The following is a 115,343-nucleotide window of genomic DNA, read 5'->3' on the forward strand; positions in this document are numbered from 1 at the left end:
GCCGAGCATGTTCGGCCCCACCCCCGCCCGCGGCCTGTGGTCGCGCCATGTCGTCGGGCTCGACGTCAAGGGGCTGCGCCTGGCGCATGCTGGCGCCGATCCGCGCACGCCGGTGCTGCTCGACGACACCAGCGTCGCCCGCGTAGAAGATGCGCCGGACTGGCCCGCCAAGGTTTGACGCGGCGGCGCGCGTGGACTACCATATCCTGAGTTATAGTCCCACATAATGGGCAGGAGAGGGCATGACCACCACCCACGCATTCCGGATGCAGCTCAAGCCCGGCATGGCCGCCGAGTATAGGGCGCGCCACGATGCGATCTGGCCGGAGCTGGCCGGCCTGCTCCGCGACAGCGGCATCAGCGACTATTCGATCTTCCTCGACGAAGAAACGCTTGCGCTGTTCGCGGTGCTCAAGCTTGCCGACGACAATCGCCGCGACGCGCTGCCCGGCCATCCGGTGATGCGTAAATGGTGGGACCATATGGCCGAGCTGATGGAGGTCGAGCCCGACAACAAGCCGCGCGAATGGCCGCTCGTGCCGGTGTTCCACCTCGCATGATCCGCACCGCCCTTCTCGCCACCGCCCTGCTCGCCGCCGCCCCGGCCGCTGCACAGCAGGCAAGGCCCACCGCCAATCTCGACGCTCCCGTAAAGACCTTCGGCCGCGTCTCCTACGACGCGCGCTCGCTGATGATCGACGGCAAGCGCCTGGTCATCTGGTCGAGCGAGATGCACGCCTTCCGCCTGCCCTCGCCCGATCTCTGGCGCGACATCCTCCAGAAGATGAAGGCCAGCGGGTTCAACACCGTCGCCTTCTATTTCGACTGGGGCTTCCACACGCCGAAGCAGGGCGTCTACGACTTCTCCGGCATCCGCGACATCGACCGGCTGCTGACCATGGCCGAGGAGGAAGGCCTCTACGTCATCACCCGCGCCGGGCCCTATGTGAATGCCGAGCTGACCCGTGGCGGCTTCCCCGGCTGGCTGGTCAACCAGCGTGCCCGCGCGCGCACCGACGATCCCGATTATCTCGCCGCCGCCGACGAGTGGCTTACCCGTGTCGATGCGATCATCGCCCGCCACCAGATCAATGGCGACGGCAAGGGCAATCGCGGCACCGTCATCCTCCACCAGATCGAGAACGAGCTCGCGCTGACCACGCCGGCGCAGCGCCGCTACATGGATCATCTCTACGCCAAGGCGCGCGCGGACGGCATCAACGTACCGATCTTCCACAATGACCAGGGCCGCAACGGCTATTGGGTGCCCAAGGGCGCGGGCATCGACAAGACCGTCGAGGGACCGAACGACCTCTATGCGTTCGACGGCTATCCCGGCGGCACCTGCACGGTGGAGGGCAAGCCGACCCGCGGATCGGCCGCGCCCAATTTCGGTTTCTACGGCCCCGGCGGCGCCAGGGGCGGCGCCTCGGCCTCGCCCGGCACCCCCGGCTTCGCCGCCGAATATGGCGGTGGCTGGTTCGATTATTGGGGATCGAACGGCGGATACGAGTGCAACGCGATCCAGCGTGGGCGCCGTTTCCAGCGCGTGTTCTACGGCGCCAACCTCGCCAACGGCATCGCCATCCAGAGCTTCTATATGGGCTTTGGCGGCACCAGCTGGGGCTGGCTGCCGGCACCGGTGGTGTTCGCCAGCTATGATTATGGCGCGGCGATCTCCGAGACGCGCGAACTGCGCTCCAAGGCCGAGGAGCTGAAGCAGCTCGGCGGGCTGATCCAGAGCGTGCCCGACCTGGCCGGCATGGTTCCGGCGGGACCCGTCACGATCTCGTCCGACAGGATCCAGGCCTATCACAACAAGAGCCCGGAGACCGACGCCCGCTTCCTGATGGTCACCCACAAGCCGTCGAACGGCCAGAGCGACGACCGCTTCACGATCACCGCCGACCTGCCCGACGGCCGCTACACGATGCCGATGGACCTGCATGGCTTCGACGCGAAATGGCTGGTCGCGGGCGTGAACCTCGGCGGCCAGCGGCTGGTCTATTCGACCTCCGAGCTCCAGGCCGCGCTCAGGCAGGGCGGTCGCGACCTGATCCTGCTCTATGGCCGCGCCGGCGAGCCGGGCGAGACCGTGCTGCGCTACACCAGCGCGCCCAGGGTCACCGTGCTCGAAGGCCAGGTGAAGTCGGTCTTCAACACCAATGGCGATCTCGTCCTCGACTACACCCACACTGGCCTTGCCCGAATCCGCATCACCGGCGGCGGCCGGCCCGACCTGCTGCTGCTGATCGGCGACGAAGCCGAGGGCGCGAAATTCTGGCATGTCGGCGATGTGCTGGTGCGCGGCCCGGCGCTGGTCCGCAGCGCCAGCATCAAGGGCGCCACTCTCGCGCTGACCGGCGACACCAGCGAAGCCACGCCCCTCGAAACCTGGGCCCCCGCCGCAGTGCGCCGCACCACCTGGAACGGCGCCAGGGTCGCCACCAGCCTGCCTGGCCCCGCCGCCTTCGCGCTTCCCGCGCTGGCCGACTGGCGCACCGCCCAGGGCTCGCCCGAGACCGATCCCAGGTTCGACGATGCCGGCTGGCAGAAGATCGACAACCGCCCCTATGCCAGCATCACCGCGCGCGCCGATGGCCAACCCAACATGCTGATGGACGCCTATGGCTTCCACGAAGGCGATGTCTGGTATCGCGGTCGCTTCCAGGGCGGCGCGCAGGCCGCGCGCCTCAGGCTCCATTACGGCGCGGGCGGTGCCGGCATGGTCCAGGCGTTCCTCGACGGCAAGCCGATCAGCCAGGCCGAGATCCCCGCCGGCCTGCCCCGCCCGATCACCACCGGCGTCGCCGAGTTCGAGCTGGGCGAAGCGGCCCGCGCGCCCGGCGAGCACATCCTCTCGGTGATGGTCCGCAACAACGGCCATAACTGGGATCTCGACGCCGACGACTTCCACAAGGAAGCCCGCGGCCTCGTCTCCGCCTCGATCGAATCCCCCGCCGGGCCCAGCTTCGCGGTGCCGATCGCGTGGCGGATCCAGGGCCGGCAAGGCGGCGAGGACATCGCCGATCCGGTCCGCGGCGTCGCCAACAATGGCGGCCAATATGGCGAGCGCATGGGCTGGCACCTGCCCGGCCTCGACGACCGCGCCTGGAAGCCCGCCCGGGTCCCCGCCACCCAAACCGAAGCCGGCACGCGCTGGTACCGCACCGGCTTCACCCTGGCGGTGCCCAAGGGCCAGGATGCCACGATCGGCATTGCCTTCGGCGACACGACCAAGCCCCGCTCGCCGACTGCCCGCTACCGGGTGCTGGTCTTCGTCAATGGCTGGAACATGGGCCAGTTCATCGCCCATGTCGGTCCCCAGCGCATCTTCCCGGTGCCCGAAGGCATCCTCAACCATCGCGGCAACAACGTGATCGCGCTGGCGGTTACCTCCGACGGCGCCCCCGGCGACGCGCTCGAAGACGTGAAGCTGGTGACGCTGCGCAACGTGAGGGGCGGCCTTCCGGTCCATATGGTCCCCGCCCCCGCCACTCCGGCAGAGCTGAAATGAAGCTCGACCGCCGCACCCTCCTGGCGGGTACGCTCGCCGCTACCGCAACGCCGCTCCCCGCGCGCGCCGCCGGGATCGTCACCGAGCGCTTCCCGCTCTGGCCCGGCACCCCGCCCGGCGGCGAGGGCCTTGCGGTGGAAGACCAATGGGTCAAGCGCTCGCCCAATGGCGCGCCCGACGACATCGCCTGGCCACATGTCGCCACCCCGATGCTGAACGTCGTCCCCGCGCCCGCTCCCAACGGCGCAGCGGTGCTGATCGTGCCCGGCGGCGGCTATGCCCGCGTCGCGCTCGGCCGCGAAGGCTCGGGCATCTCCAGGCTGTTCACCGCCCGCGGGATCACCGCCTTCGAGCTGCTCTACCGCCTGCCCCACGACAATTGGGCCGCCGGCCCAGACGCGCCGCTCCAGGACGCGCAGCGTGCGATCCGCCTGATCCGCGCCGGCGCCGCCCGCTGGAAGCTCGACCCCGCCCGCATCGCCGTCACCGGCTTCTCCGCCGGCGGCCATGTCGCCGCGCGGCTCGCCAGCCGCTTCGCGCTCCGGACCTACCGGCCCCTCGACGCCGCCGACGCGCAATCGGCCCGCCCCACCGTCGCCGGCCTGTTCTTCCCGGTCATCACGATGCGCACCCCGAGCGCGCACGCCCAGTCCCGCCGCGAGCTGCTCGGCAGCGACACCGGCGAGGACCGGATCGCCCGCTTCTCTGCCGAGGACGCCCTTCCCGCCGACATGCCGCCAACCTTCGTCGCGCACGCCGCCGACGATCCCGTCGTTCCGCCCGCCAACAGCCTGCTCATGTTCGCCGCCCTCCAGGCCGCGAAGATCCCGTCCGAGCTGCACATCTTCGAAAAGGGCGGCCACGGCCTTCCCCAGAGCGAAGACGGCGCCCCCCATCCCTGGCCCGCCCTGTTCGAGCGCTTCGCGCACCGACACGGGCTATAAGCCTCCCACGAAAACCCGGAGTACCACCTTGGCCGCCCTCACCCACGACATCCCCCGCAGCGAGATCACGCAGAAGATCGACCTGCTCATGGACAATCTCGTCAACATCCAGGACGAGACCGGCGAGTTCCTCCTCCATCTCGAGGACGGGCGGATCATCGACACCAAGGGCTGGGCCGGCTGGGAATGGACCCACGGCGTCGGCCTGTTCGGCATGTGGCGCTATTACGAGCAGACCGGCGACGACAAGGCGCTGCACATCATCAAGCAATGGTTCGAGGACCGCTTCGCCGAAGGCACGCCGACCAAGAACATCAACACCATGGCGCCGTTCATCACGCTCGCCTATCTCTACGAGCACGAGCCCGATCCGCGCTACCTGCCCTATCTCGATACCTGGGCGGAATGGCTGATCGCGCCCGACGGGCTGCCCAAGACCGAGGAAGGCGGCTTCCAGCACATCGTCTATAACGACGAGAATCCCGGCGAGATGTGGGACGACACGCTGATGATGTCGGTCCTGCCGCTCGCCAAGATCGGCCTGCTGCTGAACCGCCCGCATTATGTCGAGGAGGCCAAGCGCCAGTTCCTCGTCCACATCAAGTACCTTTTCGACCGCAAGACCGGGCTGTGGTTCCATGGCTGGGACTTCAACGGCCGGCACAATTTCGCCGAAGCGCTATGGGCGCGCGGCAATTGCTGGGTGACGATCGCCATCCCCGAGATCATCGAGATCCTCGACCTGCCCGAAGGCGATGCGCTGCGCAGCTTCCTGATCGACACGCTCGCCGCCCAGGTGAAGACGCTCGCCGAGACCCAGGATCCCGAAACCGGCCTCTGGCACACGCTGGTGATGGACCCCACCTCCTATCTCGAGGCCTCGGCCACGGCGGGCTTTGCGTACGGCATCCTCAAGGGCGTCCGGAAGGGCTATCTCCCGCGCCACTATGAGGCGGTCGGCATCAAGGCGGTGCGCGGCGTGCTGGCGAACATCGACGCCACCGGCGAGCTCCAGCAGGTCAGCTTCGGCACCGCGATGGGCGACACGCTGCAATTCTACAAGGACATCCGCCTCACCTCGATGCCCTATGGCCAGAGCCTCGCGATCTGCGCGCTGGGCGAGTTCCTGCGGACGTATATCTGATGCCGGCGCGGCGCGAACTGCTCGGCGCGGGTCTCGCCCTGCCGCTTGCCGCCGCCTGGCCCGCCCAGGCGCGCGGCGGCGTCCGCCGCCGCAGCGTCCGCGTCGCCGCACCCTTCGACATGCCGGCGATCGAATTCCCCGACTTCACCGCCAGCCGCCGCTTCCCCATAACCGAGTTCGGCGCGATCCCCGACGACCAGCGCCGCACCGGCATCGCTCTCGCCCGCGCGATCGAGGCAGCGCATGCGGCGGGCGGCGGCCGCGTCATCGTGCCGCCCGGCATCTGGGCGACCGGCCCGATCCACCTCAAGAGCAACGTCGCGCTCCACCTCGAAAAGGGCGCCACGCTCGCCTTCTCCCCCGATCCCGCCGACTATCTCCCGCCCGTGCCGACCAGCTGGGAAGGCATCGAGTGCCTCAACTATTCCCCGCTGGTCTATGCCCATGGCTGCGAGAATATCGCGATCACCGGCCAGGGCACCTTGCTCGCCCGGCTCGACACCTGGAAGATCTGGTACGCGCGCCCCAGGCCGCACATGGAGGCGCTCGTCGCGCTCTACCAGATGGCGCGCACCGGCGTGCCGGTCGCCCAGCGCGACATGACCAGCGCCGACCAGCATCTCCGCCCGCATTTCGTCCAGTTCAACCGCTGCCGCCATGTCCTGATCGAGGGCGTGCACATCCAGAACAGCCCGTTCTGGACGCTCCACCCCTATATGTGCCGCGACGTCGTGATCCGCGGCGTCAGCATCGAGGCGCATGGCCATAACAATGACGGCGTCGATCCGGAGATGAGCGCCAATGTGCTGATCGAGGATTGCGTGTTCGACCAGGGCGACGACGCGATCTCGGTCAAGTCGGGCCGCGACCACGACGCCTGGCGCCTCGCCACGCCCGCACGCAACATCGTCATGCGCGATTGCCGGGTGAAGAACGGCCACCAGTTGATGGCGATCGGCAGCGAGCTGTCCGGCGGGATCGAGAACGTCTTCGTCGACAATTGCCATTTCGACCATGCGGACTCGAACGTGGCGAGCAGCATCCAGAACATCCTGTTCGTGAAGACCAACGAGCGCCGCGGCGGCTTCGTCCGCGGCATTCATATGTCCAATGTCAGCGCCACCGCGGTCGCCGGCGGCGTCCTCGCGGTCGATACCGACGTGCTCTACCAGTGGCGCACCCTCACCCCGACCTATGACCGCCGCCTGACCCCGATCCAGGGCCTGCACGTCAGCAACGTCCGCGTCGAAACGGCGAAGTATATCTGCGACCTCAAGGGCGAAGCCGAGCTTCCCATCCGCGACGTGACGCTGCGCGGGGTGGAGGTGGCGCGGGTGAGCGGGGTCCCGGTGCGCACGGTCAACGCGGAAGGGGTTCGGATCGCGGGATAGGCCCGCACTCCCTCTCCCGTCGGGAGAGGAAGAACCAGCCCGACACCCCGTCATCGCGGCGAAAGCCGGGACCCAGGGTCACGGGCGATGGCCTGCTTGGCTCTGGGCCCCGGCTTTCGGCGGAGTGCGCCGCTGGATGGCGCTACTTCGGCACCCCAAACTCCGCCTTCGCCCCCAGCACATAGGCCTCCCACGCGCCGCGGTCATGGAAGTCCAGTCCCTTGCTCCACGCCGCGCCGGTATGATAGACAAACGGCTTCCCGGGCGTGACACGAAGCACCACCAGGTAATTGTCGGCATCCTGGCGCACCTCGGCGATCATCGCGGGATCGACGATCAGCCCCACCCCCATCGCGCCCTTGTCGGGGTCTTCCGGCGACCAGAAGCTGAACCGCCCCTTCGCTGCATCCGCCATCCAGCTTCCCGCCGCCTGCGACGTCGCCCGCTTCGAGATCCCGATCGCCACCAGCAGCGGCGCCGCACTGTCCGATCCGATCGTCGACACCATCCGGGTGAAGTTGGTCCCCAGCGGCAAGGTGAAGCGCCGCGTCTCCCACACCTTGCGATCCGTCCCCACCGGCCACGGCGCGTAATCGACTTCGAAATCGGCGACGTCGGGCCCGTCCTTCAGTATCCGGTACTTGGCCCAGTTGCGCGACACCCACAGCTTGTTGTCGCTCCAGATGCCCAGCCCGCCCGCGCCGCGGAAGGTGTTGACGTTGTAGAAGTCGATCCCTTCGCCATGATAGTCATGCTGCTTGCCCGTGCGCAGCTGGCGCTCCATGAACGGCCAGACGACATTCTTGCCCCAGGCGTCGATCCCCGACGTCGAAGGCGGCTCCTCGCGCTCCAGCGCCGGGCCGTAGATGCGATGCGCGGTCCGGTCATTCTCCCACAGGATGTCGTCGAAGCGGTAGGGTGCATATTTGACGCTCGCCCGCGCCGCCTGCTCGGCCTTGGGCGGCGGCGTCAGCGGCAGCGTGATCTTCGGCCGCGCCACCCCGTCCGTCATCGGCTTCGCCGCGCCCGGCCCGTCGCGCTTGGGATCATAGCCCAGGTCGAGCATCGCCTGGCGCTCGGCCATCGCACGCTCCCATTCCTTGCGCTGCTCGGGCGTCGCATCGGCCGAGAGCGGTCGCGGCGCGATCCCGACGCGCGGCTGCGGCGCCGCATCGGGGCGCGGCTCAGCCAGCGGCAGCGGGCTGACCGGCTTGCCCAGCTCCATCATCTCGACGCCCGCGAGCAGCAGCCCGCCCGTGCCGTACAGCGCATGGTCGCTCGCGCGCGCCGGCACCGGCTGGTCGCCCGCGCGCTGGGCATAGCCGAGCAGCCCGTCGGGCTGGATCACAGCGGTCAGCCCCGCCCAGGCCTTCAGCACCCGCGGCTGGTAGCTCGCCCGGTCGAGCAGCCCGTGATTGATCCCCCAGGCCATCGCATAGGTGTAGAAGGCCGAACCGCTGCTCTCCGGCCCCGGCGGATCCTGGGGGTCGAGCAGGTTGGTCGTCCACAGCCCGTCGTCGCGCTGCAGCTTGGCGATGCTCTCCATCATCGTCCGGAAGACCTGGACATAGCGCGGCCGGCTTGGCCAGTTCGCCGGCATCGTATCGAGCGTCCGCGCGATCCCGGCGACCACCCAGCCATTGCCGCGCCCCCAGAACACCGGCTTGCCGTTCTTCGTGGTCCGCGTGCGGAAGCGTTCGTCGCGGAAGAACAGGCCATGCTCCTTCGACCAGAGGCGGTCGTAGGTCCGCCACCACTGCGCATCCATCGCCTGCAGATAGCTGTGGTCGCCCGTCTGCGCCGCCATCCGCGCGAGCACCGGCGGCGCCATGAACAGCGCGTCGCACCACCACCAGGTCAGCCGATCGGGCGCAGGCTCGACCTGGAGATAGGGCAGGTTGAAGTCGAGCCGCTCGCGCAGCGGGCGATCTCGCCGGGTTCGCCACTATGCGCGTACAGCTCCTGATAGACCGCACCGATCGCCAGCGTATCGGCATCGATCCGGCCGCGCGCGCTCCAGCTGCCCAGCAGCCCGAAATTATAATGTTCGGCGACGGTGCGGAGATATGCCCGCGCGCCGGTCTCGTCGGATACCCGCGCCAGCCGGCCCAGCCCGATCAGGAAGGTCGCCGCGATCCAGTTGCTCGAGATCGTTGCGCCAGCGCCGCCGCTGCGCTGGGGCACGAAATGCGGGGCGTCCTGCAATGCTGCGATCTGCGCCGCGGCGGTGCGATTGATTAGCGTTAGCACGGCGCCGGAGTCTGGGACGGTAGGATCGACGCGTGTCGCCGGCGCGGTCTGCGCGGATGCCAGCATGGGGGACATAATGACCAGCGCACCGGCCAGCTTCACCGCATTAAGTCGCGACATCCTATTCTCCCTTATTACTCCCCTCCCTGCTTGCAGGGAGGGGTTGGGGGTGGGTGCGCGCGTCTGCGCGCCCAAAAGACTCTTCACTCCCCGACAGCAGCATCGGAGGAGGCATCGAGCCTCGCCCGACGCTAACCCACCCCCTGCCCCTCCCTTGCAGGAAGGGAAGCGTCAGCGCCGGGAACAGCTACCTCACTTCGCCTTCGCCACCTCGACCGCGTACACATGCGCAGCGCCCTCGAAATTCCCCCGGAACACGATCCATTTCCCGTCCGGTGTGAAGGTCGCGTTCGGCTCCATCCGGTAATCCTGCTTGCGCATGTCGACGAGCTTCTCGGTGTCGAGCGTCCCCGGCACGATCAGCGCGCCGGCATTGTCGGCATGGATGCCGGCGACGTCGGGCATCGCCCTGGGCGTGAACAGATAGAGGTATTTCGCGTCGGGCCCGCGCGCGACCATCTCGGCATCGGCACCGTCGCCCAGGAAGCGCGTCCCGTCGGGCGACTGGTTGTAATGGACCGACCATTGGTCGCGCTCGACATGGTACCAGCGGCGCTTGGCCGTCGCGACGTCGTACCCCGCCAGCCAGAAGACTTCGCCGCGCGGCGTCTGGAGGTCGTACCAGATCGTCTTGCCGTCGGGAGAGAAGAACTCGTGCCCGGCGATCTCCATGTTCATCGTCCGGCCATGGACCGGCTTCCTGCCGGTCCCATCCGCCCGGATCGCCCACATCCGGTCGACCCGGTGCCACGGTCCTTCATGGCAATAGAGGATCTGCTGCGGATCGGTCGGCGAGAACTGGACATGGTTGAGCCAGTCCTTCGACGCCGTCACCACGCGCCGCGCACCGGTCCGCGTATCGATCGTGAAGATCTCCATCGGCACCCCGGCGTCGAGGCGCTTGTTCATGAAGACTTCCTTGGCCTCGGCATAGGTCATCGGCCGTCCGTCGGGCCAGTTGGCACGGTAGTCGTTCACGCCGGGCGTGTTGGTGCCCGTATTGCCGCTGGCCAGCGTGCCGTCGGGGCGCAGCGGCACCACCGGCTCGGCGACCTGGCCGAGCAGCAGCGTCTCGTCGGCGTTGATCGATCCGATCCAGCCGCCCGGCACCGTCGCGATCCTGCGGACCTGGCCCGTGTCCGCATCGACCGCGAACACCCCGAACGGCTTGCCGGTGTCGTCGCGCGATCGCTCGGCGAAATAGATGTTCCGGCTCTTGCGGCCGGTGAATAACAGGACGGCTCCGGGCTTCGACACGAGCAGTGTCTCGTCCCAGCTCTTCAGGTCGATCAGCGCGATGCCCCTGGGCGTCGTGATGACCATCTTATCCCCTTGGGGCAGATAGCTATTCTGGGTGAAATAGAGGTTCACCGAACCCGGCTCGTGGCTCACCCGCACGACCTTGTGCCCGGTCAGCGGGTCGATCCATTGCGCCGCCGGATCGGCCTGCGCAAACATCGGCGTCCAGAGAACCGCGAGCAGTGTCCACTTCGCCCTTTGCATGGCGCGCATCCTCTCTCCCCTGACCTTGCTATCGTTCCACATATCATGATAGCAGTTCAGAATATGGAGTAAAGAACCGGCGCCTGGGGCGAACTTCGCCCCCTTCGGAGACCGGAACGTCCAGGGAGAGAGCATGGCCAGCAGCGCCCCCGCGCGCCCCGTCCGCACGGTCAACTACCTTGCCTATGGCGCCAATGACGTCCTCGGCGCGGGGTCGATGGCGGTCATCTCGGGCTGGGTGCTGATCTTCTATACGACGTTCTGCGGGCTCGAGGCCTGGCAGGCCGGCCTGATCTTCACGGTAGCCCGCGTCCTCGACGCCGTGGCCTCCCCGCTGATCGGCCATATCTCCGACAATATGGGCGACACCCCGCTGGGCCGCCGCTTCGGCCGCCGCCGCTTCTTCATCCTGGCGGCCATCCCCCTCCTCCCCTCCTTCGCGATCATGTGGGTCGCCGGCCAGGGCTTCTGGTACTACCTCGTCACCTATGTCCTGTTCGAGCTGGTCTACGCGATGGAGATCATCCCGTACGAGACGCTCGCCGCCGAAATGGGCAAGGATTACAAGACGAAAGCCAAGTTCGCCGGCTGCCGCATCCTCTTCGCCCAGGCCAGCGCGATCCTGGCGGGCTTCCTCCCCGCGATGCTGATCGAGACGCTGGGCAAGGACAGCGCCAACACCTTCCTCTACATGGGCATCCTGTTCAGCGCGCTGTTCATGCTCACCGCCGGCCTGCTCTACCGCTTCAGCTGGGAGCGTGCCCCCGCCGATGTCGCCGCCTTGCGCCCCGCCACCGAAGCCAGGCCCGGCCTCGGCGCGGCGATCGCGGCGCTCTACCGCAACCTCTTCTCGACCTTCCGGATCCGCGCCTTCCGCCTCCATCTCGGCATGTATCTGGGCGGCTATATCAGCCAGGACGTCTTCAACGCCGCCTTCACCTTCTTCGTGGTGTTCGCTCTGGCGGGCTCGATCAAGATCGCCTCGACGCTGCTCGGCACGATGTACATCGTGCAGTTCGTCGCGGTGATGATCGCGATCAACCTGGCCCTGCGCGCCTCCCCGGCGCGCGCCTATCAGCTCGCCGCGATCAGCTTCGCGATCGGCGCCATCGTGCTGATTGCGATGTGGAATGCCGGCATCCGCTCGGGCGACGCGCTGCTCTGGGTGCCGATCGTCTTCGCCGGCCTGGGCCGCGGCGCGCTCAACTACATCCCCTGGGCGACCTACAACTACATGGCCGATGTCGACGAGATCGTCACCGGCCGGCGGCGGGAGGGCGCCTTCGCCGGCGTGATGACCTTCGTGCGCAAGCTCACCCAGTCGGCCGCCGTCGCCGGCGTCACCGCGATCATGAGCTGGGGCGGCTTCGTCTCCGCCGCCAAGGTGCAGAGTCCCCAGGCGATCCACACGCTCGCCCTGGTGCTCGGCATCGGCACCGTCGGCGTGCTGCTGCTCGGCATCCTCGTCTCGCTGCGCTTCCGCCTCAACAGCGCGACGCACGACGTGCTGATGGCCGAGATCGACCGGTTCAAGGCGGGCGGGACCACCCCTTCCTCGCCCCAGGCCCAGGCGATCGTCGAGGATCTTTCGGGCTGGCGCTACGACCAGCTCTGGGGCCGCAACCCGGTCGCCAATATCCGCCGCTAGCGCAGGAGATAAGGATGGATCGCCGCGCCTTCCTCGCCACCACTGCCGCAGCGGCAGCCCTGCCTCCCGTCCCGGCCGAGGCCGCGCCCGCCGCCGCCTGGGACCTGCCGATGCCGCCGCCCCGCGACGGTCTCGATCCGCGTCCCGCGCCCCAGGAGCCCGGCCGGCTGCTGCTCGACAAGGGCTGGCGCTTCCACCCCGGCGACATCGCGATGCCGGTCATCACCGGCCACCAGGCGAGCTATGAGAACGCCAAGGCCGGCGCCGCGCACGGTGCCGCCGCGATGAGCTTCGACGATAGCGACTGGCGCGAAATCGACTTGCCGCACGACTGGGCGATCGAGGCCCCGGTCGATCCCCAGGCCAATATCGCCCAGGGGTATCGCCGCCGCGGCGTGGGCTGGTATCGCCGCACGATCCGGCTCGATCCGGCGCTCCAGGGCAAATATCTCGAACTCGATTTCGGCGCGATCGCCACCAATGCGACAATCTGGATCAACGGCACGATCGTCGACCGCAACTGGAGCGGCTATAACGGCATTCAGCTCGACCTGACGCCCTTCGCCCGCTTCGGCGACCAGCTCAACACGATCGCGATCCGAGTGGACGCCGATCCGATGGAAGGCTGGTGGTACGAAGGCGCCGGCATCTATCGCCATGTCTGGCTGGCGGTGCGCGAGCCCGTCCACATCGTCACCGACGGCGTGCACTGCGATCCCCGCCCCGCCGCCGATGGCAGCTGGAGCGTGCCGATCGAAGTGACGCTGAACAATATCGGCACCGAAGCGCAGTCGGTGAAGGTCGTCGCCATCGTGTCCGGTCCCGACAAGCGCGGCTGGGCCGCCGAATCCCCCGACGAAGTGCCGGTCCATGTCTATCCGCTCCGCCCGAGCGTGGTGGCGCTGACGATCCCGATCCCGATCCCGGCGCCGCGGCTCTGGTCGCCCGACGATCCCTTCCTCTACCCGCTCGAAGTCCGGGTCTTCGCGTCCGACGGCAAGCTGCTCGATCAGCGCCGCATCCAGATCGGCTTCCGGACCTTCCATTTCGACAGCCGCACCGGCTTCCACCTCAACGGCCAGCCGCTCAAGATCAAGGGCACTTGCAACCACCAGGACCATGCCGGCGTCGGCACTGCGATCCCGGACACGCTATGGGACTGGCGCGTCCGGCGATTGAAGGCGCTCGGCTCCAACGCGATCCGCATGTCGCACAACGCCCCGCCGGTCGAGCTGCTCGACGCCTGCGACCGTCACGGCTTGCTCGTCATGGACGAGAACCGCCAGTTCAACCCCAGCCCCGATTACCTCGCCCAGCTCCAATGGATGGTCCGCCGCGACCGCAATCGGCCCTCGGTGATCCTGTGGTCGGTGTTCAACGAAGAGCCGATGCAGGGCTCGGCGCAGGGCTATGAGATGGTCCGCCGCATGGCCGCCGCGGTCAAGGCGCTCGACGACAGCCGCCCGGTCACGGCGGCGATGAACAACGGCATGTTCGCGCCCCAGAATGTCAGCCAGGCGGTCGACGTGGTCGGTTTCAACTACCAGATCGACCAGTATGACAAATACCACGCAGCCTTCCCCGACAAGCCGCTAACCAGTTCGGAGGACACCAGCGCCTTCTCGGTGCGCGGCGAATGGGCAAGCGACAAGGCGCGCAACATCGCCACCAGCTATGACGACGAGGCCGCCGCCTGGGGCGCCACCCACGGCCATGCCTGGAAGGCGATCGCCGAGCGGCCCTATCTCGCCGGCGGGTTCGTCTGGACCGGCTTCGACTATCATGGCGAGCCGACGCCGTTCGAATGGCCGTCCACCTCCAGCTACTTCGGCATCATGGACATTTGCGGCTTCCCGAAGCTCGCCTTCCACCAGCACCGCGCGCAATGGATCGATGACGCGCCGGTGCTGGCGCTCCAGCCGCACTGGAACTGGCCAGGCCGCGAAGACCGGCCGATCCGCGTGGTCGCGCTGACCAATGCCGATCGCGTCGCGCTGATCCTCAACGGCCGCAAAGTCGGCGAGCAGGCGGTCGACCGCCTCGCCATGCCCGAATTCCAGGTGCCCTATGCGCCCGGCCGGCTCGAGGCGATCGCCTATCGCGCCGGCCGCGAAATCGCGCGCGCGGCGATCGAGACCAGCGGCCCCGCCGTGGCACTCCGCCTGACGCCCGATCGCCGCGTGATGGCCGGCGATGGCGAGGACGCACAGCCCGTCACCGTCGATGCAGTGGATGCCCGCGGCCGCCACGTCCCCACCGCCAATCTGCCCGCGCGCTTCGCGATCGAAGGCGGCGCGATCATCGGCCTCGGCAATGGCGACCCCAACGATCACGACTCCGAAAAGGGCGATGCGCGCCGGTTGTTCAATGGCCTCGCCCAGATCCTCGTCCGCGCCGATGGCGGCCGCGGCAAGCTGGTGCTGCGCGCAAGCGCGCCCGGCCTTCGCGCCGCGGTGCTTACGCTCGACCGCATCGCCGCCGAACCCCGCGGATCGGTGCCGGTCACGCGCCCCGAGATGCTGCTATCGGTGTGGCGCCGCACGCCCTTCCAGGCCGAGCGCCCCGATCCCGCTGTGTGGACGGCCAGCGACGATCGCTACGCCATGGGCGTAGGCCGCCCCGGTCGGCTCGAGGGCCCCGATCCGGTGGGGTCGTGGAACAGCTATCAGCTCGAATTCACTCCCCAGGCACGGGTACGCGCCGACGGCGGCACGATCGCCTTCACCGCGATTGCCGGTGCCGCCGAAGTCTGGCTCGACGGCCGGAGGGTCGCCGAGAAGCCGGGCATCGATCCCGCCCCGCTCGACGTGCCGCTCGCACCCGGCCAGGGCCCGCGCAAGCTCGTCCTCCTGGTCCGCGCCGAGCCCGGCAAGCCCTCCGGCATGGCCAAGCTCGTCGTCGTGCGCGAGCTGGAACGCAGGCCGTAGGCGCCGGCAATTCGCATCCGCACCCGTCATCACCGCAAAGCGGGGATGACGGCTTACTCAGCCCGGACAGTCCTGCTTGGCCCTGGATCCCCGCCTTCGCGGGTATGACGAAACAGGAGAGGATCCCGGATAACGCGCCCTAGTGATTGTCGCGCGGCAATCCCTCGGCCTGCGCGATCCGCTGGTATTTCTCCGCGCCTTCCAGGATCGCGCCGGTCTCCATCTGGCCGACCACCGCGCGCTGGATCTCCTGCCACGGCGTCTGCGACTTGGGAAAAGCATAGCCCCCCGCCTCGGCCAGCGCGCGGCGGCGCTCGGCCAACTCGGCGTCGGGGATCAGCACATCGGCGGTACCGCGGTTGAGGTCGATGCGCACGCGGTCGCCCGTGCGGATCAGCGCGAGCCCGCCCATCGCCGCCGCCTCGGGGCTGGCGTTGAGGATCGACGGGCTGCCGCTCGTACCCGATTGCCGGCCATCGCCGATGCAGGGCAGCGCGTGCACGCCTTCGCGGATCAGATAGGAGGGCGGGCGCATGTTCACCACTTCGGCGGCGCCCGGATAGCCGATCGGCCCCGCGCCGCGCATGAACAGCAAGGTTTCGGGGGTGATCCCGAGCGCCGGATCGTCGATCCGCGCATGATAATCCTCGGGCCCGTCGAACACGACCGCCGGCCCTTCGAATGCCTCGGGGTCATCGGGATTGGAGAGATAGCGCGCGCGGAATTCCTCGCTGATCACGCTGGTCTTCATGATCGCGGAGTCGAACAGATTGCCGCGCAGCACGAGGAACCCGGCCGCGTCCTTGAGCGGGCGCGCGAACGGGCGGATGACGTCCTCGTCCTCGATCTCGACGCCCCGGCAATTGTCGCCTATGCTGCGGCCGTTGACGGTCATCGCGCCTTCGTGGATCAGCCCCTGCCGCATCAGCTGCGACACCACCGCGGGCACGCCGCCGGCCCGGTAATAATCCTCGCCCAGATATTCGCCCGCCGGCTGGAGGTTGACGAGCAGCGGGACCTGATGGCCCCGCTCCTGCCAGGTGTCGATCGGCAGCTCGACTCCGATGTGCCGGGCAAGCGCGGCGATGTGGATCGGCGCGTTGGTCGATCCGCCGATCGCCGAATTGACTACGATCGCGTTCTCGAAGGACTCCCGGGTCAGGATGTCGGAGGGCTTCAAGTCCTCGGCGACCATCTCGACGATTCGCTTGCCGCTCAGATAGGCGACTTCCTGGCGGTCACGGTACGGCGCCGGGATCGCGGCCGAGCCGGGCAGCGACATGCCGAGTGCTTCGGCGAGCGAGTTCATCGTCGTCGCCGTGCCCATCGTGTTGCAATAACCGGTGGACGGCGCCGAACTGGCGACCAGGCGGATGAACTCGCTGGGCTCGATCTCCCCCGCGGCGAGCAGCTCGCGCGCCTTCCACACGATCGTCCCCGATCCGGTGCGCTCGCCCTTGTGCCAGCCGTTGAGCATCGGCCCGACCGAAAGCGCGATTGCGGGGATATTCACCGTCGCCGCCGCCATCAGGCAGGCGGGCGTGGTCTTGTCGCACCCAATGGTGAGCACCACCCCGTCGATCGGATAGCCGTAGAGCAGTTCGACCAGCCCGAGATAGGCAAGGTTGCGGTCCAGCCCCGCGGTCGGCCGCTTGCCGGTCTCCTGGATCGGATGGACCGGAAACTCGATCGCGATCCCGCCCGCCTCGCGGATCCCTTCGCGCACCCGCTCGGCGAGCACGAGATGGTGCCGGTTGCAGGGACTGAGGTCGCTGCCGGTCTGGGCGATGCCGATGATCGGCCGGCCAGATTGCAGCTCTTCCAGGCTGAGCCCGAAGTTCAGGTACCGCTCGAGATAGAGCGCGGTCATGTCGATATTGTCGGGATTGTCGAACCAGGCGCGCGAACGCAGCCCGGGCGGGCTCTTGGAAGTCACGCGATATCCCCCTTGCCGATCGGACGCATAGTCTCTCCGGATGTCGAACGGGCATCGTTGACGCGCCCCGCACGGCTTTATAGTCTGACAAAAAATATAAGGGCAAGCCGGCTTCGGCAATGCCGACCAAGGGGAGAAGATCGATCATGCCAGCGCCCGTGAATGCAGTTCCCGCCAGCGGCCCGCAGGCCGCGCCCGCTATCGGCAGCTACCGGCCCGCCCTTACCTTGCTCGCCAGCCTGTTCTTCATGTGGGGCTTCATTACGGTGATCAACAACACGCTACTGCCGCATCTGCGCAGCGTGTTCGAGCTCAACTACACCCAGACCACGCTGATCGAGAGCGTTTGGTTCATCGCCTATTTCGTGGCGTCGATCCCCTCGGCCAAGCTCATCGAGCGCATCGGGTACCAGAAGTCGCTGGTGATCGGCCTGGCGGTGATGGCGGCCGGCGCGCTCGCGATGATCCCGGCGGCGCGGATTCCTTCCTATGGCGTGACGCTCGCCGCGCTCTTCGTGATCGCGAGCGGCATCACCCTGCTCCAGGTCGCCGCCAACCCCTATGTCGCGGTGGTCGGCAAGCCCGAGACCGCGTCGGCGCGGCTCAACCTGGTCCAGGCGTTCAACTCGCTGGGCACCACCCTGGCCCCGCTGTTCGGCGGCTATCTGATCCTCGGGCGGTCGACCTCGGGCACCGCTTCGGCAAACGCAGTCCTCACGCCCGCAGAGCGGCTCGCCGACGCCCAGGCGGTACAGCTGCCCTATCTGATCGTCGCGGCGGTGCTCGTGCTGCTCGCAGTGGTGATCGCCCGCTTTCCGCTCCCGGCGATGGGCTCGGCCACCCGGCGCGCCGCCGCTGCCGAACGCAAGCAGCATTCGCTCTGGAAGCACCGCAACCTGGTGTTCGGCGTGCCGGCGATATTCATCTACCTGATCGCCGAGATCGGCGTCTCGAACCTCTTCATCAACTTCGTCTCGTCGCCCGAGATCGGCGACATGACGCATGAGCGGGCCTCGGGTTACCTCTTCCTGCTGTGGGGCGGGATGATGGTCGGCCGCTTCCTCGGCAGCTTCGTGATGCAAAAGATCGCCCCCGAACGCGTGCTTGCCTTTGCCAGCGTCATGGCGGGACTGGTGATGCTGATCGCGACCTTCGCCGCCGGTCATGTCGCGATGTGGGCGCTGATCTCGGTCGGCCTGTTCCATTCGATCATGTTCCCGACGATCTTCACCCTCGGCATCCGCGGCTTGGGACCGCTCACCGAAGAGGGATCGGGGCTTTTGATCATGGCGATCGCGGGTGGTGCGCTCGTCGTCGTGCAGGGCTGGATCGCCGATCTATATGGGCTGCAAACCTCGTTCCTGCTGACCGCGGCATGCGAGCTCTACATCCTCTTCTACGCGCTGTGGGGCGCCCGCCCGACCCATATGCTTATCGACCCAGCGATCGACTGAGGCGCTCAGGCCATCGAACTGCGCGTGTCCTCGAGCGCGAGTTCGACGAGCAATTGCATCGCCGCGCTGGCAGCCGCGGGTTCGCTGGCAGCGATCGCGTCATAGACGCGGGCATGGTCGGGAATAGGATTGCGCGGCAGGGCCCGGGCGCGCTGCTTGAACTGCGTCGTCCAGTGCACCGCCGCGCCGATGCTGGCGCTCAACGTCATCAGCGCGTCGTTGCGCGTCGCCGCCAGGATCGCGTTGTGGAAATCGCGGTCGGCTGCGCGCCCGGCATCGGTGGCGAGCGAATGCTGTCGCATTGCTACGAGCGCCGTCTTCATCTTCTTGAGATCCTCGCGGTCGCGGCGCTCGGCGGCGAGACGTGCAGCCGCGGGCTCGACAATCGCACGCAACTCGAAGAGGTTGCGGATGAATTCCATGTCGGGCTCGCCAGTGAACGCCCATGCGAGAACGTCCGGGTCGAGCAGGTTCCAGCGGCTGCGCGGCAGGACGCGCGTCCCCGCCTTGGTCCTGCTCTCGACCAGCCCCTTGGCGGCGAGCACCTGGATCGCCTCGCGATAGGCGCTGCGCGACACGTTCAAGGATTCGGAGAAGACCACCTCGGCCTGGAGTCGATCGCCAGGCGCATACTCGCCCGAGACGATCGCGGATCCGATCTTGTTTGCCACTGCTCCGTGCAGCCGGCGCCCGGTGTCGCGCCGGGGCCTGCCCTCGCCTGGGTGCGCTTCGCCCGCCATGTCCTCGCCAGCCTTGTCGGCGCTCTTCATCTCTGTCCTCGCTCGCGCCCCCTTACCAGTCGAACCCGATAAGCGGAACGGGAGATTGCCTATCCTGGGCGGCTGAAATATGTCGGACTAAATCGAGGAGAGGTCATGGCTTTGCGTCTGTTGCAACATCGGAGCGCGAACGGCGCGCGGTCGGTCATCGCAGCGCGAGGCGATCGGGCCGCGTTCGTTCCCGGCACATCGACCGTGCGCGCGCTCGCGTTCGAGGCGATCGCGCAGGGCCTCACCCTCGCCGGCGCCGTGGCGACGCGGGGCGAAGGCGATGGGGTGGAGATCGCCGCCGAACTTGCCGCGGGACGGCTGCTGGCGCCCATCGACCATGACGACCCCGCCCATCTCGTGATGACCGGCACCGGCCTCACGCATCTCGGCTCGGCCGAGGGGCGCGACAAGATGCACCGCGAAGCCGCGGCGATCGAGAAGCCGACCGACTCGATGCGCATGTTTCTCGAGGGGTTGGAGGGCGGAAAGCCCGCACCAGGCGCGATCGGCCAGCAGCCCGAATGGTTCTACAAGGGTGACGGCTCGCAACTCGTCGGCCCGGGCCAGCCGCTTGCCATGCCCCATTTCGCCCAGGACGGCGGCGAGGAGCCCGAGCTCGCCGGCATCTACCTTATCGGACCCGACGGCACCCCCCATCGGCTCGGCCTCTGCCTGGCCAACGAATTCAGCGACCATGTCACGGAGCGCCACAACTATCTCTGGCTCGCCCATTCCAAGCTGCGCCAGGCCGCACTCGGCCCCGAACTGCTCATCGGCGAAGCGCCACGCGATGTGCGCGGATCAAGCCGTATCCTGCGCGACGGCAAGCCGGTCTGGGAAAAGCCGTTCCTGACAGGCGAGGACAACATGTCCCACAGCTTTGCCAATCTAGAGCATCACCACTTCAAATATGCATTGTTCCGCCGCCCCGGGGATGTGCACGTCCATTTCTTCGGCACGGCGACGCTGTCGTTCAGCGACAATCTCCACACCGAGCCGGGCGATGTCTTCGAGATTGAGGCAGCGCCGTTCCAGCTCCCGCTTCGCAATCCGCTCGTCCGCGCCGAACCGCAGCCGGTTCTAGTAAACCTGCTCTAGCGCGATATAGGGCCGAACGACAAAGTGGCTTGGCGAAGCCCGGCGCGATCGTACCGGGCTCCTCCAAGCCATAGGGGACATCGGGATCAGAACTTGACGCGGACACCCACGCGGTAGGTGCGGCCGAGCGTGTCGTAGAGCGCCGGGTTCACATCGAGGCCGGTATTGGTCTGCGGCGACGGCGTGGGATCGCGATCGAACAGATTGTCGACCTTGAAGTAGGACGTGATGTGATCGCCGAGATCGAGCGATCCGCCGATGTCGAAGTAGAAGGCCCCCTTCATCGTGTTGGTGTTGATCGTCGGGTGATTGGTGGTCGAGACCGGGCAGCCGGACTGGCAGACGACATATTGGTTGCCGAACACGCCGTCGGAGAACCAGCGCTGCTGCGCCAGCAGCGTGAAGCCGTCGCCGTCATAGGTCTGGACGGCCAGCCACTTCCAGTGCGGAGTGTTGCCAGTGTTCGCACCCGCCTGATCGACGACGTCCACGCCCTTGACACCGGCATCGACGAGGAATTCGCGGACGTGCGTGCCGAGCCCGCGCACCGTGAAGGAACCGGGAAGGCCCAGCGGCCGCTGCCACCGGTAGCTTGCCTCGATGTCGAACCCGCTGGTCTTCCACGAGGCGAGGTTGAATGGCTGAACGTTGACGAAATTGCCGCCTTGGGTCGGGCTGTTGAGGACGAAGCCGCCGCAGAATTGCGTGAGGCCGTCATGGCAGAACTGGACGATCTGGGCCGCCGATAGAGTCGAGATCACGCCCTTCAGCTTGATGCTGTAATAGTCGAACGAAAGGCTGAGCCCCGGTAGCCAGGACGGGTTTGAATAGACGACACCCAGCTCCGTGTTGCGGGCAATTTCCGGCTTCAGGTCCGGGTTGCCGACCGTGTTCTGGAAAATTTGTACCGTCGGGCCATAGGGATTGGCGAAACTCGGCACGGTAGTGACGGTGGGCGCCGCGAACAGCTCGGAGAGATTGGGCGCGCGAACGTCGCGCGAAGTCACCGCGCGGAAGCGGAGCCCGTCCAGCGGCGTGTCCCAAGTGCCGCCGATCTTCCACGCCCAGACGGTTCCCGACGTGCTGTAATGGGTGACACGCGCCGCGGGGTTGATGTTCGCCTTGCCGAGCGGACCGTTCCAAAGCGGCAGATTGAGCTCGAGAAAGCCTTCATAGACGCTGTAGGCGCCATTGCCGTTCTTGTAGTTGCCCGCCGCATAGTTGCTGCCCTGCGTCGAATTGAGCAGCGGATCGGCAGGATAGGCTGCCGAGTTCGGGCTGATCGAGGACACGCCGGCCCCATAGGGATCGGCATTCACCCGGTAATATTCATGGCGATACTCGCCGCCGAACGCGACCGAGAGCGGCCCCGTCCAAAGGTCGAATGCCTCGCCCGAGAAGTTCACGCTGGCGACATCCTGAGTCAGCGTGGTGTGCTGGAACGGCCCGTTCTCTGGCTGGACATAGGCGAGCGCCGCAGCAGACGGGGTCGCCCCGCCGAAGACGTTGATAGGCTGGCAACCGAGCGCGCGCGCCTGGGCATTGGCGCAGACGATCGTGCCGTTGAGTGTCACGGCATCGACCGCGGCGGCATAGCGGTTCTGCAGCACGATATGGTCGACGTCGATGTCCGACTTGGTGGTGCCATGCTCGTAATAGGCGTCATAGTTCCACTTGGCCGCGAACTCGCCCTTCACGCCGGCGACGAAGCGATATTGCCGCCGGTCGGTACTGACCTTCGGGCTGGGGAAGGCACCGTTGCTCGATCCGAACGCGAACTGGGTGATGTTTGCCGTACCGCAGCGATCCTTGATCGACTGGGGAAGGAAGGCGTTGGCGCAGGAGATGGTGAGGTTGACGCGATTATAGCCGGGGCTCGGCTGGTTGCTCGTCAGCACCTGCGCGACATTGGCGGTGACGTAGAGTTCCTGGCCCTCGGCGAAATCGAAGCCGATCCGGCCATAGCCGTTGATCCGCTCGAGCGAGGATTTGAGCGAGGCGCCCGAGCCGACACCGCCGGAAAGGTCGCCGCCGACGCAGAAGCTGTTGCCCGGATAGCAGTTCGACACATTGCCATTGCCCTGGGGCACGCCATTCGAGCCATAGTTGAAATTATAGGGCACGCCGTTCTGATCGAACGCGGTCCCCTGGAGCGGCCCGTTGGTGATGAGGCCGTATTTCGCATACTGATAGGATTGGGCGTAATCGCCATAGGTATATTGCGGCGCGCCGCCGCTGGTGACCTTGCTGTCGAGCAGGGTCGAGGCGCGGAACCAGTCGCGGGCGCCGGCAAGGTCGGTGCCGAAATTGCCGGGGCCCACGCCCCCTTCATTGTCATATTCGCCGCTGACGACGATGTGCAGGCGATTGTCGAACAGCGACGTACCGAAGGCCGCCTGGGCGAGCCCGGTCTTGTCGTCATTATAGCGGGTGATGCTGCCGAGGAGATTGGCCTTGAACCCGGTAAAGTGCGTGTCGGTGATGAAGTTGACCACGCCGCCGACCGCGTCCGAGCCATAGGAAGCGGAGGCGCCGCCGTTCACCACGTCGACGCGCTTGACCAGCAACTGCGGAAACATGCTGATGTCCGGCACGCCGGTCACGTTCGCTCCGACGACGCGCTGGCCGTCGAGCAGGGTCAGGGTGCGGATCGGCTGGAGGCCGCGCAGCGAGAAGGAGCTGAGGCCCTGCTGGCCGCTGGAGGTGCTGAACGTGCCGGTCGCCGCGCCGGTCGAGCCCTGGAGCGAAGGCAACTGGGCGATCGTGTTGAAGATGTTCGGCTGGGCATTGCTGGCGATCTGCTCCTCGCCGATCACCGTGGTCGGCGTGGGCGCGGTGAAGCCGCTCGACAGGATGCGGGTGCCGGTGACGATGATATTGCCGTCATTCTGCGCGGGCTCCTCCGCGGGCGCGGGGGCAGCCTGCGCCTCCTGCGATGCCGGCGCGGTCTGCGCGATCTGCGCGAGCGCGGACGTGCAGCCCAGCGCCGCGGCGAGCGCGGCCAAGCTGGTAGCGCTACCACGAAGCAGCGTGCGGCGATTGAACAGCATCTTCCCCATCATCCATCCCCTGATCGTTATCGGCACATGGACTGTGCCATTGTGTCTGGGTCTTATCGGATCAGGGTGCGGGCGGCATCTACGACCATGGTCGCAGACAGCGCTGGCCAAGAGTCAGGGGCGCGTGGAATAGAGGCCGTGATGGCCGAGGATGAGCAAGGTCTGCCCGTCCGCGCCGCCGAACAGCAATTGCAGCGGGCGCTCGGGCACGGCGATCCGGCCGAGCGCGCGGCCATCGGCGGCGTAGACGAACACCTCGCCGTTCGCGACATAGATGCGCCCGTCCGGCCCGACCGCCACGCTCTCGCCGCCGCGGGGGGCGAAGGGCTTGAGATCGGTCACCGCGCCGCCGGCGCCGAGCAGCCCCGAATAGGTCCGGTTCTCCGAGCCATTGGCGAGATAGACCCGTTCGCCGACCTTGCCGGTGACCCAGCCATAGGTGTCGAGCGTGTCGGAGAAGCGCCAGCCGAGATGGTTGGGCGGTCCCTGCTGCCAGACGCGATAGGCCGGAAGGACCAGGCTGCCATCGGGCGAGACATATTCGCGGGGCTTGGGCGCGGCCATGTCGCGGGCGAACATCTCGGCGAGCGTGGTGAAATGGTCGCTGGCCGGATCATACTGGTCGCGGAACTCGCCATTGTTCCAGACGCCGCCGGGCAGCGCGACGCGGGCGTTCGCTGGGTCCTTGGTAGCGGTCGGCTCGATCAGGCGGACCTCGGCGGGCTTGGTGGGATCGATGCTGTAGACGGTGGCCTCGGGACCGGCCGAGGACAGTACCAGCAGATGGCCCGAGCGATCGACCGCGAGGTTCACCGCGTCGAGCGGGGCATCGGCGGTGACCGACACCCCCTCCCCTTGCGACCAGCCATGGATGCGCTGGAACTGGCGGTCGATGAAATAGAGCTTGCCGTGCGCATCCACCGCGCCGCCGCCGAGCGCGCCGAAGCCGTCGGCGAGCCGGGTGACGGGCGCCAGGGAAGCAGCGGCGGCCGGGGCGGGCGCGTCGGTCACGTCGAGCACCGCGAACTCGCGCTCGCGCACCTCGATCCCGCGGGTCATATCGACGATCGCGTTCGCATAGGGATATTTGCTCGCACGCAGATAGGTGCCGCAGCCATTGGCGTCGCAGGTCGAGAAGCCGCTTTCGGCGTTCACATGCATGTTGCGGAAGCGGATGTTGGTCGAGTTGGTGAGCTTGACCGCCGCGGGTGCGGGCTGGAGCGAGCGGGTGACGCGGTAGCCGTGGAAATTGGCGAACAGGATGTCGCGCGAATTGCGCACCTCCAGCGCCACGGTGTTGCGGCTCTCGCCGGCCTCCTCCTCGGTCTGGGGCGCGAGGAACTCCCAGTTGCGGACGCGGTCGAGCACGATCTCGGCGCGGACATGATGCTCGGCGGACATCTCGTAGACGAAGCCGGGGGTGTCGGTATCCGACACGTATAGCCCGGCCTGGGCATAGGTGTTCGGCGTCCACAGCCCGTTGAAGGTGCCGCCGCCGCCATCGGTGACCCAGAGGCTGGCATATTGGCCGTCCCAGCGCTTCTTCGGGTCCGCATCGGCGCTGTGGTTGGCGTTATAGGGGTCGAAGCGGCTGCCATCGGCGAAGTTGGTGCCGTGCCCGCCCTGGAACTTGACGTCGTCGACCAGCGACCGGGGCCCTGCCCGCCACAGCAAGGCCGTCGCGCGCGGGTTCACCCCGCCGGTGAACAGGCCGAGGCCGGAGACGATCGCATCGCCGCCCCGGGCGCTCTCGACCAGTGCCTTGGCCGGGCCGATGCCGCGATAGCCGGGGCTGTCCTCGGCAAGGACGATCTGGGCCAGGCTCGGGTGGAGGCCGATCAGCACGCTGTCGGGCCGCAGCCTGAGCGTGTCGGTGACGCGGTAGAAGCCGGCGGGGAAATAGAGCACGCGGTGGCTGTCGATGGCGCGCTGGAGCGCGGCGGTGTCGTCGGTGCCGTTGTCGCCCTTTGCGCCGAGATCGCGGACGCTCGTCCAGGCACCGACGCCCGGAAACGCGCGGATCGCCGGATCGCGGCGGGCGGGCAGCCTGGCCAGCGCAGCGGCGTCCATGCGCGTCTCGTAGCTGCCCGGCTGGCCGAACCCCGGCAGCGTCAGGCCATAGGTGAATTCCTTGACCCGGTAGCGCGGCGCCGGTCCCGCGACCGTCTTGCCGCTGTCGCGGAAGCGAGCGAATACCGGGGTGCCGCTGGCAAGGGCATTGTCGAAGCCGATCTGGGTATAGGCATTGCCTTCGTTGCTGATGATCACGCCCGCCTTGGCGACATTCTCGAAGCGGACGTCCTTGCCCCACAGCCAGTCGCCGTAACCACGGTCGATCTCGATGCCGACGGGGACGTTGCGGAACACGGTGTTGACCAGGGTCAGGCCCGCCTCATGCTCGCGGATCGCGGCGTCGCGCTGCCCCTCGAAGCTGGAATCGAGCAAGGTGTACTGCCAGGCGGGAGAAGTCTTCTCGGCCAGTATCCCGTAGCGCCCGCCGAAGAAGCGCAGGTCCATGCCGAGATTGCCGACCTGGTAGATGCCGGCCAGCCCCGAGCCGAGATGGAAGTCGATATGGGCGAGATAGCTGTGCTGCGCGGTATGCGCGCGCACCGCCGTCGCCGCCGGATTGCCCGCGCCGATCTCGAAATCGACGTTTGCCAGCGCCGAATAGAAGGTGCCCGAATTGGCGTCGGCGATGTCGGGATCGAACGGCACGCTGGTCGGCGGCGGCACCGGCACCTTGCCGCGCAGCGGTGCCCCGCCCGGCCCGGGCGCCCCGCCGTTCGGCTGGTTGCCGGTGAAGAACACCATGCTGCCGACGCCCTTCTGGAAGCCGGGCGTATTGGCCGCCAGCACGAATACCGGCCGCGTTTTGCCCACGCCGAACAGGCGCACGCCGGGCCAGATATAGATCGTGCGGGTGATGCGGTGGCGGCCCGAAGGCAGGAACACGATGCCGCCGCCGGGCCTGGCCGAGGCAGTGTCGATCGCCGCCTGGATCGCGGCGCCGTCGTCGGCCAGGCCGTCGCCCTTGGCCTTGACGGTGACGGCGGCGGGCTCGTTCGGGGCGGTTGCGTAGACCGAGACGGAGCGCGCCGGCTGCGCCTGGGCGAGACCGATCTGCATTGCCGCGACGACCGCCCATGCCGCTATCCTGCCGATCATGTCCGTCCCCATCCTTTGTTATCGCCATACGATAGCACGCGGATAGGCATGCGCGCAGGTCCCGGCGACCGCGACAAAGGTCGCAATGGTCAAAGCGCGCGGCGCAGAACATGAGCGTCCTGTCCGAAGCCGGGGAACGACGTGGAAGCGCAGCGAAAAATGACCGGATTGCTGCCCTGCGCGATCGTCGCGATGGGGGTGAGCGGCTGCGGCAAGTCGACTTTGGTCGCGCATCTCGCCGCGCATCTCGCCGCGCCCGCGTTCGAAGGCGATGATTTCCATGCGGCCGCAAGCATCGCCAAGATGCGCGCGGGGCAACCGCTCGACGATGCCGACCGCTGGCCCTGGCTCGACCGGCTGGGGGCGGCGATCGGCGCGGCGGTGCGCGAGCGGGGCATCGCGGTGGCGGCCTGTTCGGCGCTCAAGCGCAGCTATCGCGCGCGGCTCGAAGCGGCGGCGGACGTGCCGATCGCCTTCATCCTGCTCGACGGCGACCGCGAGGAGATCGCACCGCGGCTGGCGGCGCGCGCCGGCCATTACATGGCGCCCAGCCTGCTCGACAGCCAGTTCGCCACGCTCGAGCGTCCCGGCGCCGACGAGCGTGCGCTGGCGCTGCACTGCTACCGGCCGATCGAGGAACTGCGCGGCGACGTCCTCGCATGGGCGCAGGCGGTGCTCGGCGCCTAGCCAGGCGGATGCGCCGATGGCCCGGCGTGCCTGGGCACCCGGGGGATGGGCAGAAGGAAAGGACCGGCGCGTTCTCTTCTCGGGCGCTCGGGCTCGACGACGATTGCATTTGGTATTCGTGTTCTGTCGCGTCGAGACTTTCTGCTGTGGCGAGCCTCCCCTGTATCGCGGCCGTGGAGAAGCAGTCAGGGGTAGTTTAAAGGCAAGGGGCTCACAGCGCATTCAACTGGCGAAGCTTCGACTTACCGTAGCCGAACGACTCCGCGCCGATCCTCCGGCGACGCTGTTGCGACACCGGCCTTCCGCATCTTCGTACTGGCCTGGTACGAAGAATGGCGCGGCTTATTACCTATTTGGTTTGTTTTGTCAAGCAGAATATCCGCTTCTGCCCCGTCATCCCCGCGCAGGCGGGGATCCAGGGTCACAAAGGACGTCGTTCTGCCACTCTGGATCCCCGCCTTCGCGGGGATGACGGTTAAGAGAGCGGGGACGACGATCACGGTGCGCTCGTGCGCGCCTTCGCTTGTGATCCGGCTTCCGCCGGGATAGCGGGAAGCCTAGGGCATCAGCCGCTTGCGGCCCTGGGACAAATGCCAGCGCATCGCCAGCCCCGCGCCGTCGCCGTCCTGGGCGCGGATCGCGTCGACCACGGCGTCATGCTCGTCCATCATCGCGCCGATCACCTCGGGCGGGCGCGAGCGCGAGATGTCGACTCCGGCGCGCAAGATGCCCATCACGTCCTGCTGCAAATGATCGAAGGTGGAGATGAAGGCGGTGTTGCCCGTCGCCTCGGCGATCGCGCGGTGCAGCCGCCAATCCTCGTCATGCGCCGGCGCGCTGGACAGCAGCGCGGTCCGCAGCGCCTCGAGCGCCGCGTCGATCGCGTCCATCTGCTCATGCGAGCGGCGCTGCGCCGCCAGCCGCGCCGCCTCGGCCTCGAGCACGAAGCGGACCTCGTAAGTGCCGAGCGTCGCCGCCAGCCCATCCATCGGCACATGCGAGCCGAGCCGGGCGGAGGGCCGGCGCTTCACATAGGAGCCGGCGCCGCGCCGTGCCTCGGTAATGCCGTCGGCGGCGAGCCGGACCAGCGCCTCGCGCACGATCGTGCGCGACATGCCGAACAGCTCGGCCAGCCGCGCTTCCGAAGGCAGGCGATCGCCGGCGGCCAGGTCGTCCTCGTTGATGATCCCGACGATCGCGGTATAGGCGCGATCGGCGAGCCTCCCCTCTTGCACGGCGCCTCTCTTAAAGCCGGTGCGCGGTGTTCGCGTCTCAGACAAGGTAGCTGAGCCCCACCACCATGGCGAGTCCGGCCACCGAGATCACCGTCTCGAGCAGCGACCAGGTGCGGAACGTGTCCGCGGTGCTGGTGCCGACATAGCCCTTGACCAGCCAGAAGCCGGGATCGTTGACATGGCTGAAGAACACCGAGCCGGCGCCGATCGCCAGCACGACCAGCTCGGGCGAGGCACCGGACGCGGCGACCACGCCCGGCATGATCCCGACGGCGGTGATCGTCGCGACCGTGGCGGATCCGGCAGCGAGCCGGATGCCGACCGCGACGAGCCAGCCGAGTAGCAGCGGCGAAATCGCGTACATCATCACCAGCCGCGCCAGCAGGTCCGACAGGCCGGCGCTGACCAGCACCTGCTTGAGCGCGCCGCCGGCGCCGATCGCCAGCAGGATGGCGCCGGCCGCACCCATCGTCTCGAACCAGATCGCATCCTGGATACGCGCCTCGCTCAGCCGCCGGCCGAACAGCAGCGGCAGCGCGAGCAAATTGGTGATCAGCAGCGCCAGCACCGGGTTGCCGATCGCGGCCAGCCACATCGCGTCCTTGAGCGCGGGGATCAGCTTGCCGAGCTCTCCGGCAGAGATCAGCACGATCGGCAGCAGCACGATGAGCAGCGCAAGGCCGCGGTGGGGCGGCAGCATGTCGGGCACGGGGTCGCTCAGCACCGGTTCGGTGAGCTTGACGCCGGGCGTCACGAACTTGGCCAGCACCGGGCCCGCCAGGATCGCGACGGGGATGGCGATGATCACGCCGTAGAGCATCGTCAGGCCCAGGCTGGCGTGCAGCGCCTCGACCGCGAGTAGCGGCCCGGGGTGCGGCGGGACCAGCGCATGGACCACGCCGAGCCCGGCCAGCGCGGGCATGATCAGCCGCAGCTTGGTGCCGTCCGGATCGCCATTGTCGGGCATCGCCTTGGCAGCGGCGACGACGATCGGCAGCAGCAGCACCAAGCCGGTCTCGAAGAACAGCGGCAGGCCGATGATGATCGCGATGCCGAGCGTTGCCCAGGGCGCCGCCCTGGGTCCGGTCAGCCGCAGCGCGCCGGTGGCCAGCGAGGCTGCGGCGCCCGAGAGATGCAACATCGCGCCGAGCGACAGGCCCAGCGCCACGACCAGCCCGGTGCCGCCGACAATGTCGCCGACGCCCTTCTGCACGGCCTTGGCAGTGCCGGCGAGCGGCAGGCCGGCGAGCAGCCCGACGGCGAAGGCGCCGACCAGCAGGCCGATGAATGGATGGAGCCGTCCGCGGACGATCAGCACGATCGCGAGCGCGATTCCGGCAAGCGCGGCGAGGACCAGCCTGATGTCGTCGCCGGTCATCGCAAATATCCAGGCAGCAGCGCCCGGCTGGCCGAAAATCCTGACATCGTTGTCCTCCCCAGAAGTCCGCCACTTTTTCGTATTTGGCTGCCGAGCAGCGCTATCTGTAGGACAGGTTTTTGCCATTCGGCAATGAAAAAGGCTTGCTAGCGCTATCAATCGCGGAACATACTAAAACCTGTCCAACTGATTCCGGATCAATCGGAACGGGGATAGATCGCGGAACCTGGTGGCTCCGCGCAAGGCCAAAGAGCCTAGGAGAGGATGAGATGACGGGGATTTCCCAGGAAACCGGTCAGGCCGTGGCGGCGACGCCCTGCACCTTCGATCGCGCCGGCACGCCCGTGCGGCTCACACCGACGCAGCTCAAGGTGATGCGCGGCGTCCATTCGGGCCAGCTCAACAAGCAGATCGCGTTCGAGCTCGGCATCGCCGAGGCGACGGTGAAGGCGCACATGACCGCGCTGATGCGCAAGCTCAACGTGCGCAACCGCACCCAGGTGGCGATCGCGGCACAGACGTTGGCGCTGCCGCTTTCCTGATCCGCGGCGCCGCCCTTGCCGGGCACGCACACTCCAATTTCCGGGGACGCTAGATGAAGGCCTTTCGCCTGCTTGTCGCGCTGCTGCTGCTGGCGCCCCTCCCCGCCCTGGCCGGGTCGAACTCGGTCTATCGGACCCAGCCGAACGATCCGCGCGCGATCACCGTGAAGGGCGTGGGCGACGGCCGCGCCGACGACAGCGCCGCGCTCCAGCAGGCGATCGACGCCGCTGCGGCGAGCGGGCATGGCGGATTGGTCTTCCTGCCCGCGGGCCGCTACCGGATCAGCCGGACGATCTTCCTGCGCTCCGCGGTGCGCGTGTTCGGCGTGGGCGCGACGCGGCCGGTGATCCTGCTCGCCGACAGCACGCCGGGCTATGGCCAGGGCGTGGCGGCGATGGTCTCGTTCACGGGCGAGGACCAGTACCGCGTCGGCGCCGTGCCGGTGCCGCCGCCGACCAGCGTGCCGGCCAATCCAGATGTCTACGACGCGACGTCGAGCACCTTCTATTCGGCGCTGTCGAACGTCGATTTCGAGATCGGCCAGGGCAATGCGGGCGCCGTCGCGGTGCGCTTCCGCGTCGCGCAGCACGGCTTCCTGCGCCATATCGACTTCCATCTCGGTTCGGGTCTGGCCGGCATCTACCAGGCTGGCAACGCATGCGAGGACCTGCGTTTCTATGGCGGCCGCTACGGTATCCTCACCGAGAAGACTTCGCCCGCCTGGCAGTTCACGCTGATCGATTCCGAGTTCGAGAGCCAGCGCGATGCGGCGATCCGCGAGCATGAGGTCGACCTGACCCTGGTCAACGTCGCGATCCGCAACACGCCCGTCGGGATCGAGATCGACCGCGGCTATTCGGATTCGCTGTGGGGCAAGGATGTCCGCTTCGAGAATGTCCCCCAGGCCGGCGTGCTGATCTCGAACGAGAACAGCGTCTTCACCCAGATCGGCTTCGACAATGCCGTGGCGACGGGCACGCCGGTGTTCGCGCGCTTCCGCGACAGCGGCCGGACGGTGGCGGGGCAAGGCCGCACCTACCGGGTCAGCGACTTCTCCTACGGTCTCAAGCTGCCCGGCCTGGGCGCGATGGGCGATTTCGCCACCGACGTCACGATGGCCCCGCTCGCGCGGATGCCCAGGCGCCGCGCGGCCGCGATCCGCGCGCTGCCTCCGGTCGGCGACTGGGTCAATGTCCGCGACCTCGGCGTGAAGGGCGATGACGAGACCGACGACACCGCGGCGCTGCAGCGCGCGATCGACAGCCACCGGGTGCTCTACCTGCCGATGGGCCGCTACCGCGTCACCGACACGCTCAGGCTGCGGCCGGACAGCGTGCTGATCGCGCTGCATCCGAGCCTGACGCATCTCTATTTGCCCGACGAGACCCCGGCCTATGCCGGCGTGGGCAGCGCCAGAGCATTGCTGCAGAGCGCGAAGGGCGGCGATGCGATCGTCTCCGGGCTCGGGCTATGGACCGGCGGGGTGAACCCGCGCGCCACCGCGCTGCTGTGGAAGGCCGGCGCGGCCTCGATGGTCAACGACGTCAAGATCCAGGGCGGCGGCGGCACTTTGCTTACAAAGGGAAGTCCGATCGGCTTCGGCGATCCCAGGGCGCGCTTCGACGGCCAGCATCCGAGCATCTGGGTCACCGATGGCGGTGGCGGCACCTTCGCGGCGATCTGGTCGCCCAACACGCTGGCGTCGGCGGGCTTCTACGTCTCGGATACCAAGACCCCCGGCCATGTCTACGAACTGTCGGCCGAGCATCACTACCGCGCCGAGATCGTGCTCGACAACGTAGAGAATTGGGAATTCCTGGCGCCGCAGACCGAGCAGGAAGTGCGCGACGGCGTCAACGCGATCTCGACCGAGTTCCGCAACTCGCGCAACATCCTGTTCGCCAATTATCACGGCTACCGCGTCACGCGCTCGATCAAGCCGATGGACGCGGCGGTGAAGCTCACCAATTCGAGCGACATCCGCTTCCGCAATGTCCATGTGAACGCCGAGAGCGGCTTTGCCAGCTGCGACGACAAGGGCTGCGGCACCTATGTTCGGGCGAGCAAATATCCGTTCGAAAACGCGATTCTGGACGTCACCGGAGGGCAGGAAGTACGCGAGCGCGAGTTCGCCCGGCTCGACGTCGGCGCGGTCGCCGCGTCGAGAACGCCGGCGCCGGTGCCGCCCGGAGTCGAGAAGCTTGCCGACGGCTTCTATTCGATCGCCGGCGCGGCGGTGGATGCAAAGGGCAAGCTCTACTTCGTCGACCGCCAATTCCAGCGCATCCATGGCTGGTCGGCGAAGGAAGGCCTGACGGTCGTGGCGGATGCGCCGCTCGATCCGGTGAGCCTGGCGGTCGACCGTTCGGGACATCTGCTGGTCCTGTCCTCGGCCGGGCATGACGCCAGCGTCTACAGCATCGACCCCGCGAAGCCCGGCGAGGTCAAGGCGATCGCCCCTACCCCGGCAAAGCCGCACGACGGCGCCGCAACGCTGTTGCCGGGCAATATGTGGGCGAATGGCGAATTTGCCGACCGGATCGATCCCGCCACCTACCAATTCCCGGCGCTCGCCGACTTCTTCACCCGGGCAATGGCGCACCCCAAGCCGCGCGAATATGTCTCGCCCGACGGATCGCTGGTCCTTCCCGCCTTCCGCGTCTGGAACCAGGGGCCCGACGACCACCAGGGCTGGCGCTGGTCGGACACGCTCGACGCACACGGCCTGGTCGCCGCGCGCGCCGGCGAGCGGGTCACCCTGACCAACGGCTCGGAGAACCGGACCTATAGCGGGCTGGTCGGGCCGAACGGCACCCTAACCGACCTGCGCATCGTCGCCGATCGCGGCGGCGAGAGCGTGGCGCGCGACAAGGACGGCACCCTCTATGTGGCGAACGGGCAGGTGTTCGTCTATGACGCGGCAGGCAAGCCGATCCGCCGCATCGACGTTCCCGAACGGCCGCTCCAGCTCGTGATCGGCGGCGCGGACGGGCGCACGCTCTTCATCCTCACGCATCACGCGCTCTACGCGGTGGCGATCTAACTCGCGCTGCATTGAGGCGGACACCGCTTCATAATTTCGGTTGCCGCTCCATCGGCGCCTGTGCCACCCATCGGCCTCCGAAATGACGTCGCTTCCCGACCCCTCGCCGCTTCCGGGCGTCCGCGGCACCGATGCTGCCCGGAGCGGGCGTCCGCCGACGATCGACGATGTCGCGGCGCTGGCGGGTGTCGGGCGCGCCACGGTTTCGCGTGCGCTCAACGATCAGGCGCATGTCAGCGACAAGATGCGCGACCGGGTGATGCGCGCAGTCGAGGCGCTCGACTACCGAGTCAATCCGCAGGCGCGCAACCTGGCCAGCCGGACGAACAACACGCTCACCCTGGTCAATTGCAACGCGCTCGATGCCCCGCCGAACAGCTATTATTTCGCCGCGATCGAGCTGGGCGCGCTGCGCGCCGCCGCCGCCGCCGGCTTCGAGCTTTCCACCTTCAACATCCATGTCGAAGACCTGCGCCGCGACGACCGGCTGATCGAGCTGTTCGAATCGGGCCGCAGCACCGGCCTGATCCTCTCCCCGCCCCTGTCCGCCGATCTCGCGCTTGCCCGCCGGCTGATCGCACATGGCTGCCCGGTCGTGTGCATATCGCCCAGCGACGAGGTGCGGACGCTGCTGCCTGGCGTCGGGTTCGACGAGGAAGCGGCCGGCTATGAGGTCGCGCAGCACGTCGTCGCGGCCGGCCATCGCCGCTTCGGCTATATGCTCGGCATCGAGGGCCATCTCGCCGCCGAGCATCGCTTCGCCGGCTTCCTGCGCGCGCTCGCCGAAATCGGGCTCGACGACCGCGCCGTGACTGCGTTGCGCGGCGATTTCAGCTTCCGTTCGGGCGTGGAGCTGGCGGACATCCTGCTCGCCGGGCCCGTACGCCCCACCGCGATCGTCTGCGCCAATGACGACATGGCGGTCGGCGCGATGTTCGCCGCCCATCGGCTGAACCTGGCGATGCCCGCCGACCTTTCGGTGGTCGGGTTCGACGATGCGCCGGTAGCCGCCTATATCTGGCCCCCGCTCACCACCATCCACCAGCCGATCCGCCGCATCGCCGCGCGCGCCGTGGAGCGGCTTATCGAGGCGCTGCTGCGCGGCCAGGGCGGTGGGACGGCGGGATTCGACACGATCGACCATCATCTGGTCCTGCGTGAATCGGTCGCCCCGCCACGCGGCTGAAGTACCCGCACCAAGCGCCGTTCCGGGCGTTTTCTGTGACGCGTTGACAATTCCCAGCAACGCGATGATACCAATTGGAAGCGCTTCCAGTTTCGATGGCGGCGCCACGGAAGAAGACGGCCGACAACGGTCGCACCAGGAGAGGGGAAGAGGCGATGGCGGAGCGTCCGCATCTGCGCGTCATGAATCGCGCCAAGGGCAATCTGAAGCTCACGATTTCGATGCTGTCATTGGCGGCAAATTTGCCAGTCCAGGCCTGGGCGCAGGATAGCAGCGCGCCCGCCAATCAGGACCAGCAGCAGCCGGCGGCAGACGAGATCGTCGTCACCGGTATCCGCGCCGGCCTGCGCAACTCGATCAACCTGAAGCGCGACAACACCTCGATCGTCGAGGCAGTGTCGGCCGAGGATATCGGCAAGCTGCCCGATGTCTCGATCGCCGACTCGATCGCGCGGTTGCCCGGCCTCGCCGCACAGCGCGTCAACGGCCGCGCCCAGGTCATCTCGATCCGCGGCCTCGCCCCGGACTTCACCACCACCTTGCTCAACGGGCGCCAGCAGGCCAGCTCGGGCGACAACCGCGCGGTCGAGTTCGACCAGTATCCCGCAGAGCTTCTGTCGAGCGTCGTGGTGTACAAGACGCCGGATGCGAGCATTGCCGGCATGGGCCTGTCCGGCAGCGCCGACCTGCGTACGGTGCGCCCGCTCACCTACGGCAAGCGCGCGATCGCACTCAACATCCGCGGCGAGCTCGACGCCGATGGCGGCAAGAACGCCGACATCTCCAAATGGGGCTGGCGCGGCACGGCGAGCTATATCGACCAGAACGCCGCCGGCACGCTCGGCTGGTCGATCGGCTATGCGCATCTCGATTCACCGAGCCATGTCGATCACTACAAGGCCTATGGCTATGAGGCGTTCGGCGGCGTGTGCGAGCCGGGCACCAGCAATCCCCCGTCCTGCTCCCCCGACACGGTCACGCCCGACTCCGCCGACAATGCGCTCCAGCTGAACGGGCAGGAAGCCTGGGAAACCAGCCGCCGCAACCAGCGCGACGGCGTAATGGGCACGCTGGAATGGAAGCCGAGCGATAGCGTCCACAGCGTCCTCGACCTCTATTATTCGCAGTTCAAGCAGAAGGAAGTGATCCGCGGCGCGCAGTGGTTCTCGAACGGCTGGGCGGACAACGGGACCTTCTCCAACATCGGGACGACCACCGTCGGCGGATCGCAGGTCGGCACGTCGGGCCATTTCGCCAATGCGATCCCGATCCTGCGCAACGACATGAACACGCGCAAGGACAAGCTGTTCGCTGCCGGGCTCAACAACGAGTTCCAGCTCGACGAGCGGACGCGCTTCGTCGCGGACCTGAGCTATTCGACCAACAAGCGCGACGAGACCTATATCGAGACCTATAGCGGCTATGGCGCGGGTCCGTTCCAGACCCGCACGCCGGACAGCTATGATTTCGCCTTCCCGATCGACGGTGCATTCCCGACCTATGATTTCGGGCTGAACTATGCCGATGCCAGCCAGGTTTCGCTGGGCGATCGCGCGCCCTGGGGCGGCTGGGGCCATGACGGCCTGCTCAAGTCGCCCCACGTCAAGGAAGAGCTGGGCGCGGTGGATTTCGCGCTGAGCCACGACCTGGACGGCTTCCTCAGCAGCATCGAAATCGGCGTCAACTATACCGAGCGCAACAAGAGCAAGACCGTCGACGAGCTCGATCTCAATCTGAAGAATGGCCGCCAGCAGGTGCTGATCGGTTCGCAATATCTGCTCGACCCGACCTCGCTCGATTTCGTCGGCTTCGGCAACGTCATTGCCTGGAACCTGCCCGCGGCGCTCGACACCTATTACGACAAGACGCCGCTGCAGGACGCCAACCATTTCGACAAGACGTGGAAGATCACGGAAGACGTCATCACCTGGAAGGCGAAGGCGAATATCGACTGGGGCCATCTGCGCGGCAATGTCGGCGTGCAGGTGGTGCAGCAGTTCCAGGCGTCTTCCGGCCTGCGGATCAACCAGACGCTGACGCCGATCGCGCTGTCGCAGGTGTTCGAGACGGACAGCTATACCGACGTGCTGCCGAGCCTGAACCTGATCTACGACATCGGCGGCGGGCACCGCATCCGCCTGGCCGCGTCCAAGGTCCTGGCGCGTCCGCGCATGGACGACATGCGCGCCAACTTCACGCCCAGCTTCAACGTCAATCCATGCGGCGGCAGCCCGCCCTGCGCGCCGGGAAGCACGGTCAATCCGTGGTCGGCGACCGGCGGCAACCCGGACCTCCAGCCCTGGCGCGCCAAGGCGCTGGACATCGCCTATGAATGGTACATCGGCAAGGCGACCTACATCAGCGTCGCGGGCTTCTACAAATGGCTCGACAACTATATCTACAATCGCAACTTCGCGATCGACTTCTCGGGCCTGCCGATCCCGACCAACCAGATTCCGGCGAACGTCAACATCAGCTCGATCGGGCAGGTGACGATGCCGGCGAACGGTCCCGGCGGCAACGTGAAGGGTGTCGAGGTCAGCGGCGCGATCGAGATCGGGCGCCTGATCCCGGCGCTCGACGGCTTCGGCTTCACGGGCAGCTATTCCTACACGGAGTCCGACCTCAATCCCACCGACAACAATGACGTGGTGCGGATCCCGGGCCTGTCCGGCACCGTGTACAACGTCACCGGCTATTTCGAGAAATGGGGCTTCCAGGCGCGGGCGAGCTATCGCTTCCGTTCGGCCTTCAAGGGCGAGACGGTGCAGCTGTTCACCAACCGCGGCTACACCGAGATCCTCGCGGACAAGCAGCTCGATGCCCAGATCGGCTACAGCTTCCCGGACAGCTCTGCGCTGACCGGACTGGGTGTTCTGCTGCAGGTGAGCAACGTGACGGACTCGCCCTATCGCACGCGGCTTGGCCTCGACACCGGCGGCACGCATACTAGCGACGGCACCCCGCTTCCCGAGACCTACGAGAAATATGGCCGCCAGTTCCTGCTGGGGCTCAACTACCGCTTCTAGCTCCCCGGAATCCAACCCCTCCGGGATTCAAGGGGAGGCGCACGGCCAGCCGTCGCCTCCCCCCTTTTATCTTAGCGGCCATGCCGCCTTGTAGCGAGTAGAGAGATGAAAGCTGCGCGATCCTGGCTGATCCTTCCCCTGCTGGCGGGCTGCACGGCCACCACGCCGGGGCGCGACCTGCTCTGGCTCGGCAAGGACTGGCCAACGCTCCACGCCCCAACCGCGCGCGATGCGGCGATGGAGGCGCGGATCGCCGGCATCCTGAAGGGCATGACGCTCGAGCAGAAGATCGGCCAGATGACCCAGGCAGATATCCGCTCGATCACTCCGGACGACGTGCGGCGCTATTATATCGGCTCGGTCCTCAACGGCGGCGGCGCCTGGCCGGGAATGAAGAAGGACGCCCCCGTCACCGCCTGGACCGAATTGGCCGGCGCCTATTACCGCGCCTCGATGTCGACCGACATGGCGGTGCACATCCCCGTCATTTGGGGCACAGACGCGGTCCACGGGCACGGCAATGTCGCCGGCGCCACGCTCTTCCCGCACAATATCGGCCTGGGTGCCGCGCGCGACCCGGCACTGATCGAGCGGATCGGCCGGGCAACCGCCCGCCAGGTCCGCGCCACCGGCATCAGCTGGGTGTTCGCGCCTACGCTGGCGGTGGGCGAGAACCGCCGCTGGGGCCGCACCTATGAAAGCTATTCGAGCGATCCGGCGATCGTCGCATCCTATGCGCGCGCCATGGTCCACGGGCTGCAAGGCGGCCTGGCCGGCGACGGTGACGTGGTCGCCACTGCCAAGCATTACCTCGGCGACGGCGGCACGTTCGACGGCGTCGACCAGGGCGAGAACCGCGCCGCGCGCACCCACATGGTCCAGGTCCACGGCGCCGGCTACTACCCCGCGCTAAACGCCGGCGTGCAGACGGTGATGGTCTCGTACAATAGCTGGAACGACACCGGTTCGGGTACGGATTACGGCAAGCTGCACGGCAGCCGCGCGCTGGTGACCGATGTGCTCAAGGGCAAGCTCGGCTTCGACGGGCTGGTCGTCTCCGACTGGAACGGCATCCAGCAGGTCCCAGGCTGCGCCAAGGATCACTGCCCCCAGGCGGTCAATGCCGGGATCGACCTGATGATGGTGCCCGACGACTGGAAGGCCTTCATCGCGAACACCGTGGCGGATGTCCGCGAGGGCCGCGTGCCGATGGCGCGGATCGACGATGCGGTCACCCGCATCCTGCGCGTCAAGCTGCGCGCCGGGCTGTTCGACCACAACCCCGTGGCCAGCACCTATGCCGCCAAGGCCGAGGCGCTCGACGCGCATGACCTGGGCCGCGAGGCCGTGCGCAAGTCGGTGGTGCTGCTCAAGAACCAGGGCGTCCTCCCGCTCGCGGCCGGCAAGCGCGTGCTGGTGGTGGGTAGCAGCGCGGACAGCCTGTCCAACCAGACCGGCGGCTGGTCGCTGACCTGGCAGGGCACCGAGAACAGGAACACCGATTTCAAGGGCGGCACCACCCTCCTTACGGCACTGCGCGACGCACTCGGCGCTGCCAACGTGACCTTCTCGGAGGACGGCAAGGGCGTCGACCCCGGCAAGTTCGACGCCGTCGTCGCGGTACTCGGCGAGACACCCTATGCCGAGTACAACGGCGATGTCCGCGCGCCCAAGCCGGTGGCGCACAGCGCACTCCACCCCGCCGATCTCGCCGTGCTCCAGCGCGTGTCGGGCAAGGGCGTGCCGGTGGTATCGGTGCTCTATTCGGGCCGCCCGGCCTATGCCAACGACCTGATCAACCTGTCCGACGCGTTCGTCGCCGCCTTCCTGCCCGGCACCGAGGGCGAAGGCCTGGCCGACCTGCTCGTCGGCGGGCGCTATGATTTCAGCGGCCGCCTCTCCTTCGCCTGGCCGGGCTCGGCCTGCTCGATCGGCGAGGCGCCGGGGAATGCGGTCCAGTTCGCGCGGGGCTATGGCCTCAGCTATGCCAGGCCCGGGCGGACGAATGCGCTGCCGGAGCCCGCTACACCCACAGCCTGCTGACCCACCCGTCACCCCGGCCTTGTGCCGGGGTCCACCGGGAGGCAAGCTCCGGACAAGAGGCTCCACACCAGCCCAGGCGGCACAGTGGACCCCGGCACAAGGCCGGGGTGACGATAGGGGATGGAAAGAGATGCAGCAGATCAAGCGCATCCTGATCGTCGGTGGCGGCACGGCGGGCTGGATGACCGCGGCGTTGCTCGGCAAGCTATTCCAGGGCCTGTACGAGATCACCCTGATCGAGAGCGAGGAGATCGGCACCGTCGGCGTCGGCGAGGCGACGATCCCGGCGATCAAGAAGTATAACGAGCTGCTCGAACTCGACGAGAACGACTTCATCCGCCGCACCCAGGGCAGCTTCAAGCTCGGCATCGAATTCGTCGACTGGACGCGGCTGGGCGATGCCTATTTCCACAGCTTCGGGGTCATCGGCCAGGACCTGGGCTGGCTGCGCTGCCACCAATATTGGCTCAAGATGCGCGCCCAGGGCCGCGCCGCCGATTTCTCCGCCTATTCGATCAACTCGATGGCCGCGCGCGCCAACAAGTTCATGCGCGCCGATCCCAAGATGGGCGAGAGCCCGATCGGCCATATCGCCCATGCCTTCCAGTTCGACGCCGGCCTCTACGCCAGATATCTGCGCGGCTATGCCGAGGCGCGCGGCGTGATCCGGCGCGAGGGCAAGGTCGCGGACGTCACGCTGCGCAGCGAAGACGGCTTCGTCGAGTCCGTGACGATGGCGGACGGCGAGACGATCGCCGCCGACCTGTTCATCGATTGCTCGGGCTTTCGCGGCCTGATCATCGAGCAGGCGATGCAGACGGGTTATGAGCGCTGGACGCACTGGCTCCCCTGCGACCGCGCGATCGCCGTGCCCTGCGCGCGCACCGAACCCTTCACGCCCTATACCCGCGCCAGCGCGCGCACCGCCGGCTGGCAGTGGCGCATCCCGCTCCAGCACCGCACGGGCAACGGCCATGTCTATTCGAGCCAGTTCATCTCCGACGAGGAAGCCGAGGCGCAGCTGCTCGCCAATCTCGACGGCGAACAGCTCGCCGAGCCCAATCGGCTGCGCTTCACCACCGGCAAGCGCAAACAGATCTGGAACAGGAACTGCGTCGCGATCGGCCTGTCCTCGGGCTTTCTCGAGCCGCTCGAATCGACCAGCATCCACCTGATCCAGTCCTCGGTGATCCGCCTCGTCCGGCTGCTTCCCGATTGCGGCTTCGATCCCGCGACCATCGCCGAGTTCAACCGCCAGACCGACTTCGAATATGAGCGCATCCGCGACTTCATCATCCTGCACTACAAGGCAACCGAGCGCGACGACACGTTCTTCTGGCGCCAGTGCCGCGACATGGAAGTGCCGGACACGCTCCGGCGCAAGATCGACCTCTTCGCCGCCAATGGCCGCATCTTCCGCGAGGACGAGGAGCTGTTCTCCGAAGAGAGCTGGATCCAGGTGTTCCTCGGCCAGGGCGTGATCCCGCGCGGATACGACCCGCTGGTCGACATCAAGCCCGAGGCGCAGGTTATGGAGTATCTCGGCAACATCCAGCGGGTGATCGGCAAGTGCGTGGCCCTGATGCCCAGCCATGCCGAGTTCGTGGCGAAGACGTGCGCGGCCTAGGCCTGTCCCTTAATCGGCCATGCCCCTTGCAATGTAGGATTTCGTCTGTTGTCGTAGTTGCATGGCGCATGCAGCTCGACTCCGGCCCGTCTCGGATCGCAGCGGCAGGAGCCTGGGCAAAGTGAAACGATTTGCCCCGACTCCCTTCACTTTGGGCCTAGCGCTGCAGCCTTTTCTGCAGCCCCGCGAACAGCATCTGCCGCATCTGGGCGATCGCCTGGGGCGACGTGGCGCCAAGCACGCCGCGCGCCTCGGGCGGCAAATGGGCGCCCGGGTCGCCGTCCGCCAGGAAGACATAGCGATCGAACATGGCGCGCCAGGCACGGCGCTGGTCGGGCGGCAGGCTGCGCAGGCTGACGAAGCCGTGCATCATCGCTTCCCAGGGCGATGCATCGGACACCGGATCCCACCAGTAGTTCACCAGCACGTTGAACCGATCGAGCGCCTCGACATGATGATACCATTGATAGGGGATGTAGATCGCGTCGCCGGGATCGAGCGCAGCGACCCGAGCAGCCTCCATCGCCGCGGCGAAGCGCGGATAGCGCGCATGATCCGGCGCGGTCAGGTGGACCATGCTCACCTGCACGCCCGCCGGGGTGGGGTCGAACGGCCCCATATAGAGATTGCCCACCTGCTCGGGGGCGAAGAGCGTGAAGCGGCGGCGCCCGGCCGCGACCACGGCGATATTCTCGGTCGGGTCGTGGTGGATCGCGACCTTGGCGGCGTTGCCGATCCACAGGCGCGGCGCGATGCCGGGCACGAGCGGCATCGGGTTCGCCTCGGCAAAGCCCGGCATCAATTGCGCCGCGGGCATGCCCTGAAGCGCCATTGCCTCGGGCCGCGCCGCCTTCGCCTGTTCGGCCAGCGCATCGAGGAACACCGCGAACGGCGCCTCCTCGCGCGTGAAATTGCGCGAGCCCACCGTGGCGCCATAGTGCATCCGCCCTTCCACTTCGGGCGGCGCGCGCATGTAGTGGACCGAGCCCGGCAATGCGAGCCCACGCAGATAGGCGGAAGCATCCGCGGCGCACACGAACGGCCAGTCGGTGGCGAGACCACGCATCACCGCCGGCTCCCCTGCCGTCCTGATTTCCTGGAACGTGGCGGGCGTGACGTCGTGCCAGATGCGAATGGGGTCCATGACCGGGCAAGCCTATCAGTCCGCTCCATCCGCGTCGATGCGACCGGCGGCTCCCTGGCGATACAATGCGGAGAGACATGATGCGCATCCTGCCCGCCCTTGCCCTGCTCGCCGCCACTGCCGCGGCGCCCGCTCCCAGGCCACAAGTCGAGGTCTGGCTGACCTTGCCTGACAAGTCCGCGCTGCTGGCGAAACAGCCTTCGCTCCCGCTCCTGCGCGGCACCACCGGCGCGATCGCAATCGATCCCGCGAGACGCTACCAGCGCATGGTCGGCTTCGGCGCGGCGATCACCGATGCCTCCGCCTGGCTGATCCAACACCGGCTGAATCCTCGACAGCGCTCGTCCCTGCTCCGCGAACTCTTCGGCAACGAAGGCCTGGGCTTCGCATTCACCCGCCTGACCGTCGGCGCCTCGGACTTCTCGCGCAGCCACTATAGCTATGACGACATGCCCAGGGGCCGGACCGACCCCGCCCTCGCCCATTTCTCGATCGCTCCGGCACGGGAGGATGTGCTCCCCACCGCGCGCGCCGCACGGGCGATCAATCCCAAGCTCGCGGTGATGATCTCGCCTTGGAGCGCGCCCGGCTGGATGAAATCGACGGACTCGCTGGTGAAGGGCACGCTGCGAGAGGACGCCTATGTTCCCTTCGCCCGCTATCTGGGCAAGACCGTCCAGGCCTTTGCCGCCGCGATCGGGCCGATCGACTATCTCAGCATCCAGAACGAGCCCGATTTCGAGCCGGAAAACTATCCCGGCATGCGCCTTGGCGCCGCGCAGCGCGCCCGGATCATCGGCGACCATGTCGGGCCCGAATTCGCGCGGCTGGGACTGAAGACCCGGATCCTCGACTGGGACCATAATTGGGACAAGCCCGAGCATCCGCTCGGGGTGCTCGCCGACCCCGCCGCAAATCGCTATGTCTCGGGCGTGGCCTGGCATTGCTATGGCGGCGACGTCGCCGCGCAAGGCAAGGTCCGCGAAGCCTTCCCGGACAAGGACGTGTTCTTCACCGAATGTTCGGGCGGCAACTGGTCCGGCCCCTGGGCGGATAGCTGGAGCTGGACGCTGCGCACCCTGATCATGGGCGCCCCGCGCAACTGGGCGCGCGGCGTGTTGCTGTGGAACCTCGCGCTCGACGAGAAATACGGCCCGCACCTCGGTGGCTGCGGCGATTGCCGCGGCGTGGTGACGATCGACAGCAAGACCGGCGCGATCACCCGCAACCCCGAATATTATGCGCTCGGCCAGGCTTCGCGCTTCGTCCGGCCCGGCGCCCGGCGGATCGGCGCGACCAATACGCCCGGCGGGATCGAGACGGTGGCCTATGCCAATCCGGATGGCACCCGCGTGCTGATCGCATTCAACGCGGCGACCGAGGCGAAGGAGGTGACCGTCACCGCCGAGGGCAGCCATTTCGCCTATCGGCTGGCCCCACACGGCGCCGCGACCTTCCGTTGGCGAAAGCCGCGTTGAGCCAGCCGCCCACCCGCTTCGCATTTGCCAGCGTCACGGCGCTGTTCTTCGGCTGGGGCTTCATCTGCGCCAACAACGATCCGCTGCTCGCGGCGGCGCGGCGGGTGTTCGCCCTGAGCTATACCGAGGCGCTGCTCACCCAGATCGCTTCCTTCGCCGCCTTCTTCCTGATGTCGCTGCCAGCCGCGGCAATGCTTGCCCGGCTCGGCCCGATCCGGACCATCTGGGTGGCGCTGGCCGGCATGGCCGGCGGATGCCTGGCGATGCAGGGTATCCGCCTCCTCCCCGATTTCGCCGTGGTGCTCGTCGCGATCTTCGTGCTGGCAAGTGGGGTCACTGCGCTCCAGGTCGCCGCCAATCCGCTCGCCGCCGCCCTGGGACCACCTGAGCATAGCCATTACCGGCTCACCCTCGCCCATTCGTTCAACGCGCTCGGCGTGGTCTGCGGCGTGCATTTCGGCGCCCGCTTCGTGCTGACGGGCCAAGTCTTCCAATCGACCGCGCCGATCCGCTCCGCGGCTGAACGCGCGTCGGGCATCGACGCAATGGCAATGGCTTATCTCATCATGGCGCTGCTCCTGGCCTGCCTCGGCGCGCTGACGATCGCCGCGCGCCGCCCGATCGCCGCCGCAACAGTCCCGGAGCCGCCGGCCGCCGCCGGCACTCTCGCCGCGCTGCGCTCACGCTGGGCATTGCTCGGCGCGCTCGGCATCGCGCTCTATGTCGGCGCCGAAGTCACCATCGGCAGCACGCTGATCCTCTATCTCTCGCAGCCCGATACACTCGCCTTGTCCCTCGGCACCGCTGGTGCCTGGGTCGCGAACTTCTATTGGGGCGGCGCGCTTGTCGGCCGCTTCGTCGGAAGCTCGCTGCTCCGCCATCTCCCCGCGGCGCGCCTGCTCGCCCTGGCCGGAGTGGCTGCCGCGAGCCTGTGCCTTGCGTCGCTGGTGCTGCCCGGCCGGCCAGGCGCCTGGTGCCTGCTTGCAGTCGGGCTGTGCAATTCGATCATGTTCCCGACGATCTTCGCGCTTTCGCTCGAACGCTCCACCGTGCCCGCCACGGCAACCTCTGGCCTGCTTGTTCTCGCAGTCGGCCCGGGTGCAGCCCTGCCCCTGCTCGCCGGGGGCATCGCGGACATAGCGGGGCTGAGCTGGGCCTTTGCCGTGCCCGTACTGGCCTATCTCTACATTGCCGGCTTCGCGCTTGCGCCTAGCTCCCCGCCGCCAGGCTGAGGCGCGGCGAGCGCCAGGGGTCTAATGGCGCCAGGTTCGAAATGCGGCCGGTCTTTGCGAGCTCGCGGACCAGGCCGGCGACACAGTGGCGCATTCCAAAGGGTTCGTCGGCCTCCGCGGCCAGAAGGTGCGCGGTGTACACCGCATTGCGGATCTCGCCGCCGACGAGCGGATAGGAATCCGCCAGCCGCGCAATATCGACGTCGCCCGCGCGCTTCTCCTCGGGCGGCAGCAGCTTGGCCCAGATCTTCCGCCGCTCATCCGGATCGGGCGCCTGGAATTCGGCGCGGACCCGGATGCGGCGCAGGAAGGCGCCGTCGATATTCTCCGCAAGGTTGGTCGCGAGGATCGCCAGCCCCTCGAAGCCCTCGAGCCGCTGAAGCAGATAATCGACCGCGATATTGGCATAGCGATCGTGCGAATCGCGCACTTCGGTGCGCTTGCCGAACAGCGCATCGGCCTCGTCGAAGAACAGGGCGACGCGCGAGCGCTCGGCCTCGTCGAACAGTGCCGCCATGCGCTTCTCGCTCTCCCCGATGAACTTGTCGATCACCTGCGACAGGTCGATCCGGTAGAGGGTATAGTCGATCTGCCGGGCGACGATCTGCGCCGCCATGGTCTTGCCGGTGCCCGACGGCCCGCTGAACAGGCAGGCAAGCCCGCTACCGGCATGGAGTTCCGCCGCCACGCCCTCGGCATCGAACAGCCGCGTGCCGTGATTGGCCCAGGCGATGGCGAGATCGAGCTCGCGCCGCGTCTCGGGGCGCAGCACGATCGAGTCCGGTTCGAACGGGCATGGCAGGCGCTCCGCCGCACCATCGAACGCAATGCCGCGCAGTGCCTCGCCGGCCGCTCGCGCATCCTCGGGCAAGGGCACGGGGCGGCCCTCCGCGCGAGCGCGCGTGCCGGCCAGGCCGAGCGTGGCGGAGACGCGCGCAGTGCCGAAGCCGAAGCGCTCGGCCAGCGCCGCCGTCGCCTGGTCGGACCAGTCCGGCGGCGCCGCTGCCGCCCAGATCCGCTGCCGCTGGGCGAAGTCACGCGCCGGCGCCTCGATCGTGCTGAGCGGCCGCCCCGCTTCGAGCGCGAGCGCGCCGATCTTGTCTGGCATGGTCACGGCGATCAGCGGCTGGGGCAGCGTTTCGACCAGGACGCGCCAGACCCCGGGGCCACAGGCTTCCGGCGCGAGCAGGATCACCGCGGCGTCCGCCAGCATCGCCTCGCGGACCACGGCGCGCACGGCGCCCGGATCGGGGAGATCGCCGCCGGGCACGATCAGCGCGCGATCGCTCAGCCGCGCCGCAACGGCTCGGGCGATCGCGCCCCGGCCGACCTCGGCCTCCCCGATCACGGCGGCGACCGCCGGCCCGTCGCTGCGCGCCAGCAGCGCGGCGCCGGCCCGCGCGATCGTCCCGCGCATTGCTTCGGACAGCGGCAACCGATCGAGCGTCAGCCCTTCGAGCGGCTCGATTGCGAAAGGCGCGCGGCGCTGCATGCCGAAGAGCAGCGGCCATATCGCGGGATCGGCGATTACCGCCTGGCTGGTGACGGGCCCCTCCCCTTCGAGCCGGACGAGCGCGTATCGCAGCAACGGACTGTCATGCGCCAGGCCCGCCGCGATCCGGCGCGAGTCCCCGCCGAACGCGGCGATCAGCTCGACGGTCGGGCGCTGGCGGCTCATATGGTCGTTGAGCAGCGCGACGAGCCGGGCCGCCTGCGGCTCGATCTCGACCACTGCGGCTAGGAAGAGCAGATCGCGCTCGTCCGCATCCAGATCGAACAGCGCGGCAATACGTTCGAGTTCCGGCAGCGGTGCGGAGGCGGCACGACGCGCGGCGAGTGCCCCGGCCAGCGCCGCAAGTTCGGGACTCGCATTCTGGACCGCCCCGCGCGCCGCCGCCAGCCGAGCGGCAAGCCGCGCGAGCTCACCGATCACCGGATCTCCGGGCACGGGCGGCGGCTCGGGAGGCGCATAGGCCGAAACGTCGTTCTCGGGTGCCGGCAACGCGCGGCGGCGCCCGCGGAAGATGCCGCGGACGAAGCGTGGCCAGTCGAACGCATTGGCGCCGGACAATTGTTCGCGCGGCAACTCGCTGGTCGCGAGCGCGAGCAGCTGTTCGGGCGACAGGTCGTAGAGCCGGGTCTCGTTACGGTGCACCCAGTGGATCGTCGCTTGGCGCCCCTCGGGATCGAGTTCGATGACGCGCCGGAGCCGGCCATCGCGAATGAGGTCGCGCGGCGCTTCACCCTGCGCGACGATCAGCACGTCATAGCCGTCGGAATCGTCGGCGTCATAGTCGAGCAGATCGACGTCTTCGGCGCTTTCGAACGTGTTGCGCACGATGGTGCGCAGCATCTGCGGGATGTTCTCCAGCGAGACTGCGATGCGGGAACGGACCATGGGCGACCCCTGTTCTGTGGTTGGCCCGATTCTATGGGCGCCCTCCCCGCTTGAGAACGCGTGTGGAGGATCTAGGACCGGTGATCCGGTCTAGACCCGCAGCCGACGCGCCTTCCCATGCCCACCAGCCGGACGCACGAATAGGTCGAAAGGGCCTGTGCCCATGCCGCCTGGAATCGAGCGCCGTGCCAACGGCTTGCCCCGCCGGCTGGACCATGGCGACGGCGGCGGCGCGCGAAAAGGCTCAAATCGCGGCTGGGGCCGGATCTAGACCTCTTGCGCTGTGTGGCGCCGGCATTCCGTTCGCCCCGCCTTCACCGCGTCGCGCTGGGCGGCCGTGGCGCCGACCCCGGCTGGATCGTCTTTGAACCGCCAGCGGCTTTGCGCCCGCCCCGGTCGCCGCGCCACAATCGGGGCTCGGACGATCACAGGGGGCTCCGGCACACCACATGGCCGACTGGCATGTCATCGAGAATAGCGGCCGGACATTGGTCTCCCTGATCGAGCGCCGGCTGGCGCGCGCAGGCATCACCAATGTGACCGTCGGCCAAGTGACGACCACCGGCTTCGCGAAGCTCGCCGCCACCAGCCAGCCCTATATATCGCTGTTCCTCTTCCAGGTCAGCGGCAATGCCGAGATGCGCAACCTGCCGCCGACGATCCTTCCCGATGGCACCCGCATGCGCCAACCGCTGCCGCTGGAGCTGAACTATCTGGTCACCGCCTGGGGCGTGCGGACCGCCGACACGATCGCCGACGACATGCTCGCCGCCGCCGAGGAGGCGCGGCTGCTCGGACTGGTGCTTCAGGCCTGTTACGATGGCGCGGAAATCGGGCATGGCGAGCTGGTCGAGGATCCGGGCACGCCAGCATGGGCGACGCACGACGCACTCCAGGTGGTGCTGCAGACGCTGCCGGTCGATCAGCATTACCGGATCTGGGACGCGGACGAGCTCGGCTATCGCCTGTCGCTCGTCTACCGTATCCGCGTCGCCAGCCTCGAGCCGACCCCGCCGATCCCCGCCCCGCCGGTCACCGACGCCGCGCTGGAGCTGGTCGAATGAGGTTCGAGCTCCTCCGCCACCAGCTCTCGATGGTCGTGCGCTTCGACGATTACTTCTCGGGCACGGCAGTTGGCGACGAGCTGCCGGTCCGGCTGCAGGGCAGCTTCCAGCGGCCCGTGCACCAACGCGGCGGCAATGCGCGGCGCCAGCCCGACGGCACCTATCGCTTCGTCGATGCTCCCGGCGGCGCGACGCGGCTGCTGTGGCGCAAGCCCTTCACCACCAGCCATGCCGGCTGGACGCGCTTCGAGGACATCGACCCGCCGGTCGCGCTGCCGCTCACCGATCCCTCGCAATTGGTCGTCGTCCCGCTCTGGCCGACCGCCGACGCGGTGGCGCCGGCCGGGGCCATTGGGGTGCGTGGGCGCCTGACCGGGCCCTACTTCGCGCGCCAGAAGGTGGCGATCGCGCTGGCCGGCGCACCCTTCGGCCCCGAGACGCGAAGCGACGAGGCGGGCAATTTCCTCTTCCTCCTCGCCGGGCGCCTTACGCTCGATTCCGACGGCCGGGTGCCGCTGGCCATCCGCGTGCGCACCCCGGCGGATTCGCCGCGCATCCTGTCCGGCGGCAGCTTCGTCCCCGACATCGCCGGCATGCCGTTCGCAGCCGACACCTTCGCCATCGCGCCCACCAGCGTGCCCCGCATCCTGTTCCGTCTGACCTAGCGTTCAGCGAGGAGAATCGCGAAATGCCCGAATATCTGCACCCCGGCGTTTACATCGAAGAGACGTCATATCGCGGCAAGCCGATCCAGGGCGTCAGCACCAGTACTGCCGGCTTTGTCGGCGCTGCCGGCAAGGGGCCGGAGGGCCGCGCCACGTTCATCCCGAGCTTCGCGCATTTCCGGCGCATCTTCGGCGAACCTGCGAAAACGCCCACGCCGAACGACCTGGGCAGCTATCTCGGCCATTCGGTGCGCGCATTCTTCGAGAATGGTGGTGCGCGCTGCTATGTGGTGCGGGTGCTCGCCGGCGACGCCCAGGCCTCGCAAACCGAAATCGAGCAGGGTATCGCACTTCGCCTCGCGCCTGGGGTGACGGCCCGCGGCCCCACCGCTTCGCTCCGCCTCAACGCACTGCGCGGCGTGGCGGCGGGCAGCGTGCTGCGCATCTTCACGCGCCCCGACGCGACCACGCCCTTCGCCCAGACGCGCACGGCGACGATCGACAGCTATGATGCGGTCCGCAACGCGGTGACGCTGGTCGCCGCCGATGCGCTGCCGGCCGGCGTCGCGCTCGAGCCCGACAACACGGTGATCCTGATCCAGGGCACCGGCCCCGCCAACCTGACGCCAGGCGGCGGCGCGAAGGTCATCGCGCGCAATCGCGGCGTCGATGGCGACCTGGTATCGATCGAGATCCGCCCACGCGACCGACCACCCGTGGCGCTCACCACCGCTTCAGCGGCGCGGCGCGATCCCGCGATCGAGCTCGATGCCACTCCCGGCGAATATCCGCTCACGATCGGCCAGACCAAGTTGCGCTTCACCGCCGCGGCGCTGCGCCTGCTCCGCGTGGGCGACGAAATCTCCGTCGGCGGATCAAGCGGTCTGCAGGTCGCGGCGATCGCCGATGGCGACGTCAAGTACGACGTGGTCGGTGGGGGCGCCGGCGCGGATTTCTCTGGCGGCGCGACGATCCGCCTGATCGGACGTGGCGGCGCGACGCTGGACACGCCGATCGAACTGGGCGCAGCTCCCGCGGCCTTCAAGATAGACATGACCGGCGGCGGTCCGTTCGGCCCCACCGGGCTGGTCCACGAGCTGGCGGCACTGCTTCAGACCAACGACGTCGTCCAGGTCGATGATGGCGGCGGCAACACCACCGATGTCGAGATCACCACGGCGCGCGTGAAGGAGGAGATCGGATCGGGCAAGCATGTCACCGTCGCCGGGCCCGGCCTGACACGCGCCGAGCCCGCCGCGCCGGTTGCCGCGCAGATCACGCGCACCGCGGCCGGTGGGGCGCTGACCCGCCTGTTCGTCGGCGATGCCTCGCGCTTCGCTGCCCCGCAACGCGCCGGTTCGCCCGAAGCCGTCTCCGTTGCGAGCGGGACCGATACCGACGCTGCCAACCTGCTGCTCGTCGATCCGGCGACCAGCACGCTGTTCCTCGCCGCCGCGGCCAATCCGGGGGATTTCCCCGACACGGTCGATACTGCGAGCTTCACCACGATCCAGGTCCTTAGCGCGGTTGCCGACGGTCAGGCGACGATCGCCGTCGCCTCCACCGCCAGCTTCTACAGCGGTGCCAAGGTCGAACTCGACAGCGGCACGGACAAATATGAGGCGACGATCGTCTCGGTCGATTCCGCGGCGCGGACAGTGACGCTCGACGCCGGTGTCCCGCTGGGCGCAGGCAATTTCATCGACCTGCCCGCCGATGCCGCCGACAGGAAGGCCTATCTGCGCACCTGCGAGATCGACGTGCTCGTCTATGAAGACGGCGTGCTCAAGGAGAGCTTCGAAGGGCTCACCTGGAATCCGGACGACACGACCGCGGCGGGCCTGCGCTATTATGTCGCGCGGCTCAACGACGCCGAAGCGGGATCGAAGCTGGTCACGCTGAGCGAAGCCGCGGCGCCCGGGCTGACCTTCGCCGACGCGCCGGTGATCGCCGACGGTCGCCCGCGCAGGCTGGCCGGCGGATCGAATGGCAGCGCGCTCACCGATATCGACCTGATCGGCACCGATGCGGGCCCGGGCCGGCGCACCGGCATCAAGGCGCTGTCCGAGCGCGACGACATCGCGATGGTCGCGGTCCCCGGTGTCTCGCTAGAGACGGTGCAGGGCGAGCTGATCACGCATTGCGAGCTGCTCAAATACCGCATGGCTGTGCTCGATGCGCCGCCCGACGCGCTCGACGTGACGGCACTTCAGGCGCACCGCAACAACTACGACACCAAATATGCCGCCTATTACGCGCCCTGGCTGCGCGCGCTCAACCTCAGCACCGGGCGCATCGAGAGCTTCCCGCCCTCCGCCTATGCGATGGGGATCTATGCGCGCTCGGACAATACGGTGGGCGTGCACAAGGCACCGGCCAACGAAGTGGTGCGCAACATCGTCGATGTCGCGCTGCCCTTCACCGCCGCCGAGCAGGACGTCGTCAATCCGGTGGGCATCAACCTGATCCGGGACCTGACGCCGCGCGGCATCCGGGTGTGGGGTGCGCGCACGCTGACCTCGGACCAGGAATGGAAGTACATCAATATCCGGCGCCTGTTCATCTACTGCGAGCATTCGATCGACATCGGCACGCAATGGGTGGTGTTCGAGCCCAACTCGGAAGCGCTGTGGGCGAAGGTGGTGGAGACGATCCGCTCCTTCCTGTTCGGCGTCTGGAAGTCCGGCGCACTGATGGGGACCACGCCCGACGAGGCGTTCTTCATCACCTGCGACCGCACCACGATGACGCAGGACGACATCGATAACGGCAGGCTCGTCTGCGAGATCGGCCTGGCCCCGGTCGCCCCGGCGGAGTTCGTCATCTTCAGGATCGGCCAGTTCACCGCGACCACCGACGCCTGAAACACGCATCGACAGGAGACCCGGCATGGCAGTCGAACGCCCCAACAAGAACCCCTATTCGAACTTCAACTTCATCGTGGAGTTCGACGGCACCGAAGTCGCCGGCTTCACCGAAGTCACCGGCCTCGACAGCGAGACCACGCCGATCGAATATCGCGAAGGCGGCGACGCGACTTCGGCGATGCGGCAGTTGCCCGGCGTGTTGAAACACTCGGCGGTCCAGCTCAAGCGCGGCATCACTGGCAGCACGGCGCTATGGGAATGGCGCAAGGAGGTCCGCGACGGCGGTTCGACCTTCCCGCCCACCCGCACCGTCACGGTCAAGCTCCTCGACGAGAAGCATGACCGCAACGCGCCCGCGATGACCTGGACGCTGACCAATGCCTGGCCCAGCAAGCTCACCGGGCCGACGCTGACCGCCAAGGGCAACGACTATGCCGTGGAGCAGCTCGACCTGGTCCATGAGCGGCTGGATATCGGCTGATCCGATGCGGATGGCCGGCGAAAGCTTCGCGATCCCGGGGGTATATCGCTACCCCAAGCCCCGCGCGGAAGGGTTCGCGCGGGTGCGCACCGACGTCGCCGGCTTTGTCGGCGTCGCGGGCCCGGAGCATGTCGGCGAAGCCGTGCCGGTCGACGACTGGAAGGGGTATGTCGCGCGCTTCCGCCGCGATGCGCGAGGCAATCCGGTCCCGGCACCCGCCGGCAGCGTGCTCGACGCCGCGGTGCGCGACTTCTTCGCCAATGGCGGCCGGCGGCTGTGGATCGTCAATGTCGCGGCGACGGTGGACGGCATGCAGCCTTCCGCGCTGCTGAACGAGATGCTCGGGCTCGCCCGGCCAGAAGCGCATGGGCTCGAGCTGCTGCTTCGCCAGCACGAGATATCGATCGTGGCGCTGCCCGACCTGGACGCCGTCGCGACCCGCAGCGAGAGCGAGCCCCCGATCGACCTCCCCCGCAATCCCTGTTTCAGCCCCTGCGCGGTGCGCATCGGCAGCGCGGCCAGCGCGCCGGGCACGACCCGCACGGTACCGATGGCGCGCCTCTTCTCCAACGAAGACGTGCTGTGGGCGCAACGCTATATCCTGTCGCGCTTCCTCAATCCGCGCTGGAAATGGTTCGCGGTGCTCGCCCCGCCGCCCGGACTCACGCCCGACCAGGCGGTCGAGTGGCGCGAGCGCGTCGGCCAGGGCACCGGCGACGATGGCGATGTCGGTGCGCTCTACTGGCCCTGGCTCCTCGCCCAGGACGCGCCCGGTGCGCCGGTCGAGCAGCGCTCGCCGATTGGCGCGGTCGCGGGCATCTTCGCCCAGGTCGATATCGAGACCGGGCCGCACGCCGCGCCGGCCAATCGCCGCCTGCTCGGCGCGGTAGGGCTGGAGTTCGACGTCGAGGATGCCGACAACGCACTGGTCTACGATGCCGGCGTCAACATCCTGCGCAGCTTTCCGGGTATCGGGATCCAGCTTTGGGGCGCGCGGACGCTGCGGTGGCGCGATCGCGGTTCGCGCGGCGACCCGCTGTCCTTCGTCAATGCCCGGCGCTGCCTCTCGGCGATCGCCCGCACCACCGAGGTGATTGGCGGCCCGCTGGTGTTCGAACCAAACTCGCCGCTGGTACGGATCAAGCTCCACCAGCTGGTGACCGATTATCTGCTGCGCGTCTTCGCCTCCGGCGCGCTGCTGGGAGAGACGCCCGAAGAGGGTTTCTTCGTCAAGGTCGTCACGGCCGAGGAATCGGGCGAGGCCCAGCTGATCTGCGATGTCGGCGTCGCGCTCGCCGCGCCGGCCGAGTTCATCATCTTCCGTATCGGCCGGCAGGGCGGCGTGATCGAGCTGGATCAGGCCGCGTGAGCGTCTTCCCGCTCTTCCAGCCCGTGCTCAAGCGCAACTTCTTCGTGACGATGTGGGACACCCCCGACTCCAACGGCGGCGGGATCGGCGGCGCGCTCAGCACCGCGGCGTCGGCGGTGATCAATGCCGCGGTGGGGTTCCTGGTGAGCGGGTTCAGCGCCGTCGAGGGCCTCGAGGCCGGCGCGGTGATGGAGACCGTCAAGGAAGGCGGCGACAATGCCAGCGAACGCCAGTTCTTCAACCGCGCGACCTATCCCAAGATCGTCCTGAAGCGCGGCGTGACCTTCAGCGCCGACATGTGGGACTGGCACCATCAGGTCATCACCGGCAAGCGCAAGCTGCGCAAGAGCGGCACGATCATCGTGCTCGACCAGCGCAAGATGTTCGACATCCCGGGCGTCGACCTGGCGTTCGAGCAGTTCCCGGTCGGCGCCTGGACCTTCCACAACGCGCTGCCCGAGAAGATCGCCGGTCCCGCGCTCGACGCCGCAGCGACCGGTGATGCGATCGCGATCGAGTCGCTCGAGATCCGGCCCGAGAAGATCGAGCGGCTGTCGCTCGCGCTCATCCCGGGAGTCGCCGACCTCAATTCGCTCGCCTCCGGGTTGATCGGCGCGGCAGGTGCCGCCGCGGTCGGCGGGGCTGTCGCCGGCATCTCGGCGCTGTGAGGGGAGCGCTGCCATGGGCCTGGTAATGGCGACGCTCACCAACATGTCGGTCGCCGGACGGCAGCCGATTCCGGTGATGGTCAATCCCGACAACTACGTCATCCAGGCCAACATGTCGTATCCCGACATCACGGTGCCAGGGCTGCGCCAGCCCTTGCTCCAGTTCGTCCGCGGCGAAGCCAAGACGCTTGCCGCCGAACTGTTCCTCGACCGTTCGAACACAGGGGAATCGCTGGCCGACAAGCTGGTCGAGATCCGCGAATTCGTGACGATCAACGGTGATCTCCACGCGCCGCCGGTCTGCCGCCTGCAATGGGGCGACATCAACTTCACCGGAGTGATGGCCGAATATCAGGAGAAATTCTCGATGTTCGACGAAGCCGGGCACATCCTGCGCGCCCGCCTCACCGTGAAGCTCAAGGCCTATGATCCCGCCAGCCTCCAAGTCACCGAGATCAACCGTCAGTCGCCCGACCGCACCAAGACGCGGGCCGTCCGCGCGGGCGACCGCTACGACCTGATCGCTGCCGAGGAATATGGCGACCCGCGCCTGTGGAAGGTGATCGCAGCCGCCAATGGCGACGATCGCCCGCGCCGCCTTGTCCCCGGCCGCGTGATCGAGGTGCCGCCGCTATGACCGAGGTTCGCATCGGCCAGATGGAGACGGTGATCGAATTCGCGCCGGAGACGATCACGGCTTCGCCGCCAGGCGCTGCGGGCGGCGTCGGAGGCATCCCCGGCGGCACCGAGATCGAGCGGATGCGCGCGTTGCTGCGCCCGATCATCATCGAGCTGCTCGAGGACGAGCTCGGCACCTATCGGCGGATGCGGGGATAAAGATGACCGAGCTCTCCCCCGACACCCATGCGCGTCCCGGCACGCAATTCTACGCACCCCAGGCACGACTGGTAAGTGAGACCGGGCAACCGATCCTGATCGAGAGCCACGGCATCAGCAGCGACCTGCTCAGCGCCAAGATCACTCAGGTGAACAGCGGCATCAGCCAGGTCGAGCTGGTGCTCAACAACCAGCGCCATGATCGCGAGAACCGGCTGGTCTGGCCGAGCTGGAAGTATAACCGGCTCGATCCCGTCTCCTTCGGCAACCGCATCCGCGTCGATCTGCGCTACGGCAGCGAAGGCTGGACGCCGATGATCCTCGCGCGGATCACCGATGTCGTTTTCGCCTTCCCGCCCACCGCCGGCGCCAATGTGACGCTGAAGGGCGAGGACCTGCTCAGCCTGCTCAAGGCCAAGCCCGAGAACGACATCGCCTATGCGCAGAAGACCGAGATCCAGATGGTCGAGGAGGAATTGCGCACGTCCGCGTCCGGCCTGACGCTGGCCGGACGGGCCAGTCCACTCACATCCCCGCTGCGCAGCGTGACGCACGAAAAGGCCAAGACCTACCAGCAGTTCATCGAGAGCCTCGCCGAGCGGATGGACTTCGAACTGTTCGTCGATTTCGACAATCCCGATCCGATGCAGGGCGACGGTGCCCGCCCGGTAAAGGCGCATTTCGAGGAGGCGCGCTCGCGGACCTTCGACAAATATGTCTCGCTCCAATGGGGCCGCGACATCGTCGAATTCAAGCCGAACTTCAAGGTGTGGGACGTGCTGACCGACGCCGTGGCGCGCGGTACCGAGCCGGGGCGGCGCGCACCGTTCCGCGAGGCGGTGACCATGGCGCAGGCGCTTGCCGGCGAACTCCATGCCGCGCCGGACGGCGGTGCCACGCCGATCACCGCCGCGCAGGCGCGCGAACGTGCCTTCCATGCCGAGAACCGGCCCGAAGCCAATTCCGAAGCGATCGCCGTGACCAATCTGGACCAAGCTCGTGCGCGCCTCCAGGCCATGGCCAAGCTGCGGACCTCCGCGCGACAGTTCCTGACCGCCGACATCACCACCATCGGCTTCACCCGGCTGCGCCCGGGCATCCATGTCGAGCTGAGGGACCTCTACCCGCCCTTTGACGGCATCTATTACGTCACCCAGGCCGTGCACACGCTGTCGGCGGAGATGGGATACATCACCAAGCTCAGCGTGCGCCGCCCGGGCATGCTCGATCCGGCGCGCTATCCGATGGTGGCGGGATGAGCGGGCTCTTCTCCACCCTGCTCAGCGACCGCGAGGATCGCGAGCGGAGCAACCCGGTCATGGGCGTGCGCTTCGCCGAAGTGACGGACATCACCGACCAGGGCTATGCGCTGCGCTGGCTGAGCGGCCCGGTCGAATCCACGTCCGCCCCGGCACGCGCCGCCGCGTTCATGGCGGGCAGCGAGCGCGGCGCCTATTTCCCGTTCGAGATCGGCGACGAAGTGGTGGTCGGCTTCGAGGACGGCCATCTCGACCGGCCGGTTATCCTGGGCGGCCTGTGGTCCGATCAGGATCGCCCGCCACCCAACGCCGACACCTCGCCCAGCAACAATATCCGCACGATCGTCTCGCGCGCGGGGAGCGAGTTCACCTTCGACGACACCCAGGGTGCGACCAAGGTGACGATCAAGTCGGCGGGCGGGATCGAGATCGTGCTCGACGATGCGCAGAAGAAGCTCACGATCAAGCTAGACGCCAGCAACAGCATCGAACTCTCGACCGCCGGTGTGACGGTCAAGGGTTCCACGATCAACTTGAATTGAGGGGCGAAGATGATCCTGGATCCCCCTGATGCGAAACAGAATTTCTTCCTGATCGGCCATCGCGCGCCGCTGGGAGTAAAGGTTGGCCCCGACGGCAAGGGCGAGCAGGTCGGCGCGCTGATCGTGCAGGTCGTGATCGGCTTCGACGGCGTCAGGCAGGCGCCCGGCGAAGTGCGCAAGGAAGATGCGCCCTACCCCGGTGGCGCACCCGAGGGTCCGTTTCTCTACGAAAGCGAAATCGCGCCGTTCAAGCCGGTGCCCGACGTGATCGTGGTCGCCAACGCCGCGGACGATACCACCCCGTACGGCACGGTGGCGATCGATCGGGGCAGCGGGTTCGGGCCGGAGGCGCCGCGGAGTTTCGGCTGGTCGACCCGCCTCGACACACCGCGCCTGGGGTTGGCGGGACGCGAGGGCGATCTCAACGATCCCGTGTCGCTCGCCGGCTTCAAGGCCGAGCAATTCGACTTGCCCGACCAGTTCGACAATGGCTTCCACAATGGCGGTGGGCTGCCGGGCCAACAGCCCTTCGCCTCCGGCGACCGGCTGCGCTTCACGCCGAATGCCGGCACCGTCCGCACCCTGGTCATCCCGCCGGCGCCGAGCGCGATCGCCAGGCAAGACGGCATGCCGCTCAGCCCGCCGCCCGTGCCTGCGCCGCGCGTCGACACGGTGGTGATGGACCTGATCGCACAGCGCTTCACCCTGATCTGGCGCGCGGTCTTCCACTGGGAACCGCGCTTCGAGACCGCCAAGCTGGAGATCGCGTGATGGGCAAGCCGGTCACCACGACCAAGGGCGGCATCTGCTTCGCCTTCCCCAATGTCTGCCTGACGCCGGTGCCGAGCTCGTCGCCGGTGCCGATCCCCTACCCCTCGATCGGCCAGCTGAGCGACACCACCGGCTTTGCGAGCACCGTCAAGGCGGGCGGCAAGGAGATCGTCACCGCCGCGAGCCAGATCCCCAGCACCACCGGCGATTCCGCCGGCAGCCTGTTCGGCGTCACCTCGGGCGTGATCGGCGGCAGCGTGCTGTTCCCGGCGCATTCGAACACCGTGTTCGCCGAAGGATCGGGGATCGTGCGGATGTTCGACACGACCAAGCAGAACTGCAATCCGGGCGGCACCGCCAATGCCTCGGGCCAGGTGCTCGGCGGGTTTCCGACCGTGCTGGTGGGAGACTGACGATGGCACCCGCCGATCCTCGCTCGACGAGCACCCGCGCCTATCTTGGCAAGGGATGGGCATTCCCGGTGCGCCCGGTTGGCGGCAGGCTCGCGCTCGCCGTGTACGAGGAGGATGTCGAGCAGGCGGTCGAGATCATCCTGCGCACCTCGCCCGGCGAACGCGTGATGCTTCCGCATTTCGGCGCGGGGCTGCGCGACTATGTCTTCGCGGGCAACAGTCCGGCGACGCACCGGCTGATCGAGGAATCGGTACGGCGCGCGCTGGTCGATTTCGAGCCGCGCATCACGGTCGAGCGAGTGCGGGCGAATGCCGGCCCGGACGATCCCAACCTGATGGAGATCGATATCGACTATGTCGTGCGGCGCTCCAACGCTTTCTACAACCGCGTCTTCCCCTTCTATCTGAACGAGGCGGAGTGATGCCGGTCACACCTCCTCGTCTCGACGATCTCGACTATTCCACGATCGAGAAGATGCTGCGCGGGCGCATCCCGCTCGTCGCGCCCGAATGGACCGACCATAACGACAGCGATCCCGGGATCGCGATGCTGCAGCTGTTCGCCTTCCTGGCCGAGCAGGTCGGCTATCGGATCAACCGGGTGCCCGAGAAGACCTATGTCGAGTTCATGAAGCTCGTCGGGGTGCGTCTTCGCCCCACGGTGGCGGCGCGGACGCGGATGGCGTTCGTGCTCGCCAAGCCCGAGCGCGCCGACGGTGTGTTCCTGCCCCGCGGTTCGCGCATCGCCGCCGCCGCCGGCAAGGGCACGCCGCCGGATTTCGAGACAGATGCCGGGCTCGACGTGCTGCCCGCCCAGGTTGCCGCGCTGATCACCACGCGAAATGGCCTGACCGACATCAACGCGACGGGCGAGACGCTGCCCACCGGCGGCGACGCGCGGGCCTGGGCCAGGGAGCGCTTCTCGATCGCCTGGGATGGCAAGTCGCCCAAGCTCAAGGACCTGCCGACCCAACCCGTGCCGCTGTTCTTCAAGCCCGAGGAAGCGACGCACAAGACGCTCTACGTCGCGCTCGCCTTCAACCCCGCGCCGACCGCCGGCTTCTTGGGCGCGCGCGCGACCTTGCACCTCCAGATCGACGCGGACGAGCAGCCCGAGCCGCAACTCTCGGTGCAGGCAGGCGACGTTGCGGTCGAGATCGTCAACGCGGTGCCCGACGGCCCGCCCGCGGTCGAATATGCCTATTACCGCCCCGCCGCACTGGGGGGCAGCACGGGGAGCTGGGAGCCGCTCCAGGTGATCGGCGACGGCACCGGCGGCTGGCAGCAATCGGGTGCGATCCGCTTCGAAGTTCCCGCCCGGATGGGGCCGATTCCGCAGGGAAGCTGGGTCGACTACGCCACCGACCGTCCGCACCCGCTGGTCGGTGCCCTCAAGACTCCGGTCGAGGGCACGCCGAGCGACGTCCCGGTGTCAGGCTGGCTGCGCGTGCGCTTCGCCGTCGCCAAGAAGGTCGCGGTCCGCTCGCTGAGCTTCAACACGGTCGAGGCCGTCAACCTGACCAGCGTCAGCGGGGAACGGCTGGGCCCGGGCGACGGCCGGCCCGGCCAGGCCTTCGCGCTCGCCAACCCCAATGCCGAGGCCGACGGTCTCTCTGTGATCAGCCGCGACGACACCCAGCCCGAGCCGATCCTCGCGTGGCGCGCGGTGCCTGATTTCGACTCAGCCCTGCCTGACGAACCCGTCTATGTGCTCGATGCCGAGGCGGGCATGCTGCTGTTCGGAGACGGCGTGCGCGGGCGTCCGCCGCGGGTCAGCGAGACGATGATCGCCGACTTCTACCGCCACGGCGGCGGCGTTGACGGCAATGTCGTGACGGGCGCGGTCAGCAAGCCCGTCGGCCTGCCGCCTGCGCTCAGCGCCGCGGTAAACATCGTGCCCGCGCGCGGCGGGCGCAGCGCCGAGACGCTCGACGATGCCAAGCAGCGCACCCCGCGCGCCTTCCGCATGCGCGGCCGCGCCGTCACCGTTGCCGATTTCGAGGATTCGGCCCAGGCGGCGCCGGGCGTGCGGATCGCGCGCGCCGCCGCGGTGCCGCTCCACCGCCCCTATCCCGAAGGCCATCGCATCGGCGGGCAGTTCGCGCCGGGGATCGACCTCGGCAGCGACGCGCCGGGGACGGTGACCGTGGTGGTCGTGCCCGAGGCGGAGGGTGCCTATCCGATGCCCACCGGCACCGAGCTGACCGCGGTCGCGAACCATCTCGACACGGTGCGGCTGCTGACCACCGAAGTCCATGTGACGACGCCCCAATATGTCCGGCTCTATGACTTTCAGGTCGCGGTGCGCGCCGAGCCCGGCTATTCGGAGACGCTGCTCCGCGAGGCGATCGGGGATCACCTCTCCCGCCGCATTCACGTTCTCACCGGCGGGCCCGACGGTAAGGGCTACCCCTTTGGCGGCGTGCTCCATCATACCGATCTCGTCGCCGAAATCTTCGCGGTGACCGGGGTGGCGCGGATGCTCGAGCTGTCGTGCATGGTCGATGGCCGTCCCCCCGCAGCCGCCGACCACCCGCTCAGCTGGCGGCTCGAACGCCAGGTGCCTCGGCATCTGACCAATTGCGTGCGCACCGCCGCCGACATTCTCAGCATCGACCTGCTCGCCGACGAAGTCCCCTTCATCGATGCCAGTTCGCTGTCGGTACGGATCGTAGCGGAATGAATGGCGCATCCCCCCTCGCCGCGCGGTTGCGCCCAGGGCTCGACGCCAACGACGCGAGCTGGTCGATCGTCCGGGGCGACGCATGGCGCACGGAGACCGCGAACGGCGTCGGCTATGACGACGCGGCCGGCGGGCTGGCGCTCGCCCCGCGGGTTCGCCCCGAACTCGCCACCTGGCGCGCCACCGCGCCGGTCGAAGCGCCTGACGGCAACTGGTTCGTGAGCGATGCGGAGCACGACCGGCTGCTTCGCCGCGGCCCGTGCGATAGGGACTTTGTTCCCGTTGCCCGGATCGGCGGCACCGGCCATGCAACCGGCCGCCTGCGCGCCCCCTCAGGGCTCGCCATCGATGCCCGCGGCCGTGTCTATGTCGCCGACAGCGGCAACGCGCGCGTGCAGGTGGTGCTGCCCGTGACCGGCGAAGTCGAGGCGGTGCTCTCCGAAGGGCTCGTCCAGCCGGTGGCGCTGGCGCTCGCTGCGGACGGGACGATCTTCGTCGCCGACCTGGGTACCAGGCGCATCCATCCCTTCAGCGCGCATTTCAGCCCAAGGCCGAGCCTCGCGCTGGCGACCAGCGATCCCTGGACCGGCAAAGCCTGGGATATGGAGCCCGCGCCGCAGCCTGCCGGCATCTTCTTGCTGCCCGACGGCACCCTGGCGATATTCGACCCAGGCCGCGCAATGCTCTGGCACATGAGCGCCTGTGGCGAGGCGCTTCCCGCATTGCCGTGGCCGGCGGCAGGGCAGCAGCCCCCCGGTTGGCCCGCGACGCCTGCCCGTTTCGAAAGCGAGGGCGAGATCCTGCTCGGGCCGATCGACAGCGGCAGCTACAATTTCGCATGGCACCGCATCCTCGCCGAGGCCGATCTGCCGTCTGGCAGCCGGATCGCGATTCAGACCTTCGCCGCCAACCGCACCGACGCACCGGTCCATGCCTGGGCACCGCGCGCGCCGGTACCGATCCCCGTCGCCGATGCCGATATCGACGCGACCGAATATGACCGGCTGATCCTTCCCGATCCGCACGGGTGGGAACGCTGGAGCCTCGGCCCGCTGCTCCGCGCCGAGCCGCTGGTGCATCGCTTCGCAGGCGACGGCCCCCTCGCAGTCGACCGCTTCACCCTGCCGATCGATGCCGCGCGCCAGCTGCGCGTGGGCGATCGCGTTGTCTTCACCACGCCGGCCGGGGACAGCACCGACGCCGTGATCGTCGGCGCCGCGCCCTGGCAGGTGTCGGTCGCCGCCTCGGGACCCGCCCCCGCCTTTGCCGAACCGCCCCTGCTCGCCGCCCGCGACGGCGCCGCGCTTTCCTATGGCGCGCTGCCCTTGTCCTTCCTGTTCGATGCGCCACCGCTGCTCGATCTGGGCGGGCTCACGCGCGACGGCAGCCCCGAGGCTGCGACCCTGCCCCATGCGCTCGCCGCCTTCCTCGATCCGGGCGACCTGGTGCGGCTCGGTGCCGCCCGGTTCGAACTGGTCGAGCCGCTGTCGGAGACGATCGAATTCACGCTCGACCACGCCGTTGAGGGCGATTTCGCGAAGAGCACGCTCAGCCTGGCCGACGCCCATGGCCGCCTGATCGTGCGCGATGCTGTGCTGGAAGCCGGCCCGCTGCCGCAAGCAACCCGGCTCGCGGTGATGGGCGAAGTCCATGCCGACACCGCCGGGGTCGCCTGGGTCGAGCCGAAGCGCGGGACGATCTGGCTGGCGCCCGGCGCGCTTTCCGGCCCGGTGACCACGGCGAACTGGGTCAGTACCCGGTTCCCGGAACCGGCCCCCACCGACAAGGGCCGCTATCTCTGGGCTCGCCTGCGCCTGACCGGCACGCCCGCGCCGGCACCCGAGACCGAAGGCGCGATCAGCTCCCCCCTGATCCGCGCGCTCCGCTTCACCGGCCCGCGGCCCGCACTTACCGAATGGCTACCCGCGGTCTTCTCGCGCCGCGATCCCGACACCGAGCCGCCTGGCGCCACTTTCCTCGAGCGCTTCCTGACGCTGTTCGAAGGCGAATTCACGCGGATGGAAAGCGCGTTCGAGAGCGTCTCGCGCCTGCTCAATCCAGACGCCGCAGACGCCGAATGGCTGGACTTCGTCGCGTCCTGGCTCGAACTCGCCTTCGATCCCAGCTGGCCGATCGAGCGCCGCCGCGCGCTGGTTCGCGAAGGCGCCGCGCTTCAGGCAGGGCGCGGGACTCGGGCAGCACTCGCCCGCTATCTTGAAATCTATACTGGCACGGCACCGGCGATCGTGGAGAGCTTCCGCAACCGGCCGCCCCTGCCGATCCAGCTCGGCGCACGTGGCGCCCTGGGCGTCGGTCCGCTTGGCGGCAAGGCGAGCGTAGCGCGCACCACGGACGGCCTGGCGCATCGCTTCGCCGTTACCGTGACGCTGCCCGAAGGCCAACACCGTGCCGCGGCGCGCAGCACTGTGCTGCGGATCATCGAAGCGATGAAGCCCGCGCACACCGTCTTCCAGCTCGACACCGGGCGGGGTGGCGGCACGCGTATCGGCATGGACGGCAGCGTCGGCACGGTGGTGATCGCCGGCCCGGAGCCCTTGGGGCCGTGCGCCTGCGATCCCGATAGTGAGGACACGCCCCGCGGCCATGTCGCGGCAGGATTCAAGCTCGGCGGCCGATTGGGCCGCGCGGGCACGCTCGAAACCGTTCTGGGAGACTGACAATGGCCAGGGGGCACGATCACAGCACGATGGACTGCGCCGATGCGGCGCGGTGCGGCCTTCCCGCCGGCTTCTTCCGCCTGCGCTATTTCCATGGGAAGCAACTGCGCCTCGCCGATTATGTCGATGAACAGCGCTATCATTCGGGAAAGATGCGCTTCCACAATGATCGCCTGCACGGTGCGGGCATATTGTGCGGGCTGCGCGTCTCGCTGCTCGATCCGCCCGACGGGCTGGCGCTACGCGTTGCCCGCGGCGCGGCGCTCGACGATTGCGGGCGGGAGATCGTCGTCGGCTACGACCAGTGCGTCGATGTCGACGCCTGGTGGAAAGCGCAGAAACGCAAGCCGCGCGATCCGGACGAAGCCAATCCTTGCCACCCCGATGCCGAGCATCGCGTTCGGATCTGCGTCGCGCTGCGCTATTCGGAATGCGCCCAGGCTCCCGAGCCCGCGCCGCGCAGTCCGTGCGATTCCCCCTCCGGCAGCGGTTGCGGCTGTGGCGGTGGGAGTTGCGGGTGCAGCACCTCGCCGTGCCCCGATCCCTGCGGGGACGGCGCCGAGTTTGGCCGCGTGACCGAGCAGTTCGACCTGCGCCTGATGTTCCATGAAGAAGCGGAGCGGCTGACCCAACACCGCCTCTTCCCCACTGCCAAGGCGATCGACGCGGCGTTGGCGGAGGGCTCCGGCGCGATCGGGCTGCTTCAGAGTCTTGCCATACCGATCCGCGCGGGTTGCCCCGGCTCGAACGAGGAGTGGCTGCTGCTTGGCTGTTTCTATGCGGTGGTCGATGCCGATGATGCCGATCGGATCGTCCGGGTCGAGGATATCGATTACGATTGCGCGTCGCAGGTCCTGCTGTCGACCGAAGTCATCCAGCATCTGCTCGCCCGGCTCTATGCCGAGGTCGATCTCGGCACGGGTGGGCCCGAGGTCGCCCGCGTCGAATTCCGGCGCCTCGACGAGGGCCGCTACCAGTTCGTTTTGCCGCTGACCCGGCGGCTCGACCCGGACTCGGTCGATCGCGACAGCTTCAACCTCCGCCGCCTGCGCGATACCGGCTGGGACACGCCCGACGGCGACGCGCTGCGAACCGAATATTCGGATGCGATCGAGGACGGCCGCTACACGATCGATGGCCCGGCACTCTACGTCACGGTGAAGAATGGCGAGAATATCCTCGCCGCGGGCAAGCGCTATCACCTCTTCGTCCAGCGCGATGCGCATCCGATGGTGGACATGCGGTTGCGGCCGCTACGCCCACGCGACTTCATCTGGCGCTTCACGCTCGACACCGATGACGAAGGCAATCTCGTGATGACCGTGCCGCCGCACGGCCATCACGCCTGAGGGACATCGCCATGGCCACCGATACGCCTGCAGCCGGCTCCGACCCCGACAAGCCCGAGGTCCCGCCGGGCGCCACGGCCCCGCCCCCCTTCACGGAATCAGAACCCGAGTTCGATCTCGAGATGACGACAAAGCGCAGCAAGGCCCGTGCCGTGGTCGAGACGCTGATGCCGCTGGTCGAGGCCTATGCCGGCCGCCGCGTGATCCCGGATGCGCAGACCAGTGCGGAGACGAAGACCGGCCTGTTCACCACGGGCGAGGAAGCCGTGCTCGCCATGGCCGGGCGCAAGGCCTTTGCCGAGACGGTGCAATACACGTCGAAACTCTATCCGGTGATGGGCGCCGAGCCATTCGAGGCAGTCGCGAAGGATGGCACGACGGCGATGCCCGACACCTTCCAGATCCTCTCGCTCGCCCGCGCCGCCGGCGCCTTCGCCAAGCACGACCAGAACGAACCCGAGGAGCAGGGCATCCCCGAGCAGCAAGTCATGCTGCTCGCCGTCAAGCCGGGCGAATATCCCTATTCCGACGTCCCCGTCACTCCCGCCGAGGCCAGGAGGGCCGCCTATATGCAACGGATCGAGACCCCACCGCCGCCGGCGATGCTCGCGACCCAGTCGGGCAACAGCTATGCGATCATGCCTGCCCAGGCAGCCGGCCAAGGCAGCAGCGGCCAGGCGGCGATGATGGCCTCCGGCAATGCCTATTACGGCATGACGACGCGCTATTCCGGCACTGCGCTCCAGGCCGGTGGCGGCAGTTGCGGGTGCAGCAGCTGCGCGGGCGGCCGTGCCAGCTTCACCTTCCCCGATGCGCGCTATGACGAGGCCGGCAAGTGCAAGTCGCTGTTCAGCATCTCGTGCGAGACGCAGTGGCGGCTGCGCGAATGCTTCAAGACCGCGCTGTGCGACACGTTGCGCTGCATCGGCAGCGAGCTGTGCGAGGACGGCCAGCTCAAGCCTCATCCCGATCTGAAGCAGTGCCTCGAGCAGTTCCTGTGCACGATGGTCGCCTGCCTGCCCGAAGCCATCTGCCCGACCGGGGCGCCCGAGGCCGGCTGCCTGCCGGGCAGCGCGACGGGCTGTGGCTGCAATTTTGCCGTGGGGAAATGAAATGACTGTCCAGCACGCGCCCGATTTCCGACCCTGCGTCCCCGGCGCCTTTCGCGGCGGGCTTTCGCGCACGCTCTTCTTCGACGGCATGGTCCTGTCCGAAGAAGACATGATGCGCGAGCAATCCTATTGGCGCATGAAGCGCCGGCTCACCAACCGCGCGCTCGGCCATGGCATCGTCTGGGGCCTGTCGCTCGAATGGGATTCGCAACAGCGTCGCTTCACGCTCTGCCCGGGCTATGGCCTCAGCTGTTGCGGCGACGATCTCGTGGTCGAATGCGCCGAGACGATCACCGAGCGCCAGCTGATCGACCAGTGCGCCGAGGATTTCCGCAAGCTGCTCGCTGACCCGCTCGATCCCTGCGGGGAGGCGCGGCGACCCGATTCACCGGTCGAAGCGTGCCTCATGCTCGAATATGTCGAGTGCCCCGAGGATCCGCGCCGGGTCTATGAGGATCCCTGCGCCGAGGGTCCGGCGGCCGGCTGCCGCTACGGTGCGGTGCGCGAGACAACGCGGCTGCGTCTCGTCCCGCTTCCGCCGCCTCCACCCGCGGGGCCGATCGAGCGGTTCTGCAAGCAGGTAGCCATGCTCAAGGCCGAACTGGCGAGTTCGGGCATTCCGATGCCCCAGAGCAAGTTCGACGAGCCGGCCGAAAGCGAAGTGTCGCTGAGCCTCTCCACCGCCGCGGGCGATCAGCGCCAGCACGATGGCCTACCGCTCACGTCCGGTGCCGTGCTCCAGCTCGAGATCGCGCATCAGCTCGGTGCCCCGTCCCCCGCCGCCGAATTCGGCATCCGTGTCGAGCCACCTGAGCTGCACTTCTTCGCGGCGGCGATCGTCTCAGGAAGCAACCGCAGCGGCGCGGATACGCTCATGGCAGTCGAGGAAACGCGCAACCAGGCGCAATTCGCGTCGGGATTCACCTACGAAATCGAGGCGGAGGTTGCTCCCCTGTTTTGGAGCGGCGAACCAAGGCGCGTGCGCTACCAAGTGACGGGATCTGCCTCCAACAGCAATGCGGGAGGCATGGACGCGCAGGTCACGCGGCTTGAGATACGCGTGCTTTCCGTCGATCTGCTTCCGCGCCGTACGGACTGCACCAGCTTGCTCGCCGATGCGCTGTTCCGGAACGGCAGCGCGCTGTGCACGCTCAAGACCCTGGCCATGGCGGTGATCCATGGCTGGTTCGTGGGTTCGATGGGTGGGCCGGCCTGCAACGACGCGCCCGATCCCTCGCCGGGGCGCGAGGCACTGGCCTGGATGGCGTGCAAGACCGCATGGGAAGCGCTCTACGGGGTCGATATCAATCGCAATCCCGAGATCCAGAAATGCCTGCGCCGGCTGTTCGCCGAATGGTGCGAGAGTTTCCACTACAAGGGCCCGCGTTGCGAACATGATGCGCATGGCATCTTGCTTGGTAGCGTGCAGATCTCGCCCAAGGGGCAGATCCTCTGCTTTCGCGAGTGGGCGCACCGCCGCTATGTGCTTACCGGCCCACTGCTCACCCATTGGGGCGGCCGCCTGGGGCTGGTGCCGCTCGACGTCGCGGCGACGCGGCTGGCGAGCTGGATCTGCTGCGTCGCTGGCGCGCCGCTTCCGCAGAATGCCCAGGCCGGTCTCGCGCCGGGCACCGCAGCGGCCCCGGCACCCGCTGCGGCGGAGGCTGCCGCCGTGCCGATCGCGACCGACACCTATGTCTTCGCCGGCAGCTCCGAAGCCAGGATGGTCGCGGGCAACAGGAACATCGTCGCCAAGCGCGAGGTGAGCCCCGCAGCCTTCGTTGCCGAAGCGGTCAGCGCGATGTTCGGCGGCGGGCAGCGCCTGTCCTCGACATCGGACGTGGAGATCGTCTCGACCAGCAACGGCGCGCTCAACATGATGCGCGCAAAGGACGGCGCCGCGCCGGCGGAGCTGGCGTCGGGGGGCGACGCCGTCCGCAGCGAGATCGCCGTCGCGGCAGCCACTGCGCCGGCAATGGCGCGCGCCGCGATCCTCGACTTCGGGTCTGGCTTCGCGGAATCGGTGCCGCTGTCCGCCCTCAAGCCCGATGTCGAGAACAAGGCCTTCGACCCCGCCGTCGCGGCGCTCGAGGAAGCCGGTATCGGGTCGATCGCCGAGTTGCTGCGCGTTGGCGCTGAACCGGCCGCGACGCGCGTGCGAACCACGCTCCAGGGCGAGCTCGGCAATATTGTCGCGGTCGATCGCGGCGTCGCGCTCGTTGCCAATGCCGCAACGCGGGCGCTCACCGAGACCGCGGAGGCACTGGCTGCGGAGGCCAAGGCACGCGACCCGGAGGAGCCCTTCACCCGCGCCGATCTGCTCGATACCGGCACGCTGACTGCGGTCCGCAACGCCGCGAACGTGCATCTCAAGGGCAAGGGCCTGACCAACAAGGCGCTGCGCGACGTTGCTGCCAGCGCTGCGGCGCGATGAGGAGAAGGCACGCGCCATGGCTTCGGTTCAGGTCGACGCGCTCGGCCTGAGGCTGATCGCACCCGGCACGCTGGAGCGACGGGTTCCGGCGCTCCAGCGCGAGGCGGGCGAGGTATTCGTACCCGCGGTGCTGCGCGCAATGGAGCGGCGGCTGGCCCGCGTCTATGGTGAACGGGCAGTGATTTGCATCCGCCGGCTCAGCATCCGCTGCGCGTTGCGGCCGTCCGAATTCGCCACTTCGGCCTACGCCGCGCAACTCGGCGAGGAACTCGCGGCGCAGATCACAGCCACGGTGCCGCATCCCCGCCAAGGCGCATCGGCGCCCCCACCGCACGCGATCGCGGAGATCTATCTCGATGCCGCACATATGCTCGCGGTGGCGCTGGTTGCGGCGGCGGAGGCGCGTCCCGGTCCGGGAGATATGCGGGAGTCGTTTGCGGAAGTCTGGACACGTGCGGCGTGCGAGCCCCCTGCCCTGCGTCGCCAGCTTCTGCGCCGCTGTCACGCGGCGGGCAAACTCGACACTGTGCTTGCCCGCCTCGACATCAGGGCGCTGACGACACTTGAACCGCTTGTCGCGACCGACCGCTCGGCAGCGATCGCGACCGCGGTTCGCGCGGCCATAGCCAGGCGGATGCCGGAGACCGAAGCCCCCTCCGCCCAGTGGACCGGCGCGGCCGACGAACCGACGGCAGCGTTACTCCTACCACGTGAGCCAGCGCCCTCGGCGGGTACACCTTCCGTGCCGCGGAAGACGAAAGCAGCAGGTCGGAGGCGAAAATCATCCCTGCGCTCCGGGCATCCGGAAACCCAGTCGGCAAAGCCCATGCCGCTGTCATTGCATCCCGATGCCCTGGCTGAGCCCCGCGATGCCGGAACAGCCGCGCCCGTGAAGGACTCGGCGTCACCCGCGGCGGACAGCCTCCCACGCAATTCGCCGGAGGAGGCGCCTCGGTCAACGCGATCTGCGGTACCCGAGGATGCCGCGCACGCGCCGGCCATGGCCCTGTCACAACGCGCCTACACCACCGGCTGGGCGCGCCTGCTTTTCCTCCTCAACATAGCGTTGCGGCTCGATCTGCCCGAACGGCTCTGGCGAATCGGCGTCGATGAGGGGGCGGTGCTCGCGGCGGCCTTTGCGCGGCTCGCCGACACTATGGAGGACTGTGCTCCGCGCGTGCTCCACGCCGCCTTCCCCGCGGCCCCACCGACAACCGGACCGCTTCCGCAATGGGCACGCGACGAGCTCGGCGAGGTGGCGCGCGAAGGCGCTTCGCATCTGCTTGGCTCCGATGTCGATCCTGGTGCACTCACCGAACGCATCGCCCTGCTCGAGGCACAATTCTCGCCTGACGGGTTTGAGCTGGCTTCCTGGTGCGCCGCGCTCCTCCTCGCCTGCGCCGAGTCGATGCTCGGCACGCCGCTGGCGCCCGGCACCCTCGCCGAGCCTTTCGCTGCGCCTGGCCGTATCCTGCTCGACGGCGATACGATCCGTGTCGTGCTGCCGATGGAGGCCGTCGATCTCGACCTGCGACGCGCGGGCCTGGATGGCGATCCCGGGCTGCTCGTCTGGCTTGGCAAGCGCCTTGTCTTCGAGTTCCAAGGTGGCGAGGCATGACACGCGCCGCGCTCCAGGGCCGGGCGCCCGAGCCGGATACGACGACCACGCAACGGCGACGCCCAACTAGTTCGCAGCGCACGGATAGCGCCGAGGACCGTTTCGGCGCCGCCCGCGCCGGCCAGCCGGCCCGCGACTCCTGGACCGAGATCGCCGAAATCCTCGCCGGCCTGCTGGACGACGGACCGATGGGCCCGGCTGCATCCGCACCGCCCCCGTCCGCCGACCCTCTCACGGCCACAGCCGAGGACAATCCCGCCTCGATCGACAGTCCCGGAGCGCTCCCCGTCGCTCCCGCACCGGCGCCGCCGCCGCCGGCCCCATCATTGCCGAACACGGCCACCACGCAGGTACTGACCGGCGCCGCTCCCCCGCCCCAGCAAGAGCATGTCGATGTCCCGCCGGGGCCGCCGCCTACCCAGGCCGAGATCCCACCCCCCGACGGCGCGCCGCCATCCGCGCCGAGCGCCGCGCCGCCAGCGGCTCCGGCCCCCGCCCCCGACGCGGATGCCGCGGGCGATAGCAGCGGCGGCCCCGGGGCAGTGGTGCGCCGCTGGCAGGGGCGCGTCGCCTCCGCCGGTACGCGCCTTCCCCAGCCCCGGATAGCCGTTCCCCCCGATGCGCAGGGCGCCGTCCTCGCCGGGGTCCAGTCGGCCGAGACCCGCAACCAGGCCGCGCGCGACCAGCTGCCGGGCGAAGCGCTCTCGAATGTGCCCGTCCAGCCCGTGGTCGAGGATCCGCCCGCGCCTCCGGCGAGCAACCCCGTCCCCGAACAGACGAGCCGCATCCTCGCGCTGTCCAACCTCCGCCTGCCCGACCAGCAGGCACCACCGCTCGAACCCTCACCGACCCGGCCGATCGAGAACGAGGTCAACGTCGGCGGGACGTTGCCGCGCGCTGGCGAGGCGCCGGTCGGCAGCGACATGTTCCAGGTGCTCACCTCGCCCGCCGCCGCCGCCTTGGCCCAGACCGATCCCAACGCCGTCGGCCCTGACGGCCAGCGCACACCCGAAGCCACGCGGATTCAGGCCGCCCTCGCCCAGCTGCGCGGCGACCCCCGCCCCGCCGGGCGAGAAGGCCGCGGCCCGCAGATCATCGCGCCCGATACCGGACCGCAGCCCGTGCCGCCCCTCGCCGAGGCGATGCGCGTCCCGGTCGGCGAGGTCGTCGCGCGGCTGCTCGCCGATACCGATACCGCCGCCAACCAGGTGCTCGACGGCCTGCGTACCGCGGCCTTTACCGGCGGGGCGCTCAAGCGGGCCTTCCCCGAGATCGGCGCCGACATGCGCACCGAGATCAAGAGCTCGATCACCGTCGAACTCAATGAGATCGCCACTGCCGCGAACGTGTCGGCAACGCAGCTCCAGGGGATGATCGCCGATCGCCAGCGCGTGCTGGCGGAAAGCGGCGCGGCGGCGACCCGTCAGGCGACCGATACCACCGCCGCTGCGACCCGCACCGTCCAGACCGAGGGGCAGCGGACAATGGACGCGGTCGCCGGCGCCGCCGACCAGGCGGAAGAGGAGACGTTGCGCCGGCAGGAAGCGGCGGGCGGCAGTTCGGACCCCGCGGTGGTCAACCGTCGCCGCGACCGCACGTTGGACTGGATCCGCGAACACGTCACCACCCAGACGAGCCATTATCAGGAAGCCGGCGACCGCCGCGCACGTGATCTCAACGCTGCGCAGGAGGAGCAGGCCAATGCCTATCGCGCACTGGTCGAGCGCGAACAATATCAGGTGCTTACCCCCGCCGCACCACGTCCTGCGCGCAGTCCGGCTGATCGTGTGCGAGAGGCGCACCTCGCCGACATCAACATCGCGATCCGCACCTGGAGCGACGAGCGTATCCGCGCGATCGGCACGGTTTTCCGGCAGCTGATCGGCACGGCGCGTACCACGACGCAGACCCACCGCACCGATATCGAGGGCGCCGGCGACCGCGCCATCGTCGCGACGCGCAGCTGGGCCGATGACAAGATCCTCGAGGGCCAGGGCTGGTGGTCGCGCTTCATCGGGCGGATTCGCAATTGGCTGCACGGGGTCGACCAGGCCAACCAGCAATGGCGCGTCCGCCGCACGCGCGAGATGCGCGATTCCGTCGCCGCCGATCTCCAGCTCATCGCGCGCGCCAACGCACAGCTCGCGACCGAAATGACGCAGGACGAGGTGCTCTCCGACCAGACGCTCACCGCCGCACAGCGCGAAACGCTCCGGCAGTTCTTCGCGCTGCCCGCCGGCACGCATCCGCTCGAATTCGCTTCGATCCGGCTGCGCGGCAAGCTGGTCGAAGCACGCCTCGCCAGCGCGCGCGCCAGCTTCGAGCAATCGGTGATCGCCACCCCGGTCGGCGATGGCGACCTGACAGGCGCGGACAGGGTCAACGATGTCGCGCGCGCCGATGGCGGCGGCGGCTTCGACGGCAGGCAGCTCGCGGAGCGTCTTCATGCCGCGATGGACCAGATGGGCACCGACGAGGCGTCGATCTTCTCGGCGCTGCGCGGTCTCACGCCGTTGCGTGCCAGCGCGGTGCGGAAATCCTATTACGCCCTCTATGGCAGCAGCCTGGACAGCGATCTCGATTGGGAGCTGAGCGGCGACGAATATCGCCGCGCGATGGCGCAGCTCGAAGGCCAGCAGGCGGCGGGCGATGCCATCGCGCTGCACGACGCGATCGCCGGCCCGGGTACTGACGAGGCGGCGATCTTTGCCGTGCTTGCCAGCAAGTCCGCTGTCGAGGCCGCGGCGATCCGCGCCGAATATCTGCGCCGCTATGGCGAGACGCTCGACGAGGCGATCCGCGGCGACATGGATCCGGGCAACGATCGCGACCGCGCCTTCGCCCTGCTTTCCGGCGACACCGATACCGCCAACGCCATTGCGGTCGACGACGCAATGCGGGGCGGCTTCCTCGGTCTAGGCACCTCGGAGGAGGAGATCGAGCGTGTCTATACCGACATGCGCGCCGAAGTGCTGGCCCGCGCGCGCAACGAAGGCTGGTCCTCGGCCGAGATGGAGGCGGAGATCCGCCGCCGCAACGCCGCACTGGAGCAGCGCTTCGGCGAGCGCTACGCCAATGTCGCGCAATATCGCGACCAGGAAGGCGGCGGCTCCGTCCTCGCGCGCGCATATCGCTCCGAGCTCAGTGGGCCCGAGCTCGACCTCGCCAACGCGCTGCAGGCCAACGACGCCACTGCCGCCGACGCCGCGCGCATTCGCGTCGAGGACCAGAGCGCATTCTACGCCTCCGATGACAAGATCAACGCAGTCCTCCAGTCGCAATATGACCGCGCGCTGGAGGCCCGGCGGCTCGACGAAGGCCCTGCCCGTAGCATGCGCGTCGCGCGCGCGGTCGAGGAATGGAGCAACGCCACTCCGCAACTGTCCGAAGAGGAAATCTCGCGCCGCAGAATGGCGCTCGAGCGCGAGATGGAACACGGCATGGCCGATGCCGCGCAGGCAGACTCGCGCGCCTCCATGGCGCGGCTCAATCAGTTCTACGGGAACCAGTATGATCGCTCGCTCTACGTCACGGTGTGGCGTGCCACGAGCGGCACCGATCACACCGCCGCGATGCAACGGCTGGAGCAGGGTGGCCGCCTGACCCCACTCCAGCAAGTCGAACACGCCACGGTGGGCCTGGGCACCGACGAAGCAGCCTTGCGCCAACTGGTCTCGACGATGACGCTGGACGGGATCCGTACGCTGCGCCGCCAGTGGGAAAATATGCATCCCGGCGAGAGCTTCGATGCGATGCTGCGCGACGAACTGGGCGGCCGCGACGAGAGCGACGTCATGGACCGCATCGAGCATGGCGCCCCAGAATCCGCCCGAGCGCGCATCGCCGAGGAGCGGCGCCGCAGCGAGCGCGAGCTGGGCGAGCTCACCGGCGTGCTGGGTGGAGTCGCCGCCGGCCGTGAGGCGCGGCGCATCGAGTATGAGCGCACGCGGCTCGAGGCGCTGGACGGCGACCTGCAGCGCACCACCTGGCCCGACACCGACGAAGCCCGGGCCGAGCGCGTCCGGCTGCGCGACGAAGTCGATTTCCGGGTGCAGCGCGTGCAGGACGCGGTCGAGGATCATCGCCGCAAGATCGATTCGGTCACCGACACGGCGACGCAGGTTGTCGGTATCGTCGTCGGTGTGGTCGTCGGCGCGATCGTCACCGCGCTGAGCGCCGGCACCATGGGCCCGGCGGCAATCGCCGCACTCTCCGCACTGATCTCGTCTCTCGCCTCCACTGCGGCGACGATGGCCACGAAGCAGCTTATCCAGGGCGGATCGTATAGCGGCGAGGACATGGCGCTCGACGTCACCGTCGGGATCGTCGATGCGATCGCCAGCCGCGGCCTCGCTAAATACGGCCTTGGCGGGCGCATGGCCCTCCGGTTGGAGGCCCTGATCGCGCGTAGCCGCGTCGGCGCCGTTGCTGCACGCATGGTCGAACGCGCCGCCGAAAGCAGCCTCGCCCAACGTGCGCTCCGCCTGCCTGGCATGGCGACCGTCGCCCGTGCGGCAAGCCGCGTGATGCCCACCCGAGCCGGCTTCGAACGCGCCGCCGCGCATTTCCTGGGAGAAGGCATCAACGATGCGGTGGGCGCGCTGCCCTCCACCCTCACCCAGATCACGCTTACCGACACCACTTGGGAAGGCGATCCGCTCCACGCCTTTCTTGAGGGCGGCGGCATGGCGATGCTCCAGGCCGCACTGATGGGGCGGATGCTCGAAGGCGGTATGACCATCGCATCGCATGCCTTTGTCGGCGCACGCACGCGGTTGCGGATGCACAGCGAGACCGGGCGGCTCGCCGAGGCCAACCGCGTCATCCTCGACAGCTATAGCCGTTTCCACCAGGACAATCCCGGCGCGAGCCTCGCCGATTTCCTCCAGCACCCCGAAGGCCGCCGGATGCGCGCCGAGATCGAGGCGCGCGGCCTGCTACCGACGCTGGAGACCGCGGCGGCGCACCCAGTCACTTCGGTGCCGCTCGACGCGCAGGGCAACCCCCGCCCGCGCACCGCTGCCGAGATCCGCGCCGACGCGCTCGAATCCGCGATCCCGCGAAGGCTACGCGAGGGCGCTTCGATCACCGCCGATCCCGATCTCACCGGCCGGGCGGTTCACGTCGAGCCGCTGCGCATCGGCAACCAGATCGTCGGGGTCGATATCCGCGTCGGCCCGCACGCCACCCCGCTCGACATCGCGCTACACGCCGGCACGATCCAGGCGATGCAGCGCTACCGCGGCACGCTGGGCAATATCCGCCGCGCCTTCGCCGACGCCCTGGCAACCGCCACGCGCTCGGGACTCCAGGTGGGCTCGCGCGGCTGGGAGGCGCAGCTCGAGATCGCCAAGCTCTCGGCGATCGTCACCTCGCGGATAGACGAGCTGGCAGGACGCGCGCTCACGCCTGAGATGCAGGCGCACGCCCAGGCCGATATCCGCTCGCTCGAACGCCAGCTTCTGCTCAACCAGGCGATCCTAGCCGATGCCAGCCTGCGCGGGATGCCCGGTCGGGGCTATGTCGCGGCCGAGGATGAAGGAACCGGCCGCGCGTTGACCGAGGCGCAGCGCGCGCTGCTCGGGTCCCCGGATATCGTCGAGAAGCTCGGTCAGCTTCGCGCACTCGTCGATCAATCGATCGTGCAAGGCGGACATTATCGCGAGGAATTCGCCAAGGCGCTGGTTTTCGCGGAAGCGCTCGCGAAGGAAACGGGCATTCCGAGCCGGACGCTGCTCGATGTGACGGTGCATCTCGAACCGCTCGGCATATACCCGACGGCCAAGCACAACGAGGGCAGGATTGAGGCGCGCCGCGGGGAAGGCAAGGAGACCAGGATCCTGCGCCTGCTAGCCGAGGAGCTCAACCAGACGGGAACCGAATATCAGCGCAAGCTATATCGGGAGACGCTCCGCATCATGCTTGAAGGCGGTCAGGCTGGCAAACGCCGCCCATCGACTGACTGGGTTGCCGATGCCTTGCGCGGCGACGAGCCTGTCGAAGGGCTGATGTTCGAAGGCTATATCCTGGAGAGCATTCTTCAGGAGAATATTGCCGCCGTTGACCGGCTACGCAATCACATCGCTGAAGGCGAATTCGATTTGGTTCTCGGCGTCGATACCGGCGGCTCGTTCCTGCTCGAGGTGCTAAGTCCACCCGGATCGAGCACATTGCCCGATAATTTCCTCCCGGTCCGCAAGGGACCCCAGAAACAGCGTACCACGGAAATGCAGCCAGCGATCCAGGCAGCGATCAAGGGGAAGCCTCCGATGACCAGCTTCGTCATCGCCGATTTCTACATGGGGGGGGGCGCGATCAGCGAATTCAATAACATGATCGCGCGCCTTGTAGAGGCTAATCCCGGTGTCCCACTTCGTTTCGAGACCGTGTGGATCCGCGAGGACTTCGGCTTCGATCGCAGCACGCCGCTCATCGAGCAGAACACCGTGGAGAAGCCGCGTCTCCTCGCGCAGACGGAGACGCGGCCCGATCTCGTCGGAAAGATCAACGAGCCGACGCTGGAGCGGGTGCGTTTTGCGGTCGGCGACGACTTGGACGACATCCTCAAGAACGACAAATCAACCCTGCCGATCGTAATCTTCGGAGACGATGGCCGCGTCATCCAGCGGATTCCGCCCGGTGTGCGCCATCCCGTGACCGGAGAGGTGTTGCGGACCCCGCGCCAAGTTCTAGCCGCGGTGCTGCAGGGTCAACATTTCGATCCCAATGCTACACCGGTTCAGTCTCGCTCGGTCGCGGTGCGGGATCAGGCCACGCATGTGAAGGGCACGCCGGAATGGGGCGCGCAAAAGGGCAGCTATCTGGAGAATGCAAGCGACGCGCAGCGCGTGCTAGACGCAGTCAACAGTGGCACCGCAGTGATACTTGGCAAGGAGAATGGCAATCTCGTGGTCCAGGTCGCTGGCGTGACGGGCTTCAACAACAACAAGACTAGCGGTCACAACGACCAGCCAACCAATATATTCATCGTCTCCGGAAGCCGTTATTCCACGGTCGTTCCGACCAATCCGAAATGGAGGCCTCGCGGTGCCGACACTAAATGACTGGGTCTGGGTCACTGCCATGCTGGTGCAGGCTATGCGTGCCTCGATAACCGCAAATTGCCGGATGATCCTGCTGGGCTATCACGGCGGGGAGTGGCGGCTCGATTTCTTCTTCGCCCAGGATAGCGACGAGGATCGTACCCTTGCCCAGCATATTGACGAAGACCTGTCCGCCTATCTCAACGACATCTGGACCCAGCTCTCCTCGGCCGCCTATGCGCGCATCGGCCATGTCATAGTGACGGGTACGGGGCAGCTCCCGCTTGACCATGGCGACAATGTTCGCATCGTCTTTCTCCGCCATGAACCCGCGAGCGATTAGGAAATGCGCCTTGCCCACTCTTCGGCCGCGCTCTTCGCTCTACCCGGCTGGCGGCGGGAAAAGCTGCAGGTGCTGCGCTGGCTTGCCCAGGATGGCGTGGCCGGTGCCGGCGTCGAGGCGATGCTGGCCACGGGGCTCGCCGACACGGACTGGGAGATCCGCATTACCGCGATGCTTGCCGCCGCCCGGCTCCGCGCCGAACCTCTGGTGTCGGCGATCGCACGCCTGGAGCTGCCGAGCCTGCCCGAGGACGGCGTAACTCCCCGCGAGACGCGCGCGCTGCTCGCCTTGCGTGACGCCGCTCTCGTCCGGCTCGGCGGGCCGCGCGGACGCCCGCTACCCGATGAGGTCGTCGAGGCGCTCGACGGCAACGTCGCGGGCCTTCCTCCCGGTCTCGACGCCTTTGTCCACGCACTTACACATCCCCTTCCCGACGAGATACCCGCCCCGCCCGAATTCGCAGGCGTCGAAACCAGCTCGGCGGGCCCGATGCTGGCCGATGGCAGCCTGCTTGCCTGGGTACCGCCGGTCCCGCACTGGCTGGGCGAGGCCGAAATCCGTGGCGACTGGCGTTCCAACCCGCCGCGCCGCGAAACGCCGGGAAAGGGGTTCTACATCGACGCCGAACCACGCGGCGAAGCTACGCTCGCGGACGCACAGGCGGTGGCGGCCGCGCTCGCCGACACGCTCGGACGCGCCGTCACGCTTCCCGGCCAGGCACAATGGGAGACGGCTGCACGTGGTCCCGACGGGCGCCGCTTCCCATGGGGTGCCAACGCGCGACCGGACGCACGCGTCGATCTGTCCCCTTGGGGAGTCACGGGATTGGTCAATGGTCCTGGCGAATGGGTCGTGCAACACACGGATAGCACGGAGGAAATCATGGTTTCCGGAAAACTATTCATCGCTCCAGCATTGATCAGGAACTGCACGACCGAAATGTCTTGCCGCTTTCGCCTCGTGTATGGATCGAATTGACTATTCTTCTTATGAAATATCTTGGTAGACTTGTATGCACGACCGATTCCGCGAATCGCGCGGAGACTGGTCTTTCAACGATCGCGGGCGGGGGAGCGACATGTGGGATGTCGTGCTCTGTATTAAGAGTCGAATCTATCGCGAGGGGCTTCGCGCGATGCTCTGCGCGCATGATCAGCTCGGCGATATTCGCACCTGTCTCGACCTGACTGAACTGGCCGGCTACCTTGATGCCAGCCCACGCGCGCTAGTGCTGATCGATATCGCACTGGGCTCCGCCGCCACCAGCCCGACCGCCTCGATCGCCGAAGCGTTCCGTGTCGCAGCCGGGCAACCGGTAATCGCGCTGGGGCTGGAGGAGAGCGACGATGAGATCCTGGCCCTGATCGAGGCAGGTGCCGCGGCCTTCGTGACCAAGAATGATTCGCTCGAAGACCTGATCGGTACGATCGATGCGGCCGCGCGCGGCGAACTGCATTGCGCGCCGCGGATCGTGCGGCTGATGCAGGAAAGGCTCGCCGACCTTGCCGTCAGCCGCGTGCGCCAGTCGGAGCTCGACAAGCTCTCGCAGCGGGAACACCACATCCTCGGGCTGGTCGGCCAACGCCTTTCGAACAAGCAGATCGCGCGGATGCTCGGGCTCGAGGTCTCGACCATCAAGAACCACGTCCACAACATCATCGTTAAGCTACGCGTGAAGAATCGCGGCGAGGCAGCCGCAATGCTGTGCGCGCCCTATCCCGCCAACGACGTCGTACAGCGCGCCATCCACGCTTAGGCGCTTCGCGGTTGCCTGCCATGGACAAGTTCCGGGCCCGCCCATAAAGAACGGGCGTCTCCCGCAATCGAAAGCTGCCCGGCACCGATGTTCCGTCCTCTGTACGACTGGGTGCTGCGCATGGCGCATCACCGCCACGCGATCTGGCTGCTGGGCTTGGTCTCGTTCGCGGAGAGCAGCTTCTTTCCGATCCCACCCGACGCCATGCTGATCCCGATGGTGATCGCACGCCGAGAGCAGGCCTTCCGCATCGCGCTCGTCTGCACGATCGCGTCGGTGCTGGGCGGCATGCTCGGCTATTATATCGGCTATGGCCTGATGCAGACCGTCGGCGAGTGGATCGTCCATACCTATCACCTGGAGGCCAAGCTCGCTGAAGCGATCCACGCCTACCAGAGTGAATATGGCACCTGGATCATCCTGCTTAAGGGGCTCACGCCGATTCCGTTCAAGCTGGTGACCATCGCCAGCGGTGCTGCGAGCTTCAACTTCCCGCTCTTCGTGCTGCTGTGCTGCATCACCCGAGGGGCGCGCTTCTTCATCGTCGCGGCGCTGCTCAAGCGCTTCGGTGCGCCGGTGCAGGAGTTCATCGAGAAGCGACTGGACCTGTTCGCCTGGGCGTTCCTGGCGCTGATCGTGCTCGGATTCGTCGCCGTCGCGCTGCTCTGAGCCGCCCCGTTTCTTTTCCCCGCGCCCCAGCTTGCGCGCTTGCCCGCGACTCGCTAGATACAGCCCCCAATCCGACAGCGTGGGTGGGAAACGCCGGGTCCTTTCAGAAGGACCGGGCAGCGGACCCGTGCCCCGCAGTCGGCGAACTTTGAAGCGAGGATGGCCCAAGTGGCGAAGACCAGTCCGACCGAATTCGTGAAGCAGGTGCAGACCGAAGCGCGCAAGATCGTGTGGCCGTCGCGCCGCGAGACGATCATGACCGGCGTGATGGTGATGATCATGACTACGCTGCTCGGCGTGTTCTTCCTCGGCATCGACGCGATCTTCGACTTCATCGTCAACTCGTTGCTGCGCCTGGCGCAGTAAGCCGCACCGAAAACCAAAGGGAAAGAACGAACGCATGGCGCGCTGGTACATCATCCACGCCTATTCGGGCTTCGAGGGCAAGGTCCGCGACCAGATCCTGGCCGACGCCACCCGCATGGGCCTCGACCGCCTGGTCGAAGCCGTAGAGGTGCCGACCGAGACCGTGACCGAGGTTCGCCGCGGCAAGAAGATCCAGTCCGAGCGGAAGTTCTTCCCGGGCTACGTCCTCGCCAAGCTCGAGATGAACGACGACGTCTATCACCTGGTGAAGAACACGCCGAAGGTGACGGGCTTCCTGGGTTCGTCGGGCAAGCCGCAGCCGATCAGCGAGGCCGAGGCCGCGCGCATCCTGAACACCAAGGACGAGGCGGCCACCGCAGCGCCCAAGGCGAAGGTCAAGGTCGATTACGACATCGGCGACACCGTCAAGGTCACCAGCGGCAACTTCGCGACCTTCTCGGGCGTGGTCGAGGAGCTCGATTACGACAAGAGCCGCGTGAAGGTCTCGATCTCGATCTTCGGGCGCGCGACGCCGCTGGAGCTGGGCTTCGAGGACGTCGAGCGCATCAAGTAAGGCCGGCAACGGCGGTAATCATGCTGGGGGCCGGGGCGCAAGCTTCGGCCCTTTGCTTTTCGGGAGACGGGCCATGGTGCCGCGCGAACTGATCGACATCGCTCCGGTGCCCGGCGGCGACGAACTGCGCCTGTTCCGGCGCGGCGCGGACCATATGATCGTGCTCGACCGCAACGAGCTGATGAACAGCCGGATGAGCGGATCCGAGGAAGCGCTGGCGACGATGAGCGTCGAACGCATCGCAGAACGCAAGGCGCCGCAGGTGCTGATCGGCGGCTATGGCATGGGCTTCACGCTGCGCGCAGCGCTTGCCGTGCTGCCCGCGGATGCGCAGGTGGTGGTGGTCGAGTTGGTGCCCAAGATCATCGACTGGGCACGCGAGCATATGGCGGAACTCGCGGCGGGCTGCCTTGAGGATCCGCGCGTCGATGTGGTGATCGGCGATGTCGGCGCGGAAATCGCCCGCACCCGCGCCGGCTTCGATGCAATCCTGCTCGACGTCGATAACGGCCCCGACGGGCTAACTCGGCTGGGCAACGACCGGCTCTATTCGATGCGGGGGCTCGAAGCGGCCCGTGCCGCGTTGGCGCCCGGCGGCGTGCTGGCAGTGTGGTCCGCCGCGCCGGACAAGGCCTTTGCCCGGCGCATGGGCGAGGCCGGCTTCGCGGTCGATGAAGTCACGGTGCGGGCACGGAGCAACGGCAAGGGCGCCAAGCACGTGATCTGGTTCGGGCGGAAGCGCTAGGCCGCTTCGCTGCGTCCCTCGATCAGCGGATAGATCACTGCGATTTCACGGTGAATTCGGTCGCGCATCGCGGCGCGCATTGTGTGCGAAGCCGCGCAATAGCCGGCCCAGTTCGAGGCGATCTCGCGCAGGGTCCACTCGCCGATGTGACGCGCCGATGTGACCAGGCCGGTCTTTGCCTCCGCGCGCAATCCTTCGAGCTCCGCCCTCCCCCGGCCGTCCGCTTTGGCAGTGAGCTGGGGATACAGGCTTTCGATCAGCATCGTGCGGCGGCGACTGGCGCGGGTGAGCGAAAGGCGGACCGCGGAGAGGGTTTGCGGCGGCTCGGCCAGCGCCGTCAGGGCGTCCAGCGCTTCGAGATTGGCCTCGATCTGGGCGTGTAGACCCTGCAATTCGCTCAGCACGCGGTCGCTCCCCGGCGCGTGCCGGGGGCGCCCTTGACGAAATAGTCTGAAATACGCGGCCTTATACTTATAGCCGGCTTTACGCGCGGACGGTGCGCGGCCGAGAGAAATCGCGCCCTCCCGCTCAGCTTTCCTTCTTGCCGAGCTCGCGGTTGATGCCCAGTGCCGCCAGCGTGCAGACTGCACCGGACAGGAGATAGGCGCCCACCGCCAGCAGCCCGAACTGGCTGGCAAGGAAGAGCGCGGCGAGCGGCGCGAAGCCCGCGCCGATGAACCAGGAGGCAGTGGCCGTCGTGCCCGCGCCGGTATAGCGGCGCTTGGCCGAGAAGCTGTTGTTCACTGCGCCCGAGGATTGACCGAACGACAGGCCGAGCAGGATGAACCCGAGGATCATGTACACCCACTCGCCGGTCGAACCCGTGCCGAGCAGCTGGGGCGCGAAGCCGCTATAGGCAGCGATGAAGGCAGCCGAGACCCCGAGGAGCGTGCGGCGGCCGATGCGGTCGGCGACATAGCCGGATGCGACCACCGAAAGCAGCCCGACCACGGCGCCGGCCAGCTCGATCATCAGGAAATGGACTGTTGGCTCACCCTTCAGCACCACCCAGGAGAGCGGGAAGACCGTAACGAGGTGGAACAGCGCGAAGCTGGCGAGCGGGGCGAAGGCGCCGAGGATGACGGTGCGTCCCTCCTCGCGAAACAGCTCGGGGACCGGCGTCGGCTGGAGCTCCTGAGTCTCGTAGAGACGCTCGAACTCGGGGGTGGAGATCAGGCGCAGCCGGGCGAACAACGCGACGACGTTGATCACGAAGGCGACGAAGAAAGGATAGCGCCAGCCCCAGTCGAGGAAATCGGCCTGGCTGAGCGTGGACAGCAGGAAGGCGAACACCGCCGACGCCACGAACAGGCCGATCGGGGCGCCGAGCTGCGGGATCATCGCGTAGAAGCCGCGCTTCGAGGTGGGTGCGTTGAGCGAGAGCAGCGAGGGCAGCCCGTCCCAAGTGCCGCCCTGGGCGAAACCCTGGCCGAGGCGGAACAGGGCGAGCAGCGCCACGGCCACGCCGCCTGCCTGTGCATAGCCGGGTAGAAAAGCCATCGCCGCAGTCGATCCGCCGAGCAGAAACATCGCGATCGTCAGCTTGACGCCGCGCCCGTGCTTGCGATCGAGCCAGACGAACAGCAGCGCGCCGAATGGACGCGCGACAAATGCCAGCGCGAAGACGGCGAAGGAATAGAGCGTGCCGGTGAGCGCATCGACATAAGGGAAGATCACCGCCGGGAAGACGAGGACCGAGGCGATCGCGTAGACGAAGAAATCGAAGAACTCCGACGCCCGGCCGATGATTACGCCTACCGCGATGTCGGAGGGGCGGACTTCGTGGCCGCGCGCATTGATCAGGCGGGCATCGCGCTCGAGCATCGTCGAGTTCGTCGTGCTCAGCGTGGCCACCATCCCAGTCGGTCCTTATCCAGAAATCCCACCGTGCATTGCAGGAAGCACGGGTGCGCAACGATTCAGCGCGTCGTTGGTTCAACTCTAACCGACGGCCATCGGAAGCCCTTTGACTTCGGTCAAAGGCAGCCGAGCAAGGGAGGGTTAGCTGGGGCGCATGCGGAGACCAGGATCCAAGCTCATCAAGGCCCCACAACGCGCGGCGCGCCTACCCCTAATAGCCCTGCCTGCCCTGCTGGGCGGGTGCGACATGGTGGTGATGAACCCCACCGGCGACATCGCCGTCCAGCAGCGCGACCTCATCCTGTTCTCCACGGGGGTGATGCTGCTGATCATCGTGCCGGTACTGGCGCTGACCGTCTGGTTCGCGTGGAAGTATCGGAAGAGCAATCCGAACAAGGTCTATGATCCGAACTTCGATCACTCGACCACGCTCGAGCTGATCATCTGGACCTGCCCGCTGCTGATCATCATCGCGCTGAGCGCCGTGACCTGGACGAGCACCCATCTGCTCGACCCCTTCCGACCGCTGGAGCGCATCGCGCCGGGCAAGCCGATTCCGGCGGGCACCAAGCCGCTCGAAGTCCAGGCCGTGGGCCTGGATTGGAAGTGGCTGTTCATCTATCCGGAGCTGGGCATCGCCACGGTCAACGAGCTGGCGCTACCGGTCGATCGGCCGGTGCATTTCTCGATAACCTCGACCGACCAGTTCAACACCTTCTACGCGCCGACGCTGGCCGGCATGATCTACGCGATGCCGACGATGAAGTCGGAATTGAACGCAGTGCTCAACAAGCCGGGCGAGAGCTGGGGCTATTCGGGCAATTATACCGGCCGCGGCTATTCGGACATGCGCTTCAAGCTGCGCGGCGTGAGCCAGGGTGACTTCGATGCCTGGGTCGCGGGCGTGAAGGCCGCCGGCGGCACCCTCGATGCCAACACCTACATCGCGCTGGCCAAGCCGAGCGAGAAGGTGCCGGCGATGCGCTTCTCCGCGGCGCAGCCGGGCCTGTTCGACAAGATCGTCAACCAGTGCGTCGAGCCCGGCAAGCCCTGCATGGTCGATGTGATGCGCAACGACATGCTGCGCGCCGCCGGCAAGCCGCACGATCCGCACATGGGCGTGCCCATGCCGATGGGCGGCACGCCCACCCCTGCGCTGAAGAAGGAGCCGGACGACAAGGGAAGCGGTCCCAACGTGACCAAGCCCAAGGACGGACATCCACCCGGGCAACACAAGCCCGGTGACCCGGCCAACCGGGACATGTCCGCCCTGAACCCCCTTCCCCTCCCCGGCGCCCCGCGCGCCGCCCGGGCCTGAGCGCAACGGAACCGCCATGAGTGATACCTTGATCAAGACGGTGTTCGGACGCCTGAGCTGGGAGTCCTTCCCCTTCCATGAGCCGATCCTGCTCGGCACCTTCATTATCGTCTCGCTGCTTGGCCTCGGCCTGATCGGCGTGGTGACCAAGTACAAGCTGTGGGGCTATCTCTGGACCGAGTGGTTCACTAGCGTCGATCACAAGAAGATCGGCATCATGTACATCATCCTCGCGATCATCATGCTGCTGCGCGGCTTCTCCGATGCGCTGATGATGCGCGCGCAACAGGCGATCGCGTTCGGGGACAACCCCGGCTACCTCCCGCCCCACCATTACGACCAGATCTTCACCGCGCACGGGACGATCATGATCTTCTTCGTGGCGATCCCGCTGGTGGTGGGCATCATCAACTTCGTGATGCCGCTGCAGATAGGCGCGCGCGACGTGGCGTTCCCGTTCCTCAACAACCTCAGCTTCTGGCTGACGGTAGCAGGCGCGGTGCTGACCATGATCTCGCTGTTCGTCGGTGAGTTCGCGCGGACCGGCTGGCTGTCCTACGCGCCGCTCGCCGGATTGGCGTACAGCCCGGATACAGGCGTCGACTATTATCTATGGTCACTCCAGATAGCCGGCGTCGGCACAACGCTATCGGCGATCAACATGGTCGCAACGATCATCAAGATGCGCGCCCCAGGCATGACGATGATGAAGATGCCGGTGTTCTGCTGGACCGCGCTTTGCTCGAACATCCTCGCCATCGCCATCTTCCCGGCGCTGACCGCAGCCTTCTTCCTGCTGCTGCTCGACCGCTATGCCGGTACCCATTTCTTCACCAACGAGCTCGGCGGCGCGCCGATGATGTACTGGAACATGGTGTGGATCTGGGGCCACCCCGAGGTTTACGTCCTCGTCCTGCCCGCATTCGGCATCTATTCCGAAATCACCCAGACCTTCACCGGCAAGCGTCTGTTCGGCTATTCCTCGATGGTCTACGCGACGGTGGTCATCACCATCCTGAGCTATCTGGTGTGGCTGCACCACTTCTTCACCATGGGTGCAGGCCCGACGGTCAACAGCTTCTTCGGCATCGCCACCATGGTGATCGCTATCCCGACCGGCGCGAAGATTTTCAACTGGCTGTTCACGATGTACCGCGGCAACATCCGCTGGGAACTGCCGATGATGTGGGTGCTGGCGTTCATGTTGACCTTCACAGTCGGCGGCATGACCGGCGTGCTGCTCGCCATCCCCCCGGCGGACTTCGTGCTGCACAACTCGCTGTTCCTGGTGGCGCACTTCCACAACACGATCATCGGCGGCGTGGTGTTCGGCCTGTTCGCCGGCATGGTCTACTGGTTCCCCAAGGCCTTCGGGTTCAAGCTCGACGAGTTCTGGGGCAAGGTCGCCTTCTGGGGCTGGGTGATCGGCTACTGGATCGCCTGGACGCCGATCTACATCGTTGGCCTGATGGGCACCACGCGCCGCGTGAACCACTTCGACGATCCCTCGATCCAGCCTTACTTCGTGATAGCTGCTATCGGAGCGGTGATCATCCTGGTCGGCATCTTGGGCTTCGTGATGAGCATCCTGGTTGGCTGGCTGAAGCGCGACAAGCTGAAGGACCTGACCGGCGATCCCTGGGAAGGCCGCACCCTTGAGTGGTCGACCTCGTCGCCGCCCCCGGCCTACAACTACGCCTTCACGCCGGTGATCCACGACCTCGACGCCTGGCACGACATGAAGGAGCGTGGGTACGAACGGCCAACCACCGGCTTCCGCCCGATCCACATGCCCAGGAACACCGGCGCGGGCGTCATCCTCTCCGGTCTGGCGCTGGTGATGGGCTTCGCGATGGTCTGGTACATCTGGTGGCTCGCTGCCGTCTGCTTCGCCGGCCTGTTCGTGGTCGCCATCGCCCACACCTTCAACTTCAAGCGCGACACTTACATTCCCGCCGAGGAAGTCGCCGCAACCGAGGACAAGCGCACGCAGCTGCTTGCGCAGGGGGCCTGACATGACCGACCACGCACTCGACCCCCAGGGCACTCCGACCTGGTACCTCACCGAGGAAGAAGAGCATCACGATCACGGGGCCAGCGGCCCGACGATCCTGGGCTTCTGGATCTATCTGATGAGCGACGCGCTCATCTTTGCCTCGCTGTTCGCGATGTTCGGCGTGGTGAGCGCCGCCTATGCCGGCGGCCCGGTGCCGCGCGAGATATTCGACCTGAAGCTGGTCGCGCTAAACACCGGGCTGCTGCTGGCCTCGTCGATCACCTTTGGCGAAGCGATGCCGCACATGGAAGCGGGCCGGGTCGGCCCGCTGCGCTTCTGGCTGGCGCTGACCGGGCTGCTCGGCGCCGGGTTCATCGGGATCGAGCTCTATGAGTTCTCGCACCTGATCGCGGAGAATGCCGGGCCGGACCGCAGCGCCTTCCTCTCGGCCTTCTTCACCCTGGTCGGCACCCACGGCGCCCACGTCACCGTCGGGCTGATCTGGCTGGTCGTCATGCTGGTCCAGATCGGCCAGCACGGCCTGATCCCCGCGACCAGGCGCCGGCTGATCTGCCTGTCGATGTTCTGGCACTTCCTGGACATCATTTGGATCGGCGTCTTCACCTTCGTCTATCTGTTTGGAGTGATCCGTTGAGCACCCCGCACGAAACAACCGCCAGCCACGGCAACGCAAAAGCCCATGGCAATGGCCACCGCATCGGCTCCGTCCTGGCGATCATCCTGACGGTGATCCCCTTCTGGCTGGTGATGAGCGGCCCGACGCTCTCGCCGGGGTGGACCGCGGCGATCATCTTCTCCTTCGCGATCGTCCAGATCGTCGTCCATGTGCTGTTCTTCCTGCATCTCGACACGCGGTCAGAGGGTGGTTGGACGCTGCTCGCCTTCCTGTTCACCACGGTGATCGTGGTGCTGACGATCGGCGGGTCGATCTGGGTGATGTACCACCTCAACACCAACATGATGCCGATGCCGGCCGATATGGGGGGCAGGCACTAGGGGCCCGCACCTTATTGGGGATCGGCCAGTCCAGGCCCGGCCGATCCCTACCCCTTCAAATCGCGATCTCGGTCCATTCGATCGTCGAGCCGCCGCCACTCTGCGACTGGTTGCTGCTCGTATTGTAGGCGCCCATCTTCGGGTAGAAATGGCGCCCGCTCTTGAGGCTGCCGTCATAGACGGTGCCGGCCTTATCCCCGTCCGGGTTCGACTTCTTGCAGACGGTGCCGTTAATCCGGTATTCCGGGCTCTGGCCGGTGCTCACCGATACGCTGACGTCGTAGGAACTGCCCACCACCACGGTCGGTGCGCCGCTGCAGACCTGGCTGCCCTGGACAACGTAGAACTCGTAATTGCCGCCCGATTTGGGCCGCACGGCGAGCTGCGTGATCGGCTCGGACGGGCCCGAGGTCGAGCCGGCAGCGACGACGTTGAGCACCTGCATCACGCTGACATATTTCCCGCCGCTCACCAGCTTGAACCGGCCGCTGGCCGATGCGCCAGTGGTGCTGGATGTGCCGCGCAGCTCGGCGCGGCCGGGGGTGCTGTCGGTGCGCTGCTTGATGACGAAGCGCTTGCCGCCGCTGATGTTGGTGATGGTGCCGTTTGCATCGGTGTCGGTGGTGTAGGCCCAGGCCACGCCCGCGGTGGCGAGGATCAGGCCGGCAGCCGCAAGTGCAGCGGTACGATTATGCTTTAACATGCATCTTCTCCAGGCGCCTCCTGGATTGCCCGGCGATCTCGTGGGAGCGATGCTCGTGCCGCCGGTCCTGGCAGCGTGATCTGGGTCTGGCCAATTGGCAAGACCGAACATGCACGGAAATGAACGGGCCGGCACGCGCTGCCGGCCCGCAGGCAGGTTACTTCGACCCGCCCATCACCTTCTTCTGCACATATTCGACGAAGTCCTTGGAGAACGCGTCACGCAGTTCGGCCTTGGCGGCCTCCGCCTTTTCCGGCGTCTTGGCCGGGAAATCCTCGAGCGGGTTCTTCACCGCGCCCGTGGCGGTCCGGGTGGCGATCTGCTTGTCGCCGAACTCGCGATAGATCCAGCCGGTGAACAGGTTCGAGCCGTACATCATCGCCTTGTGATAGAAGATCATCGTGGTGATCAGTTCGGCATAACATCCATGCGTCGAATCGCTGAGGCGCCTGCCGGCCTTGATCCGCGCGTTCATCGCCTTGGCCTTGGCCTTGAGCGCGGGGTCCTTCTTCAGGTCCTCGTTGAACGGCGTCGGCTCCTCGAGGATGATCCGATATCCCTTGAGCTTCAGCGTCTCGGCGATGCCGAGCTTGTTGAGCTCCTCCATCTGGATTTCCGGGCCCAGATAATCGCGCATTAGATCCTTGACCGTAGCCACCCGATCCTTGTGCGCGGACATGTCGGCGACCGCGCCGAGCGCACCGAAGCCGGAGAGCAGGCCGGAGTTCATGCCCAGATAATTTTGCGTCGGCCAGACGTGCAGCTCGCACGGCAGCGCCGGGTCGGACACGGCGGGTGAGGCGGTTGCGGTTACGGGCGCCTCTTGGGCGCTGGCCGGCGCGACGACGAACAGGACAGCCGCATACGCGACTGCCGACAGCAGCTTGCTATTCATGCATTCCCCCCCTCTTAACCAGCCGAATTGAGCATGACACCGGTCGCCATGCAAGAGGCGCAAAGGCCCGCTTGCCGGCATTGCCTTTCGCGCCCGGATACGCTAGGCGCGCGCTCTTCCAAGGCAACAGCAATGGAAACCCGCGGGAGGCCGTGTTCGCACGGCCGCTTTACCGCTCGACTTGATCCGGGACCCGAGCCTCGCGCAAAGGTCCCACGAAAGAGAGTGACATGGCAAAGAAGATTACCGGCTATATCAAGCTGCAGGTGCCGGCCGGCTCTGCAAACCCGTCGCCCCCGATCGGCCCGGCCCTGGGTCAGCGCGGCGTGAACATCATGGAATTCTGCAAGGCGTTCAACGCCTCGACCGGCGACGTGGAAAAGGGCACCCCGCTCCCCACCGTCATCACTGTCTATGCGGACCGTTCGTTCTCGTTCGAGACCAAGACGCCGCCGGCGACCTACCTCATCAAGAAGGCCGCGAACCTGAAGTCGGGCTCGAAGGAGCCGGGCAAGGTTTCCGCCGGAAAGATCGCGCGCTCGAAGCTGAGCGAGATCGCCCAGGTCAAGATGAAGGACCTGAACGCAAACGATATCGAGGCGGCCACCCGCATCATCGAGGGCTCGGCCCGCGCGATGGGCCTCCAGGTTGTGGAGGGCTAAAGACATGGCAAAGCTGACCAAGAAGCAGAAGACCTGGACCATCGACGGCGAGAAGCTGCACGGCATCGACGAGGCGATCGCCCTCGTGAAGTCGGGCGCGACCTCGAAGTTCGACGAGACCATCGAAGTCGCGCTGAACCTGGGCGTCGATCCGCGTCACGCAGACCAGATGGTCCGTGGTGTCGTCACGCTGCCCAAGGGCACCGGCAAGACCGTGCGCGTCGGCGTGTTCGCCAAGGGCGCGAAGGCCGATGAGGCTCGAGAAGCTGGTGCGGACGTCGTCGGCGCCGAGGACCTTCTTGAGATCGTCCAGGGCGGCAAGATCGAGTTCGATCGCTGCATCGCGACGCCGGACATGATGGGCCTGGTCGGCCGTCTCGGCAAGGTGCTGGGTCCCAAGGGCCTGATGCCGAACCCGAAGCTCGGCACCGTGACCATGAACGTCGCAGAGGCCGTCAAGGCCGCCAAGGGCGGTCAGGTCGAGTACCGCGTCGAGAAGGCCGGCATCATCCACTCGGGCATCGGCAAGGCGTCGTTCCCGGCGGAAGACCTGCGCGCGAACTTCGACGCGCTGGTCGACGCAGTGGTCAAGGCCAAGCCGTCGGGCGCCAAGGGCAAGTACCTGAAGAAGGTCGCCCTCAGCTCGACGATGGGCCAGGGCGTGAAGATCGACGTCGCGGAAGTCGCGACCGTCTGATCCAGCGTCATCGCTGAACAGAATTGGGCCGGGAGGGTTGCAATCCTCCCGGCCCTTTTCGTTTGGCGAGGGATCGCCAGTCGCTGCGTTATTGGGCAGCAACCCGGAGGGCACCGTCGCGCAACTGGTTGCGACGGGCGAGTTCGACTGCGTTCGCCATCTTGGGGGCGACGGTAAGCATGGTGTGATCCACGCAGCGCCGCGAATAGGCGAAGGGGATGAGCCCGCTCGGCGTGCGCACGTGACAGACAAAGCGGGCGGCCGCCTGGACCCGTCGCTTGAGTTCTTGGGCACCGGGCTCGGTGGCGAGGTTCAGGTCGCGGAACGAGACGGTGCGCGAGACCTGGGGCGGATCGTCATAAGTCTGGCCGGCGGCCGACGTCGCGACGCCGAGCGCCAGCGTGGCGAAGATGAGGATACGGTAGTACATCGAGTTACTCCTGGTTTTATGCACGCAAGGGCGCGCGGCGGTGCGACCCGCCTTTGATCTGGACTGGGATGCCTGAGGCGGGCCTCAGCAGTGGCCGACGAGCGCCTCGCCCGCGACGAGATGGAGCGCCGGCGGCGCATGACCGCGCACGCTGATCGGGGCGAACTCCGCGCGATACTGGCCCGGTGCCATGCCGGTGATCCGCTTGAACAGCGCTCGGAAGAAGCCGAGGTCGAGATAGCCCACCGCTTCGGCGATTACCGCAACCGAGCAATCCTCATGCTCGAGCATCGTCTTGGCCGCTTCGATGCGCAGCGCCTGGATATAAGCGGCGGGCAGCCGGCCGGTCGCCGACTTGAAGCGCCGCACGAAAGTGCGTGCACCCATATGCACCCGTTCGGCGAGCTGCTGGATCGACACCTCCTTGCGGAAATTCTCCTGCAGCCAGGCTTCGATCGCTCGGATCTGTGGATCGTCATGCGCGCGGGAGACCGGCAACACCGCATAACCCGACTGCATCAGCCGCGGCATCGGCAACAGCAGCGCCTTGGCCGTCTGCACCGCGACGTCGTGCCCACAGAATTTCTCGACGAGGTACAGGCTGATGTCGATCGACGCCCCCACCCCGCCGCTGCACAGGATGCGCTGGTCCTCGGTCATGAACAGCTCGGGATGCCAACGCACCTTGGGGAAGCGCGACGCCATGTCGCCGCATGCCGCCCAGTGCGTGGTCGCCAGCCGGCCGTCGAGCAGGCCCGCCGCGGCGAGATAGGCCGCTCCCATGCACACACCGACGATATAGGCCCCCTGGGCATGCTGGCGCCGCAGCCAGGGCAGCAGCGCGCTGTTCTCGACCAGCTTGAGATCGAGATCGAGGCCCGAGGTGGGCACGATGACGATGTCGCTGCTCTCCACCGCCTCGACCGCGACTTCAGGTGTCATGCAAAAGCCATAGGGCGTGCGCACGGGCGCACCACGCAGCGAAGCGGTGCGCACGCGAAAACCGGGAAATTCCGGCTCGTCGTGCAGCAGGTTCCACAGGCTGCCGGCGGAATGGAATATCTCGGTGGGCATCACGGCGGTGGACGACAAGCCGTCGTCGAGCATCACGATCGTCACATCGAGTACGCGGCGCGCCTCGGGCGCGTTACTGAGTTCGTTCATCGCCTCAGCCGCTCGCCGTCTCGGGGCCGATCACGGCCGCCACTTCGAAGATCTTCGACGCAGGAAAGCCCGAGAGACGCGCATGCTCGCGAACCGCTTCCTCATCTTCGGCCAGATAGCTGCAAAAGGTGCCACCCGCGACGACGAACGACTGCAGCCAGCGCGCACGACCGGACAATTTATCGAACGCGGCGTTCGAAATAGCTGCAGCCTCGCGCAGTTGTTCTTGGCTGAATTCGCCGATCCCGGGAATTTCTCTTTCGATGACGAAGTGTTTCACGGCAACTCCCCTCTAAATGTTGCCGAAATGATTTCGCATTGCAGCGACACGTCCGAAAGATGCGATCAGGACAAGTTTCGGTGGCGAAAACGTTCTGGATAAAGAATGAAGTATCCTTAGAAACGACTTGCGCATTAAATCGATGTCCGCACCGAATATGACTATAACCGCAATCAATATACCCGGCTTGGACTGTCCGCTTCCGGACAGTTGGACTCAGCGATACTTTGTTCTATCGGTGGAGACATGCACGCACCGATGCGCTTCTCGACCGACACCCTCCCCGCCCGCCAGCGCACCGAAGCCTGGCGCGCGCTCTATGGCCGCGAGATCCTCAACGTCGCGCTCGATCCGGTCGGCGAGCAGCCCTTCGCGTGCAGCTTCAGCGCGCATGCCGTGCAGCGCGTCGCCTTTGTCCGCGGGCAGACGTCGGGGGCGGTCTTTGCCAAGACGCCCGATCTGGCGGGCGGCGACGATCTGCTGCTGATCGTCCATGGCGGCAGTCACGGCGCCGTCGAGCAATGTAGACGCGTGGCCGAGCTCGCGCCAGGCGACGCGGCCCTGCTGCACAGCGCCGAACTTGGTCGCAGCATCCACCCGCACGGCGTGGACTTCCTCAACATCCGCCTGCCCGGCGCGGAGCTGGCCGAGCGGCTGCCGGGGGTCCATGACTGGCTCGCGCGTGCCCTCCCCGCCGCGACGCCCGCGCTGATCCTGCTCGCACGCTACACGCAGCTGGTCGAGCAGCTACCGACGGGCAATTGCGTGGCCGCCGCCGCCGCAGACCATATCTGCGACCTGGCGGTAATTGCGCTCGGCGCCCTGCCCGATCCCCGCGCAAGGGCCTCGGCGGGCGCGGCGCGGCTGGCGCTGGCCAAGGCGGATATTCGCCGCAACGCCTGGCGCCCAGAACTGTCGATCGGCTGGGCGGCGGCGCGGCAGGGCATTTCGGCGGTATATCTGCGCAAGCTGTTCGCCGCAGAGGGCGGCAGCTTCGCCGATTTCGTGCTGGCGGCACGGCTCGACTAGGCACATGCGCGCCTGCGGGACCCCGCCTGGCAGCACCGCACGATCGCCGCACTCGCCTTCGAAAGCGGCTTTGGCGACATCTCCTATTTCAACCGCTGCTTCCGCCGCCGCTTCGGCATGATACCTTCGGAAGCCCGAGCCGGCCGCTGACGCGAAAGGGGCCGGGAACATCGCTCCCGGCCCCTTCCTCCCCCTTATTACCCTGTTTCAGACCGCCGGGTCGCCGGGAAGCGGGGTTTCCGCCTTCCACACGCTGCGCACGCGCCGCGCCCAATCATCGACCTTGCGGATCGCATCTTCAGTCAGCGTGACGATGCCCGCCCGATTGTCCATCGGATTGGGCGAGCGCACCACCAGGCCGGCGCTTTCGAGCAGCGCCAGGTGGCGGATCGCCGTGGTCTGCGGCGCGCCGCTGCCGATACAGGCGCTGCTCACCGATACCGGGCGCCCCTTGGCGGCCGCCAGGTACAGATCGAGCAGGATGTCCCAGGTCGGCTCGCGGAACTGGCCAGCAATCGCGCCAAAGGCATCGTCGCGCAGCCTGCGCGAGCGGTAGATGCCCTCCACGAGATCGGTGGCAGTGCCGGTGAAGGCCGTGCCCCCAGGCGCCGAGCGGCCCGGGACTGCCGGACGTTCGCGCAGGCGGTACAGGGAGTCGTCTGCCTCAGCCATGACGGGTCTCCCCACGCTGGATCAGGACCAGGCCGGATCCGCTCCGTAGCGCCGCAGCCGCTGCCGATGCCGCACGGCGCCGATGGCGATCAGCAATGGACCGGGATAGTTCCAGGCGGCGTTCGCCACCGCATAGGACCATGGCATCACCGAAGGCGTGAGCATCAGCAGATGCGTCACCACGATGTTGAGATACACCGCGGAGAGCCACAGCGGCCAATAGCGTTGTGCCTTGAGCGACAGCAGCATCGTGCTGAGGAACATCCCCAGATCGACCACCAGCAGCCCGGTCTCCATCCGCTGAAAGCGGTATTGGCCAGCCACGGGGGCGAAATGTGAGGCGATGATCGCGCTCACCAGGATCAGCACGGCGAGGCGCTCCGGCACACCGCCACGCGCGACCGCGTAGATGCAGCACAGAAGCAGCACGAGCAGATAGGTGAGCACGTTCATAGGGCGCAACCGCACCAACGAACCCGGGACAAGTCAAGACCCCCATCATGCTGCAACGGTGAGCGGAATGATTTCCGCCTCGCCACGCGGGTCATCATGCCCGGGAGTTTCGAAGATATCGCCGGCCCCGAGCACCTGGTGGCGAATGCCGACGCCGCGCAGCTCGCCATGGGCCTTCTTGATGTCCGACATCGCGCCGAACACCTTGGCCGTGGCGGCGCCGACATAATCGACGGCGACCTGTGCCTCCAGGGGGTGGAACGTGCCGTCCGCCCGGGCGGTGAGCACGGCGGTTCCCATGGCGAGCACCTTGAGAGCGGCTTCGTTGACGGCGATTTCCGCCGGCCGAAGCGAGCGGGCAATACGCACGGCAGCAATCTTCTTCGGAGACGTCATGAGTCCTCCTTCGCGCAGCCGAGGGCTGCGACGTGGCCAAGAATTAGTTGTTCGAAAGAGGCCGAAGTTTAGCCGGTAATGCGCCAGAGCGCGCCCAAGCCGTTGAGGAAATTGGCCACCGCGATCAGCATGAGCAGCGCGAGGCCGATGATCCACATCAAGCGGTTGAGCGGGTCCAGATCATTTAGTTGCTTCCCCTGCCTCAGAAACGGGACCCGAAAACGAGGTTCGGCTTCGGACCGTTTCGGTGGCAATGGAACCCCCGAAAGCACCGTTTCGGCAAGGTCTGGCGGCTCGCCCCCCAAATTTTGGGGGGGAGCAATTTCCTCGCGCGGCGCGAATTCTTCATGCGACGCAAGGACGCGTGCAGCCTCGCGCCGGCCCGAAGCGCCCAGCGTGCGTACCGCTTCCTTGAGGTAGCCATCGACCGTGAGGGGCGAGAGTCCGAGGGCGAGCGCGATCTCCTTCGACGACATGCCGCGCGCCACAAGGCGCAGGCAGTCGCGTTCGCGCGCCGTCAGTTGATCGATCGTCCCAGTCACCATCGGGGATCGCTTTTAGACATCGCCCGCGCGAATCCAACCGAGTCGGTGCGATTTCCTGCCGCTTTTTCCTGAGGTTGAGGATGAGAAAAATCGATCAGCGACGAATAGCCGTGCGTCCGCAACAGCGACGCCCCGCTCCGCCGCGCGATTCGCGATTTCGGACATAGCCGAGCCCGCATTGCGACCGCTTCCTTCCCCCCTTGTTCGCGAGCATAGTAGCGCATTGAGAAATAAGGGGGAGAGGCGATTATGCGCAGCATGCGCGCGATTTTGACATTTGGTCTGATCGCCTTGCCCGCCATCGCCTACGCCCAGGATGCAAGCTCCGGCCAGGATGCCGCGATCGTCGTGCAGGGCCAGCGCGACAAACCTAGCAACTGGCGCCAGGCCGAAACCGACCATGTCGTGGTGATCAGCGACGGCGGCGAGAAGGATCTGGCGCGGATCGCACATAATCTGGAGCGCCTGCACTTCCTGCTCTCCGTCCTGCTCAACCGGGTCGATCAGCCTGATACGACGATGAAGCTGCGCGTCACGCTGGTCGGCGACGGTGCCGAGTTCGACGCGATGGACCTGCGCAACCTGCGCTATTCGCCGGGCCCCTATGCCCGCGCCTTCCCCCAGCCTGCCTATTACGACCCGCGTGAGGATGGTGTCGTGCTCGCCGCGAGTCGCTTCGATCAGAAGGCCGTGCTCGAACAGGGTCAGGCGCTGGCAAACATCCTGCCCGACCTGGTCCGCGCGACCGCTGCGCAATCGGCCGCGGCGCCGGGTGCCGCGTCCGAAAACCCCGGGCTCGGTGCCACGCTGTCCGCCAGTTACGCGGGATCGATAGCCCGCTTCGGCCGCGACGATCCGATGGCGCTTTCGGTCAACGCGCTGACGGTCCCGGTCTCGGCGGAGGGGCGGATCTACGCCGGCTATGCCCGCCATTTCCTGCTCAGCTATTTCCCGCACGCCTATCCGCGCTGGTATGTCGATGGCTTCGGCGAGATCTTCGCGACGCTGGCGATCGAGGGCGATGCCAGGATCGAATATGGCCGCGCTCCTGAAGGCTATCGCCGCGTGCTCGACAAATATGCGCGCTATCCGATCGCGGAAATCCTCACCGGCCGCTACCTCACCGACCGCAAGGCCGGCGAGCGCTGGACGCCGTTCCACGCCTGGGCACTCACCCACATGCTGTTCTTCTCGAACGAGCGGAAGGGCCAACTCCACGCCTATCTCGCGACGATCGCGTCGGGCGGATCGCTGGAGCAGGCCGCAGCGGCCTTCGGCGACCTGGGCACGCTCCAGAGCGAACTGATCGCCTATGATCGCGGCAAGATGCCCTTTGAACAGATGTCCTACCCGGCCGACCGTGCCGCCGAACCGATCGTGCGCCGGTTGAGCGAAGGCGAGGCGGCGTTCGTCAAGGGCCGGCTGGAGCTGGGCGCACGCGTCTCCGTGCCGCCGGCCAGCGACGAGGCCAGGCTCGAGAAGCTGCGCCACGACACGATCGCGCGCCGGGACGACTGGCTGCGCGGCCTGCGCCGCGATGCCGGGCGCTATCCGGCGAACCTCGATGCACAGCTGCTGCTCGCCGAGGCGGAGTGCCGCAGCGGCAATGGCGCTGAATGCGCGGGCGCGGCGGGCAAGGCGATCGCCATTGCGCCCGGCAATAGCGACGCGCTGGCATGGCAGGGCGTCGCCCAGACCCAGCTCGCCCTCGAAGCCCCCGCCGGCCAGCGCACGGCGAAGCTCAAGGCCGCGCGCGTGACGATCGCCCGCGCCAATCGCGCCGACAGCGAAAGCCCGCTGCCGCTGCTCGCTTACTATCGCAGCTTCGCCGATGCGGGCGAGACGCCGCCCGACGTGGCGATCGAAGGGCTGATGAAGGCGCGGGACCTGGTGCCGGCAGCGCCGACCCCGCGGCTGATGCTCGGCGAAGCGCTCGCCGGGCGCGGCAGCGCCGAAGCTGCCCGCCAGGCGCTGATCCCCGTGGCGGGCGGCGCCTATGAATCGCCCGAGGCAGCGCCGGCCCGGGCATTGCTGGCGTCGATCAAGCCGCAATGAAAAAAGGCCGGGAGCACTGCCCCCGGCCTTCCCCCTTTTCTCAGCGCGAACGCTGGATCAGAAATTCGCGGAATAGGTGACGAACCACTGGCGCGGCGGGATCGGATAGGCCGAGTAGCTATTGGTCGCCGACCCGACCGAGATGGTCGATACGCCCTTGATGTCGCCGAGATTGGTGACGTTGAGGCTGAGCTTCGCCTTCTTCATGCCGAGCGTCTCGGCCGGCAGATCGACACCGACGCTCAGCGAGGCGAGGAAGTACGAACCGATGCTCGCGTCGTTCGAGTAGGTCGCATAGCGCTTGCCGACATAATCGCCGACCAGCTGCGCCTCAACCGGACCGATGTTGAGCGTCGCGACGCTCTTGTTCATCCACTTAGGCGTGCCCGGCAGCTGCTTGCCGCAGGTCGGGACGACGCCGCCCACGACCAGATAGCCACCGATGCAGCTGTTGGTAGCACCGCCGATGCCGGTCGCCGCCGACGTATAGTCGCTCCGGTATTTGGAGAGATTGTACGAGGTTGCGTTGTAGAAGGAGAAGGCCCGGCCGAAACGCAGAGTGAAGGCTGCATCGACACCGTTGGTGCGGACGTCGCCGACATTGACCAGGATCGACGTGCCGCCGGTGATGCCGCTGCCCGCGATGCCGCCCGGATTGGTCGAGATCGCCAGCAGGCGGTCGCTGAAGTCGACATGGTAATAGTTGATCTGTGCGTCGAGCCCGATGCCGCCGCCGAAGCTGCGATGGGTACGCAGGCCCGCTTCATATGTCCAGCTGCTCTCGGGCTTGCCCTGATCGGCGAAGGCATTGAACGCTGCCTGGCTGCCCGTGAACCAGGGACCGCCACCACCGGCCAGATATGCCTGATACTGGCGCAGGTTCTTCTGGACGTTGAAATAGACTTCCTCGTGTCCGTTGAAGTCATAGGTCGCGCCGACCGCCGGCAGGAACCACTTCAGCGTGTTGATCTTGCCCTGCGGCAGGCCGCCGGCCAGGCCGGAGAGCGAGCCGGCCACGGGCTGCACCGGATACCAGCCATTGGCCCATTGCGCGCTAGTCTTGAAGCCGAACTGGACGAGCAGCGGCTCGAACACCTGCCAGGTATCCTGGACATGGAGCTGCAGCTCATTGATCCGCGCCTCGCCCTGATACTGGGTGAAGAGCGGCTGCATCACTTCGAGCGGACGGACATAAGGCGTGCTCGCTGCCGGGTTGCCGACGGGAACGGCGTACCAGCGGCGCCACTGGGTAGTGCTGTTGTGCTCGAACCAGCCACCGAGCTCGATCTGGTGCGCACCGAGATCGACATTGAGCGCGGTGATCGCGCCGCCGCGATCGATGCGATATTCGGTGGTGCGGGTGATCAGGCCCGAGCCGCCCGTCGCCGCGACCAGCGCCGCGCCCCGCGCCGCCGCCTGGGCGTCGGTCAGCGCGGTGCAGGCGGCGGGACGGACGCCGTTGGCATTGCCGGCGAAGCGGCAATTGGCCGGCAGCGCGGCATAGCCCGGATCGAGATAAGGCTGCGCAGTGGTGATCGACTGGCCGAGCGGGCCGGCGACGACACCGGCGCCGTCATTGTGGTGGAAGTAGATCGTGTTCGACAGCGTGATGTTGTCGGCGATCTTGGCGTCGTACCGCGCATAGGTGAGGTAGTCGGTACGCTGCGCGTCCGAATAATAATTGCGGTAGTTGCTGCCCACGGCAGCGGGCGAATTGCCCATCGCGTTCAGATAGCCCGTGCGGTAGCCGCCCAGGTCCGAGTAGAAGAACGGCTTGGTATAGGGCGTGTAGAGCTGCACCGGGGTGGCAGTGCCGCCGGCAGACGGCTTGAAGAAGACCGTCGCGTCCTCGTTCGGCTGCGTCATGTCGTTATAGTCGAAGTACAGCGTCAGCTTGCCGACCGAATCGTCATGGACGAACTTGGCATTGGCCTGCCAGCCGCCCTGATAGCCGTTGAAGTCCCAGGCCTTGGCCTTTTGGCGCGTCGCCGAGATGTAGCCCGCGTCGGTGCTGCCATCGCCGCCGAAATTGCCGGTGTCGAGGCGCAGATAGGTGCGCGAGGTGTTGTAGCTGCCCACCGTCTGGTTGGCGGTCACGCCGAAGCCCGGGGTGGGATCGGACGAATAGGTCTCGACCGTGCCGCCGAGATTGCTGTTCGACGCCGTAGCGAGATCGCCGGCGCCCGCCGCCACGATGACGCGGCCGACATTCTCGGAGATCACCGCGCGCTGGGGCGAGAGGCCGTTATAGTTGCCGTAGCTCTGGTCCCCGAGCGGGATGCCATCCATCGTATAGCCGAGTTGGTTGCCCGCGAAGCCATGGATGAAGATCTGGGCGTTCTGCTCGTTGTTGCCCCAGGGATCGGCCGTAACATAGAGCACGCCGGGCAGTGTCTGGATCGCCTTCAGCGGCGATACACCGGGCAGGATCTTCTGGATCTCGCTCGCCGGGATCGCAGTCGCCGAGCGCGTCTGCTTGGCGGTGACGAGAATCGCCTGGTCACCGGCATTCTCGGGCGCGGTGTCGTCCGCCGCCAGGGCCGGCCCCTGGTCCTGGGCATAGGCAGGCGCTGCGGCCATCGCGGCGAAGGAAAGAGCGGCAGCACAAACGGTGGCGCGAAGCGCGTGGCGAACGGTCATCATGAACCCCCTGAGTCGCGGCTTCGTTGCGCCGCAGCAACGGCGCCTAGGCGGGGTATGTGGCAGTCCGGTTGTGCTTGCGCGAAACATCCGTGAAAGCCTGAAGACAGGCCTGTGACACGCCCTGCGGCGATTGACTTATCCACAAGAATCGCTATTGGCGCGCCTTCCTCCTTCGGGAGGAGACCGTCCGAGACAGCGAGTGCGGGGAATATGCCCCGCTTAATCTCTCGCCTAGACGGGGACAGATTTTACCGGCGCCTCCGTACGCGGAGCGTTCGGGTCATGCCCAGGGATAACCGGGCGCGACGATCCTTCCCCTCGGACATTTTGTAACCGGGCATTTCCCGCAAGGGAGACGCTCATAACGAGGAGACCGGCATGGATCGTTCCCAGAAGGCTGACGCCGTTGCCGAGCTGAACCGCACCTTTGGCGAGGTTGGCGTGGTGGTTATCACCCGCAACCTCGGGATGACCGTCAAGCAGTCGACGGACCTCCGCAACAAGATGCGTGACGCCGGCGCGAGCTATAAGGTCTCGAAGAACAAGCTTGCCAAGATCGCTGCCGACGGCACCGATTACGCGGCAATCGCGGACCTGCTGACGGGTCCGACGGCGCTTGCCACCTCGATCGATCCCGTGGCTGCGGCCAAGGTTGCGGTCGAGTTCGCCAAGACGAACGACAAGCTCGAGATCGTCGGCGGCGCAATGGGCAAGCAGCTGCTCGACCAGGAAGGCATCAAGGCGCTCGCCTCGCTGCCGTCGCTGGACGAACTGCGTGGCAAGCTCGTGGGCCTCATCGTCGCACCGGCTACCAAGCTCGCGACGATTACCCAGGCTCCGGCAGCGCAGCTCGCGCGCGTCTTCGCCGCCTATGCGGACAAGGACGCCGCGTAAGCGGATCTTGCAAGACTTTATTATCCCGAAACATCTGATTTGATTGGAGTTAATCATGGCTGACCTTAACGCACTCGTCGACCAGCTCTCCGAGCTGACCGTTCTCGAAGCCGCTGAGCTTTCGAAGCTTCTCGAAGAGAAGTGGGGCGTCTCGGCCGCCGCTGCCGTCGCCGTTGCCGGCCCGGCCGGCGGTGGCGCCGCTGCCCCGGCTGCTGAAGAGCAGACCGAGTTCGACGTGATCCTCACCGGCGACGGTGGCAAGAAGATCAACGTCATCAAGGAAGTCCGCGCGATCACCGGCCTGGGCCTGACCGAAGCCAAGACTCTCGTTGAGTCGGCTCCGAAGGCTGTCAAGGAAGGCGTCAACAAGGACGAAGCCGAGAAGATCAAGAAGCAGCTCGAAGAAGCTGGCGCGACCGTCGAGGTCAAGTAAGCTTCTCGCTTCTCAGCGAACAGATCAGGGCGGTCCGGCAACGGGCCGCCCTTTTCTATTGTGGGTCAGCGCGGAAGGCGCTGCCCCGTGCCCGCCGCATAGCCGAGTGCCAGCGCCGCGCCCGCCAGCGATGCCAGCAATCCGACGACCAGCGCATCGAATGCCATGATCGCCCAGACCAGCAGCTCCGACTGGCCGAGCGCAAGCTTGTGCGTCGCCAAATGCAGCGCGAAGCACGGCCCATAAGCGAGCGGTACGAGCACCAGGAGAAGCAGCGCCGCCCGCCACTGGCCGAGCACCCGGCGTAGCGTCATCGCGCGGTCGTCGAACAGCGCCGCGACGATGTAGACAAGTCCGAAGAGCTGTAGCGCTGCCGCCGCCACGGCGAGTGCAGTGTTGACGCCCACTGGCATGGCCAGGCGCCGCAGCAGATCGAATGGCAGTTCCAGCGCGAACAGCAACGCGATCGCGAAGGCGATGCGGAGCAGCGCCCGCGGCGGCACTCGCACCGCCGAACCGGCCGCGCCGGTCCACCAGAAGCGCGCGATCGCCAGCATCGCCAGCACCAGTCCGGCGACCTTGACCACACCAAATGCCATGCGCAGCGGATCCGCCGCATGTGCGCGAAACGCATCTATCGAGGCGAACATGCCGATCTTGATCTCGACGACGTGCTGGACGAATTCGGGCAGGACGACGAGCGCCACCAGCGGCGCGGCGAGGCGCATGCCCCAGCCGCCGCGACGATAGAGATCGAGGCACAGCGCGCCAAATTGCTTGAACACACCCGGGCGTGCGGACGCGTCGAGCCGTTCGCCGGGCGCGGATGCGCCGGCGTTCACCAGGGTCGTCATCATGTCACTCCTTCACGTCAAGCGCCCAGTCGTCAGGGCGCGGGATCGCCTTCCCCGTCGGGATAATAAGCGAGGATGTCGCCAGGCTGGCACTCCAGCACCCGGCAGATCGCTTCGAGCGTCGAGAAGCGGACCGCCTTGGCCTTGCCAGTCTTGAGGATCGAGAGGTTGGCGAGCGTGATGCCCACTGCATCGGAAAGCTCGGTCAGCGTCATGCGCCGGGCATGGAGCTGGTCATCGAGGCGGACGAGGAGCGGCATGGCTCAGACCGTCCCTTCCAGGTCGTCGCGCATCGCGGCGCCGACCGCGAAGACACGGGCCAGGACGAACACCAGCAGCACCGCCAACCAGCCGCCGAGCGATGGATACCAGGTTGCAGTGTCGGCGCCCAAACGCGCCAGCCAATGATCGATCGCGCCGAGCGCGAGGTCGCCGAGCTGGAAGGCGAGCAGCGCAAAGCCCATGCGCCGCAGCCGCACGCCGTTCTCGGCGACGAAGGGATCGCCCGCAGCGACGCTCGCCAATATCTCGCCGAGCGCGCGCAGGAAGATAGTGGCGACGCCGACGGCCAGCAGTCCGGTAGCAAGCATCACGCGCAGACCATTGAGAATGCCGCCGGAATGGGCCGCGCCATATTTTAGGACGAGCTGCGCGACGAGCGGTCCGTGCGCCCAGAAGCTGAGCAGCAGCACTATGAAGAAGCCGGCGCCCGCTATCCAGTTCAGCACCATCAGCACGCGGACAAGCAGCCGGGTTCCGTCAATCATCGAGTCGCGCATCAGAACCTCCTTATCGATATTCAATAAGTCGCTTCTCGATATGCGGCAAGTTATTTATCGAATTACGATATGATCACGCCGCAGCGGCAGCCTTGACGAAATAGCGGTTCGCCGCCAGCGGCCCCGTCGGCGCCGGCCGGTCGAGCCAGAGCGGGCCGAGCTTGTCGCCCTGCCCCACCGTGCCCAGCATGAAGTCCGCGCCGAAGCGGCGGATACTCAGGCCCCCGCGCCAGCGCAGGTCGATGAGCACGATCGGCACGAAGATCGGCCGGTCGCCGACCTGGACGGCGTTCACGCCCTCACGCGGTATGGAGAGGCGCACGGGCATGCGCCCGCCCGCGCCCGGCGCGAGATCGAAGGGCTCCCCGCCGGGCTCCCCCGGAGGGCCACCATGGAAGGCGGCGATCACATCGTCCTGCCGGGCATGCGCGCTCATCGCGGCGAAGGCGATGCGGATATTCTCGGCGGGCGCACCCAAGGCATTGGCGAGCAGCAGCTCGAACTCGAGCACCACTTCGCGTTCCGCATAGACGATGCGCTGCGGGTGGAGAGCCAGTTCGAACGGATCGCTTGCGCGCGGGGCGGGCGCGGGACGGGCAAGGCCGGGCGGTGGCTGGACCGGCGGCGGAGGTGGTGCCGCCGCGACGGGTACGGCCTCGGTGACATCCTCTTCCTCATCCTCTTCGCGGCGGCGACGGAGCAGCAGCCAGCCGAGGAACCCGAGCAATGCGGTGCCGCCCGCTCCCGCTGCGGCCCAGAGCCAAGGCGGCGTTTGCGGTGCCGGCTCGGCGAGGGGCGCGGTGGTGGCGATCGGCTGAGACACGGGCGTGGCGATAGCCGGCGTGGGCGTGGCACGCGGCGCGGCGGAAGGCGTGGCGGCGGCGGTAACCGGCGCGGTGCCGCGCGGCGCGGGCGTCACGCGCGCGGCGGGCACAGCCCGTTGCGGTACGGGCGCGGCGCGCACGCTCGGCGTGGGAGTCGGCGACGGCACCGGCGCGGGGGTCGGGCTCGGCGTGGGAGCGATGCTGAACCGCTCGGGGATCACCCCCGGCATCTGCTGGACGCGCGGCGGCGGGACGATCACCGGCCCCGCGCTGGGGCTCGTCGTCGGTGTGTTCTGGGCACGCGACAGCGGCGCGGCGAGCGTCGCCGCAGCGGCAAGGCCGCACAGCCAGCCAGTCTTGAGCCTCCCTGCGTTCACGGGCTTTTCCTGGCGTTCCGAAGATGAACAATGGCTGCACATCGCGCGCAGTTCGCCGTATGTCGAGGGCGGATTGTCCCTCGCCTCGCCCTGCCCTAGAGCGCGGGGAAGAGGGGAGACATCGTGGAAGGCGAGCGTACGGGACCAGGACCGGCCTATATTCCGGCGATCGACGGGCTGCGCGCCGTCGCCGTCACGTCGGTGATCCTGTTCCACCTCTGGCCCTGGGCGCTGCCCGGCGGCTTCACCGGGGTGGATATCTTCTTCGTCATCTCGGGCTTCGTGGTGACCGGATCGCTGGTCGGCCGCGCGTTCACCAGCCTCGGGCAGCTCGCCGGTTATTTCTATGCCCGCCGGCTGATGCGGATCATGCCGGCACTGGTGGCGATGCTGCTGGTCACCTTGCTGGCCGCCCAGTTGTTCATTCCGGACGCCTGGCTTAGCAACAGCCTGGCCCAGGTCGGACGCTTCGCTTTTTTCGGGCTGAGCAACGTCGTGCTGGCCACCGATACCGACAGCTATTTCGGCCCCCAGGCAGCGTACAACCCATTCACCCACAGCTGGTCGCTGGGCGTGGAGGAGCAGTTCTATCTGTTCTTCCCTTTCATCCTGTGGTGGCACCACAAGCTCCAGGCCGGCGCCCAGGCGGTGCGGCTGGTGGCGATCCTGTCGGGGCTGTCGCTGCTGCTCTGCGCGGTGCTGAGCGTGTTCGCGCAGAAATTCGCCTTCTACCTGATCTTCCCGCGCTTCTGGGAGCTCGGTGCCGGCATGCTGCTGTGCCTGACCCGCGCGCGCTGGCAGCCTTGGGCGGCGGGCAAGCGCTGGCTGGCGCTGGCCGGCGCGCTGTTGATCGCGGTTGGTTTTGCGCTGCCCGAGGGGCCGCTCTTCCCCTTCCCCTTCGCGCTGCTGCCTGTGGCCGGGACGGCGCTCATCATCATGGCGATCCTGGGAGACACCGCGCCGCGCGCGCTGGGCAGCCGGCCGATCGTGGCAGTCGGTCTGCTCTCTTATTCACTGTACCTCTGGCACTGGCCGGTGTTCGTGCTGTTCCGCTGGACCTGCGGGCTGCACACGCTGAAGCTCCAGCTCGCCGCGCTGGTGATCGCGATCGTGCTGGCGATCCTCTCCTATGTCCTGGTCGAGAAGCCGTTGCGCGCCAGCCCCCGCCTTGCCGGCTGGCCGCGCGGGCGGGTGGTGACGGTCGCGCTGGTCGGCGTGGTGCTGGCCGCGCTCGCCGGGCAGCTGCTGATCGCCGCGCACGACCGGATCACGCTCAGCGTAACGCGTGACCGCTTCGCCTGGTATGCCGAGCCCACCCGTCCGCTGCCGGTAGAACTGACCGGCTGCGCGCCCAACTTCGCCGAGGAGCGCATCGCCGGCGGCAAGGTGATCATATGGACGCCGCGCTGCGCCAAGCCAGATGCCTTCACCCTGTTCGTCCCGGCGGACTCGCACGGCCTGGCCTATACGCCCGCGCTCCAGCGGCTCGCGGCGGAGACCGGCGCAACCGTGCGGCTCTACTTCCGCCCCGGCTGCCCGTATCTCAAGCTGATCGAGACCCATGCCTCGCGCCCGCGCTGCACCGGCTGGTATGCGGGGATCGAGCAGGACGTCGCCGCGCGCTCGAAGCCCGGCGACGTGGTCTTCCTGCCCGGCCTGCGCGTCACGCGCATCGCCAACCAGTTCGACAATGACCGCGACCTGATCGGCCCGCATGAGGATGCGGTCAGCGACGAAGCCTTCACCGAAGCCCAGGGCGTCACCGCCCGGCTCGCGGCCAAGGGCGCGCGGCTGGTGATCGAGGCGCCCAAGCCGATCTTCCCCAGCCCCACCTTCCGCTGCGCCGACTGGTTCGACCGCAACAACCCGATCTGTCAGGGACTGACGATCCCGCGCGAGCAGATGCTCGCGCGCCGCCGCCATGTGATGCGCGCGATGAGCGCCCTGGTCGCCAGCGAGAAGGCAATGATCCTGTGGGATCCGCTGCCGATCCTCTGCCCCGGCCAGACCTGCGAGGCGCTGCCCAGTGGCCAGCCGCTGTTCTTCGACGGCGACCATCCCAGCGGGCTTGGTAATGACCGGATCTACGCCGATTTGAAGCGGACGGTGCTGGGGGTTCGGCCGTAAGAAAAATCCTCCCCGAGCTTGTCTCGGGGAGGGGGACCGCCGAAGGCGGTGGTGGAGGGGCACGGCGGGCACCGCCGCGTTGCGGCCGCCCCTCCATCATTCGCTAACGCGAATGATCCCCTCCCCCAGCAAGCTGGGGGAGGAATTTGGAGTTACGGCACCGTCAGCGTGGTCATCGGCACGCTCGCCAGTTCAGGCTGGGCCTTGAGCTGCGGGACGACCGTCTTGAGGTCGCCCACTACCACCAGGGTCAGCTTGCCGAGCGGATAGCCGGCATTGGCCGAGGCCATCATCTGCTCGGGCGTCACCGCCAGCACCGCGGGAACGTAACGCTCGGTCCAGTCGCCCGGCAGGCCGAGCAGGTCGCGCGTCGCCAGCGTGCCGACCACTGCGCTGGAGGTGGAGTTCTGGATTGCGAACAGGCCAGCCAGATAGGTGCGGATACCCTTGCTTTCCTCGGCCGGCACCGCCTCGGTCTGCATGCGGCGGATTTCCTTGAACACCTCGTGCAGCGAATCCCCGGTATGCTCGGTGGTCACGTCCGCCTCGAAGGTCCACAGCGACTCCTCGGGCGTGAAGTTGACACCCGAATAGGGCGAATAGGTATAGCCCTTGTCCTCGCGGATGTTGCGGGTGATGCGCGAGCTGAAGGCGCCGCCCAGCAGCGCATTGGTGACGCGCTGGGGGATGTCCGCCTCACTGCCCGCGCGGTTCGCGTCGAAGCTCAAGCGAAGTGTGGCCTGGGGCGCGCCCGGGCGATCGATCAGGATCACCTGCGGGCCCGGCTTGTGCGGACTCTGCAGCGTCACCGGATCGGACCCCGCGGCCCAGCCGGAGAACGCCTTTTCGATCGCCGCCTTCACCGCCGCCGCGTCAAAACGTCCGGCGATGTAGAGATGCGCCCGCTTGGCGCCGAACTGGCCGGCATGAAAGGCCTTCACCTGGTCGATCGTATAGCCCGAAAGCTGCGCGGCGCTCGGGATGATCCGGCCATAGGGGTGGCTCGCGCCATAGACGGTACGGCCCAGCGCCACATCCGCCAGCGTGCTCGGCTGCGACAGCGCAACGGAGAGCTGGCGGCCGAGATTGGCCTTCACCCGGGCAAGCTCGCTGCTCGGCAGCGTCGGCCGCATCGCCACGTCGCCGACCAGCTGGATCGCGGCGGGGGCATATTCGGAGAGCACATTGGTACCGACCGTGGTCGATTGCATGCCTGCGCTGACATTGAGCTGCCCGCCCATCCCCGCCGCCGCAGCGGCGAGATCGGCGGCGGTCTTGCCGGCCGCCCCTTCCTTCATCAGCGCGCCGGTGACTTCGGAGAGCCACACGGCATCGCCTTCATTCACCGCGCCGGCGCGGACGCGCAGCGACACCACCGTCTTGGGCGCGACACCGTACGGGATCAGCGTGACCACCAGGCCATTGCGCAGCGTATAGGTCTCGGTCGCCGGCAGCTTGAACGGCTTGGGATCGGCGATCGGCGGCGCGGGCGGGAAAGCCTCCTGCGCCAGTGCGGGAGTGGCGGCGAGCATCGCCGCGAATGCGAGGAGCGCGCGCTTCATCACTTGCCTCCCTTGGGCTGGGCACCCGGTTCGACGACGTACACCGAGCGATTGGTCTTGCGGAGATATTCCTGCGCGGTCTTCTGGATCAGCGCGGGCATCACCTTGGCGAAGCCCTCCTCGATCCGGTTCACCGCACCCGGATCATTGTCGAACAGCGCATAGACGGCGAGCAGGTCGATCAGGCCGACCCGGCCGCTCCCGTCGATCGTGCCGTACAGGTCCGATCGCATCTTGGTGCGGGCGCGCTGCAGTTCGGCAGCGCTGACCGGCGTGCTGCGCAGCCCCTCGATCACTTCGTCCACTGCCTTGCTGATCTCGGCAGTGCTGTGCGTGGTGTCGTGGGTGAAGCTGAAGCTCCACAGCATCGGCCCGCGATAGTTGAACATATTGCCGAGATCGCCATTGATCCCGCCCGAGATCTCGCCGGCGATGCCGGTATCGGAGACCAGTTTCTTGAACAGCCGGCTGTCGTCGCCCTGGAGCAGGATCTGGTCGATCAGCCCCATGGCATACCATTCGGGCGTGCCGCGATCGGGCACATGATAGCCTGCGGCGTATCCGGGCTTGGGCGCCAGCGCATCGACGCGGCTCTTGAACTTTTCTGCGGTCTGGCGCGGCTCGGAGATATCCGGCTGCGTCACTACCGGCTTCTTGGCGATCGGGGCGAAATACTTCTCCACCATCGCACGGGTCGCGGCGTAATCGAGGTCGCCGGCGATCACGAGCACGGCGTTGGACGGGCGATAAAAGGCCTCGGAGAAGCTCTTGGCGTCGGGCACCGTCGCCGCTTCGATCTCCTTCAGTTCGCCGTAGAAATTGTGGCTGTTGTACCAGTTGGTGTTGGCCAGCATCGGCAAGTCGATCCACGGCCAGGTGCTGTAGGGCTGGTTGAGGACGTTGACCTTGACCTCGTTGCCGACAACGCCCTGCTGGTTCTTGAGCACGACATCGTCGATCACCGGGTTCGCCATGCGATCGGCTTCGAGCCACAGCATCCGCTCGAGCGCACCCGACGGGACGATCTCGAAATAATTGGTGAAGTCGAAGCGGGTCGAGCCGTTGTTGACGCCGCCCGAATTGGTGATCGTCGTGTCGAACACGCCCTTGGGCGCATGCTTCGAACCCTGGAACATCAGGTGCTCGAACAAATGCGCGAAGCCGGTGCGGTCCTTCGGCTCCACGCGAAAGCCGATGCCGTAATAGACGCCGACCGTCACCGTCGGCGCGATCATGTCCTTTGCCAGGACCACCCTCAGGCCATTGGCCAGCGTAAAATATTGCGTGTCGACATGCAGCTTGCTCGCTGCAGCCGCGCCCGCCTGGGCATGGGCCCCGGTTGGAAGCGCGGCCGCCGCAAGGGCAAGCGCGAGGCTCAAATGCTTCATTGTTCGGGACCCCCCTGGACTCGGGAACTGTATTGGCAGGTTAGCACGGCAAAGCCTGTTCAGCGCAAGGGCGTATCAGCTACCCATCAGCCAATGCACCTTGACCACCCAGAAGGACCGCATCGGCTTGCCCTGCGCGTCCAGCGCCGGCTGGAGCTTAGCGCGCTTGGCGATGCTGCGGCAGGTGATGTCGGCGAAGTCGTCGGGGCTAGTGCGCGCCAGGACGAAGCAGCCCACGACCTTGCCTTCCGGATCGACGTCGAGCCGGATCTGCACGATCCCGTTATGCCCGCCGCGTAGCGCGTTCTGGGGGTAATCCTCGGAATCGAGCCAGGTGCCGGGCGAGGTGATTGCCGATACCTCCCGCAGCCCTGCCGCCTGCTGGGCCGCGTCATAGCCCCAGCTCGCCACGAGATTGTCCATGCATTTGCGCATCTCGGCGAACGGCCGGGCCAGCGAGCCGAACTCGAGCCGGAACGGGCGCTTGCCCCGGATGGCCAGCGTCACGCCGGTGACTCGCGCTTCCTGCTCGGGCGTGATCCTGGGCGGCACATCGAGCTTGTTCTTGCGGTTCCAGCCATCGAAGCGGACGCCGCTGAAGAACATCGCGCGCATCTTGTTCGCGTCGCCCGAAAGTCCGCCGATCGCGACCGGCTTTTCGGACACGCCGAAATCCGCGGTGCCGCCGACCTTGACCTCGTCGGTCCGCAAGCGGTTGCCATAGATCGACAGATCGAACCGGTCGCCGGGCTCGTAGCGGGTGAAGCGGAGGATCACGCCGGTCTTGTCGTCGCCCATCTTCACGGCGAGGTTGCAGGCATCGCGATTGTAATCGAGCAGCCATTTGCCGTTGCGGGCGAGCGTCTCCACCGGCTTGTCGTCCGGTGCCAGAGCAGCGCGCGCGGTTCCGGCGAGACCGGCGAGCGCGAGGAGGAAAAAGAATGGCCTGATCATCGAAATCCCCCTGAACGATTACTTCTATTGGCCAGTCACGGCAGCAGCCAACTCACCGAGCTGACGAAATAGGAGCGCATCGGCTTGCCCGCCGCATCGAGCGCGGGCTCGAGCTTCGCTCGCTTCCGGATCAGGTTGCAGCTCTGCGCCCCGAAGCTGCTCGGCTCGGTCTGGGCGAGTATCTGGCAGCTTTCGATCGATCCGTCCGCCGCCACGCCGAGACGGAAGCGGACGATGCCGCTGACGTTGCGCCGCATCTGCTCCAGCGGATAGTCCTTGTCGCTGATCCAGGTCTGCGGCGACGTCGCCGGCGCGACCGGGCGCTGCGCCGAAGCCTGTTCTGCGGGGTCATAACCCCAGCTGGCCACCAGTGCCGCGGTGCAATGCCGCATCTGGGCGAGCGGCTTGGCGAGCGAGCCGAATTGCAGGCGAAGCGGCGCCTTGCCCGCCATGGTAAGGGCAACGCCGTCCACCTTCGTTTCCTGTTCGGGCGTCACGACCGGCGGCACATCGGTGAACGCGACGCGCTTCCAGGCGTCGAGCCGGGTCCCGCGGAAGAGCAGGCTTGCCAGCTTGTCGGCATGGCCGGCCAGGATGAAATGCTCGCTCGCCTGCCCGAGGCCGAAATCGAGCTGGCCCTTGGTGAAGGACCGCACGCCTTCGAACCGGGCGCCGAACAGCGAGAATTCGAAGGCGTCGCCCGGTTGATCGCGGGTGAAGCGCGCGATGACCTGGTCGGGACCCGTGCCGAACTCGGCATAGAGGTGGCAGCCGGTCTGGTTATAGTCGACGATCCATTTGCCGGTCCGCGCCACGACGTCCGGAGGGCTCTCACCCGCGCCCTCGCGCGCCGGCCCCGAACGCGCAGACGCGCCCGCAACCGCCGTCGCGAGCGCGCCGAGAAACAACATCGTCCTGATCATGCCCTACCCCCCAAACCCGGCAGAGCCTTGCAATCGGATGTGTCCGGGGCGTTACGCAAGCGCATAACGCCCCGGTTTCGTTCTATTACTTCTGTGCGTTCGCCGACTGGTCGAGCGGCACCACCGGCAGCTGCACGCTGCTCGACTGGGCACCGCCATACATCAGCGTCACCGTCGCCTTCTGGTAATCCTCGGGCTTGGCGAAGAAGATGTTCGGCACGAACTTCTGCGGGTTGCGGTCATATACCGGGAACAGGCTCGACTGGACCTGGACCATGATCCGGTGCCCCGGCTGGAACACATGGTTCACCGTTGGCAGGCGGAACTTGTATTCCTGCACCTTGTTCGCCGGGATCGCCGTGGGATGTTCGAACGAGTTGCGATAGCGGCCGCGGAAGATGTCGAGGCTGATCGGCAGCTGGAACCCGCCCATCTCCTTCTTGGTGACGTAATCGTCCGGATAGACGTCGATCACCTTGACCACGAAGTCGCCGTCGGTGCCCGTCGTCTTGGCGAAGATGTCCGCCAGCGGGGTGCCCGATACGCGGACCGGCTCGGTGAGAGGCTCGGTCATATAGGTCATCACGTCGGGCCGGCCATCGACGAAGCGCTGGTCGGTGACGAGATAGGTCGACCAGCGGCCGTCCTGGAAGTTGACCGGGCGCGGCAGATGCGGGACCGGCTTGGCGGGATCCGAGACGTAGCTGTCCGAACCGGCACCGGGCTTGTCGAAGCCCAGGCCCTCGGCGGGCTTGAGGTAGATCGGCGTCATCCTGGTGCCGCAGCCGGTATCGCAGGCGAGCGGCCACTTGCTGAGATAGTCCCAGCGGTTCTCGCCGGTGTTGTAGAAGCTTGCCTTGGCCGGCGTGAACGGCGGCGCGCCGTCCTTGAGATAGGCGTTGAAGAACGGCAGCAGGATGTCGCGGCGGGCCTGGAGCGCAGTGTCACCTTCGAAGTTCAGTTGACCCAGCGTCGAACCGTTATAGTTGAACCCCGAATGGCGCCACGGGCCCATCAGCAGGAAGTTCTTGTCTGCCTGCGGAGTCTTCTGCAGTTCCTCCCAGGCGTGGATCGCGCCGTACATGTCCTCGTGATCCCAGATGCCCTGTTCCCAGAGCGTGGGGATGTTCGACGGGTTCCTGGCGAGCAGCTTGTCGAGCGCCTGGCCCTGCCAGAACGCGTCATAGGCGACGTGCTCGCTCATCTTGTTCCAGGCCGGCAGCTGGTCATAGCCGAACTTCTTCGCCCAATCGCCGGCCGAGCCGACGCGGCGGAAGGTGTCGTAGTCGTCCCAGTCGGGGCGCGGCGGCGCCTTGCCATCGCCCTTGTAGCCCGTCTGCGCGCCGATCCAGCCGATATTGGCGAGGCGGAAGGCGCCGTTGTGGAACCAGTCATCGCCCATCCAGCCGTCGATCATCGGGCTCTCGGGCGCGGCGACCTTGAGCGCCGGGTGCGGCCCCATCAGCGCCATCACCACGGTAAAGCCCTCATAGGACGATCCGAGCATGCCGACCTTGCCGTTCGATTCCGGGGTGTTCTTCACCATCCAGTCGATCGAGTCATACGCGTCGGTGATGTGATCGACCTTGGTCGGGTTGAGCGGGCCGACCGGCGGGCGGGTGATGACATAGTCGCCCTCCGACTTGTACTTGCCGCGGATGTCCTGGAACACGCGGATATAGCCTGCCTTGACGAACAGCTCGTCGCCCTCGGGCAGCGTGTTGATCATCTTGCCGCTTTGCGTGCGGACAACGCGGCCGGCGGCGTTGTAGGGCGTGCGGGTGAACAGGATCGGCGCGTTCCTTGCGCCCTTCGGGATGATCATCACCGTATACAGCTTCACCCCGTCGCGCATCGGGATCATCACTTCGCGCTTGATGTAATCCGTCTGCATCGCGGGCGGCTGGAAGTTCGGCGGAATGTCGTTGAACGCAGCGGGCGCCTGGGCAGGCGTAGGACTCTCCTGCGCCTGGGCAGCAGCGGAGGCGAGCAGCGCCGTCCCGGCGGCGAGAGCGAGCAGCGACTTCTTGTTCATGTGATTTTCTCTCCCTGAGGAATGGCGTTTCGTAGGCCCAAAACCATGCACAAGAAAAGAGCCCGCCCCTCCCTTTCGGGAGAAGCGGGCTCTTGTGTCCCCAATATGTCAGGGATCAGGCGTGTTCGGGCTGGCCGTAGAGCTCGGCTGCCAGATCATCGACCACGTGCGGACGCGAGGAGCCGATCGCGCCGATCCCGCCTTCATGGGCAGGGCGGCCGATCCGGAACGCGGCCGAGGTGCGCGCCTCGCTGCCGTCCGGAAGCGTATAGCGCGCTTCCGCCACGACGACCGGGTTGAACGTGCGGCCAAGCTCGCCCTTCGGCACCGCTAGGTGCGCATCGACGCGAGTGCCGTCGCCCGGATCGATCGAGACCGGCGGCACGATCGTGTCGCTGCGATGCTCGGTCAGCAGGCGATCCATCTCGGTGCCTTCGGCCTCATCGGCAAGCATGAAGCTTGAGATGCGAACGTTGCGAGCCTCGGTGTCGCCCGAATTGCCGACGGTCAGCTCGAAATCGACCATCGCCTCTTCGTCGCTGGTGCCTGCGCTCACCGGGCGCAGGCCCAGCTCGAGCCACGGACGGTGCGAGACCGGCGCGGGGGCATCGGCGACACCGGCAAGGTCTTCCTTGCCCGCCTCGGCGATCTCCGCCTCCTCGACCTGCTCGGCGACTGCCACCGCGGCGACCGGCGCGATCGCCGGCGGGACCACGCGGGGATCGATACGCTCTTCGACGATCACCGGCTCGGGCGCGATGACCGGCTCGGCAGCGACGGGCGCGACATCGACCGAATCGACATAGGCCGTCTCGGCATAAGCGTCGGTGGTCACCGCCTCATCGTTGCGGCGACGGCGCGAAAGCAGGAACACGGCAATGCCGGCGATCACCAGCGCCAAGCCGCCGAGCAGCCAGGGCCAGGCGACCGAGCCGCTGCTGGTCTGAGTGGTCGTGCTGTCGACCGCCACCGGCGCGGCCTGGGGAGCCGGCGCGGTTTCGGCCTGGGGCGGGAGCGGCGCAGGCGCGGTCTCTACCGGCGCGGCGGGCGCAGTTGCTGGCGCCTGTGCAGCCGGCGCCGGAGCCGCTGCCGGAGCAGCCTGGCGAGCGGGCGCGGGTGC

The 115,343-nt window shown here is 67.3% G+C and carries 91 protein-coding genes (2 of these 91 running past the window's edge); 58 read left to right on the forward strand and 33 right to left on the reverse strand.

Annotated elements, in window-relative coordinates; translation table 11 throughout:
- From AC1RPL_RS04360 to AC1RPL_RS04385, 6 genes are all read left to right on the forward strand, one after another.
- On the forward strand, positions 1–178 hold the 3' end of the coding sequence (locus tag AC1RPL_RS04360; protein ID WP_493068029.1) for a rhamnogalacturonidase. 1,283 nt of this gene lie to the left of the window's left edge; 178 of the gene's 1,461 nt are visible here — the last part of the coding sequence; its start codon lies off the left edge, out of view; it ends in the stop codon at positions 176–178.
- 64 nt (positions 179–242) lie between these two features.
- Positions 243–560 carry an L-rhamnose mutarotase gene (locus AC1RPL_RS04365; protein WP_493068030.1) on the forward strand — a complete coding sequence of 106 codons (318 nt, stop codon included), beginning with the start codon at positions 243–245 and terminating at the stop codon, positions 558–560.
- Positions 557–3,517 carry a glycoside hydrolase family 35 protein gene (locus AC1RPL_RS04370; RefSeq protein WP_493068031.1) on the forward strand — a complete coding sequence of 987 codons (2,961 nt, stop codon included), beginning with the start codon at positions 557–559 and terminating at the stop codon, positions 3,515–3,517. Before AC1RPL_RS04365 ends, AC1RPL_RS04370 begins: the two co-directional genes overlap by 4 nt.
- A complete protein-coding gene (locus AC1RPL_RS04375; protein WP_493068032.1) occupies positions 3,514–4,461 on the forward strand; it encodes an alpha/beta hydrolase in 948 nt (315 codons plus the stop codon). Before AC1RPL_RS04370 ends, AC1RPL_RS04375 begins: the two co-directional genes overlap by 4 nt.
- Before the next feature lie 28 nt (positions 4,462–4,489).
- Positions 4,490–5,605 (forward strand): beta-galactosidase BglB, encoded by a 1,116-nt coding sequence (gene bglB / locus AC1RPL_RS04380; protein WP_493068033.1) that lies wholly within the window; start codon positions 4,490–4,492, stop codon positions 5,603–5,605.
- The gene (locus AC1RPL_RS04385) at positions 5,605–6,996 is read left to right on the forward strand and encodes a glycoside hydrolase family 28 protein (protein ID WP_493068034.1); all 1,392 of its coding nucleotides are present in this window, start codon (positions 5,605–5,607) and stop codon (positions 6,994–6,996) included. The genes bglB and AC1RPL_RS04385 overlap by 1 nt, the downstream gene beginning before the upstream one ends.
- A 142-nt stretch (positions 6,997–7,138) precedes the next feature.
- Here the strand turns inward: AC1RPL_RS04385 and AC1RPL_RS04390 are convergent, their stop codons facing one another.
- From AC1RPL_RS04390 to AC1RPL_RS04400, 3 genes are all read right to left on the reverse strand, one after another.
- Entirely contained in the window at positions 7,139–8,917 is a 1,779-nt protein-coding gene (locus tag AC1RPL_RS04390; RefSeq protein WP_493069077.1) for a glycoside hydrolase family 88 protein, read from the reverse strand.
- The gene (locus AC1RPL_RS04395) at positions 8,854–9,366 is read right to left on the reverse strand and encodes a hypothetical protein (RefSeq protein ID WP_493068035.1); all 513 of its coding nucleotides are present in this window, start codon (positions 9,364–9,366) and stop codon (positions 8,854–8,856) included. Before AC1RPL_RS04395 ends, AC1RPL_RS04390 begins: the two co-directional genes overlap by 64 nt.
- Positions 9,367–9,558: 192 nt before the next feature.
- Positions 9,559–10,869 (reverse strand): oligogalacturonate lyase family protein, encoded by a 1,311-nt coding sequence (locus AC1RPL_RS04400; protein WP_493068036.1) that lies wholly within the window; start codon positions 10,867–10,869, stop codon positions 9,559–9,561.
- Between the two features lie 133 nt (positions 10,870–11,002).
- On the opposite strand from AC1RPL_RS04400, the gene AC1RPL_RS04405 reads away from it, so the two are divergent.
- Together AC1RPL_RS04405 and galA are read left to right on the forward strand one after the other, a co-directional pair.
- Positions 11,003–12,517, forward strand: a complete 1,515-nt coding sequence (locus tag AC1RPL_RS04405; protein ID WP_493068037.1) for an MFS transporter — start codon at positions 11,003–11,005, stop codon at positions 12,515–12,517.
- A 14-nt stretch (positions 12,518–12,531) separates the two neighbouring features.
- Positions 12,532–15,444: a beta-galactosidase GalA gene (gene galA / locus AC1RPL_RS04410; RefSeq protein ID WP_493068038.1), complete on the forward strand. Its 2,913-nt coding sequence runs from the start codon at positions 12,532–12,534 to the stop codon at positions 15,442–15,444.
- Positions 15,445–15,583: 139 nt separating this feature from the next.
- Here the strand turns inward: galA and AC1RPL_RS04415 are convergent, their stop codons facing one another.
- A complete protein-coding gene (locus AC1RPL_RS04415; protein WP_493068039.1) occupies positions 15,584–17,380 on the reverse strand; it encodes an IlvD/Edd family dehydratase in 1,797 nt (598 codons plus the stop codon).
- 146 nt (positions 17,381–17,526) lie between these two features.
- Here AC1RPL_RS04415 and AC1RPL_RS04420 point away from each other — a divergent pair, with 146 nt between their 5' ends.
- Positions 17,527–18,834: a sugar MFS transporter gene (locus AC1RPL_RS04420; RefSeq protein WP_493068040.1), complete on the forward strand. Its 1,308-nt coding sequence runs from the start codon at positions 17,527–17,529 to the stop codon at positions 18,832–18,834.
- A 5-nt stretch (positions 18,835–18,839) separates the two neighbouring features.
- Here the strand turns inward: AC1RPL_RS04420 and AC1RPL_RS04425 are convergent, their stop codons facing one another.
- Positions 18,840–19,574, reverse strand: coding sequence for a FadR/GntR family transcriptional regulator (locus tag AC1RPL_RS04425; protein ID WP_493069078.1), 735 nt, complete (start codon positions 19,572–19,574; stop codon positions 18,840–18,842).
- A 135-nt stretch (positions 19,575–19,709) separates the two neighbouring features.
- On the opposite strand from AC1RPL_RS04425, the gene araD1 reads away from it, so the two are divergent.
- The gene (araD1, locus tag AC1RPL_RS04430) at positions 19,710–20,702 is read left to right on the forward strand and encodes an AraD1 family protein (RefSeq protein ID WP_493068041.1); all 993 of its coding nucleotides are present in this window, start codon (positions 19,710–19,712) and stop codon (positions 20,700–20,702) included.
- 86 nt (positions 20,703–20,788) lie between these two features.
- Here the strand turns inward: araD1 and AC1RPL_RS04435 are convergent, their stop codons facing one another.
- Together AC1RPL_RS04435 and AC1RPL_RS04440 are read right to left on the reverse strand one after the other, a co-directional pair.
- Positions 20,789–23,752 (reverse strand): TonB-dependent receptor domain-containing protein, encoded by a 2,964-nt coding sequence (locus AC1RPL_RS04435; protein ID WP_493069079.1) that lies wholly within the window; start codon positions 23,750–23,752, stop codon positions 20,789–20,791.
- 123 nt (positions 23,753–23,875) lie between these two features.
- A complete protein-coding gene (locus AC1RPL_RS04440) occupies positions 23,876–26,929 on the reverse strand; it encodes a glycosyl hydrolase family 28-related protein (RefSeq protein WP_493068042.1) in 3,054 nt (1,017 codons plus the stop codon).
- 159 nt (positions 26,930–27,088) lie between these two features.
- Here AC1RPL_RS04440 and AC1RPL_RS04445 point away from each other — a divergent pair, with 159 nt between their 5' ends.
- Positions 27,089–27,616, forward strand: coding sequence for a gluconokinase (locus AC1RPL_RS04445; protein WP_493068043.1), 528 nt, complete (start codon positions 27,089–27,091; stop codon positions 27,614–27,616).
- A 557-nt stretch (positions 27,617–28,173) separates the two neighbouring features.
- On the opposite strand, the gene AC1RPL_RS04450 is transcribed toward AC1RPL_RS04445, so the two are convergent.
- Entirely contained in the window at positions 28,174–28,851 is a 678-nt protein-coding gene (locus AC1RPL_RS04450; protein ID WP_493068044.1) for a FadR/GntR family transcriptional regulator, read from the reverse strand.
- Between the two features lie 37 nt (positions 28,852–28,888).
- A complete protein-coding gene (locus tag AC1RPL_RS04455; RefSeq protein ID WP_493068045.1) occupies positions 28,889–30,229 on the reverse strand; it encodes a GntP family permease in 1,341 nt (446 codons plus the stop codon).
- Positions 30,230–30,498: 269 nt separating this feature from the next.
- Here AC1RPL_RS04455 and AC1RPL_RS04460 point away from each other — a divergent pair, with 269 nt between their 5' ends.
- The 6 genes from AC1RPL_RS04460 to AC1RPL_RS04485 all read left to right on the forward strand — a co-directional run bounded on the left by AC1RPL_RS04460 (position 30,499) and on the right by AC1RPL_RS04485 (position 41,700).
- The gene (locus AC1RPL_RS04460) at positions 30,499–30,771 is read left to right on the forward strand and encodes a helix-turn-helix domain-containing protein (RefSeq protein ID WP_493068046.1); all 273 of its coding nucleotides are present in this window, start codon (positions 30,499–30,501) and stop codon (positions 30,769–30,771) included.
- Positions 30,772–30,824: 53 nt separating this feature from the next.
- Positions 30,825–33,815, forward strand: coding sequence for a glycosyl hydrolase family 28-related protein (locus tag AC1RPL_RS04465; protein ID WP_493068047.1), 2,991 nt, complete (start codon positions 30,825–30,827; stop codon positions 33,813–33,815).
- Positions 33,816–33,897: 82 nt separating this feature from the next.
- On the forward strand, positions 33,898–35,001 hold the full coding sequence (locus AC1RPL_RS04470) for a LacI family DNA-binding transcriptional regulator (RefSeq protein WP_493068048.1): 1,104 nt from the start codon (positions 33,898–33,900) through the stop codon (positions 34,999–35,001).
- Positions 35,002–35,156: 155 nt separating this feature from the next.
- Positions 35,157–38,030: a TonB-dependent receptor gene (locus AC1RPL_RS04475; protein WP_493068049.1), complete on the forward strand. Its 2,874-nt coding sequence runs from the start codon at positions 35,157–35,159 to the stop codon at positions 38,028–38,030.
- Between the two features lie 105 nt (positions 38,031–38,135).
- The gene (locus AC1RPL_RS04480) at positions 38,136–40,073 is read left to right on the forward strand and encodes a glycoside hydrolase family 3 protein (protein WP_493068050.1); all 1,938 of its coding nucleotides are present in this window, start codon (positions 38,136–38,138) and stop codon (positions 40,071–40,073) included.
- A gap of 130 nt (positions 40,074–40,203) precedes the next feature.
- Entirely contained in the window at positions 40,204–41,700 is a 1,497-nt protein-coding gene (locus AC1RPL_RS04485; protein ID WP_493068051.1) for a tryptophan halogenase family protein, read from the forward strand.
- Between the two features lie 157 nt (positions 41,701–41,857).
- Here the strand turns inward: AC1RPL_RS04485 and AC1RPL_RS04490 are convergent, their stop codons facing one another.
- Positions 41,858–42,844, reverse strand: a complete 987-nt coding sequence (locus tag AC1RPL_RS04490; RefSeq protein WP_493068052.1) for a cupin-like domain-containing protein — start codon at positions 42,842–42,844, stop codon at positions 41,858–41,860.
- A gap of 80 nt (positions 42,845–42,924) precedes the next feature.
- Between AC1RPL_RS04490 and AC1RPL_RS04495 the strand changes: the two genes are divergently transcribed.
- Together AC1RPL_RS04495 and AC1RPL_RS04500 are read left to right on the forward strand one after the other, a co-directional pair.
- Positions 42,925–44,322: a glycoside hydrolase family 30 protein gene (locus AC1RPL_RS04495; protein ID WP_493068053.1), complete on the forward strand. Its 1,398-nt coding sequence runs from the start codon at positions 42,925–42,927 to the stop codon at positions 44,320–44,322.
- A complete protein-coding gene (locus AC1RPL_RS04500) occupies positions 44,319–45,554 on the forward strand; it encodes an MFS transporter (protein ID WP_493068054.1) in 1,236 nt (411 codons plus the stop codon). The genes AC1RPL_RS04495 and AC1RPL_RS04500 overlap by 4 nt, the downstream gene beginning before the upstream one ends.
- Here AC1RPL_RS04500 and AC1RPL_RS04505 read toward each other — a convergent pair.
- On the reverse strand, positions 45,532–47,952 hold the full coding sequence (locus AC1RPL_RS04505) for an AAA family ATPase (protein WP_493068055.1): 2,421 nt from the start codon (positions 47,950–47,952) through the stop codon (positions 45,532–45,534). The genes AC1RPL_RS04500 and AC1RPL_RS04505 overlap by 23 nt on opposite strands.
- A gap of 449 nt (positions 47,953–48,401) precedes the next feature.
- Between AC1RPL_RS04505 and AC1RPL_RS04510 the strand changes: the two genes are divergently transcribed.
- From AC1RPL_RS04510 to AC1RPL_RS04640, 27 genes are all read left to right on the forward strand, one after another.
- Positions 48,402–49,016 (forward strand): Pvc16 family protein, encoded by a 615-nt coding sequence (locus tag AC1RPL_RS04510; protein WP_493068056.1) that lies wholly within the window; start codon positions 48,402–48,404, stop codon positions 49,014–49,016.
- A complete protein-coding gene (locus AC1RPL_RS04515; RefSeq protein WP_493068057.1) occupies positions 49,013–49,681 on the forward strand; it encodes a hypothetical protein in 669 nt (222 codons plus the stop codon). Before AC1RPL_RS04510 ends, AC1RPL_RS04515 begins: the two co-directional genes overlap by 4 nt.
- Positions 49,682–49,704: 23 nt before the next feature.
- Positions 49,705–52,545: a phage tail sheath subtilisin-like domain-containing protein gene (locus tag AC1RPL_RS04520; RefSeq protein ID WP_493068058.1), complete on the forward strand. Its 2,841-nt coding sequence runs from the start codon at positions 49,705–49,707 to the stop codon at positions 52,543–52,545.
- 25 nt (positions 52,546–52,570) lie between these two features.
- Complete coding sequence (locus AC1RPL_RS04525; protein WP_493068059.1) at positions 52,571–53,029, forward strand: phage tail protein; 459 nt, start codon at positions 52,571–52,573, stop codon at positions 53,027–53,029.
- Positions 53,007–54,398, forward strand: a complete 1,392-nt coding sequence (locus AC1RPL_RS04530; protein ID WP_493068060.1) for a phage tail sheath subtilisin-like domain-containing protein — start codon at positions 53,007–53,009, stop codon at positions 54,396–54,398. The genes AC1RPL_RS04525 and AC1RPL_RS04530 overlap by 23 nt, the downstream gene beginning before the upstream one ends.
- Positions 54,395–55,066: a phage tail protein gene (locus AC1RPL_RS04535; protein ID WP_493068061.1), complete on the forward strand. Its 672-nt coding sequence runs from the start codon at positions 54,395–54,397 to the stop codon at positions 55,064–55,066. Before AC1RPL_RS04530 ends, AC1RPL_RS04535 begins: the two co-directional genes overlap by 4 nt.
- A 13-nt stretch (positions 55,067–55,079) precedes the next feature.
- Positions 55,080–55,703 (forward strand): CIS tube protein, encoded by a 624-nt coding sequence (locus tag AC1RPL_RS04540; protein ID WP_493068062.1) that lies wholly within the window; start codon positions 55,080–55,082, stop codon positions 55,701–55,703.
- On the forward strand, positions 55,700–55,903 hold the full coding sequence (locus tag AC1RPL_RS04545) for a hypothetical protein (RefSeq protein ID WP_493068063.1): 204 nt from the start codon (positions 55,700–55,702) through the stop codon (positions 55,901–55,903). The genes AC1RPL_RS04540 and AC1RPL_RS04545 overlap by 4 nt, the downstream gene beginning before the upstream one ends.
- Before the next feature lie 2 nt (positions 55,904–55,905).
- A complete protein-coding gene (locus tag AC1RPL_RS04550) occupies positions 55,906–57,162 on the forward strand; it encodes a hypothetical protein (protein ID WP_493068064.1) in 1,257 nt (418 codons plus the stop codon).
- On the forward strand, positions 57,159–57,704 hold the full coding sequence (locus tag AC1RPL_RS04555) for a phage baseplate assembly protein V (protein ID WP_493068065.1): 546 nt from the start codon (positions 57,159–57,161) through the stop codon (positions 57,702–57,704). Before AC1RPL_RS04550 ends, AC1RPL_RS04555 begins: the two co-directional genes overlap by 4 nt.
- 9 nt (positions 57,705–57,713) lie before the next feature.
- Positions 57,714–58,475 (forward strand): hypothetical protein, encoded by a 762-nt coding sequence (locus AC1RPL_RS04560; RefSeq protein ID WP_493068066.1) that lies wholly within the window; start codon positions 57,714–57,716, stop codon positions 58,473–58,475.
- Complete coding sequence (locus AC1RPL_RS04565; RefSeq protein ID WP_493068067.1) at positions 58,475–58,888, forward strand: DUF4150 domain-containing protein; 414 nt, start codon at positions 58,475–58,477, stop codon at positions 58,886–58,888. The genes AC1RPL_RS04560 and AC1RPL_RS04565 overlap by 1 nt, the downstream gene beginning before the upstream one ends.
- A 2-nt stretch (positions 58,889–58,890) precedes the next feature.
- Positions 58,891–59,310, forward strand: a complete 420-nt coding sequence (locus tag AC1RPL_RS04570; protein ID WP_493068068.1) for a GPW/gp25 family protein — start codon at positions 58,891–58,893, stop codon at positions 59,308–59,310.
- The gene (locus AC1RPL_RS04575) at positions 59,310–61,571 is read left to right on the forward strand and encodes a putative baseplate assembly protein (RefSeq protein ID WP_493068069.1); all 2,262 of its coding nucleotides are present in this window, start codon (positions 59,310–59,312) and stop codon (positions 61,569–61,571) included. The genes AC1RPL_RS04570 and AC1RPL_RS04575 overlap by 1 nt, the downstream gene beginning before the upstream one ends.
- The gene (locus AC1RPL_RS04580; protein WP_493068070.1) at positions 61,568–64,249 is read left to right on the forward strand and encodes a phage tail protein; all 2,682 of its coding nucleotides are present in this window, start codon (positions 61,568–61,570) and stop codon (positions 64,247–64,249) included. Before AC1RPL_RS04575 ends, AC1RPL_RS04580 begins: the two co-directional genes overlap by 4 nt.
- Positions 64,250–64,251: 2 nt before the next feature.
- Positions 64,252–65,598: a hypothetical protein gene (locus AC1RPL_RS04585; RefSeq protein WP_493068071.1), complete on the forward strand. Its 1,347-nt coding sequence runs from the start codon at positions 64,252–64,254 to the stop codon at positions 65,596–65,598.
- 11 nt (positions 65,599–65,609) lie between these two features.
- On the forward strand, positions 65,610–66,710 hold the full coding sequence (locus AC1RPL_RS04590; RefSeq protein ID WP_493068072.1) for a hypothetical protein: 1,101 nt from the start codon (positions 65,610–65,612) through the stop codon (positions 66,708–66,710).
- Position 66,711: 1 nt separating this feature from the next.
- Positions 66,712–69,144 (forward strand): hypothetical protein, encoded by a 2,433-nt coding sequence (locus AC1RPL_RS04595; RefSeq protein WP_493068073.1) that lies wholly within the window; start codon positions 66,712–66,714, stop codon positions 69,142–69,144.
- Between the two features lie 16 nt (positions 69,145–69,160).
- Positions 69,161–70,762: a hypothetical protein gene (locus AC1RPL_RS04600; protein ID WP_493068074.1), complete on the forward strand. Its 1,602-nt coding sequence runs from the start codon at positions 69,161–69,163 to the stop codon at positions 70,760–70,762.
- On the forward strand, positions 70,759–77,826 hold the full coding sequence (locus tag AC1RPL_RS04605; RefSeq protein WP_493068075.1) for a hypothetical protein: 7,068 nt from the start codon (positions 70,759–70,761) through the stop codon (positions 77,824–77,826). The genes AC1RPL_RS04600 and AC1RPL_RS04605 overlap by 4 nt, the downstream gene beginning before the upstream one ends.
- The gene (locus AC1RPL_RS04610; protein ID WP_493068076.1) at positions 77,810–78,148 is read left to right on the forward strand and encodes a hypothetical protein; all 339 of its coding nucleotides are present in this window, start codon (positions 77,810–77,812) and stop codon (positions 78,146–78,148) included. The genes AC1RPL_RS04605 and AC1RPL_RS04610 overlap by 17 nt, the downstream gene beginning before the upstream one ends.
- A gap of 3 nt (positions 78,149–78,151) precedes the next feature.
- Entirely contained in the window at positions 78,152–79,126 is a 975-nt protein-coding gene (locus tag AC1RPL_RS04615; protein ID WP_493068077.1) for an SUMF1/EgtB/PvdO family nonheme iron enzyme, read from the forward strand.
- 34 nt (positions 79,127–79,160) lie between these two features.
- Positions 79,161–79,904, forward strand: a complete 744-nt coding sequence (locus tag AC1RPL_RS04620; RefSeq protein WP_493068078.1) for a LuxR C-terminal-related transcriptional regulator — start codon at positions 79,161–79,163, stop codon at positions 79,902–79,904.
- A gap of 87 nt (positions 79,905–79,991) precedes the next feature.
- Positions 79,992–80,573 (forward strand): YqaA family protein, encoded by a 582-nt coding sequence (locus AC1RPL_RS04625; RefSeq protein WP_493068079.1) that lies wholly within the window; start codon positions 79,992–79,994, stop codon positions 80,571–80,573.
- Between the two features lie 168 nt (positions 80,574–80,741).
- On the forward strand, positions 80,742–80,939 hold the full coding sequence (gene secE, locus AC1RPL_RS04630; RefSeq protein WP_493068080.1) for a preprotein translocase subunit SecE: 198 nt from the start codon (positions 80,742–80,744) through the stop codon (positions 80,937–80,939).
- A 34-nt stretch (positions 80,940–80,973) separates the two neighbouring features.
- A complete protein-coding gene (gene nusG / locus AC1RPL_RS04635) occupies positions 80,974–81,513 on the forward strand; it encodes a transcription termination/antitermination protein NusG (RefSeq protein WP_116842097.1) in 540 nt (179 codons plus the stop codon).
- Between the two features lie 73 nt (positions 81,514–81,586).
- Positions 81,587–82,258: a spermidine synthase gene (locus AC1RPL_RS04640; protein WP_493068081.1), complete on the forward strand. Its 672-nt coding sequence runs from the start codon at positions 81,587–81,589 to the stop codon at positions 82,256–82,258.
- On the opposite strand, the gene AC1RPL_RS04645 is transcribed toward AC1RPL_RS04640, so the two are convergent.
- Entirely contained in the window at positions 82,255–82,662 is a 408-nt protein-coding gene (locus AC1RPL_RS04645) for a hypothetical protein (RefSeq protein ID WP_493068082.1), read from the reverse strand. The genes AC1RPL_RS04640 and AC1RPL_RS04645 overlap by 4 nt on opposite strands.
- 124 nt (positions 82,663–82,786) lie before the next feature.
- Positions 82,787–84,115: an MFS transporter gene (locus AC1RPL_RS04650; protein WP_493068083.1), complete on the reverse strand. Its 1,329-nt coding sequence runs from the start codon at positions 84,113–84,115 to the stop codon at positions 82,787–82,789.
- Positions 84,116–84,365: 250 nt separating this feature from the next.
- Here AC1RPL_RS04650 and cyoA point away from each other — a divergent pair, with 250 nt between their 5' ends.
- Genes cyoA through cyoD form a run of 4 tightly spaced genes read left to right on the forward strand, consistent with a single transcriptional unit; the run spans position 84,366 to position 88,449 of the window.
- Positions 84,366–85,436, forward strand: coding sequence for a ubiquinol oxidase subunit II (gene cyoA, locus AC1RPL_RS04655; RefSeq protein WP_493068084.1), 1,071 nt, complete (start codon positions 84,366–84,368; stop codon positions 85,434–85,436).
- Positions 85,437–85,452: 16 nt separating this feature from the next.
- The gene (cyoB, locus tag AC1RPL_RS04660; RefSeq protein ID WP_493068085.1) at positions 85,453–87,450 is read left to right on the forward strand and encodes a cytochrome o ubiquinol oxidase subunit I; all 1,998 of its coding nucleotides are present in this window, start codon (positions 85,453–85,455) and stop codon (positions 87,448–87,450) included.
- Between the two features lies 1 nt (position 87,451).
- Positions 87,452–88,087, forward strand: coding sequence for a cytochrome o ubiquinol oxidase subunit III (cyoC, locus tag AC1RPL_RS04665; RefSeq protein WP_493068086.1), 636 nt, complete (start codon positions 87,452–87,454; stop codon positions 88,085–88,087).
- Positions 88,084–88,449 carry a cytochrome o ubiquinol oxidase subunit IV gene (cyoD, locus tag AC1RPL_RS04670; RefSeq protein WP_493068087.1) on the forward strand — a complete coding sequence of 122 codons (366 nt, stop codon included), beginning with the start codon at positions 88,084–88,086 and terminating at the stop codon, positions 88,447–88,449. Before cyoC ends, cyoD begins: the two co-directional genes overlap by 4 nt.
- 55 nt (positions 88,450–88,504) lie before the next feature.
- Here cyoD and AC1RPL_RS04675 read toward each other — a convergent pair whose 3' ends face one another.
- Together AC1RPL_RS04675 and AC1RPL_RS04680 are read right to left on the reverse strand one after the other, a co-directional pair.
- Positions 88,505–89,152: a hypothetical protein gene (locus AC1RPL_RS04675; RefSeq protein WP_493068088.1), complete on the reverse strand. Its 648-nt coding sequence runs from the start codon at positions 89,150–89,152 to the stop codon at positions 88,505–88,507.
- A gap of 157 nt (positions 89,153–89,309) precedes the next feature.
- Positions 89,310–90,047 (reverse strand): hypothetical protein, encoded by a 738-nt coding sequence (locus AC1RPL_RS04680; protein ID WP_493068089.1) that lies wholly within the window; start codon positions 90,045–90,047, stop codon positions 89,310–89,312.
- A 230-nt stretch (positions 90,048–90,277) separates the two neighbouring features.
- On the opposite strand from AC1RPL_RS04680, the gene rplK reads away from it, so the two are divergent.
- Together rplK and rplA are read left to right on the forward strand one after the other, a co-directional pair.
- Positions 90,278–90,709: a 50S ribosomal protein L11 gene (rplK, locus tag AC1RPL_RS04685; protein WP_493068090.1), complete on the forward strand. Its 432-nt coding sequence runs from the start codon at positions 90,278–90,280 to the stop codon at positions 90,707–90,709.
- A 4-nt stretch (positions 90,710–90,713) separates the two neighbouring features.
- Positions 90,714–91,406 (forward strand): 50S ribosomal protein L1, encoded by a 693-nt coding sequence (gene rplA, locus AC1RPL_RS04690; protein WP_493068091.1) that lies wholly within the window; start codon positions 90,714–90,716, stop codon positions 91,404–91,406.
- A gap of 88 nt (positions 91,407–91,494) precedes the next feature.
- On the opposite strand, the gene AC1RPL_RS04695 is transcribed toward rplA, so the two are convergent.
- From AC1RPL_RS04695 to AC1RPL_RS04705, 3 genes are all read right to left on the reverse strand, one after another.
- Positions 91,495–91,836, reverse strand: coding sequence for a UrcA family protein (locus AC1RPL_RS04695; protein ID WP_493068092.1), 342 nt, complete (start codon positions 91,834–91,836; stop codon positions 91,495–91,497).
- A gap of 84 nt (positions 91,837–91,920) precedes the next feature.
- A complete protein-coding gene (locus tag AC1RPL_RS04700) occupies positions 91,921–93,000 on the reverse strand; it encodes a GlxA family transcriptional regulator (protein WP_493068093.1) in 1,080 nt (359 codons plus the stop codon).
- A gap of 4 nt (positions 93,001–93,004) precedes the next feature.
- The gene (locus AC1RPL_RS04705) at positions 93,005–93,280 is read right to left on the reverse strand and encodes a DUF4242 domain-containing protein (RefSeq protein ID WP_493068094.1); all 276 of its coding nucleotides are present in this window, start codon (positions 93,278–93,280) and stop codon (positions 93,005–93,007) included.
- 246 nt (positions 93,281–93,526) lie between these two features.
- Here AC1RPL_RS04705 and AC1RPL_RS04710 point away from each other — a divergent pair, with 246 nt between their 5' ends.
- Positions 93,527–94,309, forward strand: a complete 783-nt coding sequence (locus AC1RPL_RS04710) for an AraC-like ligand-binding domain-containing protein (protein ID WP_493068095.1) — start codon at positions 93,527–93,529, stop codon at positions 94,307–94,309.
- 12 nt (positions 94,310–94,321) lie between these two features.
- Positions 94,322–94,459, forward strand: a complete 138-nt coding sequence (locus AC1RPL_RS04715; protein ID WP_493069080.1) for a helix-turn-helix domain-containing protein — start codon at positions 94,322–94,324, stop codon at positions 94,457–94,459.
- A 57-nt stretch (positions 94,460–94,516) separates the two neighbouring features.
- Here AC1RPL_RS04715 and AC1RPL_RS04720 read toward each other — a convergent pair whose 3' ends face one another.
- From AC1RPL_RS04720 to AC1RPL_RS04735, 4 genes are all read right to left on the reverse strand, one after another.
- Positions 94,517–94,981 (reverse strand): hypothetical protein, encoded by a 465-nt coding sequence (locus AC1RPL_RS04720; protein ID WP_493068096.1) that lies wholly within the window; start codon positions 94,979–94,981, stop codon positions 94,517–94,519.
- Positions 94,982–95,002: 21 nt separating this feature from the next.
- A complete protein-coding gene (locus AC1RPL_RS04725) occupies positions 95,003–95,434 on the reverse strand; it encodes a hypothetical protein (protein WP_493068097.1) in 432 nt (143 codons plus the stop codon).
- A 45-nt stretch (positions 95,435–95,479) separates the two neighbouring features.
- A complete protein-coding gene (locus tag AC1RPL_RS04730; protein WP_493068098.1) occupies positions 95,480–95,830 on the reverse strand; it encodes a hypothetical protein in 351 nt (116 codons plus the stop codon).
- A 68-nt stretch (positions 95,831–95,898) separates the two neighbouring features.
- On the reverse strand, positions 95,899–96,375 hold the full coding sequence (locus AC1RPL_RS04735; RefSeq protein WP_493068099.1) for a helix-turn-helix domain-containing protein: 477 nt from the start codon (positions 96,373–96,375) through the stop codon (positions 95,899–95,901).
- A 258-nt stretch (positions 96,376–96,633) separates the two neighbouring features.
- Between AC1RPL_RS04735 and AC1RPL_RS04740 the strand changes: the two genes are divergently transcribed.
- Positions 96,634–98,430 carry a hypothetical protein gene (locus tag AC1RPL_RS04740; protein ID WP_493068100.1) on the forward strand — a complete coding sequence of 599 codons (1,797 nt, stop codon included), beginning with the start codon at positions 96,634–96,636 and terminating at the stop codon, positions 98,428–98,430.
- A 57-nt stretch (positions 98,431–98,487) separates the two neighbouring features.
- Here the strand turns inward: AC1RPL_RS04740 and AC1RPL_RS04745 are convergent, their stop codons facing one another.
- Complete coding sequence (locus tag AC1RPL_RS04745) at positions 98,488–101,070, reverse strand: TonB-dependent receptor (RefSeq protein WP_493068101.1); 2,583 nt, start codon at positions 101,068–101,070, stop codon at positions 98,488–98,490.
- A 381-nt stretch (positions 101,071–101,451) separates the two neighbouring features.
- On the opposite strand from AC1RPL_RS04745, the gene rplJ reads away from it, so the two are divergent.
- Together rplJ and rplL are read left to right on the forward strand one after the other, a co-directional pair.
- On the forward strand, positions 101,452–101,967 hold the full coding sequence (rplJ, locus tag AC1RPL_RS04750) for a 50S ribosomal protein L10 (RefSeq protein ID WP_493068102.1): 516 nt from the start codon (positions 101,452–101,454) through the stop codon (positions 101,965–101,967).
- Between the two features lie 55 nt (positions 101,968–102,022).
- Positions 102,023–102,400, forward strand: a complete 378-nt coding sequence (rplL, locus tag AC1RPL_RS04755) for a 50S ribosomal protein L7/L12 (protein WP_493068103.1) — start codon at positions 102,023–102,025, stop codon at positions 102,398–102,400.
- Between the two features lie 65 nt (positions 102,401–102,465).
- Here the strand turns inward: rplL and AC1RPL_RS04760 are convergent, their stop codons facing one another.
- The 4 genes from AC1RPL_RS04760 to AC1RPL_RS04775 all read right to left on the reverse strand — a co-directional run bounded on the left by AC1RPL_RS04760 (position 102,466) and on the right by AC1RPL_RS04775 (position 105,234).
- Entirely contained in the window at positions 102,466–103,254 is a 789-nt protein-coding gene (locus tag AC1RPL_RS04760; protein ID WP_493068104.1) for a hypothetical protein, read from the reverse strand.
- Positions 103,255–103,286: 32 nt separating this feature from the next.
- Positions 103,287–103,514 carry a helix-turn-helix domain-containing protein gene (locus AC1RPL_RS04765; protein ID WP_493068105.1) on the reverse strand — a complete coding sequence of 76 codons (228 nt, stop codon included), beginning with the start codon at positions 103,512–103,514 and terminating at the stop codon, positions 103,287–103,289.
- Between the two features lie 3 nt (positions 103,515–103,517).
- Entirely contained in the window at positions 103,518–104,033 is a 516-nt protein-coding gene (locus AC1RPL_RS04770; RefSeq protein WP_493068106.1) for a DUF2975 domain-containing protein, read from the reverse strand.
- Positions 104,034–104,106: 73 nt separating this feature from the next.
- Positions 104,107–105,234: a hypothetical protein gene (locus AC1RPL_RS04775; protein WP_493068107.1), complete on the reverse strand. Its 1,128-nt coding sequence runs from the start codon at positions 105,232–105,234 to the stop codon at positions 104,107–104,109.
- Between the two features lie 123 nt (positions 105,235–105,357).
- On the opposite strand from AC1RPL_RS04775, the gene AC1RPL_RS04780 reads away from it, so the two are divergent.
- Positions 105,358–107,361, forward strand: coding sequence for an acyltransferase family protein (locus tag AC1RPL_RS04780; RefSeq protein WP_493068108.1), 2,004 nt, complete (start codon positions 105,358–105,360; stop codon positions 107,359–107,361).
- Between the two features lie 152 nt (positions 107,362–107,513).
- Here the strand turns inward: AC1RPL_RS04780 and AC1RPL_RS04785 are convergent, their stop codons facing one another.
- From AC1RPL_RS04785 to AC1RPL_RS04810, 6 genes are all read right to left on the reverse strand, one after another.
- Positions 107,514–108,923: a M16 family metallopeptidase gene (locus AC1RPL_RS04785; protein WP_493068109.1), complete on the reverse strand. Its 1,410-nt coding sequence runs from the start codon at positions 108,921–108,923 to the stop codon at positions 107,514–107,516.
- Positions 108,923–110,311 (reverse strand): M16 family metallopeptidase, encoded by a 1,389-nt coding sequence (locus AC1RPL_RS04790; RefSeq protein ID WP_493068110.1) that lies wholly within the window; start codon positions 110,309–110,311, stop codon positions 108,923–108,925. Before AC1RPL_RS04790 ends, AC1RPL_RS04785 begins: the two co-directional genes overlap by 1 nt.
- A gap of 75 nt (positions 110,312–110,386) precedes the next feature.
- Entirely contained in the window at positions 110,387–111,265 is an 879-nt protein-coding gene (locus tag AC1RPL_RS04795; RefSeq protein ID WP_493068111.1) for a TonB family protein, read from the reverse strand.
- A 35-nt stretch (positions 111,266–111,300) separates the two neighbouring features.
- Entirely contained in the window at positions 111,301–112,188 is an 888-nt protein-coding gene (locus AC1RPL_RS04800; protein WP_493068112.1) for an energy transducer TonB, read from the reverse strand.
- An 85-nt stretch (positions 112,189–112,273) separates the two neighbouring features.
- Positions 112,274–114,223: a CocE/NonD family hydrolase gene (locus AC1RPL_RS04805; protein WP_493068113.1), complete on the reverse strand. Its 1,950-nt coding sequence runs from the start codon at positions 114,221–114,223 to the stop codon at positions 112,274–112,276.
- 115 nt (positions 114,224–114,338) lie between these two features.
- A protein-coding gene (locus AC1RPL_RS04810) for a hypothetical protein (protein ID WP_493068114.1) crosses the window boundary here: on the reverse strand, positions 114,339–115,343 show its 3' portion. The gene runs 291 nt beyond the window's last position; 1,005 of the gene's 1,296 nt are visible here — the last part of the coding sequence; its start codon lies beyond the right edge, outside the window — the gene reads right to left on this strand; the stop codon is at positions 114,339–114,341.

The organism is Sphingomonas sp. GW821-FHT12D09, from assembly GCF_058807215.1.

Coding starts and splice junctions, on each gene's coding strand:
- AC1RPL_RS04365 (WP_493068030.1), top strand. CDS start 243: ATGACCACCACCCACGCATTCCGGATGCAGCTCAAGCCCGGCATGGCC.
- AC1RPL_RS04370 (WP_493068031.1), top strand. CDS start 557: ATGATCCGCACCGCCCTTCTCGCCACCGCCCTGCTCGCCGCCGCCCCG.
- AC1RPL_RS04375 (WP_493068032.1), top strand. CDS start 3,514: ATGAAGCTCGACCGCCGCACCCTCCTGGCGGGTACGCTCGCCGCTACC.
- AC1RPL_RS04385 (WP_493068034.1), top strand. CDS start 5,605: ATGCCGGCGCGGCGCGAACTGCTCGGCGCGGGTCTCGCCCTGCCGCTT.
- AC1RPL_RS04395 (WP_493068035.1), bottom strand. CDS start 9,366: ATGTCGCGACTTAATGCGGTGAAGCTGGCCGGTGCGCTGGTCATTATG.
- AC1RPL_RS04400 (WP_493068036.1), bottom strand. CDS start 10,869: ATGCAAAGGGCGAAGTGGACACTGCTCGCGGTTCTCTGGACGCCGATG.
- AC1RPL_RS04405 (WP_493068037.1), top strand. CDS start 11,003: ATGGCCAGCAGCGCCCCCGCGCGCCCCGTCCGCACGGTCAACTACCTT.
- galA (WP_493068038.1), top strand. CDS start 12,532: ATGGATCGCCGCGCCTTCCTCGCCACCACTGCCGCAGCGGCAGCCCTG.
- AC1RPL_RS04420 (WP_493068040.1), top strand. CDS start 17,527: ATGCCAGCGCCCGTGAATGCAGTTCCCGCCAGCGGCCCGCAGGCCGCG.
- AC1RPL_RS04425 (WP_493069078.1), bottom strand. CDS start 19,574: ATGGCGGGCGAAGCGCACCCAGGCGAGGGCAGGCCCCGGCGCGACACC.
- araD1 (WP_493068041.1), top strand. CDS start 19,710: ATGGCTTTGCGTCTGTTGCAACATCGGAGCGCGAACGGCGCGCGGTCG.
- AC1RPL_RS04435 (WP_493069079.1), bottom strand. CDS start 23,752: ATGCTGTTCAATCGCCGCACGCTGCTTCGTGGTAGCGCTACCAGCTTG.
- AC1RPL_RS04440 (WP_493068042.1), bottom strand. CDS start 26,929: ATGATCGGCAGGATAGCGGCATGGGCGGTCGTCGCGGCAATGCAGATC.
- AC1RPL_RS04445 (WP_493068043.1), top strand. CDS start 27,089: ATGACCGGATTGCTGCCCTGCGCGATCGTCGCGATGGGGGTGAGCGGC.
- AC1RPL_RS04455 (WP_493068045.1), bottom strand. CDS start 30,229: ATGACCGGCGACGACATCAGGCTGGTCCTCGCCGCGCTTGCCGGAATC.
- AC1RPL_RS04460 (WP_493068046.1), top strand. CDS start 30,499: ATGACGGGGATTTCCCAGGAAACCGGTCAGGCCGTGGCGGCGACGCCC.
- AC1RPL_RS04465 (WP_493068047.1), top strand. CDS start 30,825: ATGAAGGCCTTTCGCCTGCTTGTCGCGCTGCTGCTGCTGGCGCCCCTC.
- AC1RPL_RS04470 (WP_493068048.1), top strand. CDS start 33,898: ATGACGTCGCTTCCCGACCCCTCGCCGCTTCCGGGCGTCCGCGGCACC.
- AC1RPL_RS04475 (WP_493068049.1), top strand. CDS start 35,157: ATGGCGGAGCGTCCGCATCTGCGCGTCATGAATCGCGCCAAGGGCAAT.
- AC1RPL_RS04480 (WP_493068050.1), top strand. CDS start 38,136: ATGAAAGCTGCGCGATCCTGGCTGATCCTTCCCCTGCTGGCGGGCTGC.
- AC1RPL_RS04485 (WP_493068051.1), top strand. CDS start 40,204: ATGCAGCAGATCAAGCGCATCCTGATCGTCGGTGGCGGCACGGCGGGC.
- AC1RPL_RS04490 (WP_493068052.1), bottom strand. CDS start 42,844: ATGGACCCCATTCGCATCTGGCACGACGTCACGCCCGCCACGTTCCAG.
- AC1RPL_RS04495 (WP_493068053.1), top strand. CDS start 42,925: ATGCGCATCCTGCCCGCCCTTGCCCTGCTCGCCGCCACTGCCGCGGCG.
- AC1RPL_RS04505 (WP_493068055.1), bottom strand. CDS start 47,952: ATGGTCCGTTCCCGCATCGCAGTCTCGCTGGAGAACATCCCGCAGATG.
- AC1RPL_RS04510 (WP_493068056.1), top strand. CDS start 48,402: ATGGCCGACTGGCATGTCATCGAGAATAGCGGCCGGACATTGGTCTCC.
- AC1RPL_RS04515 (WP_493068057.1), top strand. CDS start 49,013: ATGAGGTTCGAGCTCCTCCGCCACCAGCTCTCGATGGTCGTGCGCTTC.
- AC1RPL_RS04520 (WP_493068058.1), top strand. CDS start 49,705: ATGCCCGAATATCTGCACCCCGGCGTTTACATCGAAGAGACGTCATAT.
- AC1RPL_RS04525 (WP_493068059.1), top strand. CDS start 52,571: ATGGCAGTCGAACGCCCCAACAAGAACCCCTATTCGAACTTCAACTTC.
- AC1RPL_RS04530 (WP_493068060.1), top strand. CDS start 53,007: ATGAGCGGCTGGATATCGGCTGATCCGATGCGGATGGCCGGCGAAAGC.
- AC1RPL_RS04540 (WP_493068062.1), top strand. CDS start 55,080: ATGGGCCTGGTAATGGCGACGCTCACCAACATGTCGGTCGCCGGACGG.
- AC1RPL_RS04545 (WP_493068063.1), top strand. CDS start 55,700: ATGACCGAGGTTCGCATCGGCCAGATGGAGACGGTGATCGAATTCGCG.
- AC1RPL_RS04550 (WP_493068064.1), top strand. CDS start 55,906: ATGACCGAGCTCTCCCCCGACACCCATGCGCGTCCCGGCACGCAATTC.
- AC1RPL_RS04555 (WP_493068065.1), top strand. CDS start 57,159: ATGAGCGGGCTCTTCTCCACCCTGCTCAGCGACCGCGAGGATCGCGAG.
- AC1RPL_RS04560 (WP_493068066.1), top strand. CDS start 57,714: ATGATCCTGGATCCCCCTGATGCGAAACAGAATTTCTTCCTGATCGGC.
- AC1RPL_RS04565 (WP_493068067.1), top strand. CDS start 58,475: ATGGGCAAGCCGGTCACCACGACCAAGGGCGGCATCTGCTTCGCCTTC.
- AC1RPL_RS04570 (WP_493068068.1), top strand. CDS start 58,891: ATGGCACCCGCCGATCCTCGCTCGACGAGCACCCGCGCCTATCTTGGC.
- AC1RPL_RS04575 (WP_493068069.1), top strand. CDS start 59,310: ATGCCGGTCACACCTCCTCGTCTCGACGATCTCGACTATTCCACGATC.
- AC1RPL_RS04580 (WP_493068070.1), top strand. CDS start 61,568: ATGAATGGCGCATCCCCCCTCGCCGCGCGGTTGCGCCCAGGGCTCGAC.
- AC1RPL_RS04585 (WP_493068071.1), top strand. CDS start 64,252: ATGGCCAGGGGGCACGATCACAGCACGATGGACTGCGCCGATGCGGCG.
- AC1RPL_RS04590 (WP_493068072.1), top strand. CDS start 65,610: ATGGCCACCGATACGCCTGCAGCCGGCTCCGACCCCGACAAGCCCGAG.
- AC1RPL_RS04595 (WP_493068073.1), top strand. CDS start 66,712: ATGACTGTCCAGCACGCGCCCGATTTCCGACCCTGCGTCCCCGGCGCC.
- AC1RPL_RS04600 (WP_493068074.1), top strand. CDS start 69,161: ATGGCTTCGGTTCAGGTCGACGCGCTCGGCCTGAGGCTGATCGCACCC.
- AC1RPL_RS04605 (WP_493068075.1), top strand. CDS start 70,759: ATGACACGCGCCGCGCTCCAGGGCCGGGCGCCCGAGCCGGATACGACG.
- AC1RPL_RS04615 (WP_493068077.1), top strand. CDS start 78,152: ATGCGCCTTGCCCACTCTTCGGCCGCGCTCTTCGCTCTACCCGGCTGG.
- AC1RPL_RS04620 (WP_493068078.1), top strand. CDS start 79,161: ATGCACGACCGATTCCGCGAATCGCGCGGAGACTGGTCTTTCAACGAT.
- AC1RPL_RS04625 (WP_493068079.1), top strand. CDS start 79,992: ATGTTCCGTCCTCTGTACGACTGGGTGCTGCGCATGGCGCATCACCGC.
- nusG (WP_116842097.1), top strand. CDS start 80,974: ATGGCGCGCTGGTACATCATCCACGCCTATTCGGGCTTCGAGGGCAAG.
- AC1RPL_RS04640 (WP_493068081.1), top strand. CDS start 81,587: ATGGTGCCGCGCGAACTGATCGACATCGCTCCGGTGCCCGGCGGCGAC.
- AC1RPL_RS04650 (WP_493068083.1), bottom strand. CDS start 84,115: ATGGTGGCCACGCTGAGCACGACGAACTCGACGATGCTCGAGCGCGAT.
- cyoA (WP_493068084.1), top strand. CDS start 84,366: ATGGTGGTGATGAACCCCACCGGCGACATCGCCGTCCAGCAGCGCGAC.
- cyoB (WP_493068085.1), top strand. CDS start 85,453: ATGAGTGATACCTTGATCAAGACGGTGTTCGGACGCCTGAGCTGGGAG.
- cyoC (WP_493068086.1), top strand. CDS start 87,452: ATGACCGACCACGCACTCGACCCCCAGGGCACTCCGACCTGGTACCTC.
- AC1RPL_RS04675 (WP_493068088.1), bottom strand. CDS start 89,152: ATGTTAAAGCATAATCGTACCGCTGCACTTGCGGCTGCCGGCCTGATC.
- AC1RPL_RS04680 (WP_493068089.1), bottom strand. CDS start 90,047: ATGAATAGCAAGCTGCTGTCGGCAGTCGCGTATGCGGCTGTCCTGTTC.
- rplK (WP_493068090.1), top strand. CDS start 90,278: ATGGCAAAGAAGATTACCGGCTATATCAAGCTGCAGGTGCCGGCCGGC.
- rplA (WP_493068091.1), top strand. CDS start 90,714: ATGGCAAAGCTGACCAAGAAGCAGAAGACCTGGACCATCGACGGCGAG.
- AC1RPL_RS04695 (WP_493068092.1), bottom strand. CDS start 91,836: ATGTACTACCGTATCCTCATCTTCGCCACGCTGGCGCTCGGCGTCGCG.
- AC1RPL_RS04700 (WP_493068093.1), bottom strand. CDS start 93,000: ATGAACGAACTCAGTAACGCGCCCGAGGCGCGCCGCGTACTCGATGTG.
- AC1RPL_RS04710 (WP_493068095.1), top strand. CDS start 93,527: ATGCACGCACCGATGCGCTTCTCGACCGACACCCTCCCCGCCCGCCAG.
- AC1RPL_RS04720 (WP_493068096.1), bottom strand. CDS start 94,981: ATGGCTGAGGCAGACGACTCCCTGTACCGCCTGCGCGAACGTCCGGCA.
- AC1RPL_RS04725 (WP_493068097.1), bottom strand. CDS start 95,434: ATGAACGTGCTCACCTATCTGCTCGTGCTGCTTCTGTGCTGCATCTAC.
- AC1RPL_RS04730 (WP_493068098.1), bottom strand. CDS start 95,830: ATGACGTCTCCGAAGAAGATTGCTGCCGTGCGTATTGCCCGCTCGCTT.
- AC1RPL_RS04735 (WP_493068099.1), bottom strand. CDS start 96,375: ATGGTGACTGGGACGATCGATCAACTGACGGCGCGCGAACGCGACTGC.
- AC1RPL_RS04740 (WP_493068100.1), top strand. CDS start 96,634: ATGCGCGCGATTTTGACATTTGGTCTGATCGCCTTGCCCGCCATCGCC.
- AC1RPL_RS04745 (WP_493068101.1), bottom strand. CDS start 101,070: ATGACCGTTCGCCACGCGCTTCGCGCCACCGTTTGTGCTGCCGCTCTT.
- rplJ (WP_493068102.1), top strand. CDS start 101,452: ATGGATCGTTCCCAGAAGGCTGACGCCGTTGCCGAGCTGAACCGCACC.
- rplL (WP_493068103.1), top strand. CDS start 102,023: ATGGCTGACCTTAACGCACTCGTCGACCAGCTCTCCGAGCTGACCGTT.
- AC1RPL_RS04760 (WP_493068104.1), bottom strand. CDS start 103,254: ATGACGACCCTGGTGAACGCCGGCGCATCCGCGCCCGGCGAACGGCTC.
- AC1RPL_RS04765 (WP_493068105.1), bottom strand. CDS start 103,514: ATGCCGCTCCTCGTCCGCCTCGATGACCAGCTCCATGCCCGGCGCATG.
- AC1RPL_RS04770 (WP_493068106.1), bottom strand. CDS start 104,033: ATGCGCGACTCGATGATTGACGGAACCCGGCTGCTTGTCCGCGTGCTG.
- AC1RPL_RS04785 (WP_493068109.1), bottom strand. CDS start 108,923: ATGAAGCGCGCGCTCCTCGCATTCGCGGCGATGCTCGCCGCCACTCCC.
- AC1RPL_RS04790 (WP_493068110.1), bottom strand. CDS start 110,311: ATGAAGCATTTGAGCCTCGCGCTTGCCCTTGCGGCGGCCGCGCTTCCA.
- AC1RPL_RS04795 (WP_493068111.1), bottom strand. CDS start 111,265: ATGATCAGGCCATTCTTTTTCCTCCTCGCGCTCGCCGGTCTCGCCGGA.
- AC1RPL_RS04800 (WP_493068112.1), bottom strand. CDS start 112,188: ATGATCAGGACGATGTTGTTTCTCGGCGCGCTCGCGACGGCGGTTGCG.
- AC1RPL_RS04805 (WP_493068113.1), bottom strand. CDS start 114,223: ATGAACAAGAAGTCGCTGCTCGCTCTCGCCGCCGGGACGGCGCTGCTC.